The organism is Paenarthrobacter sp. NPDC092416, assembly GCF_044755025.1.
Classification (GTDB): Bacteria; Actinomycetota; Actinomycetes; order Actinomycetales; family Micrococcaceae; genus Arthrobacter.
Genome location: NZ_JBIVQG010000005.1, coordinates 172,502 through 287,844 on the forward strand (window position 1 = coordinate 172,502; position 115,343 = coordinate 287,844).

At 59.8% G+C, this 115,343-nt stretch carries 88 protein-coding genes, 1 tRNA gene and 2 pseudogenes (2 of these 91 running past the window's edge); 44 read left to right on the plus strand and 47 right to left on the minus strand.

Annotated features, from left to right (window positions below):
• The 3 genes from ACIQC5_RS11900 to ACIQC5_RS11910 all read right to left on the minus strand — a co-directional run.
• A protein-coding gene (locus tag ACIQC5_RS11900) for a carbohydrate ABC transporter permease (protein WP_400282121.1) crosses the window boundary here: on the minus strand, positions 1-131 show its beginning. 706 nt of this gene lie to the left of the window's left edge; 131 of the gene's 837 nt are visible here — the first part of the coding sequence; its start codon is at positions 129-131; the stop codon falls past the left edge of the window.
• Positions 132-260: 129 nt separating this feature from the next.
• The gene (locus ACIQC5_RS11905; RefSeq protein WP_400282124.1) at positions 261-1,733 is read right to left on the minus strand and encodes an extracellular solute-binding protein; all 1,473 of its coding nucleotides are present in this window, start codon (positions 1,731-1,733) and stop codon (positions 261-263) included.
• Between the two features lie 307 nt (positions 1,734-2,040).
• Positions 2,041-2,706 carry a YitT family protein gene (locus ACIQC5_RS11910; RefSeq protein ID WP_400282127.1) on the minus strand — a complete coding sequence of 222 codons (666 nt, stop codon included), beginning with the start codon at positions 2,704-2,706 and terminating at the stop codon, positions 2,041-2,043.
• Between the two features lie 181 nt (positions 2,707-2,887).
• On the opposite strand from ACIQC5_RS11910, the gene ACIQC5_RS11915 reads away from it, so the two are divergent.
• On the plus strand, positions 2,888-4,153 hold the full coding sequence (locus ACIQC5_RS11915) for a D-arabinono-1,4-lactone oxidase (protein ID WP_400282130.1): 1,266 nt from the start codon (positions 2,888-2,890) through the stop codon (positions 4,151-4,153).
• Between the two features lie 126 nt (positions 4,154-4,279).
• Complete coding sequence (locus ACIQC5_RS11920) at positions 4,280-4,447, plus strand: hypothetical protein (protein ID WP_400282132.1); 168 nt, start codon at positions 4,280-4,282, stop codon at positions 4,445-4,447.
• Positions 4,448-4,615: 168 nt separating this feature from the next.
• Here ACIQC5_RS11920 and ACIQC5_RS11925 read toward each other — a convergent pair whose 3' ends face one another.
• The 5 genes from ACIQC5_RS11925 to ACIQC5_RS11945 all read right to left on the minus strand — a co-directional run bounded on the left by ACIQC5_RS11925 (position 4,616) and on the right by ACIQC5_RS11945 (position 9,762).
• Positions 4,616-5,890 carry an MFS transporter gene (locus ACIQC5_RS11925; RefSeq protein ID WP_400282134.1) on the minus strand — a complete coding sequence of 425 codons (1,275 nt, stop codon included), beginning with the start codon at positions 5,888-5,890 and terminating at the stop codon, positions 4,616-4,618.
• 166 nt (positions 5,891-6,056) lie between these two features.
• The gene (locus ACIQC5_RS11930; RefSeq protein WP_400282137.1) at positions 6,057-6,263 is read right to left on the minus strand and encodes a hypothetical protein; all 207 of its coding nucleotides are present in this window, start codon (positions 6,261-6,263) and stop codon (positions 6,057-6,059) included.
• A gap of 209 nt (positions 6,264-6,472) precedes the next feature.
• Positions 6,473-7,936 carry an aldehyde dehydrogenase (NADP(+)) gene (locus tag ACIQC5_RS11935; RefSeq protein ID WP_400282140.1) on the minus strand — a complete coding sequence of 488 codons (1,464 nt, stop codon included), beginning with the start codon at positions 7,934-7,936 and terminating at the stop codon, positions 6,473-6,475.
• Positions 7,937-8,040: 104 nt separating this feature from the next.
• Positions 8,041-8,946: a dihydrodipicolinate synthase family protein gene (locus ACIQC5_RS11940; RefSeq protein ID WP_400282142.1), complete on the minus strand. Its 906-nt coding sequence runs from the start codon at positions 8,944-8,946 to the stop codon at positions 8,041-8,043.
• A 69-nt stretch (positions 8,947-9,015) separates the two neighbouring features.
• Positions 9,016-9,762 carry a GntR family transcriptional regulator gene (locus ACIQC5_RS11945; protein WP_400282145.1) on the minus strand — a complete coding sequence of 249 codons (747 nt, stop codon included), beginning with the start codon at positions 9,760-9,762 and terminating at the stop codon, positions 9,016-9,018.
• Positions 9,763-9,922: 160 nt separating this feature from the next.
• On the opposite strand from ACIQC5_RS11945, the gene ACIQC5_RS11950 reads away from it, so the two are divergent.
• From ACIQC5_RS11950 to ACIQC5_RS11970, 5 genes are all read left to right on the plus strand, one after another.
• Complete coding sequence (locus ACIQC5_RS11950; protein ID WP_400282147.1) at positions 9,923-10,963, plus strand: proline racemase family protein; 1,041 nt, start codon at positions 9,923-9,925, stop codon at positions 10,961-10,963.
• Between the two features lie 2 nt (positions 10,964-10,965).
• Positions 10,966-11,181, plus strand: a complete 216-nt coding sequence (locus ACIQC5_RS11955) for a hypothetical protein (protein WP_400282149.1) — start codon at positions 10,966-10,968, stop codon at positions 11,179-11,181.
• A gap of 54 nt (positions 11,182-11,235) precedes the next feature.
• Positions 11,236-11,907, plus strand: a complete 672-nt coding sequence (locus ACIQC5_RS11960; RefSeq protein WP_400282152.1) for a GntR family transcriptional regulator — start codon at positions 11,236-11,238, stop codon at positions 11,905-11,907.
• A gap of 130 nt (positions 11,908-12,037) precedes the next feature.
• Positions 12,038-12,991 (plus strand): acyl-CoA thioesterase, encoded by a 954-nt coding sequence (locus ACIQC5_RS11965; RefSeq protein ID WP_400282154.1) that lies wholly within the window; start codon positions 12,038-12,040, stop codon positions 12,989-12,991.
• Between the two features lie 86 nt (positions 12,992-13,077).
• On the plus strand, positions 13,078-13,698 hold the full coding sequence (locus tag ACIQC5_RS11970; protein ID WP_400282157.1) for an exonuclease domain-containing protein: 621 nt from the start codon (positions 13,078-13,080) through the stop codon (positions 13,696-13,698).
• A gap of 49 nt (positions 13,699-13,747) precedes the next feature.
• Here ACIQC5_RS11970 and ACIQC5_RS11975 read toward each other — a convergent pair whose 3' ends face one another.
• The 5 genes from ACIQC5_RS11975 to ACIQC5_RS11995 all read right to left on the minus strand — a co-directional run bounded on the left by ACIQC5_RS11975 (position 13,748) and on the right by ACIQC5_RS11995 (position 21,578).
• Positions 13,748-15,580 carry a putative nucleotidyltransferase substrate binding domain-containing protein gene (locus ACIQC5_RS11975; protein ID WP_400282160.1) on the minus strand — a complete coding sequence of 611 codons (1,833 nt, stop codon included), beginning with the start codon at positions 15,578-15,580 and terminating at the stop codon, positions 13,748-13,750.
• Between the two features lie 132 nt (positions 15,581-15,712).
• On the minus strand, positions 15,713-17,167 hold the full coding sequence (locus ACIQC5_RS11980; RefSeq protein ID WP_400282162.1) for an aldehyde dehydrogenase family protein: 1,455 nt from the start codon (positions 17,165-17,167) through the stop codon (positions 15,713-15,715).
• Between the two features lie 70 nt (positions 17,168-17,237).
• A complete protein-coding gene (locus ACIQC5_RS11985; protein WP_400282165.1) occupies positions 17,238-18,716 on the minus strand; it encodes an APC family permease in 1,479 nt (492 codons plus the stop codon).
• Positions 18,717-18,955: 239 nt separating this feature from the next.
• Positions 18,956-19,642 (minus strand): GntR family transcriptional regulator, encoded by a 687-nt coding sequence (locus tag ACIQC5_RS11990; RefSeq protein ID WP_400282168.1) that lies wholly within the window; start codon positions 19,640-19,642, stop codon positions 18,956-18,958.
• Positions 19,643-19,745: 103 nt separating this feature from the next.
• Entirely contained in the window at positions 19,746-21,578 is a 1,833-nt protein-coding gene (locus ACIQC5_RS11995; protein ID WP_400282170.1) for a putative nucleotidyltransferase substrate binding domain-containing protein, read from the minus strand.
• Between the two features lie 236 nt (positions 21,579-21,814).
• On the opposite strand from ACIQC5_RS11995, the gene ACIQC5_RS12000 reads away from it, so the two are divergent.
• The 6 genes from ACIQC5_RS12000 to ACIQC5_RS12025 all read left to right on the plus strand — a co-directional run bounded on the left by ACIQC5_RS12000 (position 21,815) and on the right by ACIQC5_RS12025 (position 28,569).
• Positions 21,815-22,930 (plus strand): substrate-binding domain-containing protein, encoded by a 1,116-nt coding sequence (locus ACIQC5_RS12000; protein WP_400282173.1) that lies wholly within the window; start codon positions 21,815-21,817, stop codon positions 22,928-22,930.
• Between the two features lie 6 nt (positions 22,931-22,936).
• Positions 22,937-23,746, plus strand: a complete 810-nt coding sequence (locus tag ACIQC5_RS12005; RefSeq protein WP_400282176.1) for an ATP-binding cassette domain-containing protein — start codon at positions 22,937-22,939, stop codon at positions 23,744-23,746.
• Positions 23,743-24,978 carry a sugar ABC transporter permease gene (locus ACIQC5_RS12010; protein ID WP_400282178.1) on the plus strand — a complete coding sequence of 412 codons (1,236 nt, stop codon included), beginning with the start codon at positions 23,743-23,745 and terminating at the stop codon, positions 24,976-24,978. Before ACIQC5_RS12005 ends, ACIQC5_RS12010 begins: the two co-directional genes overlap by 4 nt.
• A 96-nt stretch (positions 24,979-25,074) precedes the next feature.
• On the plus strand, positions 25,075-27,276 hold the full coding sequence (locus tag ACIQC5_RS12015) for a N,N-dimethylformamidase beta subunit family domain-containing protein (RefSeq protein ID WP_400282180.1): 2,202 nt from the start codon (positions 25,075-25,077) through the stop codon (positions 27,274-27,276).
• Positions 27,277-27,385: 109 nt separating this feature from the next.
• Positions 27,386-27,988 carry a TetR/AcrR family transcriptional regulator gene (locus ACIQC5_RS12020; protein WP_400282183.1) on the plus strand — a complete coding sequence of 201 codons (603 nt, stop codon included), beginning with the start codon at positions 27,386-27,388 and terminating at the stop codon, positions 27,986-27,988.
• Positions 27,985-28,569 carry a DUF1349 domain-containing protein gene (locus tag ACIQC5_RS12025; protein ID WP_400282186.1) on the plus strand — a complete coding sequence of 195 codons (585 nt, stop codon included), beginning with the start codon at positions 27,985-27,987 and terminating at the stop codon, positions 28,567-28,569. The genes ACIQC5_RS12020 and ACIQC5_RS12025 overlap by 4 nt, the downstream gene beginning before the upstream one ends.
• A gap of 498 nt (positions 28,570-29,067) precedes the next feature.
• Here the strand turns inward: ACIQC5_RS12025 and ACIQC5_RS12030 are convergent, their stop codons facing one another.
• The gene (locus ACIQC5_RS12030; RefSeq protein ID WP_400282188.1) at positions 29,068-29,229 is read right to left on the minus strand and encodes a hypothetical protein; all 162 of its coding nucleotides are present in this window, start codon (positions 29,227-29,229) and stop codon (positions 29,068-29,070) included.
• Positions 29,230-29,528: 299 nt separating this feature from the next.
• A complete protein-coding gene (locus tag ACIQC5_RS12035) occupies positions 29,529-30,569 on the minus strand; it encodes a LacI family DNA-binding transcriptional regulator (RefSeq protein WP_400282191.1) in 1,041 nt (346 codons plus the stop codon).
• Between the two features lie 233 nt (positions 30,570-30,802).
• On the opposite strand from ACIQC5_RS12035, the gene ACIQC5_RS12040 reads away from it, so the two are divergent.
• The 16 genes from ACIQC5_RS12040 to ACIQC5_RS12115 all read left to right on the plus strand — a co-directional run bounded on the left by ACIQC5_RS12040 (position 30,803) and on the right by ACIQC5_RS12115 (position 48,742).
• Positions 30,803-32,080, plus strand: a complete 1,278-nt coding sequence (locus ACIQC5_RS12040; RefSeq protein WP_400282194.1) for an ABC transporter substrate-binding protein — start codon at positions 30,803-30,805, stop codon at positions 32,078-32,080.
• A gap of 8 nt (positions 32,081-32,088) precedes the next feature.
• Positions 32,089-33,054, plus strand: a complete 966-nt coding sequence (locus ACIQC5_RS12045) for a carbohydrate ABC transporter permease (RefSeq protein ID WP_400282197.1) — start codon at positions 32,089-32,091, stop codon at positions 33,052-33,054.
• Positions 33,055-33,224: 170 nt separating this feature from the next.
• The gene (locus ACIQC5_RS12050; RefSeq protein ID WP_400282199.1) at positions 33,225-33,959 is read left to right on the plus strand and encodes a carbohydrate ABC transporter permease; all 735 of its coding nucleotides are present in this window, start codon (positions 33,225-33,227) and stop codon (positions 33,957-33,959) included.
• Positions 33,960-34,037: 78 nt separating this feature from the next.
• A complete protein-coding gene (locus tag ACIQC5_RS12055; protein ID WP_400282202.1) occupies positions 34,038-36,236 on the plus strand; it encodes an alpha-galactosidase in 2,199 nt (732 codons plus the stop codon).
• Between the two features lie 509 nt (positions 36,237-36,745).
• A complete protein-coding gene (locus ACIQC5_RS12060) occupies positions 36,746-38,038 on the plus strand; it encodes an MFS transporter (protein ID WP_400282204.1) in 1,293 nt (430 codons plus the stop codon).
• 667 nt (positions 38,039-38,705) lie between these two features.
• On the plus strand, positions 38,706-39,821 hold the full coding sequence (locus ACIQC5_RS12065; RefSeq protein WP_400282207.1) for an LLM class flavin-dependent oxidoreductase: 1,116 nt from the start codon (positions 38,706-38,708) through the stop codon (positions 39,819-39,821).
• A gap of 31 nt (positions 39,822-39,852) precedes the next feature.
• On the plus strand, positions 39,853-40,026 hold the full coding sequence (locus ACIQC5_RS12070; RefSeq protein ID WP_400282209.1) for a hypothetical protein: 174 nt from the start codon (positions 39,853-39,855) through the stop codon (positions 40,024-40,026).
• 258 nt (positions 40,027-40,284) lie between these two features.
• Positions 40,285-40,635, plus strand: coding sequence for a sulfurtransferase (locus ACIQC5_RS12075; RefSeq protein ID WP_400282424.1), 351 nt, complete (start codon positions 40,285-40,287; stop codon positions 40,633-40,635).
• Between the two features lie 50 nt (positions 40,636-40,685).
• Positions 40,686-41,102, plus strand: a complete 417-nt coding sequence (locus tag ACIQC5_RS12080) for a sulfurtransferase (protein WP_400282211.1) — start codon at positions 40,686-40,688, stop codon at positions 41,100-41,102.
• 177 nt (positions 41,103-41,279) lie between these two features.
• Positions 41,280-42,947: a TIGR04028 family ABC transporter substrate-binding protein gene (locus ACIQC5_RS12085; RefSeq protein WP_400282214.1), complete on the plus strand. Its 1,668-nt coding sequence runs from the start codon at positions 41,280-41,282 to the stop codon at positions 42,945-42,947.
• Between the two features lies 1 nt (position 42,948).
• Positions 42,949-43,893 (plus strand): ABC transporter permease, encoded by a 945-nt coding sequence (locus ACIQC5_RS12090; protein ID WP_400282217.1) that lies wholly within the window; start codon positions 42,949-42,951, stop codon positions 43,891-43,893.
• Positions 43,890-44,771 (plus strand): ABC transporter permease, encoded by an 882-nt coding sequence (locus ACIQC5_RS12095; RefSeq protein WP_400282220.1) that lies wholly within the window; start codon positions 43,890-43,892, stop codon positions 44,769-44,771. Before ACIQC5_RS12090 ends, ACIQC5_RS12095 begins: the two co-directional genes overlap by 4 nt.
• Positions 44,768-46,423: a dipeptide ABC transporter ATP-binding protein gene (locus tag ACIQC5_RS12100; RefSeq protein WP_400282223.1), complete on the plus strand. Its 1,656-nt coding sequence runs from the start codon at positions 44,768-44,770 to the stop codon at positions 46,421-46,423. Before ACIQC5_RS12095 ends, ACIQC5_RS12100 begins: the two co-directional genes overlap by 4 nt.
• Positions 46,420-47,469 (plus strand): putative FMN-dependent luciferase-like monooxygenase, encoded by a 1,050-nt coding sequence (locus ACIQC5_RS12105; protein WP_400282226.1) that lies wholly within the window; start codon positions 46,420-46,422, stop codon positions 47,467-47,469. The genes ACIQC5_RS12100 and ACIQC5_RS12105 overlap by 4 nt, the downstream gene beginning before the upstream one ends.
• The gene (locus tag ACIQC5_RS12110) at positions 47,466-48,137 is read left to right on the plus strand and encodes a CMD domain protein (protein ID WP_400282229.1); all 672 of its coding nucleotides are present in this window, start codon (positions 47,466-47,468) and stop codon (positions 48,135-48,137) included. The genes ACIQC5_RS12105 and ACIQC5_RS12110 overlap by 4 nt, the downstream gene beginning before the upstream one ends.
• Complete coding sequence (locus tag ACIQC5_RS12115) at positions 48,134-48,742, plus strand: alkylhydroperoxidase domain protein (protein ID WP_400282231.1); 609 nt, start codon at positions 48,134-48,136, stop codon at positions 48,740-48,742. Before ACIQC5_RS12110 ends, ACIQC5_RS12115 begins: the two co-directional genes overlap by 4 nt.
• 708 nt (positions 48,743-49,450) lie before the next feature.
• On the opposite strand, the gene ACIQC5_RS12120 is transcribed toward ACIQC5_RS12115, so the two are convergent.
• The 4 genes from ACIQC5_RS12120 to ACIQC5_RS12135 all read right to left on the minus strand — a co-directional run bounded on the left by ACIQC5_RS12120 (position 49,451) and on the right by ACIQC5_RS12135 (position 53,805).
• Positions 49,451-50,209, minus strand: coding sequence for a DeoR/GlpR family DNA-binding transcription regulator (locus ACIQC5_RS12120; protein WP_400282234.1), 759 nt, complete (start codon positions 50,207-50,209; stop codon positions 49,451-49,453).
• A gap of 20 nt (positions 50,210-50,229) precedes the next feature.
• Positions 50,230-50,913: a TetR/AcrR family transcriptional regulator gene (locus ACIQC5_RS12125; RefSeq protein WP_400282237.1), complete on the minus strand. Its 684-nt coding sequence runs from the start codon at positions 50,911-50,913 to the stop codon at positions 50,230-50,232.
• Between the two features lie 196 nt (positions 50,914-51,109).
• Complete coding sequence (locus ACIQC5_RS12130) at positions 51,110-52,666, minus strand: GMC oxidoreductase (protein ID WP_400282240.1); 1,557 nt, start codon at positions 52,664-52,666, stop codon at positions 51,110-51,112.
• 158 nt (positions 52,667-52,824) lie between these two features.
• A complete protein-coding gene (locus ACIQC5_RS12135; protein WP_400282243.1) occupies positions 52,825-53,805 on the minus strand; it encodes a sugar ABC transporter substrate-binding protein in 981 nt (326 codons plus the stop codon).
• A gap of 308 nt (positions 53,806-54,113) precedes the next feature.
• On the opposite strand from ACIQC5_RS12135, the gene ACIQC5_RS12140 reads away from it, so the two are divergent.
• The 4 genes from ACIQC5_RS12140 to ACIQC5_RS12155 all read left to right on the plus strand — a co-directional run bounded on the left by ACIQC5_RS12140 (position 54,114) and on the right by ACIQC5_RS12155 (position 58,803).
• Positions 54,114-55,121 carry an ABC transporter permease gene (locus ACIQC5_RS12140; RefSeq protein ID WP_400282246.1) on the plus strand — a complete coding sequence of 336 codons (1,008 nt, stop codon included), beginning with the start codon at positions 54,114-54,116 and terminating at the stop codon, positions 55,119-55,121.
• Positions 55,122-55,162: 41 nt separating this feature from the next.
• A complete protein-coding gene (locus ACIQC5_RS12145) occupies positions 55,163-55,942 on the plus strand; it encodes an ATP-binding cassette domain-containing protein (RefSeq protein ID WP_400282249.1) in 780 nt (259 codons plus the stop codon).
• A gap of 69 nt (positions 55,943-56,011) precedes the next feature.
• Positions 56,012-57,157, plus strand: coding sequence for a LacI family DNA-binding transcriptional regulator (locus ACIQC5_RS12150; RefSeq protein WP_400282251.1), 1,146 nt, complete (start codon positions 56,012-56,014; stop codon positions 57,155-57,157).
• A gap of 416 nt (positions 57,158-57,573) precedes the next feature.
• Positions 57,574-58,803 carry a glycosyltransferase gene (locus ACIQC5_RS12155; RefSeq protein ID WP_400282254.1) on the plus strand — a complete coding sequence of 410 codons (1,230 nt, stop codon included), beginning with the start codon at positions 57,574-57,576 and terminating at the stop codon, positions 58,801-58,803.
• Positions 58,804-58,818: 15 nt separating this feature from the next.
• On the opposite strand, the gene ACIQC5_RS12160 is transcribed toward ACIQC5_RS12155, so the two are convergent.
• On the minus strand, positions 58,819-59,763 hold the full coding sequence (locus ACIQC5_RS12160) for a LysR family transcriptional regulator (RefSeq protein ID WP_400282256.1): 945 nt from the start codon (positions 59,761-59,763) through the stop codon (positions 58,819-58,821).
• 402 nt (positions 59,764-60,165) lie between these two features.
• Between ACIQC5_RS12160 and ACIQC5_RS12165 the strand changes: the two genes are divergently transcribed.
• Both ACIQC5_RS12165 and ACIQC5_RS12170 read left to right on the plus strand, forming a co-directional pair.
• On the plus strand, positions 60,166-61,431 hold the full coding sequence (locus ACIQC5_RS12165; RefSeq protein WP_400282259.1) for an MFS transporter: 1,266 nt from the start codon (positions 60,166-60,168) through the stop codon (positions 61,429-61,431).
• A gap of 203 nt (positions 61,432-61,634) precedes the next feature.
• Positions 61,635-62,147 carry a Gfo/Idh/MocA family protein gene (locus ACIQC5_RS12170; protein ID WP_400282427.1) on the plus strand — a complete coding sequence of 171 codons (513 nt, stop codon included), beginning with the start codon at positions 61,635-61,637 and terminating at the stop codon, positions 62,145-62,147.
• 1,432 nt (positions 62,148-63,579) lie between these two features.
• On the opposite strand, the gene ACIQC5_RS12175 is transcribed toward ACIQC5_RS12170, so the two are convergent.
• Genes ACIQC5_RS12175 through hisD form a run of 3 tightly spaced genes read right to left on the minus strand, consistent with a single transcriptional unit; the run spans position 63,580 to position 67,390 of the window.
• Entirely contained in the window at positions 63,580-64,548 is a 969-nt protein-coding gene (locus ACIQC5_RS12175) for an alpha/beta hydrolase (protein WP_400282262.1), read from the minus strand.
• A 59-nt stretch (positions 64,549-64,607) separates the two neighbouring features.
• Complete coding sequence (locus ACIQC5_RS12180; protein WP_400282264.1) at positions 64,608-66,098, minus strand: aspartate ammonia-lyase; 1,491 nt, start codon at positions 66,096-66,098, stop codon at positions 64,608-64,610.
• A complete protein-coding gene (gene hisD / locus ACIQC5_RS12185; RefSeq protein ID WP_400282267.1) occupies positions 66,095-67,390 on the minus strand; it encodes a histidinol dehydrogenase in 1,296 nt (431 codons plus the stop codon). Before hisD ends, ACIQC5_RS12180 begins: the two co-directional genes overlap by 4 nt.
• Positions 67,391-67,756: 366 nt before the next feature.
• On the opposite strand from hisD, the gene ACIQC5_RS12190 reads away from it, so the two are divergent.
• The 4 genes from ACIQC5_RS12190 (at position 67,757) to ACIQC5_RS12205 (ending at position 72,978) form a co-directional block, all read left to right on the plus strand.
• Complete coding sequence (locus ACIQC5_RS12190) at positions 67,757-69,547, plus strand: thiamine pyrophosphate-binding protein (RefSeq protein ID WP_400282270.1); 1,791 nt, start codon at positions 67,757-67,759, stop codon at positions 69,545-69,547.
• Positions 69,548-69,697: 150 nt separating this feature from the next.
• Positions 69,698-70,357: a ThuA domain-containing protein gene (locus ACIQC5_RS12195; RefSeq protein ID WP_400282274.1), complete on the plus strand. Its 660-nt coding sequence runs from the start codon at positions 69,698-69,700 to the stop codon at positions 70,355-70,357.
• Between the two features lie 624 nt (positions 70,358-70,981).
• Positions 70,982-72,499: an APC family permease gene (locus tag ACIQC5_RS12200; protein WP_400282277.1), complete on the plus strand. Its 1,518-nt coding sequence runs from the start codon at positions 70,982-70,984 to the stop codon at positions 72,497-72,499.
• Positions 72,500-72,768: 269 nt separating this feature from the next.
• Complete coding sequence (locus ACIQC5_RS12205) at positions 72,769-72,978, plus strand: hypothetical protein (RefSeq protein WP_400282280.1); 210 nt, start codon at positions 72,769-72,771, stop codon at positions 72,976-72,978.
• Between the two features lie 601 nt (positions 72,979-73,579).
• On the opposite strand, the gene ACIQC5_RS12210 is transcribed toward ACIQC5_RS12205, so the two are convergent.
• The gene (locus tag ACIQC5_RS12210) at positions 73,580-74,221 is read right to left on the minus strand and encodes an SDR family oxidoreductase (RefSeq protein WP_400282283.1); all 642 of its coding nucleotides are present in this window, start codon (positions 74,219-74,221) and stop codon (positions 73,580-73,582) included.
• Positions 74,222-74,857: 636 nt separating this feature from the next.
• Between ACIQC5_RS12210 and ACIQC5_RS12215 the strand changes: the two genes are divergently transcribed.
• The 3 genes from ACIQC5_RS12215 (at position 74,858) to ACIQC5_RS12225 (ending at position 79,279) form a co-directional block, all read left to right on the plus strand.
• Complete coding sequence (locus ACIQC5_RS12215; RefSeq protein WP_400282286.1) at positions 74,858-75,190, plus strand: hypothetical protein; 333 nt, start codon at positions 74,858-74,860, stop codon at positions 75,188-75,190.
• Positions 75,187-78,750 carry a MobF family relaxase gene (mobF, locus tag ACIQC5_RS12220; RefSeq protein WP_400282288.1) on the plus strand — a complete coding sequence of 1,188 codons (3,564 nt, stop codon included), beginning with the start codon at positions 75,187-75,189 and terminating at the stop codon, positions 78,748-78,750. The genes ACIQC5_RS12215 and mobF overlap by 4 nt, the downstream gene beginning before the upstream one ends.
• A 73-nt stretch (positions 78,751-78,823) precedes the next feature.
• The gene (locus ACIQC5_RS12225; RefSeq protein ID WP_400282291.1) at positions 78,824-79,279 is read left to right on the plus strand and encodes a hypothetical protein; all 456 of its coding nucleotides are present in this window, start codon (positions 78,824-78,826) and stop codon (positions 79,277-79,279) included.
• A gap of 61 nt (positions 79,280-79,340) precedes the next feature.
• Here the strand turns inward: ACIQC5_RS12225 and ACIQC5_RS12230 are convergent, their stop codons facing one another.
• The 13 genes and pseudogenes from ACIQC5_RS12230 to ACIQC5_RS12290 form a co-directional block, all read right to left on the minus strand.
• Positions 79,341-79,622, minus strand: a complete 282-nt coding sequence (locus ACIQC5_RS12230; protein WP_400282293.1) for a hypothetical protein — start codon at positions 79,620-79,622, stop codon at positions 79,341-79,343.
• A gap of 97 nt (positions 79,623-79,719) precedes the next feature.
• The gene (locus tag ACIQC5_RS12235; RefSeq protein WP_400282296.1) at positions 79,720-80,229 is read right to left on the minus strand and encodes a single-stranded DNA-binding protein; all 510 of its coding nucleotides are present in this window, start codon (positions 80,227-80,229) and stop codon (positions 79,720-79,722) included.
• 44 nt (positions 80,230-80,273) lie between these two features.
• A complete protein-coding gene (locus ACIQC5_RS12240) occupies positions 80,274-81,431 on the minus strand; it encodes an ArdC-like ssDNA-binding domain-containing protein (RefSeq protein ID WP_400282299.1) in 1,158 nt (385 codons plus the stop codon).
• An 85-nt stretch (positions 81,432-81,516) separates the two neighbouring features.
• On the minus strand, positions 81,517-82,017 hold the full coding sequence (locus ACIQC5_RS12245) for a hypothetical protein (RefSeq protein ID WP_400282302.1): 501 nt from the start codon (positions 82,015-82,017) through the stop codon (positions 81,517-81,519).
• Complete coding sequence (locus tag ACIQC5_RS12250) at positions 82,014-83,510, minus strand: type IV secretory system conjugative DNA transfer family protein (protein WP_400282430.1); 1,497 nt, start codon at positions 83,508-83,510, stop codon at positions 82,014-82,016. Before ACIQC5_RS12250 ends, ACIQC5_RS12245 begins: the two co-directional genes overlap by 4 nt.
• 302 nt (positions 83,511-83,812) lie before the next feature.
• Positions 83,813-85,273: an ATP-binding protein gene (locus ACIQC5_RS12255; RefSeq protein ID WP_400282304.1), complete on the minus strand. Its 1,461-nt coding sequence runs from the start codon at positions 85,271-85,273 to the stop codon at positions 83,813-83,815.
• The gene (locus ACIQC5_RS12260; RefSeq protein WP_400282307.1) at positions 85,270-86,757 is read right to left on the minus strand and encodes an SCO6880 family protein; all 1,488 of its coding nucleotides are present in this window, start codon (positions 86,755-86,757) and stop codon (positions 85,270-85,272) included. The genes ACIQC5_RS12255 and ACIQC5_RS12260 overlap by 4 nt, the downstream gene beginning before the upstream one ends.
• Complete coding sequence (locus tag ACIQC5_RS12265) at positions 86,750-88,165, minus strand: type IV secretion system protein (protein WP_400282310.1); 1,416 nt, start codon at positions 88,163-88,165, stop codon at positions 86,750-86,752. Before ACIQC5_RS12265 ends, ACIQC5_RS12260 begins: the two co-directional genes overlap by 8 nt.
• Before the next feature lie 4 nt (positions 88,166-88,169).
• Positions 88,170-88,469: a hypothetical protein gene (locus tag ACIQC5_RS12270; protein ID WP_400282313.1), complete on the minus strand. Its 300-nt coding sequence runs from the start codon at positions 88,467-88,469 to the stop codon at positions 88,170-88,172.
• 124 nt (positions 88,470-88,593) lie between these two features.
• Positions 88,594-92,310, minus strand: coding sequence for a hypothetical protein (locus ACIQC5_RS12275; protein ID WP_400282316.1), 3,717 nt, complete (start codon positions 92,308-92,310; stop codon positions 88,594-88,596).
• Positions 92,311-92,321: 11 nt separating this feature from the next.
• On the minus strand, positions 92,322-93,266 hold the full coding sequence (locus ACIQC5_RS12280; RefSeq protein ID WP_400282319.1) for a DUF4268 domain-containing protein: 945 nt from the start codon (positions 93,264-93,266) through the stop codon (positions 92,322-92,324).
• Between the two features lie 734 nt (positions 93,267-94,000).
• Complete coding sequence (locus tag ACIQC5_RS12285; RefSeq protein WP_400282321.1) at positions 94,001-95,116, minus strand: C40 family peptidase; 1,116 nt, start codon at positions 95,114-95,116, stop codon at positions 94,001-94,003.
• A gap of 85 nt (positions 95,117-95,201) precedes the next feature.
• A pseudogene (locus tag ACIQC5_RS12290) lies at positions 95,202-96,074 on the minus strand (IS3 family transposase); the annotation flags it as partial.
• 255 nt (positions 96,075-96,329) lie between these two features.
• Between ACIQC5_RS12290 and ACIQC5_RS12295 the strand changes: the two are divergent.
• On the plus strand, positions 96,330-97,379 hold the full coding sequence (locus ACIQC5_RS12295) for an IS110 family transposase (protein WP_400282324.1): 1,050 nt from the start codon (positions 96,330-96,332) through the stop codon (positions 97,377-97,379).
• Positions 97,380-97,399: 20 nt separating this feature from the next.
• Here ACIQC5_RS12295 and ACIQC5_RS12300 read toward each other — a convergent pair.
• The 4 genes and pseudogenes from ACIQC5_RS12300 to ACIQC5_RS12315 form a co-directional block, all read right to left on the minus strand.
• A pseudogene (locus tag ACIQC5_RS12300) lies at positions 97,400-97,678 on the minus strand (transposase); the annotation flags it as partial.
• Between the two features lie 681 nt (positions 97,679-98,359).
• The gene (locus ACIQC5_RS12305; protein ID WP_400282327.1) at positions 98,360-101,203 is read right to left on the minus strand and encodes an NACHT domain-containing protein; all 2,844 of its coding nucleotides are present in this window, start codon (positions 101,201-101,203) and stop codon (positions 98,360-98,362) included.
• Positions 101,204-101,999: 796 nt separating this feature from the next.
• Entirely contained in the window at positions 102,000-103,130 is a 1,131-nt protein-coding gene (locus tag ACIQC5_RS12310) for a tyrosine-type recombinase/integrase (protein ID WP_400282330.1), read from the minus strand.
• Positions 103,131-103,217: 87 nt separating this feature from the next.
• A tRNA-Leu gene (locus ACIQC5_RS12315) sits at positions 103,218-103,299 on the minus strand.
• Positions 103,300-103,497: 198 nt separating this feature from the next.
• Here ACIQC5_RS12315 and ACIQC5_RS12320 point away from each other — a divergent pair.
• The gene (locus ACIQC5_RS12320; RefSeq protein WP_216923235.1) at positions 103,498-104,103 is read left to right on the plus strand and encodes an ANTAR domain-containing response regulator; all 606 of its coding nucleotides are present in this window, start codon (positions 103,498-103,500) and stop codon (positions 104,101-104,103) included.
• Positions 104,104-104,271: 168 nt separating this feature from the next.
• Here ACIQC5_RS12320 and pyk read toward each other — a convergent pair whose 3' ends face one another.
• The 6 genes from pyk to trpB all read right to left on the minus strand — a co-directional run.
• On the minus strand, positions 104,272-105,765 hold the full coding sequence (pyk, locus tag ACIQC5_RS12325) for a pyruvate kinase (protein ID WP_400282333.1): 1,494 nt from the start codon (positions 105,763-105,765) through the stop codon (positions 104,272-104,274).
• A 55-nt stretch (positions 105,766-105,820) separates the two neighbouring features.
• Positions 105,821-107,278 carry a glutamate synthase subunit beta gene (locus tag ACIQC5_RS12330; protein ID WP_400282335.1) on the minus strand — a complete coding sequence of 486 codons (1,458 nt, stop codon included), beginning with the start codon at positions 107,276-107,278 and terminating at the stop codon, positions 105,821-105,823.
• Positions 107,271-111,884 carry a glutamate synthase large subunit gene (gene gltB / locus ACIQC5_RS12335; protein ID WP_400282337.1) on the minus strand — a complete coding sequence of 1,538 codons (4,614 nt, stop codon included), beginning with the start codon at positions 111,882-111,884 and terminating at the stop codon, positions 107,271-107,273. Before gltB ends, ACIQC5_RS12330 begins: the two co-directional genes overlap by 8 nt.
• Positions 111,885-112,143: 259 nt before the next feature.
• Positions 112,144-113,310 (minus strand): prolipoprotein diacylglyceryl transferase, encoded by a 1,167-nt coding sequence (gene lgt, locus ACIQC5_RS12340; RefSeq protein ID WP_400282339.1) that lies wholly within the window; start codon positions 113,308-113,310, stop codon positions 112,144-112,146.
• 21 nt (positions 113,311-113,331) lie between these two features.
• Positions 113,332-114,144: a tryptophan synthase subunit alpha gene (gene trpA / locus ACIQC5_RS12345; RefSeq protein ID WP_400282341.1), complete on the minus strand. Its 813-nt coding sequence runs from the start codon at positions 114,142-114,144 to the stop codon at positions 113,332-113,334.
• Positions 114,144-115,343, minus strand: partial view of a tryptophan synthase subunit beta gene (gene trpB / locus ACIQC5_RS12350; RefSeq protein ID WP_400282344.1) — the 3' portion only. Its footprint extends 177 nt past the window's final position; the window shows 1,200 of its 1,377 coding nt (coding positions 178-1,377); its start codon lies beyond the right edge, outside the window; it ends in the stop codon at positions 114,144-114,146. The genes trpA and trpB overlap by 1 nt, the downstream gene beginning before the upstream one ends.

A 115,343-nucleotide genomic window follows, 5' to 3' on the forward strand; every position in this document is an offset into this window, starting at 1 on the left:
TTGGACAAGCCCGCGAAACCGTTGGGTGCCTGAGTGAAGGGATTGAACCGCATGAGGCTGTCCGCAAATGCCCTGCCAAAGGGGAACAACTGAAAGAGGGCAAGGCCGCCGACTGCCGGCAGGATCATCATCAGGGCGAATCTGACCTCGCCTCGCCGGAGCCGCCCCCGCTTCCGTGCGGAAACGTGTGGTTTGGCTGGGCGGTCGCGCATAGGAGGTTTGGATTGCCGATGGATTATTTGAACGCTCATGGCCGTTGTCTACGCGTACTTCTTGAGCTGGCCATCGACCTTACGGGCTGCGTCTTTAAGCGCAGAGTCAGGATCGGCGCCCAATGCGATGTCCTTAACGATGGGGTTCATGGTGTTGAAGTACTCGAACCAGCCAGGTGTCTTGGGTGCGGCGGCCGAGATCTTTCCCATGTTCACCGCCAAAGCCAATGCCGTGCTGTCCCGGAGTTCCGGGATTTGTTCAATAACGGAGTTGCGGACCGGAAGCGAACCCCAGGCCTTGTGAAATTCAATCCGGTTGGCGTCGTTGTTGAGGTATCCCAGCAGCGCCGCTGTCTCGCTGGGATTGGGGCTTCCAGCCCAAACGACCATGCTGTCCGAGGCATTGCAGGTAAGGATGGTTGCTCCGCGTGGCAGCGGGCTCACGCCCCAATCGAAGGATGGCTTGGCTCCGCTGAGCCAGATGCCGGCTTGGTTGGGGCCGGCGAAGCTAACGGCGGCCGTGCTGGAAACCATTTGATCCGGAACAGACCCGATGGGAGTTAACCGCTCCTGGAAGAGCCTTTGGTAGTTCCTCATACCTTCGATAGCTTCAGGTGTGTCCACATATCCGGTCGACGTGAGGCCGTCATCGCTGATTCCGGCGAACGTCTTATAGGCAGAGGTTGATTTGTCTGCCTGCGGATCCCCCATCATCCGGATCCATAGGGACTCCAGCTGGCCGTAGTTGGACCCGGGGCCTCCATTCCCGAACACACTTGCTGCCAGTGGCCAGAGATCACGTCTGCCCTGGGCATCGAATCCGGCCCTGAGATCCTTGAAGGCCTTTAGCCATTCTTGCACCGTCCACCCCTTCTGTGGGTCAGAGGTTTCGGGGGGAAGAGCGACACCGGCAAGTTTGAACAGGTCCTTGTTGATGATCATGTTCATGGCCAGGTGTTCCCACGGCATGGCGTAGGTCTGACCGTCAAAAGTCACCGAGTCAAGCAGCGTTGGGGCAATATCTTGCCAGTAGCTGTCGGTGAAGTATTCACGCATGGGGAGGGTAGACGACGCTGCCTTGTACGCAGGCGCGAAATCGCTGCGGCCCATCATCAGATCCGGCGCCTTCCCGGAGGAAACGTACACCTGCATCTTTTGCTGCAAGTCGCCGTAAGGGACGAGTTCTTCTTGGATTTTGATGTTTGGGTATGCAGCCGAGAACCGGTCGTACATCCCCGTGACGAGTTTGTTGACTGGGTCGGTGTAGCTCTGCCGCATGACCCTGATGGTGATGGCCTCGGTTCTCAATTCAGGACCTTGGTAGCCGCCCAGGTCTATTTTGTATCCGCCAGGTCCCGGCCCGCGGCTGACGGTTCCGGCAGCGGTTGGTGAACCCCCGGAACTACAAGCTCCGATCATGGGCGTGAAAGCGGCGAATGCGCCGAGAGCTGCTGCTGCTTTGAGGACGCTTCGACGATCCACTGCGGGAATCGGCTGGGTGCGCTTTTCATGGTTTTTCATTGCGTGGCTCATCTCTGGAATGTGATGCCCGCCGTGCGCCGTCATCGAAGGTGAGGGGGCACTGTTCAGGGCTCGAGGGAACAATGAGCGGTTTCTGCAGACCCGCCAAAGGTTCTCGCAATACGGAAAATGTATTTCGAAACCAATATTGTCGACTATATCTCACCGCCTAGATGTGACGGAAGACTCTTTTTCAATTTTTTTGCGTGCCTGAACTGCGTGCTGTCTGCCGGTAGTAGAAAAGGGGTTGCGGGTGCGGGAAACGAATGGCCCGCCGGGGAATTAGTGCCAGTCGCTGGGGCTGTCTCTACTTTTCGTCGCCGCCACTTGGACTTACAGATCCCGCGGGGGTTGCCGGGCCAATGTGCACTCCAAGGATGCGGAGGGCTAGCTGTATCAACGGCCCAATGGAGAAAGCGAAGGCGGCAGCCCCAATCCCTACGGTTCCACCCAGCAGCCAGCCGGTTGTCACTACGAGGAGTTCAAGCGCGGTCCTGATCATCCAAACCGGCTTTCCCGTGATGGCGACCAAACCGGTCATAAGACCGTCGCGTGGGCCGGGCTTCAGATTGGCGCCGATATAGAGAGCGCAGGAGAAAGCGAACAATATGATGCCGGCCCCCAGGAGTAATGCCTGCGCCGCCGGGCGCCAGAGCGGAATCTGGCCGGCCGCCGGAACCAAGGTGCTGCTGATATCCACGAACCATCCCACCAGGGCAGCATTGGACACGGTGCCCAGTCCGGGCCGCTGACGCAGGGGAATCCAGAGCAGTAGGACAAGGCTGCTGACAACTACCGTTGCTGCACCAAAGCCCAGCCCCGACGCTTTGGCGACTCCTTGGCCCAGCACATCCCACGGCGAAACTCCGAGCTCCGACTTAAGGGTGCCGGCAATGCCCAGGCCGCAGCCCATCAGACCTATATACAGGCGCACCAGTCGGGGGCCAAGGCGATGGCTTGTTAGAAAACGCATGGCTGGGCTCCAGAAGCTGATGGATATTTGATGTTCCGAGTGCTCACTGAGTCCTCGCGGTCTTGTTGACCCTTTGAAGAGTGATCAGTTGCCGGTAACATCTTACTCAGCACGTGATGTGACCTATGCATCATCAATTAGGCTGTTCGGCTGAAAGCCGGACCCAACCGGAGGATAACGCGTGAGCTCATCTTCATCTGAAGCAACCTTGTCGGCACCTACGACCCGGGATGCGTCCTGGACCAACTGGGCCGGGAACATCACCTCTACCCCCGCGTACTCCGTGGAACCGCGAAATGAAGACGAAGTCGTTGAGGCGGTCAGGTTCGCAATCGCGCAGAACCTCCCCGTGCGCGTAGTCGGAACAGGTCACTCCTGGACTGGACTGGGCGCCACGGATGGCGTGCAGATCAACGTCAGCAAACTCAGCGGGTTGCGGGTAGTGGACAGAGAACGCAAGCGCGTAGCAGTGGCAGCCGGGACATCAATTTTTGACGCCTGCGAGGCCCTCTGGGAAGAGGGCTTCTCCTTGAAGAACCAGGGAGACATAGATGTGCAAACCATCGCCGGAGCCGCTTCGACCGGTACTCACGGTTCAGGGATCACTTTGGCGAACATCGCCTCCTCCATTAAACGCATCCGTTTGGTCAACGGTCTTGGCGAACTGGTAGAGATCACTGAGGATGAACCTGAGCTTCTGCGCGCAGCACGTATCTCTTTGGGAACCCTCGGAGTCTTCGTGGAGATCGAACTTGAGGTGACCGACCGCTACTACCTTGAAGAGGAAGTGACGTTCCCGTCCTGGGACGAGCTGCTGGAGAAATGGGACAGCAATGTCCAGGAGAACCTTCACTCCTCGTTTTTCTGGTTCCCGACACCCGAATCGCCGTCCCTCTACGACTTGGAAATTCCGGAAGGCGTGACTGTTACTGACCACGCACATCTGCGCCGGATCAACAAGGTCGAAGGCCCGGCACGCGTGGTTGATGATAGCCGTCGGGTTGACCGGAACTACCTTATCTACCACGGTACGTTCACCGGCCCGTACTTTGAGTTTGAATACTTCATTCCTGCCGACCGTGCCTTGGAAGTAATGACACGACTCCGCGAGATAGTGACCAATGAAAACCCTGAGGAGCTCTATCCGATCCAGCCGCGCTGGATTAAGGGCGACGACGCCTACCTCTCCCCCTGCTACAAGCAGGACTCGGTCGGCATTTCCATCTCGGGCAATGCATCAACGGACTATCTGGCCTACCTGCAGAAGATGGACGGAGTTTTCCAGGCGTACGGCGGCCGGCCACACTGGGGTAAGTTCCACTTCTTCAACCGGGCCAAGGCACAGGAAGTATTCCCGGAGTTTGACAAGTTCAACAGCATCCGCCGGGAATTCGATCCGAACGATATCTTCCTGAACGAGCTCACAGGCGAACTGTTCCGCGACTAGCCCTAGCTGTCGGCTGCGGATCTTTACGGCCAAACGGATATACGACCTAACCGGTGGGCTGGTCCGGCACCTACGGGCACCGACCAACCCACCGGTTCAATCACCAGCACAAATTTTGGAGTCGCCATGAAGTCTCGCTATCTCATCTACGGAGTCCTAGTCGTGGTGGCTCTTGTTCTGGCGGTGGTTGGCTTCGTCCAGGGCGCTCCCCCGCTGCAGTCATGGTCTTTGCTGATCGCAGCTGTGGTGTTGGCCGTTGTCGCCGTCATGGCGAGGAGGCGGCGAAAGATCTAGAGACCTGCGGTCGGAGGGGATCAGCATTCCTCTGCGGCCGGGAAGCAATACAACAGGAAACAGGCCATGGAAGAAGCTGGGTGCCCTCTGGGCGCCCAGCTTCTTCCATGGCCTGCGATGCTGCTTCTTTCCTGGGAAAGAATCAGCCGACAGCAGCACCAACCGTTCTCAACCCGGATGTCCTACCTGCGATGCCTGGCCGGTGAATTTTTCGCTGCCTTCATCAGTTAGTTCACTGGGTTGACCAGCCGCGACGACGCTCGGCGGCCGCGTCGCGCCGGCCAGTAGCACAGCCATCAGGGCGCAGCCCATTGCGACCAAGAGTGTTGGAAGCAACCCGATACTCTGCCCAAGCATGCCAAGGAAGGGTGGTCCGATCAGGAATGCCGCGTATCCGACGGTGGCCACGGCACTGACACGGGCTGCAGCCCCGTGAGGGTTATCGCCCGCAGCTGAGAGTCCAACCGGAAACCCCAACGCTGAACCGAGTCCCCATAGGATAATTCCAATCAGTCCGATGGCAGGCCCTGCAGCAACCACGACGAGAAGGACCCCCACCACGGCCATGGCGGCCGAGATGCGAAGCATGCCGGTGCGTCCGAAGCGGTTCACGAAATAGCCACCTGCCAGGCGGCCTGCTGTCATGCAAGCGACGAACACGGCGAAGCCCGCGGAAGCTGTTGAGGGATCGGTGTGGTACCCGTCGATGATGGCAAGGGTGAGCCAGTCGTTGGCCGTGCCCTCAGCGAAGGCCATCCCGAAAACGAACAACGAAACCAACAGGGTTCGCGGTTCCCGGAAAATTCTCAAGCGCTCCAGAACCGCCCCTCTTGACGTCCGGGGTGTGTGCTTCGGTTCGATTCCCGAGCCTCCAGGGATGTACTTGATTGCCACCAAGCAGGCCGTGGCCAGGAGGATGCCCAGAGAGCCCAGATGCACGGAAACCGGGATGCCGAAGGCTACCGCTCCTGCGCCGATGCCGGCTCCTGCCAACGAACCCAGGCTCCATGTTCCATGAAGTGCCGGCAGCAGTGATCGTTGAGTCGTTCGTTCCATGGCCGTGCCATCGACGTTGAGCGCGACCTCGCAGGAACCAAAGCCGCCCCCCACAGCGGCCAGTCCTGCGATTACAAGCGCCGGGTTCTGTAGTAGAGCTCCGCCGCCGACCATCACCAAACCGGCACCCATGGACAGACTCGCCCAGAGCAGAACAGTGCGGGTTCCGTGCCGCCCTACCAGAGGGCCGGCCGCCAGCAATCCGACAAAGGATCCGCCGGATAGCCCCAGAAATATCAGGCCCATGAAACCCGTGTCGGCGTTCAGTGCCTCCTGGATTTGAGGCGTCCGTGTTGCCCAGGAGGAGAAGATGATTCCGCAGCACGCAAAAATTGTAAACAGGGCTGCCTTGTGGCTGGTCTCAGTTGTGGTCGCGCTTCGTATCATTTGTTCTTCTCGGAATCTGTGGTCGCCGTAATCGAGGCGGAACCGCTGCTTAGTCGGTCTCGGGGCCAGTGCAGAACGGGCAATCATCTACGGCTAAGTAGCCCTCGCATACCGGTGCTTCCTCAGGCGCCGTGGTTTTGGCCCCGGAGAGTGTGAGCGTGTCCATTTAGGTCCACCCCCTCGCCATGGCTCGCACGTGGTTCTGTACGACACTAGGGTCCGGGTCCAGAATGATGACCGAGAAGCCATCTTCCTTGAAGTAGAGCCTGCGTGGCTGTCCATCGTCATGCAGGACCCAAACGATGCCGGAGTCCTCGGTCTTGGCATCGATTTCCCCGGACCCGTAGTAGACATCATCCTGAAAGATCTCCACTTGCTGACCTTTCCGGAGGTTCTCCCAGGCCGCGGAAATTTTTACCGTCGGTTCGCAGAGTGGGGGTTGAGGACCGGCCACGAGGTTGTGACAGCAGCTGGGGTGGGGCTTTGGCCTTCTTGCGCACAACCGTTTTCCTTCCGTTCTGCAGTTTGCGTTGCCGGGACGGCCGGTTGCGAGCACGGCTGCCCCGGCAAGTGTGGGGCCAGTTAGCTGGCGTTTCCGTTGATCCTCTGAGGGATGCGTCCTGCGGCGCTGTCCTGGAGTGCTTCCGGCAGCAGATTCTGCGGGAAGTTCTGGTAAGCAACCGGGCGTAGGAACCGGGTAATGGCTGCCGTGCCCACGGAGGTGTAGGTGGAGGCGGTGGTGGCCGGGTACGGTCCACCATGCTGCTGGGCGTAAGTGACGGAAACACCTGTCGGCCACTGGTTCCAGAGCAGTCGTCCTGCCTTCGTCGCCATGATTCGGATGAGTTCCGGAGCGATCAGGTCGTTGGGCTCGCCGTGGATGGTTCCGGTCAGTTGTCCGTCGATTAGTGTTGCGACGTCCAACAGCTGACTCTCGTTTGCATAGGTCACCACCATGGCCGCAGGGCCGAAGCACTCGCGGAACAAGCCTTCGGGGTCCGAGAGCAGCTGGTCTGCGCTTGTCAGGAGCAGCGTAGGTGCCGGGGGATCTGCCAGAGAGTCGCCGGCGGAGGTCAGAACCTGGACGTCAGGGTGCCCGGTCAGGTCTTGCAATACTTCAGCGAAGCCGCTTTGGATTCTGGAATTGAGCAAGGGTGCTGCTGCGGGCAGCGTCGCGTTGCGGAGGAGTTCCGGGAGTTCCGAGTCCTGGGGAACAAAGAGTACGCCGGGTTTGGTGCAGAACTGGCCTGCACTCAGAGTGAAGGAGCCGGTGAAACCCTCCGCGATTTCTGCTGCTCGCGCCGCCGCGGCAGCGCGGGTGACGAAGACCGGGTTGACACTGCCAAGTTCACCGTAGAAGGGGATAGGTTCAGGGCGTGAGTTGGCTATGTCGAACAGTGCTCGACCTCCCGGGATGGAACCGGTGAAGGAACCTGCTTTGACTCGGGGGTCGTTGAGGGCGGTTTTGCCGGATTCCGTGCCGAAGATAACGGCGAACAAGCCCTCCGGGGCCCCTGCGGAGCGCAGTGCTTCCTCGACGACTTGACCCGTTGCCTGGGACAGCCGGGGGTGACCTGAATGAGCCTTAAGGATGACGGGGCAACCCGCAGCAAGGGCGGATGCGGTGTCGCCACCCGCGACGCTGAATGCGAAAGGAAAGTTGCTCGCGGAAAAGACCACTACCGGGCCGAGCGGCTCAAGTTGACGTCGGATATCGGGACGGGCAACCCCCATCGGCCACTCAGGGTCAGCCGGATCGATCCTTGCATCAAGATACGAGCCTTCGTCCAAGGTTTCTCCGAACAGCCGAAGCTGGAACGTGGTCCGCTTCAGTTCTCCTTGCAGCCGGACTTGGGACAGGTTGGTTTCCTCCATTGCGATGGAGATCAGGGAATCCGCCGCCTCATCAAGTCCCGCCGCCACAGCATTCAATGCCTGCCGGCGCTCAGATGGCTTTGTTGCTGCCCATATTTTGGCGGCCGACGCTGCGCGGCCAATCAAGGTTGTGACTTCTTCCGTGGATGTGGCGGGTATCGTCAGGCTCATTTGCGAAAGGTTCCTTTCTCCGATCATGGTTCCCCGACGTCGCACATTGCGGCGAAGGAGGGGCGATCTGGCGGGCAGCATGGTGCTGCCCGCCAGATTGCTGTTTAGCGGTAGCCGTTGGCCAGTGCCTTCTCTGTGTCGGCCGTAACGCGAGCTGCGATTTCCGGGGTCAGCGGACTGCGAGGCGGACGGCTGGTGCCACCCTTGCGCCCCGCAATGTCCATGGAAAGCTTGATCGCCTGGACAAACTCAACCTTGGAATCCCACCGCAGCAGCGAGTGGAGGTCCTTGTAGATGGTCAGTGCGCGCTCGATGTCTGCAACATTTCCGGAGGTGGAGAGCTCGAAGAGTTCAACCGAGGACTTCGGAAGGGCGTTCGGGTAGCCGGCAACCCAGCCCACGGCACCAGCCAGGCCGAGTTCAAGGACAACATCGTCCGTACCGATAAGCAGATCCAGCTCCGGGGCGAGCTCCTTGATCTCATAGGCGCGGCGGACATCGCCAGTGAATTCCTTGACAGCAACGATCAAGCCTTCGTTGAACAGCTCAGCGAGCAGGTCCGGGGTCAGGTCCACCTTCGTGTCGAAGGGGTTGTTGTACGCAACGATCGGCAAGCCGACCTTGGCGGCCTCACGGTAGTGCTCGATAACGGCTTCGCGGTCGGCGCGGTAAACATTCGGCGGCAGCATCAGGACCGACTGGGCACCGGCCTCGGCGGCCTGCTCAACCCAGCGGCGGGTCTGGTGTGAGCTGTAGGCGGCGACGCCGGGCATCACACCAAAGCCTTCGGGCGCTGCTTCCACGGCGGTGGTTACGACCCTGGCGCGCTCTTCGTCACTGAGGGTCTGGTATTCACCCAGCGAACCATTCGGGGTGATGCCATGGCAGCCGTTCTCAGCCAGCCACTTCACGTGCTCGGCAAAGCCGTCGTAGTCAACGGACAGGTCGTCGTTGAACTGGAGGGCGGACGCTACGTAGACGCCGCGCCAAGGCTTGAGCTGTTCAGTCATTGTGTCTCCTTGAGTTAGTCGCACATCGTGCGTCAGGGGATTCCCTGAGATATTTATATCAGTGCAATGTCACATTGCAAAGGGGGTGAGAAGAATTTTCTTGGTTGCCGTCACAGTTGGGTCGGCCGGGACGCGCACTGTTTGTGGTTGAGCCGTAGCGCTGTCATCGGCGGGGCCCCAGTCGCGGTTGATGTGGCTGAGGTGCGAAACCGTGAGTTCGTGGACCCGCGAGCCATCGCCGGCGAGCAGCGACTCCAGGAGGACCTCATGCTCCCCTGCTGTGCGAAGCAGGGTGCCGTCATCGAGGAGATGGATCAAGCCCACTCTGCGCGTCTGATCCCTCAGACTGGCCACCAGTGCGCTGAGTCGATCATTGCCGCACAGCTCGAGGAGGCTTAGGTGAAAGCGCATATCGGAATCCAAGTAGGAGATCAGGTCAGAATTGGCGGCCGCTGCGATGTTCTCTGCCACAATGGCACGGAGCTCCTGCTCGCGGTACCTGAGTGCGGGATGGCCAGCCAGCCGCTCCATTGCCGGGACTTCCACCAGCAATCGCAGGTCATGGACGTCGCGCCTGTCCTGATTGGACATGGGAAGCACCCTGAATCCCCTGTTGCGCACCGCTTCGAGAACGCCTTGATGGACCAGGGTGATCATGGCTTCTCTTACGGGGCTCGTTGAGACACCCAGCTCAGAGCTGATGGCCGACGCTGAGTAAAGGCTGCCGGGCTGCAACTCGCCGGTAACCAAGCGCTTTCTCAGAACTGCTAGTACCTGATCGCGAAGGCTGAGCCTGGCAACTTTGATTTCAGCCAATTGGATCTCCATTGAACGGCTATGGGTAATGCATTACATCTTACTGGTAGTGCCGTAAAGTTGCTAGCGAAAAACCTGTACGAAAGCACTGCAATGTGACATAGTACTGATGAGAGTTCATGAAGAATGGACATGCGGACCCCCACAGGAGGATGGAAAGATGCGCTTCAGTAAGGTTTTCAACGTCGTGGGCTGTCATGCCGGCGGTGAAATCGGCAACGTTGTGGTTGGTGGCGTAGGAGACGTGCCCGGTAAAACGGTATTTGAGAAGCGGATGTATCTGGAGCAGCAACGGGACGATATCCGTCAGCTTCTGCTCAAAGAACCCCGGGGATCGATGATCCGCGCAGCCAACATCGTACTGCCCGCAACTGACCCCGAAGCGGCCATGGGGTACGTCATCATGGAATCCGAAGAATATCCGGCAATGTCAGGAAGCAACACAATCTGCGTTGCCACCGTCCTGCTGGAAACGGGAATGGTTCCGATGCATGAACCGGTCACGGAGCTGACATTGGAATCCCCGGCCGGTCTGATCCGGCTTCGCTGCGAATGCAAGGACGGAAAGGTGACGAGCGTGCGGTTCACCAACCAGCCGGCATTCGTCTACCACCTCGACGCAAAGATCGAGGTTCCCGGCCTGGGGGCAGTCGCAATCGACGTAGCATGGGGCGGAATGACTTACGCCTTGGTTGATGCCGCCAGTGTCGGATTCGACTTGCACCCATCTGAGGCACGCGACCTGTGTGTGGTGGGGCAAAAGATCAAGGAAGCGGCCGCAGAGCAACTCGAAGCGGTCCATCCGGAAAACCCGCTGTTCGCAGGCATTACACAAACCGAATTCACGGGGCCTGTGAGGCGCGAAGATGGTGTTCTCACGGCGAAAAACGCAGTCGTCGTTTCTCCCGGCCGCATTGATCGCTGCCCCTGCGGTACCGGAACATCGGCCCGCCTCGCCGTCATGCACGCACGAGGAGAAATCCGTCCGGGCGAGAACTTCGTGCACGAATCGTTGATCGGCACCCGCTTTGACAGCACCATTGAGTCACTGACCACTGTGGGCAGCTACGATGCCGTCATTCCTAGCGTGGCAGGCCAGGCGTGGATCACGGATATGTCCCAGGTGGGCCTGGACCCCACTGATCCTTTCCCCCTGGGCTACACCTTGTCGGACAGCTGGATGCAAAAGGGAAAGCCCTAACCGTGACTGAGACCGGCACCGAGGGCATGGACTCGCCTCGTCTTACGATCGTCCACGGCATCCTGGCCCTGGTCCGCAGGGCCGTCCGCGAGATCCAAGAAGCGATTGAGGCCACTCCCCCGGCATCGGCGGAGTGGTGCATTGCCGGCGAAATCCTGGGAGCCGTTCCGATCCGGATCAAGGAAGTAGACGGACCTCAAAACACAGGCGCGCAGTAGAATGTCACATGGTTGTTGCTCTGATGTTTTGAGACCAGAATGGATGGATCGCTGATGAATAGCGGAGAGACCCTGATCACCCCGGTTGCTCGGCGTTCCAGCCTGCGCGATGAGGTCAAAATTGCCATGCGCTCAGCCATCATGTCGGGCGAGATGAGTCCCGGCGTCGTCTATTCGGCGCCGGCGCTCGGAGCCAAGTTTGGGGTTTCCCCCACCCCCGTCCGTGAGGCCATGCTGGACTTGGTGAAGGAAGGCCTGGTGACGACCGAACCCAACAAAGGCTTCCGTGTCACGGAGGTCTCCGAGGCCGACCTCGACCACATCACCCAGCTCAGGCTCCTCATCGAGCCTCCCGTGGTCAAGGAAGTTACCCCGCTGATTCCGGACCAAGATTTTCCCGAACTGGCCCGGATCGCTCAGTCCATTGTCGAATGGGCGGAGCGCCGCGACTTAGCCCAATATACCGAAGCAGACAGGGTCTTCCATGTCCGGTTGCTTGAATATTCAGGCAACCCCCGAATCGTGGAATTGGTATCCACACTTCGGTCCCAGACCCGTTTGCTGGGCCTCCTGCCGTTGCTGGAAGAAGGCCTCCTCGCCCAAACCGCCGAAGAACACGTTGAGCTCATCGAACTCATGCAGCTACGCAGAGCTGACGAAGCCGAAGAATTGATGAGAAGGCACATCAGCCATGTCCGCGGCATTTGGGCTGGACCAAAGCGTTAGAAGAAACCTGGGCGGCTGACGACGGCCGCCACGTACTTACATTTTTTAACCCCCGGACCGATCGCCGAGTCCGGGTCACTTGGGTGCGTCTGGATATTGCACACGCCTAAGGAAATTTTCTATTGGAGTGATGGTGCTCAACAGACAGCGTGAAGTGCTCTTACGGTTCATGGCTGCCCCCACCGATGTTGCCACTGTGGGCGGAAAGATCCATGCCGGCCGTATTCTGGAATGGATCGATAAAGCCGCGTATGCGTGTGCTGTGACCTGGACGGGAAGCTACTGCGTTACCGCCTATGTCGGCGGGGCTTCCTTCCAGCGGCCCATAGAAACGGGCGATGTTGTCGAAGTCAGGGCGGCTGTCGTCTATACAGGCCGGACCAGTCTCCACGTCCGGGCATCGGTAAGGTCGGGTAACCCGCGTGGCGGTCACATGTCGGACGTGACTGAGTGCTACATCGTCTTTGTTTCCGTCACGGACGGAGGCAAACCGCAGGAAGTTCCTCCCTTCGTTCCTTCTTCACTGGCCGAATTGGCCGAGAAGGAGGCGGCCCAGGAACGGATATCCCCGCGGGCGGAAATCCAGCGTGCGATGCGTGCTCAGGCATACACCGACGCCGGAACCGCACCCAGAACCCTGTTGCGGTTTCTTGCTGCCCCCACAGACATCAACTGGGGCGGTAAAACTCATGGGGGGACCATTATGCGATGGATCGATGAAGCGGCGACGCTTTGCGCCACCACGTGGGCGCGGAAACCCGGTTTGGCAGTCTATGCCGGCGGAATCAACTTCCATCAAGCAATCCAGATCGGGCACGTCGTGGAAGTTGAGGCGCGGATTATCCTCACAGGCACCACCTCGATGCATGTCGCTGTCCACGTCAGGTCCGGTGCCCCCGGGGCGGCGATGCAGCCCACCCTCCACTGCCACACGGTGGTGGTGGCCATGGACGAGCACAGCCGACCCACTGCCGTCCCGTCATGGGCGCCGTCAACCGAGGAGGATTTCCGGCTGGCAGAACACGCCGCCGAACTAAACAGACTACGGCGACCTGTCGTAGGCCTGGAGGCATACCCCTCGTAACCAGTGCGCGAACGGCGCTTCCCAGGCGACGGCAGACCGGCAGGAGTCAAGGGGCGGAGTAGCCTAAAGAAAGGGAGGACATCGAGATGCGAATTCTTTCCCGGAGGGAATCATCGCTTGAGTCCCGGGACTGGAAACAGGCCGAATACTGTGTCATGGATCTGGAAACCACGGGCCTTAATTCGACGCGTGACAGGATCATTTCGTACGGGCTTGTTCCGGTACTTGAAGGCCGAATCAGGACAGCGGAAGCCGTCTACGGCGTGGTGAACCCCGGTATCACGATCACCCGGGAGTCAGTCATGGTACATGCCCTACGTCAATGCGACGTTGCCGAAGCCCCGGACATCGATGAATGCTTCGACGAGATTCTGATGAGGTTGGAGGGACGGATCCTCGTGGCCCATTCAGCGTGGATTGAAGTGTCGTTCCTGGCCGAAGCGGCAAAACGGCGAAAGACAAAACTCAATCTCTCCGTAGTGGATACGGCGGTGTTGGCAGGCAAGATCCTCACAGACAGTTGGCTCCCCTCCGGACACGACATCGCACTGGAGTACGCCTCGGCAGTCATGGGGCTGCCTCCCCACACTCCGCATCATGCGCTTGGTGACGCCATGACCACCGCGCAGGTTTTCCTCGCGCTGGGCGCCAGGCTTTCTGCCGACGGGCTCACCGCCGGTGACCTTATTGAACTCTCCCGCCGCTAGACCCGGATCCGTTCGTCGATCGGACAAGGTCAGAAGCGGACCAGATTTACTAGTCGATCCCGAGGCCGGGATCTGCTGCCAGCCGCTCCTGGATGCTGGCGATGGCGCGGAACCCATCACGGAGATGCCGACGGCGTAACGGATCCAGCGTGGACGGAGCAAGGAGGGTGTCCGGGTGGCTGGTGTTCCGGAGTGCTTCGACAGAGGTTTCAAACAACAGGCCGTGGTAAAGGGCAAAAGCTTCTTTGAGTGTGTCGGCTTCGTCACTGCTCAGCAGACCGGCAGTCTCAGCTGTTTCCAGTCTTTCGGGCGTGGAGCCGGAAAGGTTCCCGGCGCGGAGGGCGAGCACTCTGGCAAGTGAAGTGATGGGCCGCAGGGCGCTGCCTTTAAGGTCAAGGTAACCGCGCCGTTTCCCGAAGCGCTCCACAACGATGTTTCTGACAAAGCCGATCGGTGGCCGGTCCGCCAGGGCTGAGCGCATCATGGCACGCATGAACTGCTGGTTTTGGTTCGCTACGGACAAGAGTTCACGCTCAATGGCTCCGCCTAAAACCGGGCGGGTCAACGCGCGGGAATCAGCGCAAGCGGACGCCAGAATCACGTACCCGGATTCCTCAGGTTTGTTCGCCCAGCTGCGAACTGCCTCCACCCATTCCGCAGTCGATCTGTTAAAAAGCGGGTAGGAGGCGTTGGCGTCATGGGGGCACAGCCGGAGGCCGCAGGTGGGGAGGCGGCTGAGTGTTTCCGCGGTGGCTTTGAGGATGTCGTCGTGGGCGGGTGGTGATGCTGTTGTGTTCCGTGGTGTCCAGATGAGGGCGGTGTCGACGTCTGAATCGGGCAGGGGCTCTTGTCGGGCCATGGAGCCGGTCAGGACCCAGGAGTGGTCCAGTTCCTTGAGGGCCGGGTCGAGGGGGTGAAGGTCGATGATTCGCCTGACGATGGCGTCCACGACGGCCGAGATGATGGCTCCGAGCTGAAGGGATGAGACATCGGCATCCCAGAGTTCAACGATTGTGGGCCGGAGCAGGCGGCTGGCCTCGCCGAGCTCTTCGAAGGTCGCAGCTGATGCGATGGCGTTGCGGACGACCAATGGATGGCGGACGTCGGCGGCGGCCATGTCCATGACGGCACTGATGCCGACCGGGCGGCCGCTGTTATCGGTGATGACCAGGTGGTGGATACCGTGATCGACCATTCTTAGGTAGGCGGACCAGATGGTGGAATCGGCATCGATTCCGTGCGCAGGAGTGGTCGCGATCTCTGCCACGGGGCTATCCAAGGACACTTTCCCAGTGGCGACCAAGCGCCGGAAGTCGTGGTCAGTGACGATGCCGTAGCCGGTACCGAGCCTGACCAGCGCGGCTTTCTGGTGTGTCTGGGTCATCCGCTCGGCGGCCTCGCGTACGCTTTGGCCGGCCTCGCACCACAGCACATCCTTCATCGCGCTGGACACCGGGCGGTCCATCCGCGACGAAGGCCCTCCCGCGGCGATAAGCCGCTGGCGGGCGACCAGTGTGTTGAAGTGCCGGAACTGCAGCCGGGAAGGGTCTTTGACGACCGAGCGTGGATCCGGCAGGCGGTAACACAACGTGTCCTCCGCGGCCCGCACTGCCAAGGCCGTAGGCAAACCAGAGAACACCGCAACATGCCCAAACGTATCCCCCGGGCCCAGGACATCGACTACCGTGCCACGGTCCACCACTTCCACCGCGCCCGTACGGACCACGAAGATATGGTCCACATCCGTGGCCCCGTAGGCAAGGATTTCCTGGCCCGCAGCAAAGAACTCAACCTCCACCATCGAAGCCAGCCGCGACAGATCCTCCCCATCCAATCGGTCATACGGGGCCTGACCGCCCAGGAAGTCAACAAACTCCTTCACACCCACACCCATCGTTCAAGGCGTTGAGAGATGCTCTCTACGTTGCCGGCTCGTTTTGATTCTTGTACGCAGGACAGGTCCGGACATGACGTTGCCGGGGGCCCGAGGACCACCCGGCAACACTACGGTGACTTACCAATTGCCGAGCTTGATACCTACCTGCTTGATCCGGGTGAATTCCTCGATACCGGTTCCGCCGCCTTCTTTGCCGTAACCGGATTCATTAAACCCACCGATCGGGTAATCAGGGCCTACTACCAGGTGAGTATTGATCCAAACGTTGCCGAAGTTCAAGGCGTTGACGAACCTCAAACCGCGTTCGATGTTCTGGGTCCAGACGGAACCGGCCAAGCCGAAGGCCACTCCGTTGGCCATCGTAAGGGCTTCGGAGTCTTCGGCAAAGGTCTGGACGGTGATGACCGGTCCGAAGATTTCTTCCTGCACCAGCTCATCCTCTTGCTCCAGGCCGGTAACGAGTGTGGGTTCGAGGAAGTACCCGGGCAAATCGGGCCGTCCGCCGCCAAATGCGATGCGTGAAGTGTTCGGCCGACGCTGCAGCAGGCCCTCCACACGGTCGCGCTGTCGCTCGGAGATCAGGGGCCCAAGTACCGTGGCCTCTTCCTCCGTGCCGCCGACCACGACGTCCTTGAGATGGCCGATGACCTTCTCGACGAGCGCCTCTGCGACCTTCTCGGAAACAATCACTCGGGTGGCTGCCATGCATTCCTGGCCCGCGTTGTACAACCCAGCAGAAACAATGGTGGCTGCAGTTTCCTCGAGGTCGGCGTCATCAAGGACGACAACGGGGGCATTGCCACCAAGTTCCAGCAGAGCACGCTTGGGGCCCTCGGCGGTGGCATGGGCGATCGCACGCCCGGTGGCAGTGGATCCCGTGAACGATACAAGGTTGATGCCCGGGTGGCGTGACAGGTAGTCCCCAACATCGGCACCACGTCCGTTGACCAGGTTAAGCACACCCGTGGGAAGGATGCCGCCGGCGATTTCAACGAACCGCGCGGTGGACAGCGGGGTGCTCTCGGCTGGTTTGATCACTACGGTGTTGCCGGCCGCAAGAGCAGGAACAATCTTCCAAACTGCCTGCCACAGCGGGTAGTTCCACGGCGTGATTCCGGCTATTACGCCCAGCGGTTCCCGCCGTACGAGGGTGGTGGTGTTGCTGGCGTACTCACCGGCCGCCTGTCCTGAAAGTGTACGGGCGGCGCCGGCGAAGTGCCGGAGCGCATCAAGGATCGCAGGAAATTCTTCTTCCCGTGCCGCGGTGATGGGTTTGCCGGCGTCGATGACCTCAAGGTGAACGAGGTCCTCAACGTTGGCGCGCACTGCGTCGACAAGCTCGTGGAGCAGCTGGGACCGCTCCCCTGGTGTCCGGGCAGCCCACGCAGGCTGCGCAGAGCGGGCGGCCTCAACAGCCTTGTCGACATCCGCCGTCGAAGACGCGGCGAATCGGGTGATGACCTGACCGGTGGACGGATTGACGACTTCGAGGGATTCACCGGATGAACCCGGAACCCATTCACCTCCGATGTAGTTCTTGACTTGGATGTCGGCGATGACGGTGGATGTCATAAGAGTGGCTCTCCTGATGTTTTGGTGGACTTGTGGCCCGCCCGTGGGGGCGGGCCATAAGGGGATGGTGTTAGTCGATGGCTGCAGCTACGCCGCGCCGTGATTTGGGAATCGTGAAGTAGATGCCGAAACCGATCGCGATGGTGATCAGCATGCCCAGGCCTACGTTGATCGGATCGGAGTAGGCGAGAAGGGCACAGAGGACGACGGACCAGATGGTCGCTCCCAAGAACACCGGGAAGGAGAATCGCCCCATGTTCCACGGGTGGTCCGGGAGCTCCTTCTTCCATACAGCCTTGAGAGCACAGGCCACCACGACACCGTACGCCAAAGCCCAAGCCAGTGCAGTCATGGCCGCCAGGACGGACAGCAGAGAGGACCAGAGTGCGAACAGACCCGACAGTACGGCACAAACGAGGGTCGCATTGATCGGGATACGGTGCTTGTTGACCTTGCGGAGCCAGTGCGCTGCGGGCATCTGGCCGTCGCGGGCCTTGGACCACATGACACGGACACCAGTGAGCTGGACCATGCACATGTTGGCGAACAGGGCAACGATGGCCATGGCTTCGAATGCCGTCGTAATGAAAGGCCCTACAGAGGCATTCAAGATGAACGACACCGGGGTGTCGCTGGCCATGGTGTCAGCAACGTTGGGGATGGCCAGCATCAGCAACAGGACAAAGATCGTTCCGGTGACGTAGGCCGCCGTGTTGGCAAGGAAAGTGCCCAGCGGTGCGGTGCGAGCCGCGTCCTTGGTCTCCTCGGCAGCGTTGCCGGTGGCGTCAAAGCTGGAAATCGTGAAGGCCGGAACCAACATGGCGAAGAGGAAGGGGGCGAACCACCAGACGTTCTCGGTGGTACCTGCTGTATCGGAGAGAACAGTCAGGGGTGCCCGCTCGTACTTGGCGAAGATGAGTGCACCGATGATGAGCAAGATGCCACCGATTTCGGCGAACACGCCAAGGTTGTTGAAGACGGCGGCTATCTTGACACCGGCGATATTGACGAAGGTGACCACGGCTAGGATGCCCAAGGTCCAGAGGGTCGTCTCCACCGGTGTGAGGTCCGTGAATCCGAACCAGCCTGCAAGGAACGGGACGACGCCAACGCCGACTGCGGTGACGGCGACGGTGTGTGCGATGACGAGCCACCACCCGCCTTGCCATGCCAGCCACGTCTTGCCCGTCAGCCGGTTAATGATCTGGTAGACACCGCCCGATAGCGGGAACGCCGAGACCAATTCACCGACGGCCAAGCCTACGAGAAAGACTTGGAAGGCTCCACCGATCAGAAAGGACCAGAAGGCAGCAGGCCCGAAAAACGTCAGACCGACAACAAAGGTCGTGAAGATCACCGAGCCGACGGAGATCGAGGTGAACTGTACCCCGAAACTCGAAAAGAGCCCCAGCGCCCTGTTGAGTTCCTGTTTGTAGCCCAGCTTGTTCAGGTATTCGGCGTCGGACATTGTGCGGGAGCTCAGCCCCGCGTTCGCCACCTTGGTGTCCGAGGATCGAACGCTGTCGTCCTGGATTGGATCTTGAATCATGAGTGCCTCGCGCTGTTTGGGAGAAAGCTTACCGGTAATGCATTACCGCTAAGACAATGGAACTCTGTGAGGGTCCGGAAGTCAAGAGGTTTCGTGATGCGGAATACACCAGCGCGTGCCGGAAGGCACAAAAGGGCGCCAGGCAGGGTTCTGTGCGTGCTAGCTGGATGATTCCGAGTCGTCTGCGCGGAAGGGCTCCTAGCGAATGACCCGCGCCGCGATGAGCAGGGAGCTGAGGGTCAGGCTGAAGCGGCTGAGGTCTCAGCGCTGTCCGAGGCTTCCCAATCTTGAACGATATGGTCCAAGTGGGCTGTCATCAGCTCCTCAACCCGTTCGGCCTCGCCGTCGAGCAGGGCGTCCAGGATCAGTAGATGCTCCTGGGCGGTTGCCCGCAGTGACTCCTGCCGTGAGAAGCTCTTGAGCCCAAGCTGCCGAGTCTGGTCGCGCAGCCCCTCCACCAGGGTGGTGAGTTTTTCGTTTCCCAGAATTTCCAGCATGCCCAGATGAAAGCGCAGGTCGGTGTTGAGATAGGCAACAAGGTCGCCTTCCTCCGCTGCAGCGATGTTCTGTTCTGCCAGAGCCCGGAATTTAGCGGCCTGCTGCTTGAGCCGAGGCTCGCCAGCCAGGCGCACCATGGACGGGACTTCGATGAGCATGCGGAGTTCGTGAATATTTTTCCGGTCCTGCTGGCCCATCGGGATGACTCGAAAGCCCCTGTTGCGGACGGCTTCCATGACGCCTTGATTGACTAGCGTGAGCATCGCTTCGCGGACCGGGCTGGTCGATACGCCCAAATCCGTGGCAATTGCTGAGGCCGAGTAAAGCTCGCCCGGGACCAGATCTCCGGTGATGAGTCCTTTTCGTAGGATGGCCAACACTTGGTCGCGAAGGCTGGACTGTTCGAGCTTTTCCGTCGTAACACCCATTTGTGTCCTCCTGACGATGAAGTGTGATGCCTTATACGTTACCTTTTTAAGTTTACGGCACGACTAAGCGCGCCAGAGGCGCTCGGCTTTCCATCGTCTTGTTTCACGAAGGGTGGCCCGTAAGCCTGCTGGCGATTGATTCCTGTAGGGCTGCCACAGCACGGAAGGCCTCCCGGAGATGCCGTCGGCGCAACGGATCCAATTGTTCAGGGGAAATCAGCCCTGTGGCGATCTTCCCAGACCGCAGTTGACGGACTTCCTGTTCGAACGCGATTCCGTAGCAGAGATGGAAGGCGTCCTTGAGGCTGTCAGCCTCATCGTCAGAGATCAGCCCAATATGGGCAGCAGCATCAAATCGTTGGGGAGTGGAACCAGCCAAGGTACCGCTTTTGAGTGCAAGCAGCCGGGCCATCGCCGAAATCGGCCGCAGCCCCTTGTTTCGGAGATCCAGATAGCCGCGCCCACCGCCGAATCGCTCAACGACGCGATTTCTGACGAACCCAAGGGGTGGGCTTTGACCCAACGACCGACGAGCTAAGGCCGACATGAAGACCGGGTTGGAGGCTGCAGCGGCAATCTCGGCGTGAACATCGCGGAGGAGCGCTGACCGCGTGAGAGCCCGGCTGTCGATCATGGCCATTGCCTGCTCGGGGTACTCCCAGAATTCAGATGAAGGGCTCCTCCAACTCCGGGCGATGCGATGCCATTCGACCAAAGATCTGTTGAAGGGCGCATCAGAGGCGTTGGCGCCGTGCGGAGACCAGCGGAGGCCGCAGGTGGGGAGGCGGCTGAGTGTTTCCGCGGTGGCTTTGAGGATGTCGTCGTGGGCGGGTGGTGATGCTGTTGTGTTCCGTGGTGTCCAGATGAGGGCGGTGTCGACGTCTGAATCGGGCAGGGGCTCTTGTCGGGCCATGGAGCCGGTCAGGACCCAGGAGTGGTCCAGTTCCTTGAGGGCCGGGTCGAGGGGGTGAAGGTCGATGATTCGCCTGACGATGGCGTCCACGACGGCCGAGATGATGGCTCCGAGCTGAAGGGATGAGACATCGGCATCCCAGAGTTCAACGATTGTGGGCCGGAGCAGGCGGCTGGCCTCGCCGAGCTCTTCGAAGGTCGCAGCTGATGCGATGGCGTTGCGGACGACCAATGGATGGCGGACGTCGGCGGCGGCCATGTCCATGACGGCACTGATGCCGACCGGGCGGCCGCTGTTATCGGTGATGACCAGGTGGTGGATACCGTGATCGACCATTCTTAGGTAGGCGGACCAGATGGTGGAATCGGCATCGATTCCGTGCGCAGGAGTGGTCGCGATCTCTGCCACGGGGCTATCCAAGGACACTTTCCCAGTGGCGACCAAGCGCCGGAAGTCGTGGTCAGTGACGATGCCGTAGCCGGTACCGAGCCTGACCAGCGCGGCTTTCTGGTGTGTCTGGGTCATCCGCTCGGCGGCCTCGCGTACGCTTTGGCCGGCCTCGCACCACAGCACATCCTTCATCGCGCTGGACACCGGGCGGTCCATCCGCGACGAAGGCCCTCCCGCGGCGATAAGCCGCTGGCGGGCGACCAGTGTGTTGAAGTGCCGGAACTGCAGCCGGGAAGGGTCTTTGACGACCGAGCGTGGATCCGGCAGGCGGTAACACAACGTGTCCTCCGCGGCCCGCACTGCCAAGGCCGTAGGCAAACCAGAGAACACCGCAACATGCCCAAACGTATCCCCCGGGCCCAGGACATCGACTACCGTGCCACGGTCCACCACTTCCACCGCGCCCGTACGGACCACGAAGATATGGTCCACATCCGTGGCCCCGTAGGCAAGGATTTCCTGGCCCGCAGCAAAGAACTCAACCTCCACCATCGAAGCCAGCCGCGACAGATCCTCCCCATCCAATCGGTCATACGGGGCCTGACCGCCCAGGAAGTCAACAAACTCCTTCACACCCACACCCATCAGGTAGAAATAAGCAAAGTACGCCCAGTGTAATGCCTTACCGGTTACCAGAAGTCGATTCGGGAGCCTCCGTCCTCAAGAAACTTTGATTGTGGGTCTAGTCACACGATGCGTACACGAGTACATTGGACGCATTGATCCTCTAGGTAATGCCCTACCGGTGACCGGTTAAGAATCGAGTCGATCTCCCGCTGCGGCACCCTACTACTCCCCAAGGAATCACGATGAAGAGTTTCATCCGAACCACGCTCGTCACAGCCGTCTCCGGCACGCTGTTGCTGACAGGCTGTTCAACCGGAACCGAACCCAGCGCCGACGGCAGCGCTCCCGTCGCCGCAGCGGATCTGAAGGGCAAGGTTTACTTCCTCACCCCGAACTCCCAAGTCACGCGCTTTGACTCATACGACACCCCCAACCTCAAAGAAGCCCTGGCCAAATACGCCCCCGGACTGGAATTGGTTACCCAGAGCGCCGACAATGACCCCAGCCGGCAGCTGCAGCAGGCCCAGGCCGCTGTGACGCAAGGCGCAAAGGCCATCATCATGGCCCCGCCAGTACCCGACCAGAGCCAGAGCGTCGTCGCGGCAGCGCACGCGGCGAACATACCTGTCATCGACTTCGCCTACGCGTCCACCAACAGCGAGATCGACTACTACGTCACCGTTCCCTTCGAACCGATCGGTGAGCAGGTCGCCAAATACGCCGTAGAAAAAATGAAGGACACCGCTAAGCCTCTGCGCATCGCCGAAATCACCGGTGACCCGTCCTTCTTCTTCGACACCGAGATCCGTAAAGGCACCGCAAAAGTGCTCGATCCCTTGGTCAAGACAGGAGACGTCGAAGTGGTCTGTCAGAACGACAACCTGCAATTATCCGCTGACAATGCCCGCCTAGCCCTTGAGGGCTGCATGCAGCGGGCCGGCGGAGATCTCGATGCAGTCATTGTCCACAATGACAGCTCTGCGAACGGCGTTCTCGCAGCTCTCTCAGCTCAGGATCTTTTGGGAAAGGTAAAGGTATTTGGTGGGTACGACGCGCAGCCCGGTGTTGTACAACACCTTCTAGCCGGAAACATCGAAAACACCATGGTCCCGCCATACAAGGCAATGGCTGATGCGACAGCCCGGCTAATCGTCGCCAAGCTAACAGGTGACGGCAGCGATAAAGATCTGGCTACTGGAACCTATGACACAGGAATCAAAAAGGTCCCCACCGTCTACAACGAAAACGTCTTCATCACGGCGGACAACGTTGGCAAGGAACTGATAGACACCGGGCTTCTCAAGAAAACAGACGTCTGCGCCGGACCTGCCGTCACCTCCGAATTCTGCAAACAGTAGGCCCCCATGAGCATCCTCAATACTGAACCACCAACAACACAGTCCGCACCACCCGCTTTGGAACTGTCCAGCATCTCCAAGCACTTCGGCGGCGTTCGCGCACTGGAAGACGTCTCCCTGCGGGTCTACCCAGGAGAAGTCCTGGCACTCGTCGGCGACAACGGCGCCGGAAAATCAACCCTCATCAAAACCATCGCAGGAATCAACATCCCGGATTCCGGAACCATCTCCTGCGCCGGAACAGAGGTGAAAATAGATTCACCCCGGCACTCCATGGCCCATGGAATTCAGACCGTCTACCAAGACCTGGCTCTCTGTGACAACCTCGATACCGTCCAGAACCTTTTCTTGGGACGGGAGATCTACTCCCCATTTGGCCGCAGACTGCAGCGAGCAGCCATGGAATCACGCGCCCGCCAAGTCCTCGCAGACCTCGGGGTCTCCACCCTGCGCGACCTGAGCGCCCCCGTAGGAAACCTCTCCGGCGGGCAACGGCAATCCGTTGCCATCTGCCGTTCCGTACTTTGGGAACCCAAGGTTGTCCTTCTCGATGAACCAACCGCCGCCTTGGGGGTTGCCCAGCGGAAACAAGTTCTTGAACTCATAGTTCGTCTACGCGCGACAAATCACGCAGTCATTGTCGTCTCCCATGACCTTGCCGATGTTCAGGAGGTCGCCGACAGGGTCGCCGTCATGCGGCTCGGGAGGAAAGTCGCCGAATTTACCCGTGGCGGGTATGACCGCGCACAGCTCGTCTCAGCCATCACCGGACTGGGCGTCGCAGCATCACAGCCAAGCGCAGGAGAAACCACGTGACCACCAAGTATAAAACAGCCTCCCACAAGTCCCCGGAGGCTCCCTCACCGACACCGTTTGAACCACAGTCGTCAGACCGGCTGGGAACCAGGCTCGCCCACGCTCTGGCCGGTCGCTACCGCATGGCGCCTGTTTTGGCATCAATCGTGCTTATCTGGGGATTCTTTCAGTCCCAGAACCAGAGTTTCCTGACGCCTCGAAACATGACGAACCTGTCGGTTCAGATCGTCGTTACCGCGCTGCTGGCCCTGGGGCTCGTCCTGATTCTCATCATCAAGGAAATCGACCTTTCTGTCGCCGCGCTCAGTGCGGTCTGCGCCGGAACTATGGCCCACCTGATGGTTGAACGAGGTATTGACTCCTGGGTCGCCATTCCTGCGGCAATCATCGCCGGCATGCTGGTCGGCTTGGTTCAAGGTGCCATCGTCACCCGGTTCCGTGCCGCATCCTTCATCGTCACGCTCGGTACTTCCCTTGCCCTGCAAGGTGTTCTCTTGGTTCTACTTCCCCAGAGCGGCTCCCTCCCGCTCTCAGGCACCTCCGTACAGTGGATTGCCAACAGCTTTATCCAACGAGGAGTCGGCTACGTCGTTGTCGTCGTGGCAGCGGCCATCGTCGCCTTTCTGCTCTTCCAGTCCCTTCGCCACAAACGCCGGCAAGGACTCAACACAAACATGCTCACCTCAGTTGTCCTGCCAGTAACAGCGATCCTGGTCGCAGGACTAATCGTTGTGTTCGTGCTCAACCAGGACAGAGGCGTTCCGACACCCGTAGCGATCCTCCTGCTGCTCTTGGCCGTCATGGCCTATGTAACAACCCAGACCAGAGTAGGGACCTACCTGTATGCCATCGGCGGAAACGCTGAGGCCAGCAAACGTGCGGCCATCAGCGTCGCCCGCGTCAAAATGACCACGTTCGTCCTAGCCGGCGCCTTCGCCGCTGTCGCTGGCATCATCGCAGCTTCTCAGACATTGGGCGTTTCCGCCCAATCAGGCAGCGGTACTTTGCTGCTGGAGGCAGTAGCAGCAGCAGTCATCGGCGGTGCCAGCCTTTTCGGTGGACGCGGATCAGTCTGGGCGGCCCTCATTGGTGCCTTGCTCATGGGCAGCATCACCAACGGCCTGGCCCTGATGAGCGCATCCACTGAAACGAAGTACGTCGTCCAAGGAATTGTGCTTGTGCTCGCCGTGACCGTCGACAGCCTCCTTTCAAAAGAGACCAAACGGACCTGACCCGAACAGCATCAGCGGCGACACAAACGAGCGGCTGGGGTCAATGACGAAACACACGGCGCCCCAGCCGCTCCTCACGACGAACAAGGACCAGATATGAAACTGATGGGCTACGCGGACGAACTGAGCGTCCACCCCGGGGAAAAAATAAGCTTCAAAATCAGCTCCGACGAAGGACCAATTGCCGTAAACATCGTGCGGTTGCACGGTGTGGACACCAGCAATCCCGACTCCAGCACTCACCTCGTTCGCGAAGAAGCACTGGAAACTGACCTAGCCCCGGAATACAACGGCGGCCCCCAGAAGCTCACACCAGGTTCCTACGCACGGATACGACCCAACGGTAACCGCGCGCTGGCCTCCTTCGAACTGCAAACCTGGACCATGCCGACCCAGCCACAAAAAAGCAGGCAGACTCTCGTGCATATTTCAGGTACGGAGGCCGGCATCGTTCTCCGGCTCGAACCCGGGCAACTGGTTCTGGAGTTCCAAAGCAAAGGTCAGACGCCACGTCGCGTGACCACCCGAATGAACATTCCCCACCAGCGTTGGGTAAGGATATCGGCCTCATATGACGAGACCACCGGACGCGCCCACCTTTCGCACCAGGTCGACGGCCGGTGGGAAGCAGAAAAGTCCGAAGATACCTCCAGCAGCGAGATAGGTTCATTTCAGATTGCAGCGATCGAGCGCATCAGCCTAGCGGCTAGCCATGATGAAAACGGTGAACAAAAAGACTACTTCAACGGCAGGATCGAAGATCCATTCCTGGTGAGCCGCCCGCTCACAGCGGTAGAGACACAAGCACTGAGGGAAGGCGCTGCGTCAACTGAAGTCCTCGCTGACGAACTGGTCGCCGCATGGAGCTTCGGATCGAACCCCAGCGAACGCACCATCATCGATGCCTCTGCTAACCAAATGCACGGAGAGCTGATCAACCGGCCAACCCGCGCCGTAACAGGCCACAGCTGGACCCGTCCGGCATTGAACTACCGGGACAATCCCAAACAGTGGAATGCGATCCACTTCCACGAAGACGATCTTGACGACGCCGAATGGGACACAAACTTCACCCTCACTGTCAGCCCGGGGACGCCCAGCGGGATCTACGCCGCGAAGATCGCTCAAGGAGATCAACTCGACTACATCCCGTTCTACGTGTCACCATCTACGGACCATGCTCGCGTTCTGTTTATCGCTCCCACAAACACCTATCTCGCTTACGCGAACGAACACCTTGGCGAGGGCGAACGCGGCGAAGCCCACGCAAAGACCATGCGGGACTCAATCAAACTTAACGACACCGACCGGTACATCCATGCTCACCGGGATCTCGGCATTTCGATCTACGACAGTCACACCGACGGCAGCGGAGCCTGCCACTCGTCCTGGCTCCGGCCTGTGCTCAACTTCCGCCCGAACTATGTCACCTGGCTTAACGCCGCACGTCGCCATTTCGCGGCAGATTTCTATATCACTGGCTGGCTGGAGGCCAAAGGCATCGCCTTTGACGTCGCCACAGACGAAGACGTTCACCGAGAAGGCCTCACACTGCTGAACAACTACGAGGTCGTTCTCACCGGTTCCCACCCGGAATATCCAACCACTGAGGAATACAACGCCATTGAAGCGTACGTCGAACGTGGGGGCCGCCTGATGTACCTCGGCGGCAACGGCTTCTACTGGGTCACAAGCTTCGACGGACCACATACGCACACCCTCGAATGCCGTCGAGGATACTCAGGCGTCCGCAACTGGACTTCCCATCCCGCTGAGGTTCACCACAGCTCCACAGGCGAACTCGGCGGCCAGCACCTCCACACAGGAAGAACCAGCAGAAGCCTCCTAGGCGTTGCTTCCTCCGCTGCAGGGTGGGGTAAAGCATCCGGCTATACCCGCACCGAAGCCAGCCGAGGCAGCGACGTCAGCTTCGCATTCGACGGCATTGACGACACAACCCTTGGCAACTTCGGATTGATTCTCGACGGGGCAGCAGGTGACGAAGTCGATAGCGCTGACTTCCACGGCGGAACGCCGTCCAACGCCAAAATTATCCTCACCTCCCGCCAAGGCCCCGAGTACTACCCCTTCGTGGAGACCGTCATGGCCATGGAACCAGGTGTCAGCGGACCCGACAACCCCGAAGTACGCTCCGATGTGGTCATTATGGACACTGATAACGGCGGGCGCGTCTTCTCCGTAGGATCCATTTGCTGGGCAGGCAGCATGGCGTACGGAAACTACGACAACAACATCTCACGACTCACTGAAAACGTAATCAGAGAATTTCTCAAATAGCAGGAAAGTGCAGGCCAGCGCCCTATCCGGTCAATCTAGTAAGCGAAGGAAACGCCTGGACCCCGAGCTGAATGCCACAAAGCACGAACCACCAAAGGATAATTGAGCGATGACGCCATCCCAGTTGGCCGCGACAACGCCTACCAAGACCCGAAACCGGCGCTTCGATCCTGAACGCCGAGACCGTCTAATCGACACGGCCTTGAATGTCATCGCGGCTAAAGGGGTGGCTGGGGCAACTCATCGAGAAATCGCCAGGGAAGCCGACGTCCCACTAGGCTCCATGACCTATCACTTCGCCAACATGGACGAACTTCTCTACCTTGCTTTCAGCCGCTTCGTCGAAACCTGCGCCGCCAGGTTCGATGTCCGCATGCAACAATCTCAGACTCCTGAACAGGCCCAAGAAGCCGTTGTCCAAGGCATCGTCAAAGACTACTTGGGGACATCTGAAGAGATGATCCTCGCCTACGAGCTCTACGCTGTGGCTGCCCGAAAACCGCTACTTCGCGAAATCATGCAGCAATGGATGGAAGCAAGTCAGCATTCACTACAACGACACTTCACCGCCGACGACGCAAGGATCATCGACGCGTTCATCGAAGGTCTGATCGTTCACGGCTCGCTCGCCGTTGAGCCGATGACAGAAGGAGAAGTCCGCGCAGCAGTCCACAGATTAACCGACCCATTGCTCCTCCAAAGGAAACAATGAAGAACTTCGTGAACACCGCAGCCTGGACCAGCAAACCTGTCAACAGCAGGTTTGTTGGACGATTTCTGCACGTCGAAGCCGCCAAGGGAAGCGACTTCTGGCAAGAGACCCATTACGGATTCAAGCGCGACACTGGCCATGCGCTACTCGCCCCCGTGGCATCAGTAGGCGCTCTCGAAGTCACCTTTCAGGCGGACTTCGATACCCTTTACGACCAAGCCGGCCTCATGATCCGCAGCAGCGAGACTGACTGGATAAAAGCCGGGATTGAAATCAACGATGGCCTCCCGCACGCGGCAACCGTTGTTACCCACGGCCGATCCGACTGGTCCTTGAGCCCTGTACCCGAGTGGGCCAATCAGGAAGTCACAGTCCGGGCGAGCTGGCGTGAAGGTGCTGTAACCATCAGAGTGAGGAAGAACCAAGGACCTTGGAGCATCCTCCGTTTAGCCCCTATGACATTTGGACCGACCACGAAGGCTGGTCTGTATGTATGCTCACCCGAACGCTCAGAACTGAGCGTTCGATTCTCCCGGGTCACGTTTGGAGACGCCGACGCCGGGCTCCACGTGGCGCCTTGAGGGCAGGACATTTGTGCGATGGGATTACAAACGATGAGCGCAGACCTGCGCCCCGCTCAAGGACGCTTAGTTGCCGAAGACCGAAATTTGAGTGGTTATCGGCAGACTGTCCGCGTCGACGTGCTCAGTCGACGATCGCGTGAGCTGCAATGGTACGGAGACACCGCTGGAGAGCAGGCGTCTGAATCGGACCCGCATCCCACTTGATTTCGCGTTGCGTGTCGATGACACGACCAACATCACTCTGAAAGCTCTCGGCCGAGCGCTGCCACTGAACTCTTAGCTCGGAGTGACCCCGCACATGCAGAGCGCTTCCGGATCCGTGTCATGTCACCATTGACTTCTCCCACGCTTGAGCCGATGTTGGCCCAAGGAGGGAGAAGTCAATGGTGGCAAGCCGTCGCATTAGCGATGATTTGAGTGTGGACAATGTCGTCACGTCCCTTTTGGGTCGATGGGCCACAGATAACAACGAAACCCCCGACGGCGTGGTGACGCTCAGGTTGTCCACCTCACCAGCGCATCGGCATCAGCGCGCAACGAAGCGGGCACCCCGGATGCCTTGCGGAGGCTGCCGAACTTTCGCCCGCGGCGGGGATCGGTGGCGGCTGCGAGGCCGTCACCGATCAGCATCGCGCTCAGACCCGTGATGGTGATCATGTGAGTCGAGCGAGCGCAGGAATACTGGCAACGGAGATGGCCAATACCGCTGAGCACGTTCCTTGGCCGTTCGCCCGATCCCTATAGGGCGCGGTATGGCTTTCGCGGGAAGATTCGGAGTTTGGACATCACTGCTGCCGGTTACAGGAAGTGCGAGGCCCCTGCGCGCCACTTTGTGATGTCCCTTGGATTTACTTCCGGGTGCGCTCGGCGAATGCGAGGAAAGAGGAGCCTTGGGGGTTGGTGTCCGTCCAGAGCATAGGGCCGGAGCACGACTTGCTTTGCAGTGCCACTGAAAACTATGAATGGTATGAGTGGCGAGGCCAACCTTCTGATGACGGGCGAAGGATGAGCTCTGGCATGAACACCAAGTTTGCGAGAGTGTCCTCCCCGCGATTATTAAGGATAATGTCCAAGGCGGATCGTGCCATATCCCTGACGGGCTGGGCCACAGTACTCAGCGGCGGCCATGAGAACTCACCCTCCTCGGACCCATCAAAGCCGATAACCGCAATGTCCTCAGGGATTCGTACTCGCGCTTCGTGTAGGGCCCGGAGCAGTCCCAATGCCTGCAGGTCGGAACTAGCGAAAATCGCCGTTGGAGGATTCGACTGCAGAAGAAACTCGGGTCCTGCTTCGAAGCCGCCGCGACGAGTAAACGGTGCCCTCACAATCTTCCCCTCCGAAACGCCGGCCCGCCGTAGCGCCTGTTGCCAACCCACTTCGCGTTCGTCTACATACTTCTCAACATTCGACCCAATCAGCAAGCCGATGTTCTGGTGCCCTTGACTGATCAGATGTTCGACCGCCATCTGGGCACCCGCTCGCAGATCGGATCGTACTGCGGGAGCGTCGCCACTACCGGTCCAGCGGTTGAGCAGCACAGTGGGGATTCCGGCAAGGTTCAGCTCTCGTAGATCAGGGGTGAGGACGCTGCTGCACAAGACGACGCCATCAACGCGGCGGGCGGCAAGATCAGTAATGAGGCGTTGCTCATGCGCAGGTGAGGAATCCGAATTGCCCATCAACAACGCAAACCCATATTCTGCGGCGACATCTTCGACAGCACGTGCCAGTGAAGCAAAAAACGGACTCTTTGCATCCGGAACTACAATGCCCAAAACTCGACTCGAGCCGAGCGTCAGGGCCCTGGCAGCTGGATTCGGGCGGTAGCCGAGTGCATCGATGGCCGCACGAACTTTAGCTTCCGTTGAAGGCGATACGCTCTTCGGCCCGCCGTTGACCACGTAGCTTACGACCGTGGTGCTCACGCCCGCGCGTTGAGCCACTTCCCGACGCGTAGCGGACTTATGCACGATGCCCGAGCTTGTGTCACTCACCCTAAATTTCCTCTCCTATCTGCCGCGGTACGCGAGGGCACTGCGGTAAAGGGTTTGCTTATGGTTCACAAAGTCTACCCCCGTGGAAATTATTGACTAACTCTTGACGGAACAAAATCTCCCCGGGTAGATTCGATACATTCTCCCCGGGGAGATCAAAATCTCACGGTGACGCAGTCCCCTCTCTGGCCAGTCCTCAAAGCGTCCCTTTCCAACCTCGAAAGGTCCCTGTAATGCCCCTTACGAATCGAGTACCCAGCCGGGTTGTCCGGCTCATTTCGGCCTTGGGCTGCACGGCTCTGGCCGCTGCAGTCCTTGCCGGGTGTTCCGCGGACAGCGGTAAAACGACACTGGAAATAGAATCTGCCTACCCGACAGGGTCGACGTTGCTGGAGAGTCTTGAGAGTGTCGCAAGTGCTTATGAGGCAGAGCACCCGGACGTTGACTTCAACATCGTGCCGGCAGGCAGTGACTTTGAAGCCCGAATGAAGGCCCGCCTGGCAGCCAACAATGTTCCCGACCTCATGAATACACATGGATGGTCACGTGACCGGTATTCTCAATTCCTCCGCCCCCTCCAGGATCGTCCTTGGAATGCCGACGTCGATGCCACGCTTGACCCGGCCATGCGAACAGGCGATGGCAGCATATTTGCCCTGCCCATGGACGTCGATGTCTCGGGAATCCTTTACAACGAGCAGGTCTTGAAGGATGCCGGTGTGGAGATCAGCTCCCTGGCGACTTGGGAGGGCTTCGACAGGGCGCTCGAAAGAATCGAGTCTTCAGGCGTGGTGCCCATCACGGTCAGTGGCAAAGCGCTTGACGCCCAGGCCGCCCTCATCGACTGGATGGCGCCAGGTAAGTTCACAGCCGAGGAACTTAGCGCTCTCCAGAATGGTAAGTTCCAAGACACTCCTTACCGATCAGTCCTGGAACACATTGATCGATGGGCCAAGGCCGGCTATTTCAATCCCGACATATCTTCTGCGTCGTTGACCGATGTGGCCGCCTCGATAGGCGCCGGCAAGACCGCCTTCATATTCACCGGAACCTATACTGCCGCAGATGCATTCGTTTCATACCCGAACGCGCAGATCGGCTACATTCCCATTCCGTCAGACACGGGAAAGAACTATCTCATCGGCGGTGAACAGAACGCGTTCGGCGTCGGCAAAACCAGCCCCAACCAAGACATTGCACTCGACTTCCTTGCTTTCCTGGCCAAGCCTGAAAACGTGAGCAAGATGAACCAAGCCGCCGGAACTCCGTCCGGACTCAAGTCTGTTCCTACGGATGTCGGACCGCTGCAGCAGAGTTACGAACAATGGGTTGTCGAAGGGAAGACTCCCCTGCAGCCCTTCTTCGATCGTGCAGATCTCCCCGGGGGCATGTGGCAAACCATGGCGGCCACCACCGATTCCATCATCACCCAGCAAGGTGACGTTGCCCAAGCACTCGACCAGGTCCGGCAGCAGTTCGATAGTCTCTATGCCCAGGCTAACGGCAAGTAGGAACAAGCATGTCAGCCACTTCATTAGGTCGCATCCCGGATACTTCAACAGACTTACAGCAAAGGCGGCCGTCAGGCCAGAGCAAGAGGACCCGCCCAGCCAGGACCAATCTATTCGGCGCGCGAATCAACCTCTTCTATGTGCCCGCGCTCATACTCCTCGGCGTGTTCACCGGATACCCTCTCATCCGTGGAATACAACTATCCTTCTACAATTGGGACGGCTTCTCTCCGTCGATGACCTTTACCGGCATAGACAATTACGCCCGGCTCCTGTCAGACTCCACTTTTCTCACGGCACTCACCAACACACTCATTTATGCTTTTGGTTCAACTCTTATCCAGCAAGTTCTCGGCCTTGCACTGGCGGTGATTCTCGACAGGGCTATAAGAGGACGAAGTGTCGCCCGTGCGATCATCTATCTGCCGGTCCTTGTATCGCCGGTCATCATGGGCACCATGTACTACATGCTTTTGTCCTATAACACGGGGACCTTGAATGACATAGTCGTCGCTCTTGGAGGTGAGCGCACGGCATGGCTTGCCGATGCGGGCGTGGCTACCGCTGTCATTGTTCTTGTGAACGCCCTGCAGTTCGTTGGGATCTCGATGATCATCTATCTGGCCGGGCTTCAATCCATTGATCCCTCATACCAGGAAGCGGCCATGCTTGACGGCGCAGGTGGATGGCGCCAATTCGTCAACATTACGCTTCCCCTACTACAGCCAGCATTCGCCACCAGCGTCGTCCTCAACCTCATCGGGGGCTTCCAGCTATTTGACGCCGTCGTGGTCATGACTGGTGGCGGTCCCGGCAATTCCACGAACTCCCTATCCACCCTCATCGCTAGAACCTACTTTGGCAGCCAAAGCGCCGGCTACGCCGCGGCCATAGGCGTTGCCCTTTTCTTGATGATCATCATCATCACCGCCGCGCTTAACAAGCTCTTGAACCGCCAACGTCTGGAGGCGTAATCATGCGTGACACCAAAAACATCGCGACGAGAGGCTCCAAGACCCAGCCCGCGCACGTCCCAGCGCCTACAGGCCGACAGCAGCACTCAAGATTCAACACCTCAAAGCCAATTATCATTCTGGGTTTGGTTCTGTTTTGTGCAGTCCAGCTGCTGCCGTTTTGGATCGCAGTGACAACGTCTCTCAAGGCGCCGACGGACCACACCCCTCAGCTGCTGCTGCCCGGCCAGTTCAATTTCAACAACTTTGCACTCGCGATCAACAAAGGCGGCATCTTCACTGCCATCATCAACAGCATCATTGTCACAGCTTCGGCAGCGGCTCTGGCGAGTGTTCTCTCTGCATTGGCTGCATATCCGCTGGCACGAAGAAGCACAAACTGGAACCGTGCCGTATATGGGACCGTTGTTTCTCTCATCATGGTTCCCCCGCTAAGCATCCTGGTCCCCCTTTACTCATTTCTCGTACAGATAGGTGCGACAAACACGCTCTGGGGCGAAATACTTATCATGACGACCATGCAGGTTCCGCTGGCTGTTTTCCTGTACGCAGAATTCATACGGTCAGTACCAATAGCCTTGGATGAGGCGGCAGCACTGGATGGCGCGGGTCCAGCAAGGACCTTCTTCATGATCATCTTCCCGATTCTCAAGCCCGTAACAGCCACCGTTCTCATCCTCTCGGGTGTAGCGGTATGGAATGAGTTTGCGCTGTCCAGCTACCTGCTGACCGAGCCCAAAGTGCGAACAATAGCTCCTGCCGTCGCATCATTCTTCGCAGCGCAAGGAAGCAATATCGGAGCCGCCGCGGCGGCCGCACTGCTGGCAGCCATTCCCGTCGTGGTGGCATACCTCTTCCTCCAGCGGTACTTCATTAAAGGGATGCTCGCAGGAGCGGAAAAGTAGTGCCCCTGGCCTGTAAAAGTCATTAGCCGCCGCTATCTACAGACCAGTTGTCTAGTGCGCGGCCTATTCTCTCCGAAAGTGATAAATTTGCAAACTTTTGCTCATCTCAGCGCCGCTGGCACAAGTGTCATCATTGGCTACCGCAACGGCGAAGCAGAAATCATTCATTGGGGAGCGGATCTGGGCGACGCGATCCCCGGTTTAGAGGTGCTCGAGGACATGGTCCCGCCTTCCGCTATCGATGTTCCGGTCACTGCGGGGGTTCTGCCGCAAGCATCCTCAGGGTGGCGGGGACGTCCCGGACTTCGCGGTCAAAGGATTGTCAACGGCCTCCCAGGATACGACTTCTCGCCGCGGCTCCGACTAACCGCCGTGGACCAAGCCGGCAACTCATTGGCCATCACACAAACGGATCCGGACGCTTCCCTCACCGTAAGAACTTCCTTGGTCCTACATCCCGGAGGGCTGTTGGAAATGAGCCATAGGGTTACGAACGACGGCTCGGACCCATTCCAACTTGATGAACTGGCAGTAGTCCTCCCTGTCCCTGCAATTGCGAAGGAATCTTTGGACCTTACGGGGCGGTGGTGTCGCGAGCGGCATCCGCAACGCGGTCGCGTCAGGCAGGGAACCTGGGTACGTTCCGGGAGACATGGACGAACGGGCCACGACGCCTCTTTGCTATTCGCCGCAGGAACACCCGGGTTCACTAACCGAACCGGAAAGGTCTGGGCCGTCCATTTTGCATGGAGCGGCAACCACGAGCAGTTCACGGACACGCTGGCCGACGGCCGGAGCATGATTGGTGGGTCTGAGTTGCTAGGCCCCGGCGAAATTATCCTGTCACCCGGTCAAAGCTATTGCACGCCCACCCTCTTTTCCGCTTACTCAGACAGAGGATTGGACGGCATTAGTGAGGCCTTTTACGCATGGTTCCGCAACAGGCCGCATCACATCACCGCGACGAATTCCAGATCGCAAGGCAAGCAGCGTCCAGTTGTCCTAAACACATGGGAGGCCGTGTACTTTGACCACGACCTGACGACGCTCAATGAACTCATTGAGTCTGCCGCCGACCTGGGCGTGGAACGGTTCGTCCTCGATGATGGATGGTTTCGCGGTCGCCGAAACGACAAGATGGGCCTCGGAGACTGGTTCGTCGACGAAAATGTGTGGCCCAATGGGCTCACGCCCCTTATCCAAGCAGTCGAAAAGCACGGAATGGACTTCGGTATTTGGGTCGAACCCGAAATGGTCAGCATCGACTCTGACGTAGCTAGAAGCCACCCCGACTGGCTGGTTCGGCCGTCTGCCAAAACGCATAAAGAGGGCGGACGCCTCCCTCTCGAGTGGCGGGCACAGCACGTCATCGATCTCGTCAACACAGAGGCCTGGCAATATGTGTTCGACCGGATGGACTCGCTCCTGAAGGAAAACAGAATTTCCTACCTAAAGTGGGATCAAAACCGGGATCACCAAGAACACGGACATGCCGGCCGCCCCTCTGTCCACGCCCAGACATTGGCCGCCTACCGGCTGCTTGACGAATTGCGCAAAGCGCACCCCCACGTCGAAATCGAATCCTGTTCCTCTGGTGGCGCCCGAATCGACCTGGCCATCCTTGAACGGACCGACCGCGTATGGACGTCCGACTGCAACGACGCGCTAGAACGCCAAACCATACAGCGTTGGACTGGCGTGGTCGTTCCGCCCGAGCTGCTCGGTGCTCACATTGGTCCCGACACATCACACACAACCGGACGCACGCACTCCCTTTCATTCCGAGGAATCACAGCCCTCTTTGGACACTTCGGGTTGGAATGGGACATCCGCAAAGTCGAGGGCCGCAGCCGAGAGGAATTGAGGCGATTGATCAGTATCTTCAAGCAGCACCGCGACCTTCTTCACAGCGGAAAAATGGTGCGCGCCGATATGGCGGACGAGTCCCTGCTACTCCACGGCGTCGTTTCGCATACCGACGTCCCAACGGGAGACGTTGCGGCCCTGTTCGCCCTGATTCGAACCACTACAGGCTACGCAGAGCTCCCCGGTCGGGTCACCGTTCCCGGCCTCAACCCTGACCGTTCGTATCACATGCAACTCCTTCTGCCAGACGGGGATTTGGGAGACCTAAAGGACGTGTGCACTCAGATCACCCCGCCCCTCTGGGTGGTCGACGGAGCCGTCGCTTCCGGCCGGTTTCTCAGCGAAGTTGGATTGCCAATGCCCAACCTCAACCCTGAGCAGGGGCTCTTGATACAAGCGTCTGCACTGTAAGGGACATCCGGCACGGCGTGTTCGCCATCGCGGCGGTGATTTCCAATGAACCCTCCGCCGCGACCCGGAGAACAGGTCTTCCAAGGGCCCGGTTGACCAGCCAGGATGGAGCGCCATCTGGTTTGTCGGATAGGACAGCCCGGGCGTAGAAGAGCGAATATGCATGCAGATCGAATTAGAGTCGATCGAAAATCACCCGCCGCCAATGGGGCACTTCACGGATTCTTTGTCCGAACAACCTTGTCAGGAGGTGAACACATGGGCTCCGATCCCGATTGGTTCGTTTCACTTGGATTGAAATGACGTCGGGATCATCGGTGCACTGGCTATGGATCGCCAGGACAACGAAGTCGCCAATCCCACATCCAATGCCTAGCGCAATAGGAAGCGTGCTGGCTCCCTCCTAATCCTCTGCCTTTGGAGCCCAACGCATTCCACCAACGATCACACTTTTTTCCCAATTCTTATGTGCTGCAAGGGCGGAGCACCTACTCCACGGAGGTGCAGTCTTGCCATCATCCCCATCATCCCCTTCGGTCCCGCAGCGTCGCAGCGTCCTTCCTGCCTTACTGGCGCTGTCCTTGGGAGGCTTCGGTATTGGCTCAAGCGAGTTCATCGCAATGGGCCTGCTCCCCAGTATTACCCAAGACCTTTTCCCGGACGCGTACATCTCCTCAAGAGAAGCGGCTCTGGCGCACACCGGATGGCTTGTAGGTGCTTACGCGCTGGGCGTAGTCATCGGCGCACCTACAGTTGCAATCGGAATTGCCAAGCTTCCCCAGAAACCCGCACTCCTCGCGTTAGTAATGGCGTTTGTTATTGGAAGTGTCGCCTCGGCTGTACTTCCCACCTTCGAGGGCATCGCTGCGGCACGCTTCCTGACCGGCCTGCCCCACGGCGCCTACTTCGGGGTCGCCGCCCTCGTAGCTTCCCGGCTACTGGGGCCCAGCCGGAGAGGGCTGGCAGCAGCAACAGTTATTGGCGGGCTTACAGTTGCTAATGTGATCGGCATACCACTGATCACCTGGCTCGGGCTCCTTGTCGGCTGGCGGTCCGCGTACCTCGTAATCGCCGGAATGTTCCTCGCGACCCTGGTGTCGATTGCCCTGGCCGTGCCGTCCACCGGAACTGCCCACACTACTGTTTCAATCCGAACGGAAGTCAGCGTGCTACGACGCGCGCAGGTGTTGCTAGCCCTAGGCATCGGCGCCGTCGGGTTCACCGGCCTCTTCGCGATGTACGCATACCTCGCACCGCTCGCCGAGCACCACACAAAGCTCGATCCCGAAGCGGTCCCGTGGATACTCGCCAGCGTCGGTATAGGGATGACCATCGGTAACTTCAGCGGGGGTTGGGCGGCAGATCGCGACGTTCGCAGCAGTACCTACGGTTCGTTCGCAGTCATGCTCGCCGGGCTGGTGATTCTCGCTCTCTTCTCTGCAGGCACGTTAGGGCTGATCGTTGGCGTAATGGTTGTCGGTGTAGGGGCCAGCGCCCTTGGACCAACACTCCAGACCCGCCTCATGGATGTTGGAAAGGAGGGGCCCACACTCGCAGCAGCGCTGAATCATTCCGCATTCAACGTGGGCAACGCTCTGGGAGCCGTGCTCGGCGGCGTTGTAATCTCCGCCGGCCTTGGATACCTGTCTCCCATTTGGACGGGAATCACCACTTCAGGTGCCGGGCTCCTCATCGCCTGCATTAGCTTCACTCTGGACGGCCGACGCGGTTCCCGTGCAGACGCTCAAACCTTCGCGGACGGCATTGACCCTGAGAAAGCACTCATCGGAAGACACTCCTAGCGCCGCACCCTGAGCCGAGGATGCCCCGAGGTCTCCGTGAACCGGCCCATGTCTTCAGTGGAGAAGCCCAAGATCCCGATTACGACACATACCCACCCGCTATCTCGTCTTGGCTCCTGGGCCGCTACCGCCCAGGAGCCGGAGTCTCAACTTTGACAAGCTTTCTCGGCATATCGTGCGCGCGTCGTTCAGTAGGCCCGAGGACGGATGCCTGTTGTCAGATACACGTGGTTCGGGGGTGTCAATTCCGGGGTGGGAAGGGTTCTGATGAAGAGGGCGGCGTCCACGAATCGACGGGGCTGACAGATCACATCGGGAGGCGTGTAATTCACACCGATGAAATACACAGAGGTAAGCCCGACATTTGAACACCTATCGGCAAACTGTTCGGCTTCGACATGCGCGGACGACGAGCGAGTGAACTCACAATGCTTCGGCGGAGTAGGCAGGTGCCAACCTGCACCAGGACACAAAGGACTTTGATTCGGTGCGTCCGCCCAGTGCCGTCTGCGACGATTGACGCGGTAGTTCCCCGGTGCCGAATCGATGCTATAGAGAATCACCAAGGGTCCCTCCTTCGTGAAGATCGATGTCCCGCAGTGACCCCTCGCTAAGAGCTGTTAAGTAGCATTCACCTCGAGGGAAGCACATCTTCTAACTTCTGCCTATGACCAGTTCTCCCGCGGCCCAAAACACTGTCCATGCCGAAGGCCTGCACGGCCCACGGCACATCATCATCGGCGCCATGTTCCGGGCCGTCGGCGCGTATCCCAGTGGGTGGCGGTACCCTGGCGCGCACCACGATCCGCATGAGGACGCCGAGGTCATCCGCGCCACTGCTTTGGAGGCCGAGAGTGCCGGGCTGGACTACATCTTCTTCGGGGACTGGCTGGCTACCGGCCCTGATCTGGAATTCCGCGATCCCTACCTTGCCGCCCGCATTGAGCCGCTGAGCGCCGTCGGATTCCGTGCCGGAGTGACTTCCCGCATCGGCTTGATCGCCACGGTCAATGCCACCTATTCAGACGCCTACACTTTGGCACGTATCAGTGCCTCGATCGACCGTCTCAGCGGCGGGCGGCTTGGGCTCAACATTGTTACCGGAGCCGAGCCCCGGGCCGCAGCCAATCACGGCCGTGACGCACACTGGGGAAACGAACAGCGCTACGACTCCGCTGAGGAACTCATTGATGCACTGCGTTTGCTCTGGGACAGTTGGGGCGACGGAGCTCTCGTCGCGGACCAGGAATCCGGCACATTTCTGAACCCGGACAAACTCCACCGGGCCGATTTCCACGGCGAGCACCATCCCGTGGCCGGGCCACTGAATGTCCTCAGGCCAATACAGGGACACGTGCCTTTAGTACATGCGGGCACGTCTTCACGGTCCAGGCAACTGGTTCACTCCCGCGCCGACCTGGCGCTGCTGGGACTTCCCGGCGTGGCAGAGGCCGCCGTGGAAACTGCCACGCTGAGGCGGGAAATCGCCGCACAGGGCAGGGATCCGCGGGCCGTCAAGACCCTCACCCCCGTACTGCCCATCATCGGGGCGACGCTGGAGGAAGCCTGGGACGTTCACGACTTCCTGGTGTCCCGTGTGCCTGTGTCCCCGGGTCCGCATGACGAACGGGAGGGCTTCCCGGGTACGCGCAGGCTTTGCCGCCTTGGACGATGCGTTGGGCTTTCCCGCAACGGACTTCGATCTGGACGCAGACGTCTCCGTTTCCGATGCCGCGCGATTCAAACCCCGCGGCCGGCATCTGCTGGACTTGGTTGCCCGTAGGTCCGGACGGGTTCCCGGTACCCGTCGGCCGGTGCGCTGGCGCGACCTTCTGGTCAACCATCTGGTGCCCTACAGCGTGGTGGTAGGCACGCCCGTGCAGGTGGCGGATTACCTGCAGGCCTGGCACGAAGAAGGTGGTGTGGACGGATTCAATATCCTCACCCCTTATCTGGGTGACCAGTTAGAGCGTTCACGCGGGGCGTGATACCGGAACTTCGCACCCGGGGCCTGTTCCGGGATAGTTACCAAGGAACCACCCTGCGCGACCATCTCGGCCTGGCAGTCCCGGGCAACGTTTATGAGCTGGAAGACCCGTTTCCCTTTGAAACGCGTTCGACGACGGATGTCCCCGTCAGCTCGGGAGTGACGGAATGAGCCCCACCGGTCTGTCCCCGACAGCTGCCGCTGCCCGGGACGACTTCCGGGACGAGCACTTCATCAGCGCCGCAGACCTGGCTCGCAACTGTCCGGCGGGCAGCCGCCAGTCCTGCTGGACGTCAGGTTCAGGCCCGGGCTCGCGGACCCTGAGGCAGAATACGACGCCGGTCACTTGCCAGGGGCTCACTACGTCCACCTGCCCACTGTCCTCGCTGACGCCGGCGTTCATCGGCCCGCCTCCGATGGCGCGCTCCCCCTGCCGGAGTTGGAAATCCTTCAGCGGGCCCTCCGGGGTTACGGCATTGACGACGCTTCACGGATCGTCGTCTACGACAATCGACACGGCCTATCCGCCGCCAGGGCCTGGCGGGTACTCCGATGGGCGGGATTTACCAATGTGAAGGTCTTGGACGGCGGGTACGGCTACTGGCTCTGAGCAAAGGCCTTCCTACTACTGTTTCCCATCCCTCCTCGCGGCCTGGAACCGTGACGCTGCGGGCATTCGAGCCTTCAGGCAGTGGCCGCCTCCCCACTCTGAGCACCAAAGAAGCAGCCGACTTTGCCCCTGCCGGTGTGTTGATCGACGCGCGGGAGGCGGAGCACCTCAGCGGCAGCCCGGACGGACCCGTGACGCACATCCCAGGCGCCCACAGCTCGCCCAGCAGCACCGATCTCGACCCCAACGGCCTGCTGCTCCCCGCCGAAGCACTTCGCGCCAAGGCCGCCGACGCAGGACTAACGTCCGGAGCCGCCGTCGGAACCTACTGCGGAGCCGGAGTGCTGGCCGCCCATAAGGTCCTCACGCTGGCGACCATCGGCATCGATGCATCCCTGTACGTCGGGTCCTGGTCGGCGTGGTCCGCTGCCGCTTCGGCCGGCCCGGCTCCTAGAGCCGGCAAGTAACAGGCATTTTCATTGCGGAGCGTGACCCGGTTTTGCTTAATGCGAACTGGAGTGACCGCTGATGTCGGTGGAATTCGGCAGAGCTTTTGCCCCTCCTACAGTGATGTCAAGACGTCCTTACATCACTCCCAGCGCGGTCCTTCCGCGCAGTCCGTTTCATGCGAAAGAGGCCCTTCCATGGTTTTCCGCAAACCTGTCCGCGCCATCTCAGCCGGCATAGCAGCGCTTGCGCTGGCCAGCGTCCTGGCCGCCTGCGGCTCCGGCACGGAGGCCACCAATCCGGTTGACGACGGCGGTACTCCAGTCACCGGCGGCACACTGGTCTACCTCGAGCAGCAGGCCCATACCAACCTTTATCCGCCGTCGGGAGGGTTCTATCCCAACGGCGGCGTCCTCAACCAGATCACGGACAAGCTCACTTTTCAGAACCCCGAAACTCTTAAGATTGAGCCCTGGCTTGCCGAGTCCTGGACCAGTAACGCTGAACTGACCGAATACACGTTCAAGCTCCGCAGCGGCGTCACGTTCTCTGACGGCACACCCGTGGATGCCGCCGCGGTGGCACGCAACTTCGACACCTACGGCCTGGGCAACAAGGCCCTGAACCAACCTGTCTCCGAGGTCATTAATAACTACGATCACAGCGAAGTGGTGGACCCGCTCACGGTCAAGTTCTACTTCAAGAAGTCCTCGCCCGGCTTCCTCCAGGGCACGGCCACCATTGGCTCCGGCATCGTGTCCATCAGCACCCTCGACCGGAAGTACGACGAACTCGGTGACGCCCGAAACATCATCGGCAGTGGTCCCTTCACTGTGGCCAGCGAGGTCCTGGGCAAGGAGCTGGTCCTCGACGCCCGCAAGGACTACAACTGGGGACCCGCCGAGGCGGAGCACCAAGGCCGTGCCTACCTGGACACCGTAAAGATCGTCGTTACCCCGGAAGACAGCGTCCGCACCGGCTCACTCCTCGCCGGCCAAGGCGACCTGATCCGCCAGGTCCAGGCGTACGACGAAAAGCAGGTGGCGGCACAGAACTTCAAGATCTACGCGCCGGGCACCCGCGGGGTCAACGACAGTATTGTGTTCCGTCCCGACAACGCGCTGGTGGCCGATGTCCGAGTCCGGCAAGCACTTCTAAAGGCCACGGACACGAATGAAGTTGTGGACACCATCTTCTCGGAGAACTACCCGGTAGCTACCTCCGTTCTCGCCAAGGACGCCGCAGGCTATGTGGATCTGTCAGGCAAGCTTGGACACGATCCGGAGAAGGCCAAGGAACTCTTGGAAGAAGCAGGCTGGAAAGTTGGAGCCGACGATATCCGGACCAAGGACGGAGCCCAACTGTCCCTGACCATTTACGAATCCCTGCCGCAGCCGCAGAACAAGGCCGTGCTGCAACTGGTGGCGCAGCAATGGCAGAAGGTTGGCGTCAAGCTCAACGTCCTGGTCGGCGATTCCGGCAGCAAAACCGTTGACAGCCTGGATCCCGACAAGACGCCAGTCTCCGTTGCCATGGTTGGCCGCGCAGATCCGGATGTCATCAAGAGCCAGTTCCACCCGAAGAACCGTGACGCTCTGCTGCAAATCGGTGGCAGCAGCCAAAAGGTCAAGAGCTTCGTCGATGAGAAGCTCAACTCCCTGCTCGAAGCCGAGACGGCACGTACCGATCCCGAGCAGCGGTTGAAGGATGTCGCCGACATCCAGAACCACCTCATCGACCAAGCCCTGGTCATCCCGATCTTCGAAGAACCGCAGGTGTTTGCTTCCGCACCGTACCTGCACGGGCTAGCCTTCGAAGCCGTGGGCCGTCCCAGCCTCTACAACGTCTGGCTCAAGAAGAACTGATATGCCGCGCTACCTCCTGAACCGATTCGGCCAGGCCACCCTGGTCCTCTGGGCAGCGTTCACCATAGCCTTTGTGCTGCTCCAAGCGCTGCCCGGTGATGCCCTGCTGATCAAATACCAAAACCCGGACATGGGCCTGAGCCCCCAGGAAATCGCGGACATCCGCAGCTCCTATGGCGCAGATACTCCGTTGTTCCTGCAGTACCTTGACTCCCTGGGAGGCTTCCTCACCGGCAACCTCGGTTACTCGGTCCAGGCCGGTGTGCCTGTGGTGGATCTACTGGCCGCCACTGTGCCGTCGACGCTGGCACTGGCGGGGCTGGGCTTCGTCGCCGCGGTGATCCTCGCCGTCGCAATCGCGTTCCTCTCCAGCCTGGCACCGTTCGCCTGGCTGAGGGACGCACTCCAGTCGCTACCGTCCCTGCTGGTCTCCGTGCCGGTCTTTTGGTTGGGCATCGTTCTGATCCAGGTCTTTTCCTTCCGGCTGAAGCTGATCCCCGTCATCAACCCGCCTGAGGCCTTGGGCCTGATCCTGCCAGTGGCCACGCTGGCAGTCCCTCTCTCAGCACCGCTGGCGCAGGTACTGATCCGGAGCATCGACGACGTACGCACCCAGCCCTTTGTCGCCGTCGCACGTTCGCGTGGCGGAAGCAATGCCTGGGTACTCAGCCACCATGTGGCCCGAAATGCGGTACTTCCGGCCCTGACCATTGCCGGTGTCCTGCTGGGCGAACTGATTGGAGGGGCCGTGGTCACCGAGACAGTCTTCGGGCGCAACGGCGTGGGCCAACTGACACAGCAGGCAGTCAACAATCAGGACGCGGCCGTACTTCAGGCGGTGGTGGTCCTCGCCGCCGCGGCTTTCGTTTTGGTCAACCTCGCCGTGGACCTGCTGTACCCCTTGCTGGACCCCCGGCTCAAGCGAAAGGCAGGAGCGCTCACATGAGCCACGCCACTGTGGAGGAAACCGCGTCCCCGGCGAAGGAACTCACACCCGATCCTGTGGAAGCCAAGCGGCCCTTCACCATCCCACGGATCCAACCAGGGCTGCTCCTTGCCTGGCTTGTCCTGGGAATCGTCGCGCTTTGGACCATCGCCCCTGGACTGTTCACCAGTCATGACCCGGTCTCCGGCAAGGCAAGGGACAAGCTCCTCCCGCCCGACACTGAGTACCTGCTGGGCACCGATGAGCTGGGCCGCGACCTCCTATCGCGAATGATCCACGGATCAATCAACTCGGTCACGGGCGCCCTTGTCGCCGTCGCCGTTGGACTCGTGGTGGGAACCATCCTCGGGCTGCTGGCAGGGTCCTTGGGCGGCATCACCGACGCCGTAGTGATGCGGATAGTGGACGTTTTGTTGTCGATACCCAGCCTGTTGCTGTCGCTGAGCATCATCATCATCCTGGGCTTTGGCACCGTGAACGCCGCCATCGCCGTGGGTATCGGATCCGTAGCCAGTTTCGCCAGGCTCTCCCGGTCCGAAGTCCTCCGGGTGCGCCGCAGCGATTTTGTCGAGGCAGCCTTCGGCAGCGGTGGAACGTTCACCGCAGTGTTATGGCGCCACATCCTGCCCAACTCGGCCGGACCGGTGCTGGCACTCGTGGCCCTGCAGTTCGGCAGTGCCATCCTGGCCATCTCCACCCTTGGCTTCCTGGGCTACGGCGCTCCCCCACCCACCCCGGAGTGGGGGCTGTTGATCGCTGAGGGGCGGAATTATGTGGCCACGTCCTGGTGGCTGACCACCTACCCGGGCCTGGTGGTGGTTGCCGTGGTTTTGTCCGCCAACCGCATCAGCCATTCGATCCGAAAGGTACACCCGTGACCGACGTTCTGACAGATCCGGCCGTGGCCGCACCTGGGCAGCCGGACACCGTTCCCGTGCTGGAACTCAGGAACCTGTCCGTGTCGTATGCGGACCGACACCGAAAACACCGCCGGGTTGTTCACGAGGTTTCGCTGAAGATCTCGCCGGGCGAAGTCCTTGCCTTAGTGGGTGAATCGGGTTCCGGGAAATCCACTACGGCCCAGGCAGTCATCGGATTGCTCGCCGGCAACGGCCGCATAGACGGTGGCAGCATCCTCCTGAACGGCACGGACATTTCCGGATGGTCACAGAAACGCCTCGAATCGATCCGTGGCGCCAAGATCGCGCTGATTCCGCAGGATCCCACAAGCTCGTTGAACCCGGTTCTCACCGTCGGCGCCCAGGTGGAAGAGGTGCTGCGCCTGCACACCAAGCTTCCCAAGCCGGAGCGACGGAAGCGGGTCCTCGAGCTGTTGGAGCGGGTGGGCATCCCGGAGCCGGAACGCCGTGCCGGGCAATACGCCCATGAGCTCTCCGGAGGCATGAAGCAGCGCGTCCTGATCGCAGCGGCCATAGCCCTTGAGCCCCAGCTGATCATCGCCGATGAAGCGACCAGCGCCCTGGACGTCACTGTTCAACGGCGGATTCTGGACCTCATTGATGACCTGCGGGCCGAGACCGGCACAGCGGTCCTTTTTGTCACGCACGATCTCGGCGTGGCGGCAGACCGTGCCGACAGCGTTGTGGTGCTGAAAGGCGGGCGGGTCCAGGAGCAGGGCCCTACAACCCAGGTGCTCACGAACCCCGCCACCGATTACACACGGCAACTCCTGGCCGATGCGCCGTCGATTTCTCCCGTCGTTCCCCGCCCGGCGCCCAAGCCTGGCCGCACCAACACAGTGCAGGTCGCCAACCTCGTTCAAGAGTTTGACACCGGGCGGAACCAGCGGTTCCGGGCCGTGGACGACGTGAGCTTCCAGGTTCCTCAGGGCAGCACACACGCAATCGTCGGTGAATCCGGTTCCGGGAAGACCACCACCGCGCGTGCCCTCTCAGGATTCCAACGGCCCACTTCAGGCAGCATCTCCATCAGCGGCCACGAGCTTTCCGGATTGGACGCCAAGAGCCTCCGACAATTCCGGAAGCACGTTCAACTCGTCTACCAGAACCCCTTCACTTCCCTTGATCCGCGGCAGACGATCGCCAGGATCATCGAAGAGCCCCTGCTGAACTTCGGTCCAGTCTCCCGCGAGGACCGCGTCAAGACTGTCCGGGACCTGCTTCACCGTGTCCATTTGCCGGAGAGCCTGCTGACCAAGCATCCACGGGAGCTCTCCGGCGGCCAACGCCAGCGGGTGGCCATTGCCAGGGCCTTAGTCCTTCGACCGCAGGTCTTGATTTTGGACGAGGCCGTTTCAGCGCTGGACGTCACCGTCCAGTCCCGGATCCTCGCCTTGCTGGAAGAACTGCAACGCGAACTTGACCTGACCTATGTGTTCATCACCCATGACCTGGCCGTGGTGCGGCAAATCGCAGACACCGTTTCCGTCATGAGCGGCGGCCGGCAAGTAGAGGCAGGCACTGTGTCCGAGGTGTTCGACAACCCCCAACACCACTACACCCGGGAGCTGATCGAGGCGATCCCCGGCAACCGAAAGGCGAAGCAATGACCCACCGAGCAGAAGCTAACAAACGGATCGGCTTCTTCACGCGCCTGCTCGACGACGTCAGCCCGGCTGAGCGTTACAGGCTGGCCTTGGAGCAAATCCAGACCGCAGAAAAAGCGGGCTTTGATACGGCGTGGGTGGCACAGCACCACTTCAATGAAGCCGAAGGCGGCCTGCCGGCCCCGCTGGTCTTCTTGGCTTACGCCGCTGCCCGGACAACCAGCATCCGGCTCGGTACCGGAATCATCACGCTTCCGCTGGAGGATCCGTTGCGGGTGGCGGAGGACACAGCCGTGCTGGACCTGCTCGCCGGTGGAAGGCTTGAAGTGGGAGTGGGGACGGGCGGCACCGCGTCCTCCTTCGCTGCATTCGGACTCGAAAGTGACCAACGCCGTCGGATTTTCGTGGAAAAGTTGCAACTCCTCACCGAGGCGTGGGGCGGCAAGGATATTCGGTCCTCGGCCAATGCCCTCTACCCGGCAGTTCCTCAACTGCTCGACAGGCTATGGCAGGCAACATTCTCCAGCAGTGGAGGCGAACGTGCAGGCCGCTCCGGCGATGGCCTCATGCTGTCACGGACCCAACCGCGCGAAGGGTCGTTGGCGGATGCACCGCTGGACCACCTGCAGAACCCCATCATCGACGCCTACCTTGAGGCACTCCCCAACGGGGCCACGCCTCGTATCCTGGCCTCCCGCACCCTGTTCGTGGCCGACGACCGGGCCACCGCCCTTCACTTCGCGGAAGCCGGACTGCGCCGGATCGTCCCGCACTTCGAACGCCAAGGTCATGTCTTCGAAAGCCACGACGTGGAAGCCCTCATCGCGGCCACCGACGCCCACGTGGGAACGGTGGAGGACGTCGTCGAATCACTTAGCCGTGACAGTTCACTGGAGCGGGCAACGGACGTGTCCTTCCAGGTCCACTCCATCGACCCACCCCACGAACACATCCTTCGCTCCATCGAACTCGCTGCCACCGAGGTAGTACGGAGGCTCGGCTGGAAGCCTGCCAACGCCCTCATACCCGCCCTGCAAGGAGAGAAATGAGTAACACCAAACCCGACGCCGTCGACACTATTTTGGGGATCACCCCAGGCGCACCCCTGGACGTACTGCGTCACCGACGCCCCATCACCCGCGACAACACACAATCAAGCTACCTCGCTCTTTTCCATGCTGAACAAGTGGAAGACGCAAGCCTGACGGAACGCACTGCCGTCGCCGTGTTTGTGGCGCTGCTGCACGGCAACCAGGCGGCCGCGGTCTTCTACAGTCAAGCTTTGGAAGAGTCCGACACGAATCCCGGCCTCGCCGCTTCGTTGCATGAGGCAGCTGCTGCCGGCGCAGCCCAGGGACCCTACGGTGAGTACCGGGAGCCCGGACTCCGCAGCGAGGACCGTCCGGGCCTCCGCTGGACCGCCGCGCCGAACCTGGCGGAAGCTTTGGGAACGAGGTTGGTGGCCGCACTGGAACACGCCCACTTGTTGGTCTTCCGGCCCCGGGAAGCTTCGCCTGATGCGTTGGACGCACTGGTACGAGCCGGCTGGTCGACCACGGGAATCGTGACGCTCTCGCAACTCGTCGCCTTCCTGACCTACCAGCTCCGGGTTATCGCCGGGTTGGAACTCCTGGCCGGCGATACGGCACAGCACGAAGCCGGTGCCGCGGCGTCGGCAGACGTCGAAGGTGCCCAAACAGTAAGGATCAACGCATGACCTACGAAGTCGTTACCTATGCCACGCTGAACCGCCCCGAGGTTTTTACCCAGGAGCAACTTGGTTGGGTTCCTTGGCTGCATGCCCCTGCGGTGGAGGACCTCACGGACCGCCAATACGACGGGCTCGTGGACCGATCCCGAGCCTCCAGCGACTACTTCCGTCTGCTGGCCCGGGATCCGGATATCCTCGGGGCCCGGACCAGGACTGACAAGGACATTTTCTACAACACCAAGGAAGGGCTGCCACGCGCCGAGCGCGAGCTGGCGGCCGCCGCGACATCGCGGGAGAACGGCTGCGTCTTCTGCGCCTCCGTGCACGCGCGGTTCGCTTCCCACTACTCCGACCGGCACGACGACGTTCAGCGGCTCCTTGACCAAGGCACCTCGGCTGACCTCGGCCCCCGCTGGACCGCAATCGCCTCCGCGGCCAAGGCACTCGCTCAGACTCCCCCGCAGTTAAGCGCCGAACACGTCAATGCGCTCGAACTCGAAGGGCTCGACGCCCTCGAAATTTCGGATGTCATCCACGGTGCGGCGTTCTTCAACTGGGCCAACCGGCTCATGCTGTCCCTTGGCGAACCGGAGAAGGCCATCGTGAACTGAGGTTACTGCCCGTAGGAGACACCCTGCGCACACGGCAGGGTGTCTCGCGCCCCACACGGTCACAGCCAGATGCCTTGCGGCACCGTCAAACGTTATACCTGCGGCGTCGCAGGAGCGGCATGGTGGGAGCTACCGTGGCGTCCGCTGGATCTCGGACCACCAGTTCAGTGTCCACCACCGGCCGCTGGCCGGCATCTGGGGCGGTGGTGTTCTACCATTCGCCCAGCAGTTGGATAGTTGCCCGCATTCGCGCATCGGCGAACGGATGATTGTGAGCGGCGGCTATCCGGGAACGGCACCTCTGTAATGTGCAGCCACGGGTCTTTTATCCACACCGATTTGGGTGCACTGACCCGGCACGATAGACCCGCTAGTTGGTGCAGGCGCGTCCTCGACACAGATGGCACTCGGTATTGGCGCTCTGCAAGATCCTGCGCTCGGTGGGCCCGCGGGCAACCTCCAAGCAAACTTGGCAACTCGGAGCGACGGACACTTCGCTCCGCCCTGTTGGACGATGGTGCGATGACCAAGGCGCAGCAGGTACCTGGCCTGCATCGAGCGAGCCGTCCTACATGGCACCTAGATACGTGTGTCATCGCCCTTCGGACTCTCTGACTCGCTGTCAACCGGCATGGCCGGTTGGTATCCAAACCTGCAGGTGCGGTTTGGCGTTTCAGCGTCGGCGAGACGCATCGAAGCTCTAATACTCTAAGCGACTATGACCTCCACCCCCTCGCTTCTGAGACTGCTAAGTATTTCTACCGGTGCTCCACTGTCGGTGACCAATATGTCAATCGCGGACATCGGGCAGATTGCCGCATGACCCAGGCGAGAGAACGCCGCGCCTTCCACGACGAAGACAGATCTTTTCGAAGCATCCAGGACATGACGCTTTGTGGTTGCATCCTGAACGTCGAACGCTGTGAAACCGTGTTTGGCTTCCGCCCCGAACGGTGCGATCACAGCGGCGTCGAAACGGACGGACTTTATGGAAGCATCGGCAAGAGGTCCCACTATCGCCCCTTCTTCCTGCCGGACTGAGCCCCCGGGAACGATCAACTCCGTCCCTCGATGTCCGTTTAATGCACGTATGCCCTGCACGGACAGCGGCATCACTGTCAGCGGTCTCCCTGCGAGTTCACGGGCCACTGCCAGGCAGGTTGTTCCGCTGTCCAACGCCACTGTCTCACCGTCTTTTATTGTTGTAGCTACTGCCGCGGCGAGCAGCCCTTTAGTCGGAGCTGAATCTATTTCCCGCAGCCGAAAAGGAATGCCGCGCGTCTGCCCTAACTGGCTGACAGCTCGACCATGCTCCCGCCGAAGCACCCCTTCACGCTCGAGTTGTAAAAGATCTCGGCGGATAGTAGCTTCAGAAACACCTAGCTCGTCGGCTAACCGCGAAACTCGTAAGCCCCAGTGCTGATGTAGCAACCCGATGATGGCTCTATGCCTTTTTGTTCCACTCACGCTCGGTTACCTTTCCCGGCTCAGCTACGCGCTCTAAGTAATCCACCCTGCCGACGGATTGACTCACGAATCGATTCGGATAGGAGCCCGGCTTTCGGACCGGCAGCATCGACAGGCCAGGCGTCGGGGAAGGCCAACGCCCTACTAAGTTCAGTAATGAGATTAGCCACGGCTGAGTCTCTCTCGCGAACCCACCGCACCAAGAGCCCGTCAATCAAGGCAATAAAAATCTGAGAAGCAAGTCGAGGATCCAGCGTCATTTTTTCGTCATAGTGGGAAGACTCTGTGAAGAGTTTAGTTAGAACGTTGTGGCGGTTTAGCAGGTAATCGTGCGCCGGGTGCTTTACCTCAGCAGCTCTGCTCGCGAAGTACAGGTACAGCTCCACGAGACCGTGCTTCGAGGGATGGCTGGAAATGATGGAAATCAGCCACTTGAACGGACTGTTACTGTCGCTCCCCGGTGAGCACAATTCCCGTCGCCTCAACACCTCCAGAAGGACGGCGTCTCTTGATGGAAAATGGTGGTACAAGGTAGATTCCCTAACGCCGACTTCCGCGGCGATGCGCTTCATAGTGACGGATCTATGGCCGTCCTGCAGCACCAAATTCTCGGCTGTGTTCAAAATTTGCTGCCTGCGGATACCAGACACTACGTACTTGCCTCGCGTGCCTCGACCGAACGCGTTCAAAGACTCTTGTCCCATTTAAGCGGGGTTCCAATCCTGGGTTCTGGGGGGCGAAAGCGAAGCCAAGGTGGAACCTCCGTAAGGGAGATTCCACGTGCCATACGCTTCCGCGCGGCCAACACATTCGCCGAAGCTGGAGACTCGATGGCTCCACACCTGGAACTGCCAAAAAGGGTCGGTGGCGCGGTTGTCTCCGCCACCGACCCTTGCTGGGCTAGCTAGCGGCAATGAAAGGGGCCACCCGCAAGGCATTCGCCGCGATGGTCAGTGCGGGATTCAACGCAGCGGACGACGGGAAGAACGAGCCGTCAATGATCCATAGATTGTCAACGTCATGACTGCGGCAGTCTCCGTTTAGAACACTGGTTTTCGGGTCGGAGCCGGCCACGGCAGTTCCGCACATGTGCGAGTTCGTCGCGATGCCCATCCGCTCGGTCAGGATAATCGGATATCCCGCCTTCCTGACTGCCGCCGAGACGCGCCTAACAAGCTCTTCATGGGGAGCGATATTGTTCGGTTTCCAATCGATGACGATTTTCCCGTCGACAACACGAACCCGGTTGTTCGGGTCAGGCAGGTCCTCCGTGGTCAGGTAGATATCCAGGCTGCGGTCGGTCACCATTTTGAGTGCCCAAAGTGGCGCCCAGGACCTGGCCGCCTTCACCATCGGTGCCTGAAGCTTCCCGAGCATCTGGAGATTGCCCAAAGGGAATGGATTGGTTTCGCCGGCGAGATACCAATCGTTCAAACCCAGCGTCTTCTGCCAGGCAGTTCGGTTGCGCCTGAAGGGGTTGACTCCCATGAAGAAGGTGCTGTTGTGCACCATGTAGTTTCGTCCCAGCAGACCTGACGAATTGCCCAAACCGTCCGGGTGCTTCTCATTTGCTGAGTTCAGCAGCAAAACCGCCGAGTTAACAGCGCCGGCCGAAACGACGAACTGGTTGGCCTCGATGCGCACCTTTCGCCCACCAATGGCGGCCTCAGCAGCCACGACCTTCGTACCATCGTCGCTGGTGATCAATTTAGTGATTTTGGCGTTTACGAGCAGACTAACGTCCTCCGATTGCAAGGCCGGGCGAAGGGCCCGGTTTTCCGCCTCACTCTTGACGCCTGATTCTGAGGGGGCGCCGTCGGAAATGGTGTCGGCGCGACGCTCCTCCATAGTGTTCAGATTCATCCCGTTGGACATGTGGAAGGGGTGCAAGCCCTGCTTCCGCAGTGAAGAGGCAAAGCGCTCGATTGTAGGTTCGTGATCCAGCGCGGGGGCCGGGTATTCCGTTGAATGATTGGGTTCTGTGGGGTCTTCGCCGAGCCTCCCATGAACTTGGAAGAGCTCTTCGGCCTGTGCGTAGAAGGGCTCGATGGTGTCATAGTCGAATGGCCACGGCCGGGACGTCCCGTCATGGTGGGCCGTCTCCTCAAAGTCCTGCCGACGGAACCGCGGAAGACAGGCTCCGTAGAATTTTGTATTGCCGCCCACCCAGTAATACACGCCAGGCCGGAAAGGCTTGCCGTTACTGCCGTCGAACCACTCCTCGGCGTTGCTGTATCGCTTGTCGAGGTACATCGCTTCGGGCTGTGAGTTTTCTGGTTCACGTGGCAGGAAGTCACCACGTTCGACGACCAGGACCTTGCGGCCTGAATCCCGGAGCGCCCAACTGAGTGTTCCACCACCCATACCCGACCCGATGATGAGGATGTCCGTTTCGATGGTCGAACCCTGAGCATCGAGTACTGATCCAGGGCGTAAGGCGGTTGTAATTTCAGGCACTTCTTCTTCTCTTTCCTTGGGTGCTTTCTACTGGGAAAGCGTGGTTGACCTTGAGGGTCCAGAACCCAGAGGCTAGGTTGGACGGCGGCTACGCCATCCAACCTAGCCGGCCGGCGTCGGTGTGACATCAGAGCGAATCGATCGGTTTCTCTGGGGGCCTAGAGTCCGAAGACGGGCTCCATGGTCGCGACATTCTCTTTGGTGACAAGAGGCAGCGGCGTGAACAGCTCAGGCTTGACCTTGCTCTTATCTCCCCGCAGGTATTCGTATGCTGCCTTGATCACTTCACGGCCCTGTTCTGCTGGATCTTGGCTGACGGTGCCGAATACCCGTCCGTCGGCGATTGGTTCCTTGAGTTCGCTCGGGTAATCGCCAAGGATCCATTTGATCTCCGAACGCCCGTTCGCGTGCGCCCAGGTGATGGCTCCCATGGCTTCCGGGCCTTGGACGACGATGGCGTCAAGTTCACCCTTGGGGTGCTTGTTTGCCCAGTCCTGGGTCAGGGCGACGGTCTTCTCGGCCTGCCAGCCATCGGACTGCTCTTCGACAATTTTGATTTTCGGGTGCGCGGAAAGGACTTCCTTTAGGCCTTCGGTGCGAAGGATTTGAGCGGATGTCCCAAGACCGCCCATAACCAAACCTACGTTGCCCTCCTCGCCAATGGCCTGAAGCAACATTTGCCCCTGCTTGCGGCCATAGTCTTTGTCGTCAGCGCCAACAAACCCCTTCACAGGGATGCTCTTCTCGAGTCCAAGATTGACGGTAAACACAGGGATCCCGGCCTTGTCGGCCGCTTTGATGGCCGGTCCGATTCCTTCAGGGTCTCCGGGGTACACGATAATGGCGTCTTTGCCAGCGGTGACGAATTCCTGAATCTGGGAGATCTGCTTGTTGAGATCTCCACCGCCGTTTCGGACATCGAGATCGACGCCCGATTCGTCGGCCTGCTTCTTGACCTCGTCCACCATGACCGCGACAAACGGGTCCAGGCCGATGTCGAAGGCCATGAAGCCGATCTTGGGCTTCTCGCCGCTGGACGACGTCGTCCCGGACGAACCCGCCTCGCTGCATGCCGAAGCGCCCAGGCAAACCATCGCCACAGCGGTAAGCGCCGCTAAACGCTTGATGATTCTTTTCATAGTCTGCTCTCTCTAGACCCTCGTTTCCGGCTGTCGCCAGCCAGTCCGGCGCTCGGAAACGATTGGTAAATGCATTTACAAGCCTGATGGTGGCAATCTATCGTGTCAAGGCCTGGGACTATGGACGTTTCCTTTGAACTCCCATAGGCAAACCCCCATTGACAGGGCTTTTGTGTGATGTGCATCATCATTCTGTTAGTAATACGATTTACCGGGTTCTATGAAAGAGCCGGGCCATGCTGCTCCCCCATCCCCACCTCGCACGCGAGCAGCAAACCCTATGTCAGCGAGGACATCAGGAGAATGAAATGCCTCAAGCAACAACACGCGGCTCAACTGCCGAAACCGCGGCTGCAGTCAAGCGTCCAACGATTGGAGCGTGGCTCGCCTCAGACAGTGCCTTTAAGTACACGATGGTGGCCGTCCTCATTTTGGGTGTCATTGTGATGAGTCTGGTTTCCCCCGAGTTCCGCAGGCCGGAAAATCTCATCAACATCCTCCAGCAGAACGCAATTATCGGAGTGGTTGCTTGCGGGATGACGCTCATGATCATCGCCGGAGGCTTTGACCTCTCAGTCGGTGCCGTCGCAGCGGCATCCGGCGTTCTGGCCGGGGCGTTATCCATTGAATACGGCCTTCCCCTCGCAATCATCGCCGGACTTGTCGCGGGACTTGGAACCGGCCTGATCAACGGCTTTCTGGTCGCGAAGCTCGGAATCAACCCCTTCGTCGCAACCCTTGGTATGCAGGCCATCGTCCAAGGCGTTTTGTTTATCCAAACCGAAGCAAAGCCCGTGTTTGGCCTCCCCGACGCCTGGAGTGACTTCGGCTTTTACCGTGTAGGTTTCATCCCCTCCACCGTTATCGTGTTCATCGTGGCCGCGTTGGCCTGCTGGGCGCTCCTTCGATTCACGCTCCTGGGAAAACTGATGTACGCGGTCGGCTCAAACCGCGAGGGAACAAGGCGCTCGGGGGTTGCTGTCGACCGTGTCGTTATTGCTGCCTTTGGTATCGGTGGCCTGCTCGCTGCCGCAGGCGGCCTCATGCTCGTAACACAGTCCAACACCGGTCAGCCGTCTGCGGGAGCCACCTGGGCGCTGTTGGCAATTGCGGCGGTCGTCGTTGGTGGAACGCCTCTAACAGGCGGGGCCGGAGGAATTGGACAAACGATTGTAGGAACCTTGCTATTGGGAGTCATGTCCAACGCGCTGAACATTATGAGCGTTTCACCCTACTGGCAGCCCGCTGCCACAGGCTTGCTCATCCTTCTTGCTGTCAGCGTCGAACGCTACCGGCACATGAAGCGGTCCCGCTAGAATCCGGCGCTACGCCAATCACGAAAGAACGGAACATTCTAATGAACGTAGACACGACTGCACCCCTACTCCGGGTTAGGGACCTCGAGAAACACTACGGCGGCGTGACAGCACTGTCGGAACTGGACCTTCAGCTCATGCCCGGCGAGCACGTTGCCGTTGTCGGTGACAATGGCGCAGGAAAATCAACATTTGTGAGAATGATCTCTGGGGCCGAAAGGCCCGACGGAGGGACGATCATCTTTGATGGAGAGGAATGTAACTTCAGGTCGCCCTTGGAAGCCCGCGGAGTAGGAATCGAGACCGTATACCAAGATCTTTCCTTGGCCGACGACCTGGACGTCATCGACAACCTTTTCATGGGTCGCGAGATCTTCCATGTGAAGATGGGTGGCCTCTCCATCCTCAACCGCAAGGCGATGCGCAAACGCGCCGAGGAGTTGCTAAACGAGGTTGGCGTACGGATACCGAGTCTTTCCGAGCGAATCCGAGGCATGTCGGGCGGTCAACGCCAAGGTGTCGCCATCGCCCGCGCTTCCGGCTGGGGGTCCAAACTCATTATTCTTGACGAACCCACCGCTGCGCTTGGCGTCAGGGAAACCGGACAGGTAGAGGACATCATCCGCGGTTTGAAACAGGCCGGCACCGGGGTTGTCCTCGTCAGCCATAACCTCCGGCAGGTCTTTGATCTGATGGACACGATCTTCGTCTTCCGCCGCGGAAAGCTCGTTGGCCGCCGCGAAGTAGCCCGGACTTCCCCGCAGGAGATCGTCGCCATGATCACAGGGGTCAGCGAGCCCGACGCAGGAGAGTTTGTATAATGAGTTTCCTCCCACCCACCACCACGGATCGGTGACGCACGCTGTGGAACCTAGCTAGGAGGACACCCAATGGTGACCATGAAGGACGTAGCTGTGGCTGCCGGGGTTTCAGCGTCGAGCGTTTCCAACGCCTACCATCGGCCAAACAAGCTCTCAGCCGACCAGCGTTCCAGGATCCTCAACGTGGCTCAGACGTTGGGATACTCCGGACCGCATCCTGGGGCGAGCAGCCTGCGCTCGGGCAGCGTCGGCTCTCTGGGTCTGCTGATCACCGACTCCCTGTCATATGCCTTCGAGGATCCAGCTACCGTGCTGCTCCTGAGGGGCATTGCACAAGTGAGCCAGATGGCCAACGTGTCACTTGCGTTGCTGCCCTCGGGCAGCAACGCAAGTCCCCCGCAGACTAAGAATCGCCGGGACTTGCCCGTAGATGAAGATGTATGGCCCGCGGTGCAGCGAAGCGTCGTTGATGGCTTTCTTATCTACAGCCTGCCCGACGGTCACCCGGCGGTTTCAAGTGCGCTAAACCGAGGCTTGCCCTGTGTCATTATCGATTCACCAAAGATTGAGGGAGTTCCTTTCGTTGGCATCGATGATCGAAGTGCCGCGAGTAGAGCGGCCGAGCACCTGCTTGAACTCGGCCATCACCGGATCGGGATACTCGTCGACCGGTTACGCCCGGATGGATCGAGGGGATTTGCATCACAGAGCAGAGTCCGACATGCGCAGGACGAAGTAGCGCGGGAGAGGCTAGCCGGTTACCGTGCAGCATTCCAACAAGCGGGCCTGGATCCGTCGGCAGTACCTATCGTCGAAGCCGGAGGTTTTCTTTTTACTGAGGGTCAAAGAGCCGCTGAAGACCTCCTCCGCCGTCACAACCTGACTGCCGTCTTGGCGACAACTGACGTTCTGGCGCTATCCGCTTTGAAGGTTCTTCGGGTGATGGGAAAGTCCGTACCGGAGGAAGTTTCAGTGGTTGGTTTCGATGACCTGCCCGAGTCAGCAGCCGCCGGTCTCACTACCGTGCGCCAGCCCCTTATAGACAAAGGTCGGCGAGCTGCCGAAGCCATTATTCGCAGCGTTGCCGGCGAGACAGTAGGCATGACGATCCTTCCCACCAAAATGGAGGTCCGGTCCTCTACCGGACCAGCCCCCATCAACGCGGCCCTCGAACTTGCGGGCCCAAGGCATATCGCAGGCTTGCACGAATCATAACCTTAGTTTATGGATTTTGGCCCCACAGCGCGGGGTTAAGTTATTGTCCTACTAGCTAAGCTACCAGGGAGCCCGAGGGCGTCCGGACTGGATCCGGTTGACCACCCGCCACCCTGGGGCACCACGAAAGTGAGCAGACTATGTGGCAGTTTCGAGTAAAAGAACCGTCGCCAGAGGCGTTGGGCCGTGCCGCGTGTTGGGTACTCGCTGCACTGGCCTCACTTGCCGGACTTGACCTAGTTTCAAGCGGCACCGCCCAGGCGAACACAGTTTGGCTGTTCCTGTTGGCGGCTTTGTGCCTCTGGATCTCCCGGGCCCTCAAACCGCCCCAGACGCCATAGGCTTGCTAGCTGCGGCCGAACGCCCGCGCCTGGGACCTGGATACCGTCCCGGCGACAACTACTAAGGAGTTCCCTTTGGCTCGATCCGTTCTGCAAGGTCCTTTGACCATCCTGATAGGAGCCGACACCTACCCGCCTGACATTAACGGTGCGGCAATGTCGACGTACAGACTGGCCATGGGCATGAAGGCTCGGGGCCACAAGGTGCACGTTATCGCGGCCCGCAGCGAAGTGGGACCAAGCGTGAGCGGCGTGGAGGACGGCGTGACGGTGCATCGACTGAGGTCCCACGCAGCACCGACGCACCCTACCCTCAGACTCTGTTTGCCATGGCAGATCAAGGGCGAAGTTAGAAAGATATTTAAGGATGTTTCGCCTGATGTTGCCCACATCCAGTGCCACTATATGGTCGGAGAGTCGGTGGCTAAAGAGGCTGTGCGGAGCGGCACACGCCTCATCGCCACGAATCACTTCATGCCGGAGAACATGAACCCGTTTCTCCCCTTCCCGCAGTGGTTTCTCAAAATCGTCGCCAAGAACTCCTGGCGGGACATGGATAAAGTCCTCGGAATGGCAGACGTCATCACCACTCCGACAACAAAATCCGCGGAAACGATGTATAGCCATGGCTTTTCCCGGAGCGTCGTGCCAGTCTCCAACGGAATAGATGCAGAACGATACGAGTTGGCCCCCGGAGAGCTCATCGACAAACCAGAAGCTCCGGTCATCTTGTTCGTTGGTCGTCTTGCCAAAGAAAAGAATGTTGACCAGCTCATCGATGCCTTCGCCCTGCTACCCGCCGATCTGGAGGCACGCCTTGAGATAGTGGGGGTCGGGGAGCAGCGACCAGCCTTGGAGATGAAAGCCAAGCATTTGCAGGTCGCCGAAAAGGTCACATTCACGGGATTTGCAACCGACGAGGAACTTCGGTGCGCCTACCTTCGTTCCAGCGTTTTTGCCATGCCGGGTACTGCCGATCTCCAGTCCCTTGTTTCACTGGAAGCCATGTCTGCTTCCAAACCCTTGGTCCTTGCGAACGCTTTGGCCTTGCCACATCTTGTGAATGAAGGAATCAACGGATTCCTGTTTACACCTGGCGACAGGCGTGAGTTCTCGCGCCAAATTGAGCGCATTCTCCGATTGTCTGAGCAAGAGCGTCACGCCATGGGCACGGCGAGCCGTGCCATGGTCGCACAACACAGCTTCGCCACGTCAATGACGATTCTTGAGAGTCTCTACAGGAGTGACCGGCGCGACGAGGAAGCTCTTCCCCCTAGCGAAACGACTGCCGATGTCCGTAAGTAGCGCGGCCCCGGACCACTACTTGGCACGACGCTCGACGGCCTGCCATGTGCCTTCGCCGGAATGCGCCATTTTAAGCAACGTCGTCCTCGCCAGCTTGGCTAGTTCACCTGTTGCTGCCGACAGGGTATGCCCCGACTTCTTAACGAGGGCGATCGTGTCATAAATGGGGGGATCAAATGGCACCACGCCAAGATCTTTGGGAAAGGTTGGGCTGGCCGCCACTGCCCGGCACGTGAAGGTATCCCCTATCCCGTCAGACACGAGGGCAAGAGCGGACTCAACCTGCTCCACCTCAATCTGGGGCGCCAAAGTCAAACCCGCCGTTTCCGCCCGGTCAACAACCTGGCGCCGTGTTGGGTCGCGTTTGGCGTAGTGCGCATCGTAAAGAATGAGCGGCCGCTGAGCGAAGGACTCTATGCTCGTCGAGCCCGATTGCAGCACTTCTCTATCCCGGGTCACATGAACAATTTCGTCGCGCACCAGCGGAATGGCTTTAAGGCCGCTCAGAACTACCGGCAGAACAATAAGCCCCGCTTCCAGGTCCCCCGCAAGAACAGCTTCAGCCGTCTCAGCCGAATTCTGACCGACCAGCCTGATGCGGACCTTCGGGTGCTTTGCATGAAATTCCTTAGCCAGGTTAGACAGCAAGTAATAATCTGCATTGCGCAGAAGTCCAAAAGTTGCAGTTCCACCCTCAAGTGTTGTCAGGGACTTAACCGCCTGAGCGCCGCCCTCGGCTGCCATAACGGATTGTTCCGCAAATGGTAGCAACTCATCACCGGCGGCAGTGAGGAGGAGTCGACGGGCTCCACGCATGAAAAGGGGCGCACCAAGTTCATCTTCCAAGCGGCGCACGAGGTCGGATATGGCTGGTTGGGAGATGCTCAAATCACGGGCAGCTGCACTGAATGATCCGTGCCTGACAGCTGCCAGAAATGCCTGCAATTGCGTGAGTGTCATAAGACTATCCTATAGCAGGCCACGCTGACATGGGCATTCACTACCACTTAGGAACGCCGTCGGAACGATCCCAAGCCAACAATGACTTCAAGGCTGATCCGATTCCCGAGAATTAGGCAATGGGATCTCGGAGCAAGGTATAAGCAGATCCTCTGGCGCCTCAAAGGTGAAGCATTACCGGGCACCATGGAGTTTGCTAATAATGCACCATCAGGTGAAGATTATTGAGGCTCAAGCTGCCTGAATGCCACCGCATCCTGAGCATTCAGGACTGAATCAGGCGCGCATGTTCGGCACCATCCGGATATCATTCCGGCGGAATTCCAGACTCTTACATAGAGCTGGAAATATTCAGAAAAGACCCAATCCACAACAGCGCAGCTCCCCATCCCAAGGAACCCGATGCTTCAAACCTACCCTAATGCCAACCACCGAGCATGGCGCAACGCCCTGTTTGTGGTCTTTGCGCTGACAGGGGCCGGGCAGGCCGCCTGGATCACGCGCACCCCCTCCATCAGGGCTGCGTTAGATCTCTCCGTCGGCGAAATGGGGTGGATAATCTTTGGCGTCTCCGTAGGCTCTGTGATAGGGCTCACCATTGCAAGTCAGGTGGTTTCGCGGTGGGGTACAAGGACCGGGATTCTTACCGGCGCTTTGTGTATCGGCCTCGGCCTCCTGTCAGCCGGAGGCGGGAGTGATCAGTCCTTGGGATGGCTCGCTTTTGCTGGGTTGTCCATGACCGGGGCCGGATTCGGGCTGCTTGAAGTGGCTTTGAATGTTGAAGGGGCGGCCCTAGAGCGGCACACAGGCAAGACCTATTTGCCGGCAATTCATGCTGCTTTCAGTGTCGGGACCTTGGGCGGGTCCGGGGTGGGGGCCGCGGCCGTGTTCGCGGAGACTTCCGTTATTTTCCACTTGGGCGTTACGGGTGTGTTCCTCATCCTTGGAACGATCCTGACTGTTCGATGGGTAGGAAAAGATACCGGAATTGAGCCCCGCACGGCTAGGCCAAGGGCTGGTTCCCGGCAGCGTGTGCGGGTTTGGCGGGAGCCACGGACCATCCTCTTGGGAGTTGTCGTCATGGGAATGGCCTTCGCCGAGGGCGCCGGTAATGACTGGATACCGCTGGCCTTGGTGGACGGCTACGGCGTCAACGAAGTCTATGCTTCGCTCGGCTTTGCCTTGTACGCAGGACTGATGACTGTGGTCAGAGTATTGGGTGCCTGGTTGGTCGCCAGTTTCGGCCGTCGCCAGATCCTTCAGGGTCTGGGCTTTGTCGCGGCAGCGGGTCTGCTCCTGGTCATTCTTGGGCCGACTCCGGTCTTTGCCATGATTGGTGTGGGGCTATGGGGCGCTGGCGTAGCTTTAGGCTTTCCCCTCGGGCTCTCAGCAGCAGGGGACGATTCCCGTGGCACGGCAGCACGCGTCAGCGCTGTAGCTACGGCAGGATACGTCGCGTTCCTGGTCGGCCCACCTGTGCTGGGGCTTCTCGGCGACCACACCGGCATCCGTTCTGCGCTCTTCATCGTCCTCGGAGGGGTAGCCATTGCAATCGCTTTCTCCCGTTCAGCACGTCCGCTGAGTGACGGCGGGGCCCAGGATTTGGAGACCCGCCCTCTTACATCTGAACAGGTACAAATGACGCAAGGACGGAGTGAGAATGACTAGCCAGCCCCGTCAACAAATCAGATGGGGCCTCATCGGTGCCAGCGACATTGCCGCGACGCGCCTGATCCCTGCCATAAGATCCACAGGATCTCCTATCCGTGGGGTCATGAGCAGCTCTGCGAAACATGCCGAAAGTTATGCCGATCTCCATGAAATCGGTGCACCCACAACGGCTGTTCAGACGTTGCTCGGCATGGACGTGGATGCTGTCTACATCTCATCGACGAACGAAGCTGGCCCTTCTTGCCGGAAAGCATGTGCTCTGCGAGAAACCGATGGCCCTCTCTGAGGATGAGGCCCGTGAAATGGTACAACTTGCCGCCGGGCGCCGCCTGATCCTGGCAGTAAATCACCGTCTGCCGCACAATGCCGTGCATCGTAAAGTCAGGGAGATCGTATCGTCGGGGAGGATTGGGACTGTGTTGGCCGCCCAGGTATCCAATACTGGGCTGCTGCACGAGAGACTACGTGGGTGGCGGATATCAGAACCTCGAATGGGCCCCGGGGTCATTCTGGATCTGACCAGTCACGATGCTTCAGTGCTCAACCCTCTCCTGGGTATGCCTCTATCGGTCACTTGCCTTGCTGCTGCCCAAGCCGAATGGAATTCTGGAGAAGGAACGGATAGCGCCGTAACCCTCATTGAATACAGGACCGAAAAGGGGAACCGGGTATTCGCCCAAACCATTGATTCCTTCGCCCTGCCGCATGCATAAACGTCTCTCCGCCTATTCGGCACCAAAGGCTCGCTACAGGTACGGAACGCAATGACCCAGGAGTCCAGTGGGACGATTACCCTGACAAATGCTAAGGGGCAGGAGATCTTCAATGTGGAATCGAAGGAGGACCCGTATGTTGTCATCCTCGAAATGTTTGAACAAGCCGTTCTTGGCCGCGGGCGTCCGGCAGTGTCAGGTGAAGACGGCCTGCTAAGCCTGAGGGTCGCGCTAGCCGCGCAAAAGTCCTCAGCCACTGGAGCGACCGTAAGCCTCGGGTAACTATCCGCGCAGGCAGGATGGAAATCTGCCCTCTGAGTGGCGTCTGACTGGAGCAGGTGGACATCAAACACCACCGACACGGAGCATGGCGCGGTGGCTACGGCTTGCATCAACAGACGCGAGCGCCGGTAGCTGCGGTGGAACCGGCGTGAGACTCATCTCGGAGCCCTTCCCAAGCCAGTCATCGCGCTGCCGCGCGCGTTGGAAACTCCCTACGGAGCACTCACGGCACTCAATTCAGGGATTTAGTAGATGGTAATAACGCCAGCTGCAGTTCAGGCCGGTCCAGACATAGGGAACTGGAACCATCGGCAGATCACGCCCGGACTTCACAACTTTGTTGAAGTGTTTCTGGATGAACGCCCTCAGCTCGGAGGTCCGGGCGATCCTGCCCCCTCTGCGCCTTAGTGGCGGTTGAGGGCCAGCGTCTGCGCATAGTGCGGGCGGTTATCCCTGGCTACGACAACTCCTGACAATCCCCGGTGTCGCGACGATGGTTGGAATCGACCTTCCTTCCCACGGCTATCCAAAGCTGTTAGTGCCTAGAGACCGGAACAGTCGGGTGCTGGATCGAAGAACTTCGACGGGCAAGCAGAATCAGATCTTTCGAGACTTGCGCCCTTGCCTCGGCACGGATACCTTTGGGGTCACGTTTCCCACGCTGGTCCTTGCGTGGCCTGCGAGCGTCCGTACGTCTGACGTCGTCGCCGGCACCCTGCGCTTCGCTCAGGTTCGGGGCAGCGACTAAGGGGTCATGGAATATCTGGTAGTGGGACCCTGGCTCCCCCACCAGCCAAAGCTGGGAATCGGCGCCTGTGTTGTCACCAGGGTGTGGCCATCGAGGCGACATTGCTTGGTTCAAGGCTGCTCCTCAGGTTGCCCCCGGTCAATAGGTAGCTCATGCGCACACGGATGCGGTTCTACTGCCCACGCCGTCTTGTGCAGAACCGTTGCAGCACGATGCCGCATTAGTACTAAGCGTCGCCTCAGCGCCGACCATCGTGGAGACGTCCCGGCGATGACCGGCGCATCAGGGAGGGCGCTGCGAACATGGTCGCTCATGGAGCTGATGACAAAATAGGAGAGCATGTCAGAGGAGTTCACAGTAAAAATATCCTGGCTGTATAAGTGATGAATTGCGGGGAAGGACCTACTGGTCCCATAGGGCGCGCCTGAAGGCCTCGTTCCTGTCCCTATACGCTTGAACGGTCAAGCGGGCCGCGGGGTTATAGACGTCCCAGGCATGGTAGGCGGCAGGATAGACGTGAAGTTCGGTCCTGACGCCGGCTTGCATCAGCCTGGCTGCGAAGTCGATGTCTTCGTCCCTAAACGTATCGAGCTCACCAACTTGTATAAGGGTTGGAGGCAGACCAGCCAGGTCCGGCATCCGCGCGGGGGCTACATAGGGGCTGACCTCGCTCGTGCCCACCGCCGGGCCGAGAAGGCACTGCCATGCGAATCGATTGTTCTCCGGGCTCCAACTGGGAATGCCGGAAAACTCCTGCGACGATATCGTCGTTTCCCTGTCGTCGAGCATGGGATACAGAAGGTGCTGAAACAGAATTCGTGGCCCGTACCGGTCCCGGGCAAGCATCGCCACCCCGGCGGCCAGACCACCGCCTGCGCTGCCACCTGCGACAGCGACCCTTTCCGGATCAATATTCAGCAATCCGGCGTGCTCGACAGCCCACTGGAGCCCTGCGAAGGCGTCCTCCACCGGAGTAGCCGAGCCGTTCTCCGGAGCGAGCCTGTAATCAATGGAGAGCACAATCACCTGGGTCTCATTGGCCAAGGTCTCGCAGTAGATGTCGTCGCCCTCTACGCTCCCAACGATCATGCCACCGCCATGAATCCAATAGATTGCAGGCGCCGGAGTGATCACGCTCTTAGGGGAGTATCGCCGTAACAAGAGGGTGCCAGCTCCGTCGAAGCAGGGAACCTCGAAGTCGTCACGCGCAATGCCCTCGAGGGGCCTCGCAGCCTTGGCACGGTCCCGTAGGAGCCGGGCATAGTCTTGCCTGAAAGCCTGAAGCTCATTGGATGATGTCGGTGACTTCACCACTTCCATGTCTGAGAGGCCCGGAACGAGCTCCGGGTCTACACGGTTTAGGAAGCCCATTTTTTCTCCCGTCTGGATGAGGCGCGGCAACCGCCCGTGGACTCATAATCAGGTCGACGTCACAATCGCGAGCAGGGCCGCATGAGAATAAGGTCGTCAAACTCATCCGGCGTCATAAGAGCAAGATCAAGCACCAGTGTCTTCACACTGGCCCCGGTTTCCTGGGCTTCTCTGGCTATGCGTGTGGCGGCTACATACCCAATCTGCGGCACGAGTGCCGTGACTATGGATATGCTGCCGTTGACATGCCCAGCAAGCGTTTCAGCATTCGCGGTGATGCCGTCAACGCAGAATGCAGCCAACAGATCCATCCCTTGTTTCAGGTGTTCCATGGACCTGAAGATGGAGTAGCCGATGATCGGTTCGAAGGCATTGAGCTGCAACTGGCCGCCTTCTGCGGCAAGTGTGACTGTCAGGTCAGCGCCGATGACCTCAAAGGCAATCTGATTCACCAGCTCGGGGATTACGGGGTTAACCTTCCCCGGCATGATGCTCGAACCCGCTTGACGGGCCGGCAGGTTTATTTCTCCGAGTCCCGACCTGGGTCCCGAAGACAGAAGCCTAAGATCGTTGCAGATCTTGGAGAGTTTAACTGCCAGGCGTTTCAAGGTTGCTGAGAACAGAGTGAATGTCCCAACATCCTGAGTCGATTCGATGAGGTGCTCAGAGGTCCGCATGGGCCTGCCGGTGAGTTCCCGCAGGTGGTTCCCTGCCGAAACTGCAAAGCCGGCCGGCGCCGCAATTCCGGTGCCGATCGCCGTCGCACCCAGGTTTACTTCATGAAGGTGCCCTGCTGCTTCCAAGAGCCGATCCCGATCACGGCGGAGCGTGACCCCGTAGGTCTCGAATTCCTGCCCCAACGTCATGGGAACCGCGTCCTGGAGCTGGGTACGGCCAATCTTGACTATGTCGGCAAACTCGGCGGCCTTTCCATCGAAGGACTTTGTGAGTCGCTCCAAGGCCGCAAGAAGGTCATCCGTGCTGGTGATCATGGCTATTTTCAGCGCTGTGGGGTACACGTCGTTTGTCGACTGGCTCTTGTTCACCTGCTCATTGGGGTGAATTACGGCATATGAGCCTTTTTCACATCCCAGTCGTTCCAATGCCAGATTGGCAATGACCTCGTTGGCATTCATGTTTGTTGAGGTTCCGGCGCCGCCCTGAATCATTTCTACGGGGAACTGGTCCAGGTATTGACCACTACGAAGCTGCTCACATGCCCACTCGATGGCGCCGCGTACCTCTGGCGTCAACAGACCATAGTCCCCGTTGGCGCGGGCACAGGCCTGCTTGACGACCGCCAAGGCCGAAACCAGAGATGGAAAAGCCTCGAGTCGATCGGCGCCGAGTGTGAAATTCTCCACGGCCCGCTGGGTATGGATTCCCCAATATGCTTCAGTCGGGACACGGGCCGAACCCAACAAGTCAGCTTCGGTCCGGGTCGTTGGCGTCGATGTTGTTGGCGTCGATGCCGTCGCAAAGGATTTGGCGACGGCATCGACGGCGACGGTATTGACCATCTGCCCTACCGACGATTCAGTAGACGTCATGCCCAAGCTGGGGTGGAGTTGGCGAGCCTCGCAGCCCTCAGATCACCTGACCGAGCGTGTCCTTCGAAGTTTTCAGCCCGGGCGGCACGGCCACACAGTTCGCCCAAGCGAGCACTTGCCTCGAGGGTCGTTACTTCCTGATAAGTCAGAGTCTTAAGGTATTTGCCAACCCAAAGTCCTCCTGTGTAGCGTGCAGCACCCAGAGTAGGAAGGACGTGATTGGTTCCGATGACCTTGTCTCCGTAAGAGACGCAGGTGTTTTCACCCAGGAACAGCGCGCCATAGTTCCGCATGGCCCCCAATGCCTCGCGCGGGGCACTGGTGAGGATCTGCACATGCTCGCTCGCAAACTCATCAGCTATAGCGAACGCTTCTGACAGCGAATCGGCAAGGATAACCTGACCGTGATTTCGCCAGGCCGGCTCAGCAATCGCTGACGTGGGGAGGTTCGTCAGCAGTTCGTCCACATGCCTGATGGTTTGCTCGCCCACCTCAGCCGACGTCGTCACGAGGATTGCCGGCGAGTCGGGACCGTGCTCTGCCTGACTGAGAAGGTCGACGGCGACAAGGAATGGATCTGCGCTTTCATCCGCGACGATCAGCACTTCCGTAGGCCCGGCAAACAGATCGATGCCTACAGCGCCAAAAAGCTGACGTTTGGCTTCGGCAACATAAGCGTTGCCCGGACCAGCCAGCATGTCGACGCGCTGAATCGTTTCCGTTCCCACTGCCATGGCTGCTATGGCTTGGACGCCGCCAAGCAGGTAGATCTCATCTGCGCCAGCCATATGCATGGCGGCCACTGTAGCGTCCGGGATTCTCCCTTGCGACGGAGGAGTGCAGGCGACGACCCGTTCCACACCGGCAACCTTCGCGGTGACGATCGTCATGTGGGCTGACGCAAGAAGTGGGTAGCGACCACCAGGAACATAGGCCCCAACCGCTTCGATAGGAACATTCTTCTGGCCCAGAATGACACCAGGCTGCACTTCGGCCTCGAAATCATTCAGCGACTCTCTCTGAAGAACGGCGAAACGTCGAACGTTCTCTTGAACTTCGCGGATGTCATCCAGTGTCTGGCGGGGAACCCTGGAGATCGCCTGCTCGATCTGTTCGGCGGAGAGCCGGAAGCTCTCGGGGCCCCACTTATCAAATTTTTCAGAATAGTCACGGACGGCGGCATCTCCGCGGGTCCGGATATCGGCGATGACGCCTTCAACAATCGCGCGGACGTCCGGTGCGGCACTGCCCGCATCGCTGGGCACGGACGCAGATTTGAGGTGACGGGCCATTGGGGCACTCCTACAGAATTGATCTTCAGTGATGAACGTCGCGGAGGCGGACGTTTTCTAAACCGTAGATGAGCTAGCTCCTATAGCACAACGGACCCATGTCTTTGGGTTGACATAAGCTCAGCTTATGGAATTGACTATAGCCTAAAGTTATGGCTAAAGAAGGAATTCCTTTGGTTGTGCTATGCCGCAACTACACCTACTGTGGAAGCAGCCAACCGCTGTGGCGGGGCGCACACAGGATTCACCCGGCCCTGGTTCAGGGATCGACAACCGACGGGCGCCCCCGCACTGCCAACTGCATTCGTCCCCGAGGGGATGGGCACACATCAAAAATTGGTTGTCTCGAACAACTACGGAGGAAGCATGACTAAGCTGACAGGCGGACAGATCGTCGCCCAAGCTCTCAAGTCCTACGGCGTCGAATACGTTGCCGGTATCCCAGGGCACGGAATTTGGTCTCTGACCGATGCCTTTTTGGAAGAGGACTCACAGATCCCTTTCATTTACACATTCCACGAGCAGAGCGCGGTACACATCGCTGATGGGTACTACCGGGTTACCGGCAAACCGATGGCGGCAGTAACCTCCATCGGTGCCGGCGCCAGCAACACTGTCATCGGCATGGCAACGGCTTACACGGATTCCACCAATGTCCTGGTCATCACTGGTGGCCCCCCCACCCACATGCGCGGCCACGGGTTGCTCCAGGAGCTGGAACGCTTCACGGCCAACAGCTTCCCCAAAGTTGCCGAAGCGGTTTCCAAACGCCACTGGACCGTGAGCAAGGTTGAAGAGCTGCCCTTCATCATGCAGCGACTCTTCAGCTCGATGTTGACCGGCCGCCCCGGTCCCGTGCACGTGGAAATCCCCATGGACGTACAGGCTGAGCGTGCCGACGTCGAAATTCATGAGCTCGCCAAGCGCCTCCCTGTCGGCCAGGCTTTCCCGGACCCCGCTGCCACTAACGCGGCCGGAGAGTTGATCAAGTCTGCTCAGCGGCCGGTCATCGTCGTCGGCGGAGGTACGATCACGGCCAACGCTACCGAGGAAGTCCTCGCACTCGCCGAGAAGTGGAACATCCCGGTCGTCACCACATGGAACGGCAAGAGCGCATTCCCTGAAGATCACGATCTCTTCGCCGGGAGCGTGGGACAGACAGGCACGATACCCGGGAACGCGATGGCGTCTACGTCAGACCTCGTCATTGCCATTGGCTGTCGCTTCACCGACTGGTCTGCATCGAGCTACGCCCAGGGTGTCAGCTTCTCCATTCCGCCGGGCAAGCTGATCCACATCGACATCGACCCTCAGGAAATCGGCAAGAATTACCCTGCGGAAGTGGGAATTGTCGCTGACGCACGGCATGCTGTCGCAGCAATCAATTCGGCGCTGGCAACCGAGGAAACTCCGGCACGAACCGAATACTTGGCCGAGCTTGCCGAGAAGAAAGCTGAATGGGAAACAAAACTGGCCAGTCGCCGTGACTCAGACCGGTTCCCCTTCACCTTCCAGCGCCCGCTGGGTGCACTTCGTAAGGTGCTCCCCCGGAACGGCATTGTGGTTGTGGGCTCCGGCAACGCCCAAGGAGCCGTCAAGCAGACATTCCCTGTCTACGAGCCGCGGACCCATCTCACATCAGGCGGGTTCTCATCGATGGGATGGGCGGTCCCGGCCGCCATCGGAGCGAAACTCGGCGCGCCCGACCGGCCGGTCGTTTGCATCGTTGGTGACGGTGACTTCCTCATGACCGCCCAGGAGATTGGGCTCTGTGTCACTAACAACATTCCCGTCGTCTTCATAGTCCAGGACAACTCCGGCTTCATGTCGATCCGGGGTGGGCAGCGGAAGCAGACCAGTCGCCACATCGGCGTCGAATTCAACCACCCCGACGGCACGCCATACTCCCCCGACTACAAAGCACTCGGCGAAGCCTTCGGCCTGAAGTCCTACCGCGTCAATGCTCCGGATGAACTTGAAGACATCTTGAGGGAAGCCGTCGAATCCAACGAACCTGCCCTTGTGGAAATTCCGACGGACCGGGACGCTGCGGGTCCCTGGGTTCCGGGCTGGTGGGACTTCCCGGTCCCCGCCTACATTGAAGACGAACGTCAGGACGAATACCGCGAGTTCCGCGAAAGGGAACAGCACCTCTAAATTCATGGCGGGGTGGCAATCCACCACCCTCACCAAACTCAACGCTGGGGCGGATCCGCGAAGGCGGCTCCGCCCTAGCCCTGCTTAAGAAACCATGCATCGCCCAGACCCCAATACGAGATCATCTCGGACCCACCGAAGGAGAAACCCATGACCAAAGTGCTCTACCTCTACGGCGGCTGGCCAGGACACACACCCTATGCAATCGCTGACTGGGCTCGAGGGCTGTTCGAAGAGCTCGACTTTGACGTCGAAGAGACGCAGGATATCTTCCGCCTTGATGGAGACCTGACGGGATACGACCTCATAGTTATCGGCTGGAACAATGCCCTTACCACCGAGGACCTCAGCGACGCCCAGGAAGACCGTCTCCTCGAAGCCGTGCAGGCAGGGACGGGATTTGCCGCTTGGCACGGCGCCGGCGCCGCTTTCCGGGCCAGCCTGAAGTACCACTTCCTTCTCGGAGGCGACTTTATCGAGCATCCCGCCGGTGAGGCGTTCCCGCAACCATACGACGTCACCATCACGGACCCGTCCCACGAAGTTACTTCCAACGTAGGCGATTTCAAGGTGGCCTCGGAGCAGTACTACATGCACGTCAACCCCAACAATCACGTCCTTGCTGAAACGGTCTTCAGCGGCGAGCACCTCCCGTGGATCAAGGGTCACAAGAGCCCGGTGGCCTGGGTGCGCAACTGGGGAGACGGGCGTGTCTTCTTCCACTCCGTCGGCCACAGCCCGAGCGACCTGGACGAACCAAACGTCCGACTGCTGACCAAACAAGGCCTCGCCTGGGCCGCGCGGAAATAAACTCAACACATCAAGGTCCCGGCTGCGGTATTGCCAGTACCGCGGCCAGGACCCTGACAGTACCCACCTACCATCCATTGGACGGCTCCATCTGGAGCGGAAATGCAAGACATGCACCTGACAACACCCCCTGCCCGCCAAGTCCATGACCAGCATGCAATACCCTGGAGCGAACTCGTTTGGGGGACCTCCGTGGAGGTCACACTGGAGAACTCCACAACCGACCGGGGAATAGTTGATTGTGTATCCGAGGATGGAACCCTGATCTGGCTACGGTTGGAAAAGGCAGGGCACCGTGCGCTCTTCCATCATCTCGATAACGTCTCCCTCCGCCTCGTGAAGGCGTAAGTAGCGCTCCCCTGCGCACCGAAACCCTTCGTCGCCCAATTGCGGCAAGGCATAAGAAAGTCTTATGGGAAGCGAAAGTTAATACGGCGTTGTTTTATGGCATTCGCCAAAATAACATTGAGAAACACATCTTTTCGCAAAGATTTCTGAGGCACTCCAAGCCCTAATCGCCCTAAGAGGACGGCCAGCCACAAAGCGCTGGTCCAACCTAATTCACGCCACGGTCAACGGCGATCACAAGGCGACTGCCCAACTCTCTACTCTAGGAGCCTGCAAATGTCCCACCCAGAACTCCCGCAACGCCGAGGAGATGATGATCATCTCCGCGCCCTCGGATATGAGCCCAAGTTTGAGCGAAAAATCAACCCCATAGCCAATTTCGCCCTCGGCTTCCTGTACTTGTCCCCGATGGTCGGGGTGGTAGCTCTTTTCGCGCTCGGCATGACTAAATCCGGCCCACTTTCGGTGTTCTGGATCTTCATCGTTGGTGCGGGCATGCTCCTGGTGGCCTTGGTCTTCGGTGAGATTGTTTCTCAATTCCCTCTGGCCGGAGGGCTGTACCAATGGGCCCGGCGCCTATGGAACGGCCGCGCCGCGTGGTGGATGTCGTGGGTTTACATCGGTGGTACAACCGTAGGAATCACCACTACGGCCCTCTTCAGTTCGGGATTTGCGGCCAGTCTTCTCTTTGGTACCCCCGAAGAACCGTCGGTCACCGCCACCCCCATCCAAACTTTGGTGATCACCCTCGCTGTCATCAGCATCGCGTTGCTTTTCAATCTGCGGGGTTCCAAGGCTCTGGCCAGGATCAGCCAGATCGGTCTCGCGGGTGAGTTGGTCGGCATCATCGGCGTTGGTTTGTACCTCATCATATTCCAGCGCAAGAACGATATTTCGGTGTTTTTCAGCGGAATGGGAGCAGACGGCGGCGGATCGTATGTCGCAATGTTCCTCGGCGCGTCACTGGTGGGCCTCTACATGTTCTATGGCTTTGAGGCCTGTGGCGAAGTCGCCGAAGAAACTCCCAACCCGGGGCGAAGCATTCCACGAGCCATGATCATGACCGTTATCATCGGCGGTACCGCGGCTGTATTCTCGTTTGCCGGTTACGTTCTTGCCGCACCGAACCTTTCCAAGATCGTGTCGGGAGAGGACGCAAATCCCATTCCGACCATCCTTCAAGACTCTCTGGGTACTGTCGGAATGAAAATCTTCCTTGTGATCATTTTGATTTCCTTCCTCGCCGGCGTCATGGGCCAGCAGACCGCATCCTCACGACTCGTCTTCTCATTCGCCAGGGACGGCATGTTCCCAGGCAGCCACTTGATCGCAAAGAATGGGCGGAACTCCCACGTTCCCGTCAACGCCCTGCTGATGATCAATGTTCTCCCTGTCGTTCTCACGATTTATGTCTTCATCTCCCCGGACTCCCTGTTCAGGATTGCAGCCTTCCAGATGGTAGCCGGATACTGCGCTTTCGCGGTTGTGGTCCTCGCCGCGCTTCGAGCCCGACTGAAGGGGTGGCGTCCAGCAGGCACCTTCCGCTTGGGACGCTGGGGACTGACCGTCAACATCGCAGCCCTTTGCTACCTGGTCTTCGGCATGATTGTACTGGCCAAGCCCGATTTGAGTCTTGATGCACCTTGGTATGACCAGTGGATTGCATTGATCGGCTTCCTCGTGGTGGCGGTGTCCGGGTTGGCCTACCTCCTGTTCGCCAAGCCGGACCGGGCTTCTACCGCTCCGCAGGGAGATGCCATCCAGGTCGCAGAGAAGATCCGTCAATTCTCGTAGACAGAAATACTGGCATTGCGACGCCTGCCCGGCCAAACGACACGGCCAAGCGTCGCAATGCCGTATCCGCGACGTAGCGGCGTGAAACCTGGACGACCCGCGGATCTCTCACGGTCCCTTGCGGCAAAGGAGCCTGCGGGTGGGCACCGCGATTATCCACGAAGATGTCTGCGGTTACTCAGTGCTCCAATGCAAATTTGGCGCACAGGTTGGCCCAACGTCAGCGGGCGAGCGGGGCACGCCCGACAGCACATAGAAGAAGGAGCCGTATGCAGGACGAACTCAATACCATCGAAATCCGAGTGTCGACCCGAAGGGCTTTGGAGGAAGAACTTGAGTTCGCCGTGACTCGTCTCCAGCATGTTGCCTCGCATGCCCGGACCCGCGGCATCCTCGTCCCGCGTCAAGACTTCGGACGCTTTACCGCTTCCCTCTCTGAATTAGTTCCGTATGGCACAACTCTTGAGCGAAGAGCTTGATCGAAACTCACGCGATAATCAAAACAGCCGCTCCATTTTATCAGAAATGCATAGTTATTCCCCTTAGAAGGTGGGTGAACGCTAGTGCCCTCGAGTTCGACGACGGCAGTAGAGCAGCACCTGGAATAACCGTAGGGGTCAAATGCCGGCAAATTGCACTGACCCGGGTCCGTTGTTGGGCTGAACGGCTTCCCAATCAGAATGGGTCATTTTCGGTGGCGGCTAACCGGATCCGATTGATGCCACCATCAGCAGCAAAGCTCAGCCACGGCGCCCGAGTTCGTCGGCAGCCTCAGCATCCAGAATGTAGGGGAGCCACTGCATCCAGTTCGAAAAACACCATCCGCCTAGATGACCTCACCGGTATACAGGCCACTCGAAGCAATCAGCGCTGCCGGCGAACCGTGACGGAGCGTAAACGACCCGCCAGTGATCCGTTGAGGCACACCAGCGCAGTAGTAGTAGTAGCAGTAGTAGTAACGGGCGGTGTTCTAGCCTCAGTTCAGAGGTAGACCGCCTTGTCCATTCGCCCGCCACTGAGCTTCAACCTGCCTTCTCCGAGTCGATGGTAATTCAACATTGGTCCGGGGAGAGCGGACCATCAGATCGGGTTTCGCGCCGCAGCGAGCCATCCTCCATCAATTGTTACCGCCGTTCCGTGAATGAAGCTCGCGTCGTCACTCGCTAGATAGACAGCCAACCGAGCTATCTCAACGGGGTGACACCACCGCTTCGCAGGAGTCCGGAGAACCTCGGCGTTCGCGTCAGCCAGGTACTCGGCTCCATTTCCTGGCATCGTAAGACCTGTCAGGGTTGCACCCGGACCGATCGCATTGACCCTAATGCCATGCTTGCCATAATCGAATGTTAACTGACGAGTCATGCCTAGAACCCCATGTTTGGCCGCTGTATAAGCTGTGCCAACACCGGCAGCGCTGAAGGATGAAATCGATGCGGTGTTGATGATGACGCCCCGGGAACGCTCAAGCATCCCAGGAATAACAGCCCGCGCCATGAGGAACGGACCTGTCAGATTCACAGCCAGGTTGCGATCCCACTCCTCAGTAGAGATTTCATGTGCCGGAAGAAAACTGTCGATGATTCCGGCGTTGTTGCAGAGCACCTCTGCGGGTCCACCCCAGGCTACGACATCTTCCACCGCTGCTGAGACAGAGACGGTGGTTTGTACGTAATGGCATACCTCCCCGGGAGAAAGTCTGGAAAGTACGGGTCGCGCCCACAATAGCTTTCATCCTGCTCTCAGCGATGGTTACGTTTGGTCTGTTCCGATTCGATCTCTTGGTTGGTGGCGCCCCGGGGCAGTTCTCTTGGCTGCTGCTTATCCTTGCAGCATTCTTCGCGACCGGGTGTGTTGTAGCGGCACGGCTCAAGACGAGCAAGCCAGATATATACAGTCGTTTGGGCCGACGCGACAGGCCAATTTCCAACACTGGCCATCAGGATCAGCATGCGTCTTTGGGCAGTTAATGGTTGAGCCGGCCTCAATCGCCTAGGTCCCAACAGGACTGTGCCCGAGCTTTATGTCCCGGGCACAGTCCTTTTGCGGCCATCGTCTTCTCGTTTGAATGGGGTGTGGGCGTTTCTCCAAAACTACCCTTCAAACAGGCGGTGAAAAGAGTGCTTCGCGCCGACTCAGCAAGCACAATGAAGCATCCCGCCCAGACCGCGAGATCCGAGCTGACAACCTCAACTCTCCGACCACCGCAGGAACTGTTTGTATCGCTCGGTCACGATTGGCTCCTGCTGCCAGGTGTGGAAGGACCAGCGGTCCTTCCACACCTCTGGCATCCAAGGCGGAACGCGTCATTCGGAACGCAGAGCGTCATGCTGAAGTGACCTGCCCAGTCAATGAACAGCTGTGAATAGGAAGACGACACCGCCAGAGATCGATGCAGACTGCAAAGCCCGCGTGGACCGCCTCACAGCAGAACTCAGGAATCAGTCCTCCGAGCTCGAACGCCTCCACGCGATCTACGCAGAACTCGAAACCAGAAACAGCCTCCTCCACAACGAAGTAGTGCGACTCAAACGCGCCCAACGAACGAACGTCCAGGACCTCGCTCACGTGGCTGCTGCGCTGGTCCATCTATCACGCGCCAAGGGAATCGCCCTCGACTCCGCTAGCGTAAGCATCCTCCGCCGTCGAGGTTGGTTGCCCGGCAAGCCGCAAGCAAGAGCCAGCCGGCCATGACCATGTCGATCGCCAGGCTGTCCGTGCAGTCTGGGCTTAAGTACCTCTTCAAGTTCACGATGCTGGACGACCAATCACCGGCACCAAGCGACACCATCAGCTACTACATCAAAACCGGAACACCACAAGGTCGATGGATAGGCAGCGGTCTCGAGGGGATCGACCGCGCAAAGGGTGACGTGGTGACAGAATCAGATGCAGAGGCCCTCTTCCAAAACGCCGAACACCCTGACACGAAAACGCCACTTGGCCGCCCGCATGGCGAAGCCACCATTGCCCAGAAGTCCAAGGGGCAAACCCAGGCCAGGCACGCTGTGGCCGGTTTTGACCTCACGTTCAGCGTCCCCAAATCCGTCTCCGCGCTCTGGGCCCTGAGTCCTAGGCACCTCCAGGAGGACATCCTCGAGACCCACCACCAGGCCGTGGAAGCAACACTGAGTTGGCTTGAGGATCTCGTCATCAACACTCGCGCCGGCCGTAACGGTGTCGCCCACCTTGGCACCCATGGAGTCATTGCAGCGGCCTTCGACCACTGGGAGTCCCGAGCGGGCGATCCACAGCTCCACACGCACGTCGTCATTGCCAACCGCGTCCAGCGCATCACGGACAATGCCTGGGCAACCCTGGATTCCCGGAGCCTGTACAAGGCAGTAGTTGCAGCGAGTGAGCACTACAACGGATTGCTCTTCGACGCTCTCGGCCAGAACCTGGGTACGGAAACGGACATCCGCTCCCCCGCACTGAACACCCACCATCCGAGCCAGCAACTTACCGGCGTAGATGATGCCCTGATTCGCGAGTTCTCCAATCGATCACGACTCATTGATGTCGAAACCGACCGTCTCGTGCACGCATGGACCACGGAACACGGCACACCGCCGAGTGCTACAACCATCGTCAAGCTGCGACAGCAGGCAACGCTCTCAACGCGCAACGCCAAGGAGGGTACCCCGTCTCCCCTGCACGAGCTTTCCGCCCGATGGCGCAACCGATCTAAACTCAAGGGTTTTGATCCCGAAACTGTCGTAACCTCCACCATCCAGCGGTCGAAACACCGCCGGTTCCACACCGGCGACTTCACGCCTGACTGGATTGCCGCCGTCGGGTTTGTCACCATTCGGCGGGTGGCCGCAAAGCGGTCCACATGGAATCGCTGGAACCTGATCGCAGAAGCAGAGCGCGTTTGCGCTGAGATTCGCTGCGCCTCCGTTGCGGACCGCAACGCCATGATCGACGCCGTCGCAACGTCGGCCGAACAGCATTCCGTGCCGCTCAACGATTACCGCTACTGCCTTACTGCCGGCGCGGGCGATGACCTGCGGTACGCAGACCGTATGGTCTTCGAGTTCCACGGTTCACGGCTCTACACGGATGAAGCCACGCTCGCCTTTGAGGATCAAATTCTTGGGGCAAGGAACGACGACGGCGGGCCGGCGGTGAGGGCGAACGTCGCCATGGAATCACTCGCTTCATACACAACAAACGGCCCCGTTGAGCTGCATGAGGATCAGAGAGCGGCGGCGGCTGAGGTCCTGTTGAGTGCACACCGCCTTGATGCTTTGGTGGGGCCTGCCGGGACCGGTAAGACCACGACACTCGGCGCCATCAAGACTGCTTGGGAAGCGGAATTCGGAGCAGGCAGCGTTGTTGGTCTGGCTCCGGCGGCTGCGAGCGCGGAGGTTCTTGGCTCGGGGCTTGGCATGGTCGCTGAGAATGTTTCGAAGTGGCTCTTCGAGTCTGTTGGCAGTGGGGCGAGCCATCGGGCCGCTGCCTACTTCGAAGCGCGGTCGCGGATCGGATCGGTCGTGGGTTCGCGCGGCGCCTTTGCTGCTGTGCTCGAACAACGGATTGCCCGACTGGCGGCGGAGCAAATTCAGTGGTTGTTCAAGCCTCATCAGCTGGTCATCGTTGATGAGGCGTCGATGGTGTCGACGCAGCAGCTAGCGGGAATCGTTCGGCAGGCTCAGGACTGTGATGCGAAGGTTCTGTTGGTCGGAGATCCTGGGCAGCTGGATTCAATCGATGCCGGTGGTGTTCTTGGTTGGCTGGATCGGCAGGGGAAAGCTGCCCGTTTGAGCTCCATTTGGCGGTTTCGAAACGAGTGGGAACGTTCGGCGTCGTTGGGCTTGCGCGACGGTGACGCGACCGTACTGGGCGAGTATGAGCGGCGCGGCCGGATCAGTCACGGCAGATACCTGGACATGGTCGACCGAGCGTACTGCTCGTGGCATGCCGATGTGCTTTCAGGGCAAAGATCTGTGTTGATTGCACCCGACAATGAGACCGTCCAGATGCTCAACGAACGGGCCCAAGCTGACAGGGTGATCCAAGGTGTTGTTGACGCGGAACATACGCTGGCGCTCAGAGACGGGCTGCGTGCGGGCAGTGGCGACATCATCATCGCGCGGCGCAACGACAGGAGGCTTCAGGATGATCACGGCGCTTTCGTTCGGAACGGAACACTGTTGGAAGTGCTGGAGATCAACGCACGTGAAGGGTCTCTGAGGGCCCGCAACAGGCTCACAGGCGCAATAGTCGATCTCGGTGGCTCTTTTCTACAGTCGTCCATGGAACTGGGCTATGCGACCACCGCCCATCGTTCCCAGGGCATTACCGTTGATACCGCCCACACGGTGGTGACTCCGGGTCGCCTCACCCGCGAACTTCTTTACGTGAGCATGACTCGGGGCCGGGACTGCAACACTGCATACGTCAGTGAGAACGACCCCGACGAAGACGAAATTCTGGACCCCGCCGCCCAAACGGGTTGGCGAGGAATCCTGGCAGAAGTTCTGGCCGCCGAAGGGGCAGAGCGAACTGCACACGAAGTTCGCGCCTTTGAAACGGCGCATGCGGATAGCCTTGATCGACTATCTCGGGAGTACGATTACCTGGCCCAGATAGCGGCCGGCGCTGATCTGACACGGGCCATCGAGGACCTGTCCGCCGGCAAATCAGGCGCATATCTGACTTCACCTGTTTGGGGAGCTGCAGTTGCCTCGTGGCGAAGGGCTATCGGCGTCAATCGAGCAGGCGCTCGCCGTGCCTTGGCCGGGGCCCTACAAACGGACAGCACCGCCAAGGATCCAGCGGCAATCGTCCACTCTCGACTTCGCAGGTTCCTTAAAGGCATGCCGCAGGCCGCGATTGATCCGCTCACCGAGAATCTCACCACAGCAAGGCAGGACCTCGAGACAGCGCTCAACCAGGTGCGCCAGAGAATCCACAACAGGATCGAATATGTCGGTCGATCCGCCCTGCTGGACGAGCCATCATGGACAGCGGCCTTGTTTGAGAAGCTAGGCTCCAACCCGGATCCGCTCGAAGCGGCGATACTGGTCCGCGAGGTAGCTGTTTACCGGGATCGGTGGAATGTCGGCAGCTCTCCCCTACCCCTGGGTACAGCCCCATCAGAGTATGAGTGGGAGCAGCTTTCACAGTGGGACGAGCTCCAACGCAATCTTGCGCGTGTCGCAAGGCTAAAGGCCGTTGACGCTGATACCGGCGCCGTCAACACACCGGAGCCCGCAGGCCTTATCAACGCTGGTTGGCAGCTTTAAACTGGAACCAGAGGCCCGAATGCAAAGTAACCCAACCGTCAAGCCCAGAGTTGGAACACCCGCTCTTATTGTCGTGAGCGCGGTGACGTTGGTCCTCGCCGTCGTGGCGGTGGCAATTGCTTCTGCAGTTCCAGGCAACGGCTGGTTCTTTGCAGGAGCCGCGACCTTGGGTCTAATCACCGCGTTATTCTGGGCCCGGCGCTTCCGCAACCAACGAGTCTGGCAGAACGCAACAGATGCTCACTGGAAGCAACTCGAAAACGTCAAGAGCAGCAGCGGGACTACTACTACGGAGATCACTGTCCTCAGCGTTGATGCCCTGCAGCCAACGGGTTCGTGGATCACCATCCGGTGGAATCGTTTCGACTTCACGCAGCCCGCTTGGATCGAAGCGCTTCCCGAACCAATCTGGCCCGGCTCCGTTCTGCTCATCAGACCGGATCCAGACCAAGTGCGGCCTGGATCTCCATGGCCGGCGACGTATCTCATCAGAGGTAGCCAGATCCTCGCGTGGGCGCCGCAGCTGTAGACCGGAAGGCGTCACTGCGAGCTGCGGCACCGTTTCAAGATATCCAACTCGACGCCGTTACCTAGAGGGGCCTCCCCCGCCATGTTTCGGCGTCTACCCGCTTAACCTGACCTGCTGGAAACCATTGGACGTGATAGGCCCGCAGGTCATCCACCCACTCGATGAGCCCATACGATCGCGTGTACTTGATAGCCCGGCCGTAGATCTCACCAACGCGGACAAGCGGCTGGCTTGCAGGTTCCAGGTCGATGATCTTGCCATCGTCAGGCTTGGGATGCTCGTTGTCGGCCTTGAGTTGGGCCATCATGCGCGCGAAGGCAGTGGAGTCTTGCTTCGGTCTCATAGAACAAGACTAGAACATATATTCGAATGGATGACTCCGGAGCAGGAAGAAGCCCACGCTGCATGGGCAGCGTGGGCTTGAGCCTGGAGAGAGCGGATCACATCGTCATGTCATTCCGCGACCCGCCTAAAGGGGACGCCACCACCGGATTTTTCGTCGTCACGTTGTAAACCGGCCAGCCCGTAGCGGTCGTCGCCTCCGGCCCGGCGGCCTCCACCGCCGCTTCCGGCCCGGACGCAGCGCGTGCAGACCGCTGGTAGGTGGTAGTCCCGAACCGGAGATCCGGCCCAATCGTGTCAGCAATGATGCGCCGAGCCTCGCGCCGCTCACCGTCTTTGTCGTAGGCGCGGAATTCAAGCTCTCCCGACACGGTCACAGGGTCGCCCTTCTTGAGTGATGTGGTGGCGTTCTCTGCGAGCATTCGGAACGCGGACACGTTGTGAAAGACCGGTTCGCCATCCCTCCAGGTGCCATCTGGGTTCTGGATCCGTTGGTTCACGGCAACCCGCAGCTTCGCATGCGGTGTACCGGATTCGCCGATAGTCAGCTCAGGGTCGGCCACGAGATTTCCTGCGATGGTGATGGGAATCTTTGTATTCACAGTCATTACCTTTCCTTGTCGACGGGCTTCTCCCATCGGACAACTTTTGCTCAGGGCCCGGCCAGCTCAGGACCGCCCATCGAAGGGCCAGGACCCGGGACGCCGGCGTATGTGGAAGAAGCTGTCACGGTTCGGCCCGCATCAACTGCCGCTAGCTTCCCTCCAAACCCGGGCGGGTCGGACACTGCAAGAATTCCCTTGGTAGCAGCTGTCACGCGTCCAAGGACAGACTTGGCGATGTCGACGCGGGAGGTCACCGCCCGACCCTCCAGCGTCACCCGCTTCATGTCCCGCTCGGCGTTAATCACGGCATCTGCCCACCCAGCCAAGTAGGTTGCCGATTGTGGCCCTCGATCGATGCCGTGAGCCCTGAGGACCGTGTAGGCGACCGACTCGGCTTCCGCTTCGGCCAAGCCCCTGTGGTTTGCGCTGCTTCCGTATAGCCGACCAACACTGTCGTCCGGTCCGTGCAACAGGACGTGACCGAGTTCGTGCGCAAGCACCGCCACCTGCTCTTCCGTGTTCATCCAAAGGCCAATTTGGATTCGACGAGCATCGAAGTCCGTGTAGCCACTCGTATAGCCGTACTGGACGCCTGACACATCAACCCTGAAGCCGTTTTCCTTCGCTACATCGCAGAGGGACCGCCACAGATCGTCCAGATTCGCCCCAGATTGAGCACCCGGTCGCGGCACCAGCAGTGGCGTTCCCTCCGTTTGGGTGACATCAAAGACTGCCTGTCCACGCCAACCTGTTATGACGTTCTTTTTGCCGCTGCTGACCGCATCCGTAGGTGCTGCTTGGCTCACCGGCAGAAGCTTTCGCTGACCGTCCGCCAGCGTCAGTTCCTGCATTGCTGCTGTCCGCGGTGCGATGATCCACAGCGCGTGTTCGCCCCTCAACACTGTCCGTCCGTGGCGCGCCCACTCCTTATACCCGGCCACAAGCGTGGGTTCTTCAGTTCCCCGTTGAGCCATCTGCATCATCAAGAGAGCGACATTGCCGCCCGAATATCGCCAGAGCGTCGCTGAAGCGTCCAATAGAACCTGCCAGCGGGCGGGCGAGTCAATGGCCTGCTCCAGGGCAGCGTGAAGTCCCTTGGTCAGGTCAGCTATGCGCTCCTCAGGTGACAGGCGAACGTTCGACGGCGGCCCGGCAGGTTCCGCAGCCCCGGTTGCGTCAGCGTTCAGTTCAGATGCAGCGGCCACGACAGCCATCCTTCGTGCTTCTAGATAGCCCCAAGTGGGGTTTCACCTATCCATGTCGAGCGGACGCAGTAACGGCATGACGAAGTCAGTTTTGCGTCTGATGAGTGCTCAACTTCCAGTCGTCGAAGCCAGGATCCGCTGGCACGATCCTCCTGACCGGTTCCTTATGGCTTTGCAGCCCAACGCACCCTGCGGTTCGGGTATGCGTCCTGAGACGTTCGACGGCGTGTGGCAGCCTTTCGTGGAAGGCCAGCGGGCCAAACCCCGAGTCGTCTGATGTGAAGGAAGCCATTTCTGCGCGCTGAAGTGCATAGAGCTCCGCAACTATCTCAGAATGCCGCCACCAACAGTCAGGCACGACTGAGGTCGTCAGCTGGTAGGTCGCCACAAACCAGCGCACCCAATCGAGCAGGCTCTGCCACACAACCTCCGCCTGCGCCGACGACATGTCGCGCCATCGATGCGTGACACCGACGTTGCGTGGTGCGGGCTGGAAGGAGGACCTGAACAACTCCGCTGTCAGTTCGTCGTCCAGATCCGTCACGCGGCCAACTTCGAAATCGGAACCATCTGCCTGGGTACTCACTGCTCAACCTCGTGGTTCGCTGCTTGCCGATTGAGGTGGCCGGCGGCCAACTCTCGCTCCGTCTCCATCTTCGAGCGGCCCAGCTCGGGGCCGTCCTTACGCTTGTGCCAGTCACGCAGGTCCAAGAGGATAGGGCGCGTGCGCCGTCCAAGCATGAGCGCCGTGCCAACAGGAAGACGCCTGATCTCGTCAAGCCTGATCACCGGGCTTTCCCGAATCTGCTCGCCGTCTTGTCGCCCCTGAGCAGACCAAGAGCGAGTGTTCACAATGAGGCTGCGCTCGCCGAGTAGCCCCGCCAGCGAGCGCAGATCACGCTCATCGGAGCCACCGCCGAAGATCACTTTGATAATCGCGGAATCCCAGATCGTCGCCGCCTCCTCAACAGACCAGCCGCTCCGGGCCTGAGACAGCGACTGGAGGACTACCAGGGTCGAGATACCAATGCCGCCGCCGTCGGAGAGCACCACCGGAAGTCCAGGCCACGGCGAAAGGTTGGCTATCTCATCCAGGATCAGAGAGAGCGGTGGATCCAGCCGGCCCCCGGCAGAGACAAAGGCCATATCGCGGGCGGCATTGTCTATGTCATCAATCAGAGCCGATAGATATGGCCCAGCGGCCGCAGCTCCGGATCGAGTGCCAATCAAGTAGAGAGTCCCCCGCTGTCGGATGAAGCTCTTAGGATCAAATTCCTCCGCCTCATCATGTGGATCCAGCGCCGCCAAAACCCGCGGGGACGACAATGGTGCCACTGCAGCTGAGACACCAATCCATGAGTTCGAAGTGTTGCGGGGATCGTCCTCCAGGATCCCCATCAGATCCGCCTGCCAGCCCAGTGCGGCGCCGGGCTTGCCTAGTATGTCCAGGGCTTCTCGAGCCAGCACGGGGCTTGAGGACCACCGTCGGAAGGCACCAATTCCTTCTCCCGATAGTGCTGCCGCATGGAGCAAGCACTGCAGGACGATCAGCGAGCGTTTCTGCCATGCCGCGTTCTCGCCTTTCATCTCCGTGTCCGCAGTGATGACCAGCGCCCGGCGAGTAGCAATGTCCGGGTCAGTGCACCCCCGCACGGGCGACCATCGCAGTGTCGACGGCAGTCCCGACATTCCTTGAGGATCAAAAACAGTCACGGGTCTCGCCTGCGACATCCTGGCCCTCATTGTGACCACCAAGTTGTCGGCGCGCGTTGACGTCGTGACCACGGCCCCAGGAGCATCCAGAATTGCATTGATCACCACGTACAGCCCTTTGCCGGACCGTGGTGCCCCTTGAATCACCATCGATTCCTCGGTGGAGACGTGGATGGTTACTCCCCGCGAGCGCCCGAGCGTCCACGAGACGTCGTGAATGCTGGGCTTACTCAGCCCAGGGCGCGTGTACTTACCCCGACGTCGGACGGCCCTCGACCCAAAATCGCGCACGATCTCCGCTCTGCCCGCAACGCCGTCCCGACTTAGTATGTCCTGCCGCAGCCACGCCCCTGATTGCTTCCACATCCTCCACCCGACCACTCCAGCACCTGCGAGCGCAGCGATGAGTCCTAAGACACCGCCCACGATCCACCACACGGCAGCCAAATTGACTGAGCACTCCACTGAAACTCGTGAAATCCAGTCAGGACGTCCAGCCAACAATCCAACACCCGCCGCCGGATTCAATGACGAGGGCAGCCTGCCGCCACACTGCCGTGGTGCAGCAAGGGCGGACGCTGCCTGGACGAGAAGACAAAAGACAACGTAGCCTGCGATCACCCACAAGCCGACAGAGACCAAAGGATTCGTGGGTCCGGATCTTGTACTCACAGATGCATCCGATCATCCGTGCCGAACACTTCCAACTCATCCGTCGTGACCCTGTTAGCGACGATGAAGGACCGATTCCCCACCTTCCACAGACCAACGCCCTTGGGAAGATTCTCAACATGCTCGCACTCCGCCTCCGTAAGGCCCAAAGCTTCCTTGGTCAGGCGCATGGCATCGTGCTTCTGCCGAAAGATGATGCGGGTGTCAGCCTCCGTCAGTAGGCCGAGCGCCTTCTGCCGATGTCCGCTGGTACTGTCGCCGATCTCGTTGAGGTCTGCCACCTTGTGCATGATCAGCAGGTTCGCGATCCCATAGGTGCGGGCGAGCCTCCACTGCTCGCTCATTTTTGCCAACATGTACGGGTCGGCCAGCATCCTCCAACCCTCGTCGTACACCACAAGCCGCTTACCGCCGTCGGGGTTTGTTACTGCTGCCTCCAGCCAGGTGGCGCTGCAAGCGGCAGCAAGCGACAACGCCTGCTCGGACGAGCCGATAAGCGCCGACGTGTCCATCACCATCATTGGCGCGTCGGCGTCGAACGCAACTGTAGAGGGCGCGTCGAACATCCCTTCCAAGTCGCCCGAAACCGTCCGCCGCAACGAGTGGCTGACCGCAATTCCGCCCTCCTTGCCGACAAGAGCCAACGTATCCGGAGATGGGTTCATCAGGTGGTCCAGCACCATCGGCAGCGTCGGAGTCGAGTTCTCAGCAGCCGTCTCCATCAACGCCATGTCCAAGGCCGTGTGCTCCACCGGATGCAGCGGAGTGCCTTGCCGCATGAGGGAGACGAGCGCGACCAGCAGTTGCCGGCGACGTTGCCGGACAACGGCGTTCCACTGAGAGTCGGTCAAAGAGCTAGGCCTAGGCCCTGCGTCCAATGGGTTCACCCGAGCTGACCGTCCTGGCCCAACAGAGATGACTTTCCCGCCCACCGCGTTGGCTACTGCTACCCACTCGCCCTTGGGGTCCGAGGCAACGGCCGCCTTCCTGCCCAGGGTTATGGAACGCGCAACCAGCGACTTCCCGCACATGGACTTGCCCGTACCCACCGTGCCGATCACGACGATAGACGGCCCGCTGATGATTCCTTTGTCGTAAAGGATCCACGGATCATAGGAGAACGCCCCGGAGCCAAAAACGTCAGTGCCGATGTAGGTCCCTTCATGGCCCAGACCGGATTCGGTGATGAAGGGATATGCTGCAGCGAAGGTCAGCGTCGACGCTCGGTGTGGTGCTGGCTTCAGTCGATGTGGACCCCACAGTGACTGCGGTTCCCTACTCCCCCAATCACCGACAAGGCGCTCGCGGTCGCCGCGCCGATCCAAGGCTTCGTCGATCCGTTGGCCGAGTTTGCGCTTTTGCGTTACTGACCCAGCGGCTGCCGCCCTCCTGAGACATTTGCGTTCGGCGCGAGTGCCCGACGGCGTATAGGTCACCTCTTGGTTCTTGAGGCTCATCGCAGTCCCCTTCCAAGGGGCAGTCCACCCGCAATGAAGGCTGCCCACTGTTGTCCAGCCAGGAGTCGTAGTTCTACGAACGCGCCGGCTGCCGCGGACTCTAGTTCGTGACGGTGTCGGGCCAGGTCCTCCAAGGACGCTGCGGTAATCGTCACGAAGGCGGTCGGACGAACATCACCATGACCGGCAACGATCTCTTCTTCCCGTTGCGATACTTCTTCCTCCTCGGCTCGCTGCTCTCGCGTGGTGGGTCTGTCGAACCGGGCATTGATCCTGCGACGGGTTTCATGAGCTTCCTGGGCCGATCGGATGTCCCGCAGCGCTTCCAACGTGGGTACAGCGCGAATCACCTGCGTGACTGTGTGCCGGAAGTCTCCGACGTAGACGAGGGGATGAAGGAACCCTGGATACACCTTCTGTCGGGGCCATTCAGCAACCCAGAACGTTTGATGGAATCCCGAGTCGGTTCGCAGATAGGTCCAGTGCTCATCGATAGCCATGGGCCCGGAACTCGCTCGTGGCGTCGAACAAGTCTCGTCGAGAGCTTTGCTTTCGGGCCTGAGAGCGCGCTCCGCGACAGCGTCCGGGTCAAATGAGCCTCGGAAGACCTCGAGTAGCCGTCGCTCGGACAGCCACTCCTCGACCTTGACACCGTGAGTTCCCAGCGCCGTGGCAATTGCGCCTACCTCAAGTCTCAGCACCCGTTCGAGACCGTTCCGCCCACCACCTGATTCCTTGATCCGGCGGCGAGACTTGGACGTATCCACGACGAGCGACAACAAAACATCGTGACTCATGGCGGCCCCCGCTGCTGAGATCAAGTCTTGGTAGGCCATGTGACCCCACGAACCACGGTTGCGCTCGCCGTTCGCCGAGGGAACCGTCCGGTCGTAGAAGTCCTGGAGCGCGGACGACGGGTACGGCACGGTGTAATCCTGGACGGCCATCCTGGCAATATCCGATCGCTGGGCAAGTCCGGCTTGCACCCTCGACCATGCCTGCGCGGCCCACGCCTTGTCGTCGTCATCAAGCAATGCGAAGGACCTGGTGCTGCAACGCAGTACCGCCGTTGCTTCCTTGGCTTGAGGGTCAACGATGACGCACTCACCTCGGCCCAGCGGCTGCAGCTTGAGGTTTCCCAGCCCGCCAGGCAGGTCGAGCTGCCCGGCCTTCATTGGCCTCTCGGGCCGAACAAGGTAGCGGGTCTGGCCCAGAACACTCCGCACAAAGAACAGCAGGATGAGAGTGCCCCATATTGGATATGGAATGCGGGAGTATTGGAGCACCCCGAAGAGCACGAGCGATAGCCACACGGGGGCTGTGGCCATGAGGCCAACCGGACCGCCGGCAGCGGATGCAATGATTGCAGAAAGGACGCCAGCTGCCACCAGCGAAAGCTGGTACCACTTCAGCCCCATGAAAATTCCACGGCGTTCGTATCTGGGGAACCTGACGGGTTCTAGGGTCCGAGATTCTTCACTCATTGGTCTTGTCCAGTGGTAGTGGCCCGTAAGTGTTCTGGCGCTTGACCGGAGGCAGTTCCGACGTTGGCAAAGCGCTGCTCGGACCTCTCACTTCGGGTACGCGAGGGGCGCGACTTTCAGGGCTGCTTGGAAGGTTCCCGTGCCGAACCGACCCGGGTCGAGAGTGAGCGGGAGCCGTCGCCTGGCCACGGGAATCGACCACCACCTGTCCTGGCAAAACTGATCCACGGGCCTCGGGTTCTCCATAGGGAACCGGCCCGCCACGGACCGAAACATCGGCGCCCGAGTGGCGAACCGGCGTCGTGCTCGTCAAAGTTCGCGGCAGCGGCACCGTGGGTGGAAGCACTCTGGTGGGCATGTCTCTGCGGCTCGACGGGATGGGTCGCGCAGTCGAGGACCGAGCCATCATGGAGGCGATGGTGAGGCGACCACCAAGTTGGCGGCCGATCTGGCGACTCGCGATGTTGGAGGTCCTTGCCAGGACGTGCCCGCCACCGGCGGTCTGAGCCGCGGCGGCAAGTTCCCCGCCGGCAAAGCTGACCAGGCGTAACGCCATGAGCGGCGCACCACACGCGAGGACCATCCCGACCGTGCCCGCCGCCAGCCCAGCGAACGACGTCGAATCGGCGAACAGCTTGATGGCTGTTGCAAGCACGGTCGCTGCCAAAGGCTTCGCCAAGAGAAGTGCGACCACGATTTCACACCACCGTCCGGCCCACGCCTTCGACTTCTCCCAGGGCATCATCATGAGGGCGACCGGTGCAACGGCCGCCAGCACGGCGAGGGCGAACGTCCTAAAGATCATCGAGCACATGAGGATGAAAGCCAGAATCCAAACTACGACGACGGCCATCACCGTGACGACCGCCCCACCGACGGCACCGCCCTGATTGCCTGGTGCCAGCGAGACGACGTTCCATTCGCGGTCGGAACCTTCAGGAGCTCGCTCGAAGCCGAACAGTCGCATGAAAACGAGGTAGGGATCGGTTCCGATCGATTCCAGCAGGGCCGCTGAAGCCTCGTCGCTGACCCTGGTGAGCTGCCGAACCACATAAACGGCCGCAGCTACGAGCGGCACCGCCGTCGCTCCCCCGATGAGGGCCCTCAGCAGTCGGCGTGGTTGCCGGCTGATCAGACCGGACAAGAGTTGCAGGATCATCACGACGACGAGTGGCGTCAGCATCACGATGACCCACCAGTTCGTAAGACCGCCGATCGCGGTCCACTGGGAATCGTCGACATCCGAGACAGTGAAGGCTCCGGTAATGAAGCCCCACATCCACGAGGCGATGTTCTGCAAGACGTTCGCGAAGATGGATGTGATGGAGCCTTGGACGCCGTCGTTGGCTTGGGAAACCAATCCGCATCCGGGCGGCCACCAGCCGTTGAGGTCGCAATCGACAGGCATGGGCTCAGAAGCCTAGCGGGAACGCCGTCTGCGACCAGAGTATGTAGCCGTTGATCCCGCCCAGAATGGCCGCTACCGGGCCCGTCCACAGCAAGATCACTCCACCACCGGACGCGAGCCGCGATGATTGACTCAGTTTGCCGGCCAACAGCATCGCAGCTCCGATGATCGCCACGATCGCAATGACGATGAAGGCGCCAACGAGGATGCCGCCGCCGATCTGCTTGAGGGACTCAAGAAAAGGAAAGTCCGCGTTTGGTGTGATCCCAGGATCCACCGCTGCCAGTACCATCTGGTGCTCCATCCAGTCGTCTTCCTATGGAATGAGCTGATTGGGCTCACGACTTCATGGATGGCTATAGGGAGCACAACATGACAGATCGCTGACTACCACACCCCCACTTTGTGGTGCTGGACGAAGGTTACCCTTAAACGAGGATTACGACTTTACGTCCACGCCCCTTGGGCTTCTTCACGATCTCAATGTGGCCATCGCGTTCAAGCCGCCTCATGAGGGTCTCGCTCGATGAGGCGGATGGTAGGTCGAACTCGGCACCCGGTCCTGCTGCAAGGGTGTCGTACGGGGCACCGAGAGTCACGAGAATACCCACCAGATCACTCGTAGTTATCTGATCTTTCGACAGCACCAGCTGGCGCAGGACCGCGCCAGAGGACTTCGTTACGTGAGCAATCCGCCGCACGTCATCAAGCGACAACCTGATTGACTTCTCACACGCGAACTTTCCCGCGGCCCGGAGTGTCCTCGCATCATCCATAGGCACAAACTGATCCAGTTGATTTAGCACCTTCAACTTCAGAGCCTCTGGGGTTTCCGGACTCTCTAGAAACTCACAGACGAAGCCCGTCACGATCGACGGTGATATGAAGCTCTCGATCTTGGCCGACGCTTCCAGGGCCGCTGACACTGCATTCCAACCACCCCGCGCAAAATGTTCGAAGGTCAGGAGGTCGTCCGGAAAGACACCCGCGTGGAGACCATACGCCAGAAGCTGATCGGCCTTGGGCGTTACTTGCGAGATGTCGATAGTAGTCGATAGGCCCAATTGTGAGACCAACTTGACGCGGTCAGGAGCCGCCAAATGGAGTGAAGCGTTCAAGAGGCTGACCGCGAGCACGAGTCGTTCCTCTTCGTCGACTGTTTCAACATCTTGAAGCGCGGTATGGCCTTCAATGACATGCGACAGAAGGGCCGAAATGTGTTCGTCGATGCCTAGCTTTCGCTCATAGATGGCAATATTCGCGACGGTCGGCGTCATCACTAACGCCCTGACAAGTACGGGCCAAATCAGTTCAGGGATGTCTACAATGTCGGTAACCATCGCGGTGGGTGCACATCGTTCCAAAACGGCCCTTAGTTGATCCACCGTCCACGAATCATGCTCTTCGTTGACGACTTCGATCAACACCTGTTCTGTCTGGATTACGTGCTCAATCGAATCATCGTCATCAATCGCCGTAAGGTAGCCAGAGATTCGCGCTCGACAGTAATCCCACACAAGCCGTTCCTTACGCACTTCTCCGAGCGTGGGAGCCGTTTCAATTCCGAGAGCGAGTTTCAGATTGGACACTTTTATCTCATACATTTGTGCGGCCACGACGCGATCCCGGAGGGACTTTCCTAGGAGGTCCAGGTCGGTAACTACCAGCCCCACCGATTTTAGGACCTCGAGCAGCCGTGACGCATGCGCCGAGTCATGATCCTCGGTTATGGCGGTCAGTTGTGGATGCGAGGACCTGATGAGCTCTGCTGCAGCCTCGCCGAAGACGTACGATTCGCTTGATTTTCCGTAAAGGAGAGCGATATCGATCAGCCTGAGGCGCGAGCCCTCGTCGGGAACCTCTGCATGATTTGCGAGATAGTCAAAGAGTCCACTCCAAGGGTGTTCCGCGAGCAGTCTTACAAGAATCCCGCTATCGGCGGCAGACATGCTCAGGTACGCGTCAAGAAACGCTCGGACCTCCGAAGTCGAGTTGTGCCTAACAATGTATGCACCAAGTTGTTTTGCCTGCGATGGGCGTTGAGTGAGTAGGAATGATGCAACCTGGAGATTCAGGACGCTCACGCGACTGGTGAAGTCTTCTGGCACCTGTTCGAGCAGGTTACTAACGGCGTTCTCGGTTTCGAACTCGAAATCGAGGTACATTTCGTTCGGCTGGACGCTGTGGTTATAGAAGTAAGCGACATCGACGCCGATAAAACTGCCTATAAAGACGGCGGAGTACTCTGCGTAGTTCCGTGTGACGAATCCTCCGCGCACAAGATCCCGCGCCAGATCGGACTTGAGTGAATCGGCGATTCGCTGGTCGAATCCAACCCGGCCTCCGGGAACCCGCTCGTACTGCGCAAGATCGGAGAAGTCAGCGCCCTTCAGCCAAGCAATGTCCTCGTCGTATTGACGCAGCAGCCGCGCGAGTTCAGCAGGTTCAGGGTCAAGCCACACCGACGAGTTGCTCATGACCTCGGGGAACAACGCATTAAGTCGTTCTTCCGTTGCTGTCACAACGTTATTGGTGTGGTTTTGCCTGACAGCGAGCGTCTTTGAGAGGGCGAGCCGTTCCCAGAATTCGACTTTGTCAGTTTCTTCGAGGCTAAACGTCTCCCCGTCCGCTGCGACCGATTCATAAGTCCGACCAGGTGTCGCCGGGAGCAATGCAATGGTCTGCCGGAGTCTTTCCCCCAGTGTTTTAGCAGTCTGAATCTTTCGTCTTCGCTGCTCCTCGGTCCGTGTCCGGGCGCTGCGTCGTGTTTGGACATCCTTGACGAGGTCACGTACATCGTCACGATGGTGGCGTTCAAGCACGTCCAGACTACTAGTGCGCTGCGTAATTTCCTCGAAGTCGGCAAGGTGGAAGTTCTTATAAACGACCAATGCGAAGAGATGGTCGGCCGTCATCCCTGGTGCCGGATTGTCGGTCCAGAGCAGGCGCTCGACGAATACCGCGAATTCATTGCAGATGTTGATCATCAAGCGCATGTCCGTCGTATGCCGAGCGACCAAATCGAGCAACGACCTGGAAACGAAGTCCTCCGGAAAGCCGAGCTTACTCAGCGCATCCTCGAGATGGTCACGGGCGTTCCGATGCGAGAGGAAGGGCACAATCGGAACAACTAACTCGAAAAACTTCGTGCGGTTGGCGCGGCGCACCGCTTCACCAGCAAGGTCGGGCTTCGCCCGACTGGTGGTCGTTGTGGAGCCGCTCTTCTTCTTACCTTCATCCTCGGTCAAAGCCTCGGTCTTGGCAGGCGCTTCTGCACCGAGCCGCTCGAACAGGCTGTCCTTGATCGCGTAGATGAACCGGAGCGGCATCGCCCGGTCCTTCCATAGCGCGGAGGAGTTGATCAACGTGTTGAGCTCGCGGAGAGAATCGAAGATCTGTGGGTCGTCAAACCTGTCGAGGTCCTCGAATATCACGTAGTCCGGCTCAACGGCATCGAAGAAGGCCACGATCTCACCAAGGAAACTGTCGAAGTAGGTGGTCGGTTCGTCACCAAGGGCAATCTTGGTGCCAGCCGTTGTTACTTCTGAGACAATTCTGTCCCCAATCAACCAACGGATGCCCCAAGTAGCGCACAGGACGAGTCCAAAGAAGGCTGTACCGAGGAGCACTTGCGCGTCAGGAGTGAGCCCGTCGCCCGGCCAGCCCTTTGCCGGGCGCACTCCGAATAGCCACAAGAGAGTGAGCAGCACGGTGGTCACTCCTAGCGCGTGGGTGAACGCACGCCCCACCGTAAGCGGCTTAGGCCGAGCAAATCTAGAGCGACGTAGCTGTCCAGGCTTGAGCCTGTAAACAAGTTGCTTGACGAGCTCCTTCTGTATCCGATTGGTCAGGTCCTCGTCGTCCTCATCTGGACCCAGGGTATTTATGCTGACGCGGACAGTCGCATCACGATGTTTCTTCTCGAACTCATCGAGCACACTGGACTTCCCTGCACCATAACGACCCGTGAGCGCGATGTTCCGGTTCTTCTTATCCTGAACGGCCTGTTCCAGGTGCCGCACATAAACGCTGTGATGCTTGGCGTTGAATTCAGGCGCCAGGGACCTCAACCTGATCTTCAGGTTGGGGTTCTCAGGTATTGACTTGTCGGTCTCATCAATCGATTCGGTGTTTTGATGGGTCATGAGTGATAGCCCTACAAGTACTTCGGGAAAACCAGAGCGAATGTGTCGACGGTCTGCACGGCCCACTCAAGGAGCTCTTGACGAACACCACCGTTGCGGAAATCACCTGGTTTCGTGACCTGGATACGGCTGGCCTGCTTGTTCGGCAGTTCCTGCCAGTCAAGAGTCACGCCAACTGCGGCTTCAATCTCCGGTCCACGGCGTTCGAGTGAGAAGTACGTGTCCTTGTTGTTGGCGTAGAACTCGACTCCGACATATGACTTCTGCGAATTGAGTGTGATAGAAATCTGGCCCTTTCCGGATCCGACGCGGATGTCGTACCAGTGCTGGGGCGTGGGCTTGGCCCAACTGCGCACGTGGGTAGAAACCTTCTGGCCGAGCTCGCGAACTTCAGCAAAGAAAGCCTGCTGTTGGAGCTTGAGATCGCTCACGGATCCGGCGGCAGTGCTCTGCTTAACCGCCTTAAGCCAGTCATTGGGCTTGGCGATGATGTTAAAGCGCGGCGCAGGGGCAGAATCACCGATCTTCCAAGCTTCGATCTGGATCAGAAATAGATGGATTGATTCATCCGTGTGTTCGTTGAGCCAGTTGATGGCGTTCTCATGCTCCTCGCGGGCGTCCTTGACGATCCAAACCAAGACTTCAGCCTGCTTGCCGGCACCGTAGGTCAGGATCTTTCCCAGATGATCGTGGTCAGTCTGCCCGAGCTGGTTCTCGATCACTACGATGCGTTCCTCGGAATCCATCGCAAGGATGTCAGCCTTGTACGAGCCGACGTTAACTTCAGTGTCAATCACGGTGAGCGAACCTCCGCCGAGGACCACCTCTGCCAACTGGTCGACGTTCTCCGGAAGCGCCAGCCACTGCGTAAAGTCCGAAGCCTCATGCTTCCAGACCTCACGCAGGGGCACCTGCTCGAGTTTTCCTAGACCCGTGATTTCCAAACCGCTTCCCATTCCTGCCGCTCTGCCTTTGAAATGCCATTCGTTCTTGCCCGCTCGAGGATCCAGTCGGTCGCACGGCTAGGCGCGCATCCGTACTTGAACAAAAATCTCCTGACCCAGGTGCGCAGTTTTGGCGCATGGCATCCCGAGAACGGATAAGGCCGAATTCGACATCGTTCATTAGTATCTTTTCGGCGCACATGTACATTTCCAGTACGCCGCCTGGACCCATGCTACAGAGCAGCTCGGACATATATCACGCGGACACCTGCTCGAGTTGTAACGCTCTAGAATTCCAGCACCTCACGATCACAATGCGACCACCCGAGAAGTGTCCCTTCGGTCAGCGAATCTTCCTAAACAGCCATAAGCCGCGCCGTCATCGTGCTTAGACTCCAGACGCAAGTTACGCCGAAGGTGACCTGGAGCTGGCGCTGGGCTCGGGCAAGCGGCAGCCATGGTCACCGCCAGCCGTTCTCAGTCAAGTGGCCGGGTGCGGCCCTGATTGTGGTAGCGAAATGGCACGGACGATTGGGAAAACTAAAAGCTCACGATACAGCTAGACGGAACCAAGCGCGTCAGCCGCAAATGCGAGGGAACGCGTCAGAAGACCGCCTACATCGGCCAGTCGCGTGCGGGGGCAACCAATCACGTTTTCGCGACGACGCGTCACGCGGACAACGCTGGTGGGTTACAGCCAAGACGACTCTCGGTAGCTGGGACTGCGTGAGCAACAACAAACCGAGTCACGTCGACTCCCCCAAAAGATTGAAATACCCGGCACCGGGATTCCAATCTATTGGGTGTAATAGTGTTCCCACAGACGGATTAAGTGCGCTATACATCATCCCGCTGCCCGCGTAGATACCGACGTGCCCCCAGTTGTATGGACCTTGGGGATTCTGCACGACTAAGTCTCCAATCTGTGGGTTGTCCGTCATCCGCCCCAGTCGCCATTGCTCGACGCGAGGAAGCTCAATTCCGATCTGTCGATAGATCCATTGAACGAACCCGGAACAGTCCCACGCCTTGAAAGCGGTACCACCCCAGACATAGGCACCTCCCACTCCCAATTTTGTGAAGCGGATGATGTCCTGGCGGATTTGGCTGAGACCCTCGGTTGAAACGACATCTGAGTTTGCAGCAGGAGCGTCCCTACATAGAGGAGCAGCTGCGGTTCCGTTCAAGGCATCGACTATCCCGGACGCTTGCTGTTCCCATCGGTCGTAAAGTTCCGGAAAGGCCGAGACCTGAACTGCCTGCGCGGCCTGCCCTTTGCTCAGTGAAGCCCATCCGGGGATATCCAAAAGGCCACGAGGACTTCCCTGATTGGGTCCCGTCGACCCTCCATAGAAGGCCCGAGCGTTGTAGTTGATGTCCATCAACTCCTGAACGCTCCCCCATCCAGCGGCCGGTCGCTGCTGCGCCGAGCCAACGGAGTCGTGATCGCTGCCGACGCCGTCGTGTGGGTAGTTGAAGGATTCTGGCACATTTGTATTGGCCAGCATTCGAAGGCTGGACTCCTGCAGCGACATCATGAGTGCAATGACCAGCGCCTCACGAGGCAGGCCGAGCCCTGTGCCGACCGAAACGTAGCCCTTGGCGACATTCATCTGGGCCGCTGACAGCCCATATACTCCAACGCCGGAGGACAGGTCGAGCTTTGCGGGGGAGCTACCCGCAACTGCATCAGCCCCCGATACACAGGCGACGGCGGGCGTCGTACGATCCCCGACCAAAACAACCGCCATCGCACCGGCGATGGCCGCGAACGCGAGCGCGACAACCGCAACGAACGCACCAACCAACCTGAAAAGGGTGCGCCGCCGCACGGCTACCAAAGCAAGTCCGGGATGCGGCATCAGTAAACGATCCGGTCGGAGGACGCATAGAACGCGACCATCACGCAACGATCGGGACTGCCCCGGCTTTTGTTGACTCGGGGTCTTAGGCCGCTGTGAGCGCGGTCCGGTTGATTGTTTCATATTCGATGGGCGTGAGTTTTCCGAGCCGTCGTTGCCGTCGCCGGCGGTGGTAAGTCCTTTCGATCCAGGATGTGATGGCCAGCCGGAGGTCCTGTCTGGTGAGCCACCGCTGACGGTCCAGGACGTTCTTTTGCAACAGCGAGAAGAACGATTCCATCGCGGCGTTGTCGGCGCACGCACCGACCCTGCCCATCGATCCTGTGAGTCTGTGGTGCCGGAGGGATTCGACGAACCGGCGTGACCGGAATTGGGACCCACGATCCGAGTGCACCACGGTCCCTGCCGGGCGGCGTGCCCTCACCGCGTTCTCCAGTGCCGCGACGGCCAGCGAGGACTTCATGCGCGAGTCCATCGAATAGCCGACGATCCTGCCGGAATAGACGTCCTTCACCGCGCAGAGGTAGAGCTTGCCCTCTGCGGTGGGGTGTTCGGTGATGTCCGTCAGCCACAGTTCGTTCGCCGCCGCGGCGGTGAAGTCCCGCTCGACCAGGTCGTCATGGACCGGTGGCCCCGGCTTCCGGTTCAGGCCCCGTTTCTTGGAGAACACCGACCAGATCCCGTGGTCCCTGCATAAGCGTTGGACTCTGTTCTCACCCGCCATAATGCCCTTATCGGGGAGTTCGTCGGCGATGAACCGGTACCCGAATGCCGGATCGTCGGCATGGATGTCCAAGGCGGCGTTGACCAGGTGCGCGTCGATCCAGTCCCGTTCCGTTACGGGGCTGGCTTTCCACCGGTAATAGCCTTGCTTGCTGAATCCCAACACCCTGCAGGTCACCGCCACTGGAACACCGTCGACGGCAAGATCCGTGACCAGCGGGTAGATCTGTAATGGTCAGTAGCCGGCCCGAGGTTGGCTGGCAGGCTGGTCCCGGAGGACGGCGTGTGACTCAGGGTATATCCGACCCGCTCAGGCGGTGTCTTGAAAATGACTCGTCCGCACCATTCTCCGGGCACAAGCCTGCCCGCACGGATGACCTGATCAGAAGACTGTCCACCACTTGGGTGTGACCCGTTACAGATGCGTCTCCAAGCGACCCAGGCAGGCTCCTGCCACCTGTCCGGTTCATAAAGAAGAGGAGAACGCACCATGGCGGTCATTGCCGAGGAATTCGAGTTCGTTGTCGGGGTCGACACCCATGCCCGCACCCACACATTCACAGCTGTTCACGCGACCACCGGGGCAGTGGTCGACACCGCCGCGTTCCCAGCCACCTCCGCGGGAATGGACCGTGCGATCAACTGGATCCGGCGGCGGACCGGCGGGGAAAGGGTCTTCGCTGCTGTTGAGGGCACGTCCTCCTACGGTGCCCGGCTCACCCAAGCATTGCTTGCCGTCGGCATCGAGGTAGGCGAAGTCAGACCGCCCACCCGCTCATCACGGGCACTGACCGGGAAATCCGATCCCATCGATGCCGAAGCAGCTGCACGTTCTGTCCTTGGTCGCCAACGAGACGAAGTCATGGAACCACGCGCAGCCGGAACCCGGACCGCAATCAGAATTCTGCTTGCTGCCCGGTCCCTGCTGGATCACCAACGCACAGCGAACCGAAACGCCCTCACAGCCCTGCTCCGCGGCACCGACCTCGGAATTGACGCCCGGTCATCGCTGCGCGACGCACAGATCGCGGCCATCGCCGCCTGGCGCAGCTCAAACATCGTCGACCCCATGGTCCAGATCGCGCGCGCCGAGGCCAAACGCCTGGCTTTGGCCGTCAACGACATCACGATTCAGCTCGCCGAAAATCAGAAGGCCCTGGCACAGCTCACCGAAGAGCTGGCTCCTGGACTGCAAACCATCTCGGGAGTCGGTCCCGTAACAGGGGCGATCATCATCTGTGCGTACTCCCATCACGGCAGGATCCGTTCAGAGGCTGCATTCGCCGCCCTCGGTGGCGTTGCGCCACGCCCTGCTTCCTCCGGCAACACCACCAGACACCGGCTCAACCGCTCGGGCGACCGTCAACTCAACCGGGCCTTCGACGTCATCGTCCGCACCCGCATGAGCTTCGACGCCGAAACCAAGGACTACGTCGCCCGCAGCCGGGCAACGGGAAAATCAAACCGCGAGATCCGCCGGAACCTCAAACGCTACGTCTGCCGCTCCATCTTCCGCCAACTCCAAACCATCATGGCTTGACACAACCCATAGAAGAGTCATTTTGGGTTGATGTCCCTGGCCAGATAGGCAGCAGCCCGGCGCAGGATCTCGTTCTCCTGCTCCAGCAGGCGGTTGCGCTTCTTCAGCTCACGTACCTCGGCCGACTCCGCCGCTGCCGGGCCGGCCCCTGATTCCTTGCGTTCGGCGATGGCAATCCAGCGCTTGAGCGTCGTGACTGACAGCCCGAAATCCTTCGCAATCTGCGCCAGCGGCGCTTCGCCCTTGCGGGCCACATCAATAACATCTTGGCGGAACTCCGCACCATAAGCCGTGGGCATGGTCAACATCCTTCCACGAGCACAAGCTCGCTAGGTCAAGGAGTCAACAAAACCGGGGGCAGTCCCGTACGAATTGCTGTCGGTGTAGCCCAGACGGGCTGACAGCATGCAGAATGACTTCGACTTCGTCCGTCGAGAGCCATAGTCCGCACACCGATCCTCCGTTCAGGAATCCCGCGGTCTCGATCTCAATAGGTCGATGCCGGACTCCTTCGACCACGCTGACCAGACGCTCCAAGCTCAGGTGGGACGGAAGCGCGAGTGAACCAAAGGCACCCGCAGCGCGATCCGCAGGTGTCTGTGAAGGATACACTTCGTTGCGCATTCGGCATCCCGGGTAGTGAGCGTGCGTCGGTTCGTAAAGTGGCCCAATTTGCGTGACTCTGGGTAAGCCCATCCGAAACCGACAAAACAATTGAACTCCCTAGTTCTGGACATGTCCAGAACTAGGGAGTTCAATGGTTTCCGCCTCTAAGACTGGCCAACGGCTGCGTGGTGCAAGCACCTCACGCCCTGCCCGGGCGTGAGCCGAAGTGGCATAAACCGCAAGCAGTGTATTAGACGGAGCCACTTCTTGAAAGGCAGGTGACAGCTGCTCAATTCCAGCGCCCACCGTTGTGCTTCTGCCTACGGTGCTGTGCCTATGCTTCGCCAGCACTTCGACGATCGGTAGACGCGATCCTAGCGCACATTGCCGGAGCCACCGGTAAGCAGCTCCAGGTCCTCCTCATCCGCCGACACTTGCTGACCGATCGATTGAGCCAATTGGGTGACGAACCAATTGGATGCCGTGACCGACTCTGCTGGGAGGCTTGCAAAAGCTTGATCCAGCGCATCACAAGCCTCGTCACTCTGTATCAAATCGGTAGCGAGTTGCGGGCCGAAATGCGATTCAGCAATCCCGTAGAGTCGGCCGTTTGAAGACGACTTCATGAACGTAGCAGTCTTCTCCTGTAGAAGAGACTCAACCAGCGCACGATCTTCAGGTTTCAAATCGCTCACATCAACGTGGTCCTTAAGGATCATTCCGAGAGTGACATGCTCGGCTTTCCCCGCATGGCCAGTTTCCGGTAACTTTTTGGCGCGCGTCAGCTTAGTTCGAGCCGAAGCGGCAATTCCGCCGGTGAATGTCGCGCTCCAGTATGCGATCACACTCTGAATGTTCTCTTGTTTCCTACCACCGGCGCGATAGGACTCATCAAACTTTTCCGTGACCGCACGTCGCAGTACCGCATCCGTGGTAGAAGCGGCATCTACGATAGGAATGGTTTTGTCGAAATCAATGAGCGGTGTGTCCAAGAGTTGGATACACTGCAGCAAGAGACGTCGCCGGATTCCTGGCGTACCCGCAGCGAAGTTATCAGCGATGAGATCAGTCGCAAGGCGTGCGCCTGGTTTGGCTAACGAGTCGCCCACTGATTCGTTGTCAATTTCATTGAGAATATCGACAAGCCGCTCACGAAGGTGCGTTCGACTCTCGAAAACGCTAGCGGCTGCGAACAACCACGCATTGCGCCAATGACTGCTTCTGGCCAACGCTTTCAGGCGACGAAGAACCAAAGTGTCCTCACCTTCGGTCAGAAAGCGTGACGCCATGAACTCCTGGAAACTCCGCACCTCAAAGCCCCAGTGATCTGTCGATGACTCAACTAGCAGAACTAGTCTGTCGGTTGCGAGATCTACGAGGCGGGCAGCTGTCTTCTCCGCGTCCGACTGTTCGTAGGTTTGTACTCTGATCAAGTGATCCTGAGCAATGCGTTTCAGGTCGTCCTTACTGAGGTGAACATCAGCGTTCCCGGATTTTTCGGATTCGAGGTGCAATCTGATGCCGACCCCGTCGTGGAGTTTGTCGATTTCTGCCTTATATTGCTCAACTGTGTCTCCAAGACGTCCTTCTTTACCGCACTCCCGTCGATATACCGTTTCATAGAACTCATCAAACAACTTATAACGGGTTCGAGGAACTCTAATGCGATCCTCCAACAGGGAAGCCATGATGCTCACCTGAAGTGGCGTGCCCATGAGTTTTGCTGTAGCTGCCTCCTTTGACGCGCCTTCGAGACGTTCATAGAGTTCCTTCGCGCGGGCTGGATCTCCGTTGTTCCTTGAGAAAAGCAGTTTCTTCCCATAAGAGAGAGCCTGATCATGATTGAGTTCAGCTAGCTCAAGCTCTCGAGGCGCGTGAGCGTTGAGGTCCTGCTGATACCCCTGAGGACGCGTTGTTGCGATCACGGCAATATCGGCGTTTTTTCCGGCAGCATCGGATATAAACTCATTCAACTTCTGGAGGATACGGTTTCGTGTGTATGCATCGGGGACCTCATCGAGCCCGTCAAGGACGACTAACCATGGCCACTGAGATAGCCAAACATTCAGATGGCTCTTTTCAATAGTTCCTCCACCGCGACTATTTATTTGCTCGGTGATCTGCGCCTGTATGGATGAATCACCCGAGTCAAGCATCTTTTCACTGAAAGAGCTAAGCCTAATGTAAACAGGCCATCTACGAAGTGTTGGAAGGTTCAGTCCTATTTGACGAAAGTGGTTTCGAGTTTCGAGCAAAACATTCTTGTCTGCCAGCGATAACATGTCTTCTTGCCCATCCAAGAGTGCGGCGCGGTAGGCTTGACAGATAAGCTGTCCAATGGTCGATTTCCCTTGTCCAGGTCCTCCGATAAGGACTGTCATAAACTTTTCCGCAGCAGGACTAAGAGCAACGTTACATGAGTCGATTACAGACTCGGCGACGGCCACGGTCCGCGGGTTACCTAGCTCATCGAATCGTAGGCTGCGGTCGACCGCCGGAAGGTCAATTCCGATAGCTGCCAAACTTTCAAATTCACGCTCACTGCTGTTTCCAGCGCGAGTTAGACGAACATGCCGATGTGCGTATAGCTCCTTCGCGACAAATCCAGTAATGACGCCAGTTGCTTCAGGGTTTCGATTCTCGTAAGAATCCAGGACTGCTGACAGCACATCTCCAACGGTCACGTGGGCAATGTAGGTTCGGTGAATGTTGCTGTGGTTATCTAGAAGCCTGGATATATGCTCGGCGGACCACACTGCCCAGCCTTCCAGCTTCATTGACGTTGCATGCTTTCGCATAGCGTCCCTGACGCGGTCAATTCCGCCCGCTTGCGGAACTGAGGATAGGTCAACGTTGGTTATGACAAGAAAGTTCTTCGGCTTCTTGGTTCGCCCTTCCTTTGTCTCTACCCACTTCTTTACCTCACGTTGTATGGTGGTGAGGAGCCAGTCTACATCTTTCTTTCCGCCCTCAAGAATGCTCTTGTGTTTCGCCTGTGCGACAGTGTAGTTGTCCCACTGAGCGCCTTCCCAAATCCCGCCGTCATTCTCTGGCACGCCATTCTTTGGCATGGGCAGGGGACCCTCGTAGATCCACTCTCGCCCTCCATCTCGTCCTGCACCAAACGAAGTTCCACCAGGACCAAACTCCGCGTTGCACAAGGCAACCGCCATATCCTCAAATTCGCCGCTACCCATGCGTACAAGGTCATATTGCATTCATTCAGGCTACTCGGTAGGGGAGGATTAGGTGCTTAACCAGAGTCACATGACGATGACCAACCCACATGAGTTCTCGTAATTGAGGCCGCGACAGACGGAAAGTTGAGATTTGGCGGCCCTCGGACCTGAAGCAGCGCCGTGGGCTTCTGCATGCCGAGGTTCCGCGGGCCAGTCCGCCATAGCCCGTCGGCTCGCGTTCGCAGTCCAGCAGCGAGTCCCTCCTTGAGCGTGGCCCGCCCGGCAGCATGAGTGCGCCTCCGCCTGGACAAACCCCGTGCCTGCCCCATCTGATGACAAATGGGGCAGCCCTGCCCTCCCGTCGGGACTCAAGCAGGACTTTACATACTCTTAAGTTCGCTCGTGCCCCGTTGCCGGAGCCTCCACGTCCCATGGCTCGGGACTCCTCGAACGTCCCGAGCCAATTTAATCGCTCACGGCTGGACGTCCGTCATGTACCTAGCTGGGAATTGCCAATGAACTGCTAGGGCATAAATTCTTGATCGGAGCGAAATGAACTTGGCATTTTTTGAACCTGCTGAAGCTGCGGCACTAATGCGGTGTAGTGAAGGATGGCTACGTGACGGCGCAGCCGCTGGCCGTTTCCCGCACGCTTGCTGGGGCAAGGGCAAGATCGTGTTCACGTCTGACCATATCGCAGAAATAGCCAGGCTCAGCGAGATCCTGCCGGCCTCTCATCCCGCGCCAGCGGCCAGCGGCACCAATCGCACCAACACCAGACTTATCGGCACACGTGCCCGCAACCGTCTCGTCTCCTGACACATACGACAACGGCTCACCGCATGAACGCTGCGATCTGGCGCTCTGTCACATCCGCCCCAACCTGCAGTGCCTCCGGCATCAGGTGCCCATAGACCTGCTCAGTCGTCTTGATGGACGCGTGACCGAGCCGCCGCGAGATCGTAAAGATGGGCACCCCATCCTGGATCAGCCACGACGCGTGAGTATGGCGCAGGTCGTGGATACGAGGATCCTTCCGCAGCCCCCGAAGCTGGGCAGCCTTCACCGCCGGCATCCAGTAATGGTGCCAGTACAGCTTGTGGACAATCCGCTCCCCCTTGGGCGTCGTGAACAGCAGATCACTACTTGGCCGGCCAGCCACCAGCGGAATCAACAAATCCACCAGCGCGGGGTTCAGCCCAATCGTCCGCTTCCCAGCCCCCGTCTTGGTGGGTCCAATGTAGAACTGGTTCTGCCCGTCCCGTTTCCATGCCTTGTTGATACGCGCGGTCGCCGGCTTACCCAGCAGATCAATGTCCGCCACGGTCAGAGCTGTGGCCTCCCCGAAACGGGTCCCAGTCATCACCAGGAAGTTCGTAAAGTCCCGGTACGGCTCCCCCATGCCTTCCATGATCAAGCCGAACTCCGCGTGGGTGAGGAACATCATCTCGTCCACAGCCTTCTCGACGCTCGGCAACTGCACGCCGCGGCAAGGATTGCGGGTGATGTAACCGAGCATCTCCGCAGTGTTCATGGACGCTGAGATGAGGCCGTGCACGTTCTTGATCGTCTTCGGCGAACGGCCCTTGGCCATCATGGACTTCACCCAGAAGGCAATGGCCCGGTAGTCGAGCTTGTCGACGGGCAGCCCGCCGATAACCTTCTTCACGTGCAGATCCAACATGGTTTGGTACGTCTTCACGGTGCCGCTGGAGGGTCGAACCAGAAGGTCGATGTGCTCTTGGATCACCTCGGCAACCGTCGGCACTCGTTTGGCATTTTCGAGGATCGCGTGTTGGGCTACTTCGAAGTTCTGGCCGTTGGCATCGAGCAACCGTTTGAGCGTCTCGGCTTCAGAATGAGAGACGAAGGTAAGCCCTTGGGCCTTGCCGGTTTTGGGGTCCCGCCAGCGGACCATAAAGGACTGGGAACCGTCCTTTTTGGGTCGTGTAGAGATGCTGGCCATAGACAAAACGCTACGCCGCTGTACACACTTTTAGGGGTTTTGTACACAGTCAGGGGCCATATAGGCCCCTGACCTGCGACAATACAGTGCCCGAGGTGGGACTCGAACCCACACACCTTTCGATACCGCATTTTGAGTGCGGCGCGTCTGCCAATTCCGCCACTCGGGCGCGGATTACCGGGAAGTTAATTCTCGCTGACTGCCCTCATTCCTGTGAGCAACGCGATCCGTTCCCAGCACGCGAAACTACTCTACATGCAGATAGGCTAAATCAAAGAACCGGGCGCGCGAGTGCAACAAAATCATGTGCCGCAGCGGTCCACACTAAGATGGACATGAACCCGCCGAACCTTTTCAAGGAGATCCCGTGACCGAACAGACGGAGTCCACACCCGCAGCCCAGCCGGCCCGACGCGTTGTCGTAGCCGAGGATGAGACCCTCATCCGCTTGGACATTATTGAGATCCTGAAGGGCGAAGGGTACGACGTCGTCGGCGAGGCAGACAACGGCGAGAAGGCCGTGCAGTTGGCTGAAGAGCTCAAGCCGGACCTCGTCCTCATGGACGTCAAGATGCCCGTCATGGATGGCATCTCGGCAGCTGAGAAAATCGTCAAGGCCCGCATCGCCCCCGTTGTCCTTTTGACGGCGTTCAGCCAGAAGGAACTGGTGGAGCGTGCTCGCGACGCCGGTGCCATGGCGTACGTGGTCAAGCCGTTCACCCCGGCTGACCTCATTCCGGCCATCGAGATCGCCCTCTCCCGCCACGAGGAGATCAAAGCGCTCGAAAATGAGGTTTCCGACCTCCAGGAGCAGTTCGCCACGCGCAAGCTCGTAGAGCGCGCCAAGAGCCTCCTGACCACCAAGATGGGCCTCACCGAGCCGGAAGCGTTCCGCTGGATCCAGAAGACCTCCATGGACCGTCGCCTCAGCATGCGTGAGGTTGCCGAGACCATCATCAACCAGGTCAACTAAGGCACCACCAAAGCAGCAAACGACGGCGGCCGCGCACCTCACACGAGGTTCGCGGCCGCCGTCGTACTCACCAAAGCCGTCGCACGCACTAGGGCCGTCGCCACCAATGCAGGACAAACAAAAGCAGGCCCCGCCAAACGGCGGGGCCTGCTTTGCAACCCAAGAAACTTAGCTCTTGATCTTGGACTTCTTTTCGGGCCACGGGCCAACCGGCTCCTTGCGCGAAACGTCGTCGGTCTTGGACGTGTCGGCGAGGTCACCTACCTTGTGGACCTTCAGCGAGTTCGTGGAACCGGCCTGTCCGGGAGGCGAACCGGCAGCGATGACCACCAGGTCACCTTCGTCGACGATCTTCATGTCGAGGAGGCTGCGGTCCACCTGGGCGGTCATTTCGTCGGTGTGGCCCACGGTGGGGACCAGTACCGGCTGGATGCCCCAAGTGAGGGCGAGCTGGTTCCAGACGTGCTCAACCGGCGTGAACGCGAAGACCGGCTTGACCGGGCGCAAGCGCGAGAGGCGACGTGCCGAGTCACCGGACTGCGTGAACGTACAAATGTACTTTGCGTCCAGCTGGTCTGCGATTTCCACGGCGGCACGCGTGATGGCGCCACCGCGGGTCTTGGGCTTGGTGCCCAGCGGGGGGACGCGCTCGAGGCCGTGCTCTTCGGTGGACTCGATGATCCGTGCCATGACCTTGACGGTTTCGATCGGGTACTGACCCACCGAAGTTTCGCCGGACAGCATGACCGCGTCGGCGCCGTCGAGCACTGCGTTGGCGCAGTCGGAAGCCTCGGCACGCGTCGGGCGCGGGTTGTCGATCATGGATTCCAGGACCTGGGTGGCCACGATGACCGGCTTGGCCCAGCGGCGGGCCAGTTCGATGGCACGCTTCTGGACAATCGGCACCTCTTCGAGCGGCAGCTCGACGCCGAGGTCGCCACGGGCAACCATGATCGCGTCGAACGCGTCGATGATTTCGTGGAGCTGCTCCACAGCCTGGGGCTTTTCGATCTTGGCGATCACCGGAACGCGGCGACCTTCTTCGTCCATGATCTCGTGGACACGCTTGATGTCAGAGGCATCCCGAACGAAGGAGAGGGCCACCATGTCCACGCCACGCTTGAGGGCCCAACGGAGGTCGTCCTCGTCCTTTTCGCTCAGTGCGGGGACGTTGACGGCGACGCCGGGCAGGTTGATGCCCTTGTTGTTGGAAACCTTGCCGCCAACGGTGACGGTGGCAACAACCTTGACGTCGTCAACTTCGATGGCGCGCAAGGCAACCTTGCCGTCGTCGATCAACAGGGCGTCGCCCACGTTGACGTCTTCGGTGAGGCTCTTCAGCGTGGTGGAGCAGATGTCCTTGGTGCCCGGGACGTCTTCGGTGGTGATGGTGAAAATGTCGCCAACGGCCAATTCGTGCGGGCCGTCAACGAAGCGACCCAAACGGATCTTGGGACCCTGAAGGTCAGCCATGATGGCCACAGGCTTGCGCAACTGCGCGGCAGCCTTGCGGACATTCTCGTAGGTGTTGTCGTGCACGGAGTAGTCGCCGTGGCTCATGTTCATGCGAGCAACGTCGACGCCGGCCTCCAGCACCGCGAGGGTGTTGTCGAAGCTGGAGATAGCCGGGCCGAAAGTTGCCACAATTTTCGCGCGTCTCATATACCTACCCTAAGTAGTGTGCTGCTGATTGAGTAAAGAAAAGTTCCTGCCGGCGCTATAAGACCGCGATTGCCCGGTCGGTGGGTGCGACCGGTGCCGGGAGGATGGTGCTTCCCATGAGGAACTTGTCCACTGCCGCCGCGCACGCACGGCCTTCGGCAATGGCCCACACAATCAGGGACTGGCCACGTCCGGCGTCACCGGCAACAAACACACCCTCGGTGTTTGTCATGTAGTAGCCGTCGCGGGCTACGTTGCCCCGACCGTCGAATTCTGCACTTACCTGCTCGGTGATCCCGGACGGCTCCGCACCTGTGAAGCCGAGGCTCAGGAAGACGAGGTCGGCGGGGATGACCCGCTCGGTTCCGGCCTTCGGCAGACGCTTGCCGTCCACAAACTCCGTCTCGGCAACCTTCACGCCAGTGAGCTTGCCGTTTTCGCCGACAAACTCAACGGTGGAAGCCAGGTACGTACGCTCGCCGCCTTCTTCGTGGGCGCTGGCGACCTCGAAGAGTGTGGGGAACGTCGGCCAAGGCTGGTGCCCTGCGCGCTCGAGGGGCGGCTGCTTGCCGATCGCGAGCGTGGTCACAGAAGCAGCCTGGTGACGGTGCGCGGTGCCGATGCAGTCCGCACCGGTGTCGCCACCACCCAGGATGACAACGTGCTTGCCACGGGCATCGATGTGGTTCGCCGGGCTCTCCCCCGCTACCACGCGGTTGGAAGGAACCAGGTAATCCATGGCGAAGTGGACGCCCTCAAGTTCACGGCCCGGGATGGGCAGGTCGCGCGGGACGGTGGCCCCGGTGGCGATCACAACGGCGTCGTAGCGGCGGCGCAGTTGCTCCCATGTCACGTCCGTACCGACGGCGACGCCGGTGCGGAAGCGCGTGCCTTCGGCTTTCATCTGCTCCAGGCGGCGGTCCACCTGCTCCTTCTCCATCTTGAAGTCGGGGATGCCGTAGCGCAGGAGGCCACCGATTTTGTCGTCTCGTTCGTAGACGGCGACGGTGTGACCGACGCGCGTCAGCTGCTGTGCAACGGCAAGGCCGGCCGGGCCGGAACCAACTACGGCCACCGTCTTGCCGGTGAGGCGCGTTGGCGGAAGGGGCTGGACCCAGTCGTTGTCGAAGGCCTCATCAATGATGGAAACCTCAACCTGCTTGATGGTCACGGCGGGCTGGTTGATACCGAGAACGCAGGACGCTTCGCAGGGTGCCGGGCACAAACGGCCCGTGAACTCCGGGAAGTTGTTCGTGGCATGGAGGCGTTCAATTGCTTCCTCGCCCTTGCCGCGCCACGTGAGGTCATTCCACTCGGGAATGAGGTTGCCCAGCGGGCAGCCTTGGTGACAGAACGGAACGCCGCAATCCATGCAGCGGCCGGCCTGGCTCTTCAGGACGCCCTTCTCCTGGGCTTCGTAGACCTCTTTCCAGTCCATAATGCGGACGGGAACGGGACGGCGTGGCTGCGTCTCGCGCTGCCGGACTTTCAGAAATCCGCGTGGATCAGCCACCGGTTACCTCCAGGATTCGAGACCATACTTCTTCGCCATCGGGGTCAAGGCCCTCTTCGATGGCGTCGAGACGGGTTTGCAGGACTGCGGCGTAGTCGCGCGGCAGTACTTTGGTGATGCGGGCGGCGGTGTCGTCGAAGTTCTCGAGCAGACGGCCGGCCAAAACGGATTCGGTTTCCTCGACGTGCTTGGTCAGCAGGCCGTGGACAATGTCGCGGTCCTCGGCATCCAGTTCCAGGAGCTGGAGTTCACCGGAGTCCAGGGCGTCCTTGTTGACACGCTCAGGCTGCAGGTCCAGCACAAAAGCAGTACCGCCGGACATGCCGGCGCCGAAGTTACGGCCTGTGCGGCCGATGATCAGCGTCTGCCCACCGGTCATGTACTCGCAACCGTGATCGCCAATACCTTCGACGACGGCGGTCGCACCGGAGTTACGGACCAGGAAGCGTTCGCCAACCTGGCCGCGCAGGAACATTTCGCCACTTGTCGCACCATAGCCAATGACGTTGCCGGCGATCACATTGCGTTCCGCCTGGAACACGTTGGTGCGGTCGGGGCGCACAATGATGCGTCCACCGGAGAGACCCTTGCCCACGTAGTCGTTGGAGTCACCAAACATGCGTAGCGTAATGCCGGCAGGCAGGAAAGCTCCGAGCGACTGACCGGCAGTGCCGTTAAGTGTGACGTCGATCGTGTCCGTTGCCAGAACATCGGTGCTGAACGTCTTGGTCACCACATGGCCAAGCATCGTACCCACCGAGCGGTCCGTGTTGATGACGTCCAGAGTGATCTTGACGGGCATGCGGTCGCTGAGTGCTTCCGCTGCCATGGTGATCAGGCGCTGGTCAAAGTGCTTGTCCAGCTCGTGGTTCTGGCCGGTCATGTTGCGCAGCGGCACGTCGTCGTCGAACTCAAGCCCGTGCAGGATGGGATCGAGGTCGAGGCCTTCGGCCTTCCAGTGGTTGATCGCCTCGCGGGCATCGAGTACCTCCGCGTGGCCGATTGCCTCTTCAAGGCTGCGGAAACCGAGCTCGGCAAGGATTTCGCGGACTTCTTCTGCGAGGAACTCGAAGAAGTTGACCACGAACTCGGGCTTGCCGTTGAACCGGGAGCGCAGCTCGGGGTTCTGCGTGGCGACGCCGACCGGGCAGGTATCCAGGTGGCAAACGCGCATCATGATGCAGCCGGAAACCACCAGGGGTGCGGTCGCGAAACCGTACTCCTCGCCACCAAGCAACGCGGCAATGACAACGTCGCGGCCGGTCTTGAGCTGGCCATCCACCTGAACCACAACGCGGTCGCGCAGACCGTTGAGCATGAGGGTCTGCTGGGTTTCGGCCAGGCCGAGTTCCCACGGCACACCCGCGTGCTTCAGCGAGTTCAGCGGCGAGGCGCCGGTACCGCCGTCGTGACCTGAGACAAGTACGACGTCGGCCTTCGCCTTGGTGACGCCGGACGCCACCGTGCCGATCCCGACTTCCGAAACCAGCTTCACGTGGACTCGAGCCGAAGGGTTTGCGCGCTTGGCATCGTAGATGAGCTGCGCGAGGTCTTCGATCGAGTAGATGTCGTGGTGCGGGGGCGGGGAAATGAGTCCCACGCCGGGAGTAGAGTGACGCGTCCGGGCTACCCAGGGGTAGACCTTCTGGGCCATCAGCTGGCCACCTTCGCCGGGCTTTGCACCCTGGGCCATCTTGATCTGGATATCGTCAGCGTTGGTCAGGTACAAGCTGGTGACGCCGAACCGACCTGAAGCGATCTGCTTGATGGCAGAACGGCGCTCCGGATCCAGCAGACGGTCAACATCCTCGCCACCTTCACCGGTGTTGGACTTGGCGCCCAAACGGTTCATGGCGATGGCGAGTGTCTCGTGGGCTTCCTTGGAGATGGAGCCGTAGCTCATCGCACCCGTGGAGAAACGCTTGACGATGCTGGAGACGGGTTCCACTTCTTCGAGCGGAACAGCGGGACGCACACCGTTCTTGAACTTGAGCAGGCCACGGAGGGTCATCAGGTTCTCGGACTGGTCATCAATGCCCTTGGTGTAGGACTTGAAGATGTCATAGCGGCGTTCGCGGGTAGCGTGCTGCAAGCGGAAGACCGTCTCCGGGTTGAAGAGGTGCGGCTCGCCATCACGGCGCCACTGGTATTCGCCGCCGCCAAGGAGCGGCTGGTGCGGCTGCTCGATCCCGCTCTCGGGGTAAGCCATCTGGTGACGTGCGGAGACCTCTGCGGCAATGACGTCAAGGCCCACGCCACCCAACTGGGAGTGCGTGCCGGAGAAGAATTCGTCCACGAGTTCCTGGGACAAGCCCAGCGCCTCGAACGTCTGCGCACCCGTGTAGGAGGCCACCGTCGAGATGCCCATCTTGGACATGATCTTCAGGACGCCCTTGCCGAGGCCCTTGATCAGGTTGTAGACGCCGTCTTCCGGAGTCACACCCACGACGTCGCCGTTGGCGATCAGCTGTTCCACCGATTCCATGGCGAGGTACGGGTTGACTGCGGATGCGCCGTAGCCAACGAGCACAGCCACGTGGTGCGTCTCGCGGACGTCACCGGCTTCCACCACGAGGGCGGTCTTGGTGCGGTTGGCGCTGCGGAGCAGGTGGTGGTGAACGGCGCTGACCAGCAGGAGCGATGGAATCGGCGCCCATTGTGCGTTCGAGTCGCGGTCGGACAGCACAACGTACTGGACGCCGCGGTTGATCGCACCGGAAACCTGCTCGCAGATTTCTGTCAGGCGTGCACGCAGGGCCGCTTCCCCGCCTTCAGGGCGGTAGAGGCCACGGACCTTCATGGCGATCCGGTCGCCGTCGGCGCTTTCGATGTTCGCGATCTTGGCGAGCTGGTCGTTGTTGATCACGGGGAACGGCAAGCTGATCTGCGGCTGGCGGACCTGGTTCCCGTCCAGCAGGTTGCCGTTGGGGCCGATGGCGCACTTGAGCGAGGTGACCAGCTCTTCGCGGATGGCATCCAGCGGCGGGTTGGTGACCTGCGCGAACGACTGCACAAAGTAGTCGAACAGCAAGCGCGGGCGCTTGGACAGCACGGCAACAGGGGTGTCGGAGCCCATGGCACCCAAGGGCTCGGCGCCGGTGCGTGACATCGGGCCCAGGAGGATCTTGAGCTCTTCGGTGGTGTAACCGAAAGTCCGCTGACGGATGTTGACCGACGCAGCGGTGTGGACCACGTGCTCGCGCTCGGGGAGCTGGTTGAGGTCAATCAGGTTGTCCTTGAGCCATTCAGCCCACGGGTTGGCAGCAGCAACTTCGGCCTTGACTTCGGCGTCGTCGATGATGCGGCCGGCCTCGGTGTCCACCAGGAACATCTTGCCCGGTGCAACGCGGCCCTTCTTGACCACCTTGGCGGGCTCGACCTCGATCACGCCAACTTCGGAGGCGAAGATGATCAGACCGTCTTCGGTGATCCAGTACCGTCCGGGGCGCAGGCCGTTGCGGTCCAAGGTGGCACCCACGAGGTTGCCGTCCGTGAAGGACACCGCGGCGGGGCCATCCCACGGCTCCATGAGCAGCGAGTGGTACTCGTAGAAGGCACGGCGTGCCGGATCCATCGTGGCGTGGTTTTCCCAGGCCTCGGGGATCATCATCATGATCGAGTGTGTGATGGGACGCCCGGAGAGCCACAACAGCTCAGCAACCTCGTCGAAGGATGCGGAATCCGAGGCACCCGGAGTGCAGATCGGGTACAACTCTTCGGGAGTATCGCCCAGCAGAGGGCTGGCCAGCTGGGACTGGCGGGCACGCATCCAGTTGCGGTTGCCCTTGACGGTGTTGATCTCACCGTTGTGGGCGATGGTGCGGAACGGCTGCGCCAAAGGCCACGACGGGAAGGTGTTCGTAGAGAAGCGTGAGTGAACAATGGCGAGCTTCGTCTTGAAGCGCTTGTCCGAAAGGTCCGGGTAGAACGGCTCCAACTGTGCCGTCGTCAGCATGCCCTTGTACACAATGGTGCGCGAAGACAGCGACGGGAAGTACACGCCGAATTTGTTCTGGGCGCGCTTGCGGATACGCCAAGCGCGGGAGTCGAGCTCGTTGCGTTCAAGCTGCTCACCCGTGGCGGAAGCAAAGAACGGCTGCGAGAAGTACGGCATACAAGCGCGTGCCATGGCACCCACCAGATCGGCGACCACCGGAACCTCGCGCCAGCCGAGGACGGTCAGGCCCTCGTCCGCTGCGAGGCCTTCGATGCCGGCCTTCGCCGTTTCTGCTTCGCGGGACTCGGCAGGAAGGAATGCAGTGCCCACCACGTACTGGCCGGGGGCCGGCAGTTCGAATTCGGTGACGGCCCGGAAGAACTCGTCCGGTACCTGCATGAGAAGGCCCGCACCGTCTCCGGTACCTTCGTCGGCGCCCACGGCGCCGCGGTGTTCGAGATTGCGGAGGGCGGTTAGCGCCGCTTCCACGATGTCGTATCCCGGTTCCCCGCGGAGCGTGGCAATAATAGCCAGGCCGCAGGCGTCCTTCTCCTTATCAGGGCTGTAAAGGCCCTGCGCCTCCGGAAGCGCGGCAAAGCGCTTGAATGGAGACATGGCACCCTGAGGTTCGATTTTTTCGGACCAACCGGGGTTATGAAGATGGGTCATGGGAGACGTCCTTCCTCGTGATCGTGCGTATGGAAGGGACAACGTTGGCCCCACCTTGCCTGCCCTGTGATGGGCACAACAAAGCGCTAGTAATTGGAATTGTAGGCCAGCCAGTCACGCGCAACGAACAGTTACGCAGACCACTGGCCCCGGCTTGACCGGTGAGCATCGGTATGCTGCCGATCCGGTTTCCGGGGTGCCACGACGCTGTGGACTGGGCCCTACGAGCGGTGACTCTGTTGCCCCTTTGCCGGGCCGACTACTTGGTGTGGTCTGCTTCCGGCGCGGATCCGGGGGCCTTCCTTGCGGCAGTCGCAGCAGTATCGGACTCCGTTTTGGACTTGTCAGCTTGACCGGAATCCCCTGCTGCATCCTGCGGCTCGTCAACGTGGCCCGGATCGCTTTGGTTATCTGGGAGATTACCACGTGAACCACTATCTGAGACAGATGGGTCCACATCATGACTGGTGACGCTCGTCACCGATTCAGCGTCCTTTGCCGGTTCAACAGCGGCCTCAGCAGCCGGTTCCCGGCCCGGCAAATATGCGGAATCCGGGTCCGGCCGGCCACCTCTGCCGAGCCACAGGAAGATCACCAAAGCAACGACGAATACCAGGATGCTGGTCCAAACATTAAGCCTGGTGGTAATGCCGAAGAGGGTGATCTGCTCAGCGTCATCTATCCTCAGCGCTTCGATCCAAACCCGGCCCAACGTGTAATACATGGCGTACAGCCAGAAGAGGCGTCCGCGGCGGAAGTTGAACTTTCGGTCCAGCACCAGCAGGGCGGCGACGCCCACGAGGTTCCACAGGGATTCATAGAGGAACGTGGGATGGAACAGCGTGTCTGCGGGCATGCCGGGAGGGAAGTTGGCATTGGCGGGGTCGATCGCGAGTCCCCACGGCAGGGTGGTGGGTGCACCGAACAGTTCCTGATTGAACCAGTTGCCCCAGCGCCCGATTGCCTGGGCGAGCAAGAGGCCGGGAGCCGCAGCGTCCAGGAACGCCGTGAGCTTGAGGCCGGCACGCCGGCAACCAATCCAGGCGCCGACAGCGCCGAGGACCACCGCGCCCCAGATGCCCAGACCACCGCGCTGGATCTGCGGGATCAGGGAAAGATCGCCGGTGCCGTCAAAGCCGGGACCGAAGTAGGCATCGGGCGAAGAGAACACGTGGTAGAGCCGTCCGCCGATGATGCCGAAAGGAATGGCCCAAATGGCGATGTCCCAGAGGCTGCCTTCGGGGGTGCCACGGCGCTTCCACCTGGCGGAGGTCAGCCACAGGCCAACGATGATGCCCGCCAGGATGCAGAGGGCGTATGCATGAATGCGCAGCGTCCCCCACGGCAACGGAATGTCGAAACCGGACCACGAGGGGCTCGGGATACTCAGGGGGACCATTGCCGCTGCGTGGAGGACGGTCTGCATGCGCTTCGCTGTTTCCTTTTCCTAGGCTTCTGCTGCTGCGCGGCCAAGGCCGGCGCTCAGGTTCTTGGTGAGTTGCCCGACGGCGTCCACGCCGCCATCGCGGAGGGCAGCTACCAGCGCGGTACCGACGATCACACCATCGGCGTACGCAGCGATTTCACGGACATGGTCCGGATTGGAAACTCCCAGACCGACGCATACACGTTCCGCCCCGGCAGCGTGTGCGCGGGCGACTACGTGCTCCGCGCCGCTGCTGACGGATTGCCGGGTACCGGTGACGCCCATGATGGATACTGCGTAGACAAAGCCACGGCTTGCCTTCACGGTCATGTCGAGACGCTCGGGCGTGGAGGAAGGAGCCACCAGGAAAACCCGGTCCAGTCCGTACTTGTCCGAGGCCTCGAACCATTCGGCTGCTTCATCGGGAATAAGGTCCGGCGTGATAAGGCCTGCTCCCCCGGCTTCAGCCAGGCGGCGGGAGAATTCGTCCACGCCCATGCGCATAACCGGGTTCCAGTACGTCATGACCAGCACTGCAGCGTCCGTGGCGGCCGTGATACCGGCGACGACGTCGAAGACGTTGGCAACACGGAACCCGTTGGCAATTGCTTCGGTCGTGGCAGCTTGAATGACCGGGCCGTCCATCACGGGGTCAGAGTAAGGGATGCCGATCTCAATGAGATCGGCGCCGTTACGGGCCAAGGCAATGCCTGCCTCGATGCTGTCCTGGACGGTTGGGTATCCCGCGGGAAGGTAACCGACCAGCGCTGCCCGGCCGTCGGCCTTGGCGCGGTCAATGGCGGCAGCGGATTTGCTGGCGAATTGTTCAGTCATCAGTTCTGGTCCTCGTTGGCGTCCACGGCGGCCTCGTCGGTGCGATCGGCCGGCCCCTTGGGCTTGCGGGTGGACAGTGTGGTGCCCTTGACGTTGCCGTCTTCGTCCAGCATGTTGAACCATGCTGCAGCTGTTTCAACGTCCTTGTCGCCGCGTCCGGAAAGGTTGACGATGACGATGACGTCTGACGGATTTTCCTTGCCTTCAGTGAGGCGGTGGCCGATCTTTATCGCTCCAGCCAAGGCGTGCGAGGACTCGATGGCCGGAATGATGCCTTCGGTCCGGCACAGGAGGCTGAAAGCGTCCATCGCTTCGGTGTCCGTGATCGGCTCATAGGTGACACGGCCGATGTCCGCCAGGTACGAATGCTCAGGACCGACGCTGGGGTAATCCAGGCCCGCGGAAATCGAGTGGGATTCGATCGTCTGCCCGTCTTCGTCCTGCATGAGGTAAGAACGTGCGCCGTGAAGGACGCCGGGGCGGCCCAGGGAAATCGCTGCAGCGTGGCGGCCTGTCTCAACGCCCTCACCGCCGGCTTCAAAGCCGTAGATCTGCACTGAGGCGTCGTCAAGGAAACTGTGGAAGAGGCCGATTGCGTTCGAGCCACCACCAATGCAGGCACAGATGGCGTCGGGCAATTTGCCGGTCTGATCGAGGATCTGGGCCCGGGCTTCCTCGCCGATCACTTCATGGAAGAAGCGGACCATGGCCGGGAACGGGTGGGCGCCGGCAGCGGTGCCCAGCAGGTAGTGGGTGTTCTCAACGTTGGAGACCCAGTCGCGGAGGGCGTCGTTGATGGCGTCCTTCAGCGTCTGGGAGCCGTTGGTCACAGGAACCACCGTGGCACCGAGCAATTGCATGCGTGCCACGTTCAGGGCCTGACGTCGGCAGTCCTCGGCACCCATGTAGACAACGCACTCGAGCCCCAGGAGAGCAGCAGCCGTGGCACTGGCGACGCCGTGCTGGCCCGCACCGGTCTCCGCGATCACGCGTGTCTTACCCATGCGCTTGGCCAGGAGTGCCTGTCCCAGGACGTTGTTGATCTTGTGCGAACCCGTGTGGTTGAGGTCTTCGCGCTTGAGGAAGATCCTTGCTCCGCCGGCGTGCTCCGAGAAGCGCTTGGCTTCAGTCAGGAGCGACGGACGCCCGGAGTAGTTCTTGTTCAAGTCCTTCAGCTGCGCCAGGAACTCAGGGTCCGC

Bases quoted from the DNA above. Each gene is read 5' to 3' on its own strand.
- ACIQC5_RS12250 (WP_400282430.1), bottom strand. From the start codon at position 83,510: ATGTGGAAGCAATCAGGGGCGTGGCTGCGGCAGGACATACTAAGTCGG.
- ACIQC5_RS12275 (WP_400282316.1), bottom strand. From the start codon at position 92,310: ATGACCCATCAAAACACCGAATCGATTGATGAGACCGACAAGTCAATA.
- ACIQC5_RS12285 (WP_400282321.1), bottom strand. From the start codon at position 95,116: ATGCCGCATCCCGGACTTGCTTTGGTAGCCGTGCGGCGGCGCACCCTT.
- ACIQC5_RS11940 (WP_400282142.1), bottom strand. From the start codon at position 8,946: ATGACTGAACAGCTCAAGCCTTGGCGCGGCGTCTACGTAGCGTCCGCC.
- ACIQC5_RS12305 (WP_400282327.1), bottom strand. From the start codon at position 101,203: ATGCAATATGACCTTGTACGCATGGGTAGCGGCGAATTTGAGGATATG.
- ACIQC5_RS11990 (WP_400282168.1), bottom strand. From the start codon at position 19,642: ATGGGTGTTACGACGGAAAAGCTCGAACAGTCCAGCCTTCGCGACCAA.
- ACIQC5_RS12065 (WP_400282207.1), top strand. From the start codon at position 38,706: ATGACCAGTTCTCCCGCGGCCCAAAACACTGTCCATGCCGAAGGCCTG.
- trpA (WP_400282341.1), bottom strand. From the start codon at position 114,144: ATGACTGAACAATTCGCCAGCAAATCCGCTGCCGCCATTGACCGCGCC.
- ACIQC5_RS12125 (WP_400282237.1), bottom strand. From the start codon at position 50,913: ATGGGACAAGAGTCTTTGAACGCGTTCGGTCGAGGCACGCGAGGCAAG.
- ACIQC5_RS12150 (WP_400282251.1), top strand. From the start codon at position 56,012: ATGGTGACCATGAAGGACGTAGCTGTGGCTGCCGGGGTTTCAGCGTCG.
- ACIQC5_RS12030 (WP_400282188.1), bottom strand. From the start codon at position 29,229: ATGATCACCATCACGGGTCTGAGCGCGATGCTGATCGGTGACGGCCTC.
- ACIQC5_RS12265 (WP_400282310.1), bottom strand. From the start codon at position 88,165: ATGCCTGTCGATTGCGACCTCAACGGCTGGTGGCCGCCCGGATGCGGA.
- ACIQC5_RS12095 (WP_400282220.1), top strand. From the start codon at position 43,890: ATGAGCCACGCCACTGTGGAGGAAACCGCGTCCCCGGCGAAGGAACTC.
- ACIQC5_RS12195 (WP_400282274.1), top strand. From the start codon at position 69,698: ATGACCAAAGTGCTCTACCTCTACGGCGGCTGGCCAGGACACACACCC.
- gltB (WP_400282337.1), bottom strand. From the start codon at position 111,884: ATGACCCATCTTCATAACCCCGGTTGGTCCGAAAAAATCGAACCTCAG.
- ACIQC5_RS12310 (WP_400282330.1), bottom strand. From the start codon at position 103,130: ATGGCCAGCATCTCTACACGACCCAAAAAGGACGGTTCCCAGTCCTTT.
- ACIQC5_RS12140 (WP_400282246.1), top strand. From the start codon at position 54,114: ATGCCTCAAGCAACAACACGCGGCTCAACTGCCGAAACCGCGGCTGCA.
- ACIQC5_RS12085 (WP_400282214.1), top strand. From the start codon at position 41,280: ATGGTTTTCCGCAAACCTGTCCGCGCCATCTCAGCCGGCATAGCAGCG.
- ACIQC5_RS12105 (WP_400282226.1), top strand. From the start codon at position 46,420: ATGACCCACCGAGCAGAAGCTAACAAACGGATCGGCTTCTTCACGCGC.
- ACIQC5_RS11910 (WP_400282127.1), bottom strand. From the start codon at position 2,706: ATGCGTTTTCTAACAAGCCATCGCCTTGGCCCCCGACTGGTGCGCCTG.
- ACIQC5_RS12175 (WP_400282262.1), bottom strand. From the start codon at position 64,548: ATGGGCTTCCTAAACCGTGTAGACCCGGAGCTCGTTCCGGGCCTCTCA.
- ACIQC5_RS11970 (WP_400282157.1), top strand. From the start codon at position 13,078: ATGCGAATTCTTTCCCGGAGGGAATCATCGCTTGAGTCCCGGGACTGG.
- ACIQC5_RS12170 (WP_400282427.1), top strand. From the start codon at position 61,635: ATGCTGTCTACATCTCATCGACGAACGAAGCTGGCCCTTCTTGCCGGA.
- ACIQC5_RS12280 (WP_400282319.1), bottom strand. From the start codon at position 93,266: ATGGGAAGCGGTTTGGAAATCACGGGTCTAGGAAAACTCGAGCAGGTG.
- ACIQC5_RS12160 (WP_400282256.1), bottom strand. From the start codon at position 59,763: ATGACACTCACGCAATTGCAGGCATTTCTGGCAGCTGTCAGGCACGGA.
- ACIQC5_RS12145 (WP_400282249.1), top strand. From the start codon at position 55,163: ATGAACGTAGACACGACTGCACCCCTACTCCGGGTTAGGGACCTCGAG.
- ACIQC5_RS12260 (WP_400282307.1), bottom strand. From the start codon at position 86,757: ATGAGTGAAGAATCTCGGACCCTAGAACCCGTCAGGTTCCCCAGATAC.
- ACIQC5_RS11980 (WP_400282162.1), bottom strand. From the start codon at position 17,167: ATGACATCCACCGTCATCGCCGACATCCAAGTCAAGAACTACATCGGA.
- ACIQC5_RS12180 (WP_400282264.1), bottom strand. From the start codon at position 66,098: ATGACGTCTACTGAATCGTCGGTAGGGCAGATGGTCAATACCGTCGCC.
- ACIQC5_RS11935 (WP_400282140.1), bottom strand. From the start codon at position 7,936: ATGAGCCTGACGATACCCGCCACATCCACGGAAGAAGTCACAACCTTG.
- ACIQC5_RS12045 (WP_400282197.1), top strand. From the start codon at position 32,089: ATGTCAGCCACTTCATTAGGTCGCATCCCGGATACTTCAACAGACTTA.
- ACIQC5_RS12005 (WP_400282176.1), top strand. From the start codon at position 22,937: ATGAGCATCCTCAATACTGAACCACCAACAACACAGTCCGCACCACCC.
- ACIQC5_RS11905 (WP_400282124.1), bottom strand. From the start codon at position 1,733: ATGAAAAACCATGAAAAGCGCACCCAGCCGATTCCCGCAGTGGATCGT.
- ACIQC5_RS12000 (WP_400282173.1), top strand. From the start codon at position 21,815: ATGAAGAGTTTCATCCGAACCACGCTCGTCACAGCCGTCTCCGGCACG.
- pyk (WP_400282333.1), bottom strand. From the start codon at position 105,765: ATGAGACGCGCGAAAATTGTGGCAACTTTCGGCCCGGCTATCTCCAGC.
- ACIQC5_RS12270 (WP_400282313.1), bottom strand. From the start codon at position 88,469: ATGGAGCACCAGATGGTACTGGCAGCGGTGGATCCTGGGATCACACCA.
- ACIQC5_RS12295 (WP_400282324.1), top strand. From the start codon at position 96,330: ATGGCGGTCATTGCCGAGGAATTCGAGTTCGTTGTCGGGGTCGACACC.
- ACIQC5_RS12090 (WP_400282217.1), top strand. From the start codon at position 42,949: ATGCCGCGCTACCTCCTGAACCGATTCGGCCAGGCCACCCTGGTCCTC.
- lgt (WP_400282339.1), bottom strand. From the start codon at position 113,310: ATGCAGACCGTCCTCCACGCAGCGGCAATGGTCCCCCTGAGTATCCCG.
- ACIQC5_RS12025 (WP_400282186.1), top strand. From the start codon at position 27,985: ATGAAGAACTTCGTGAACACCGCAGCCTGGACCAGCAAACCTGTCAAC.
- ACIQC5_RS11950 (WP_400282147.1), top strand. From the start codon at position 9,923: ATGCGCTTCAGTAAGGTTTTCAACGTCGTGGGCTGTCATGCCGGCGGT.
- ACIQC5_RS12020 (WP_400282183.1), top strand. From the start codon at position 27,386: ATGACGCCATCCCAGTTGGCCGCGACAACGCCTACCAAGACCCGAAAC.
- ACIQC5_RS11985 (WP_400282165.1), bottom strand. From the start codon at position 18,716: ATGATTCAAGATCCAATCCAGGACGACAGCGTTCGATCCTCGGACACC.
- ACIQC5_RS12110 (WP_400282229.1), top strand. From the start codon at position 47,466: ATGAGTAACACCAAACCCGACGCCGTCGACACTATTTTGGGGATCACC.
- ACIQC5_RS12015 (WP_400282180.1), top strand. From the start codon at position 25,075: ATGAAACTGATGGGCTACGCGGACGAACTGAGCGTCCACCCCGGGGAA.
- ACIQC5_RS12255 (WP_400282304.1), bottom strand. From the start codon at position 85,273: ATGAGCCTCAAGAACCAAGAGGTGACCTATACGCCGTCGGGCACTCGC.
- ACIQC5_RS12235 (WP_400282296.1), bottom strand. From the start codon at position 80,229: ATGACTGTGAATACAAAGATTCCCATCACCATCGCAGGAAATCTCGTG.
- ACIQC5_RS12040 (WP_400282194.1), top strand. From the start codon at position 30,803: ATGCCCCTTACGAATCGAGTACCCAGCCGGGTTGTCCGGCTCATTTCG.
- hisD (WP_400282267.1), bottom strand. From the start codon at position 67,390: ATGGCCCGTCACCTCAAATCTGCGTCCGTGCCCAGCGATGCGGGCAGT.
- ACIQC5_RS12190 (WP_400282270.1), top strand. From the start codon at position 67,757: ATGACTAAGCTGACAGGCGGACAGATCGTCGCCCAAGCTCTCAAGTCC.
- ACIQC5_RS12230 (WP_400282293.1), bottom strand. From the start codon at position 79,622: ATGAGACCGAAGCAAGACTCCACTGCCTTCGCGCGCATGATGGCCCAA.
- mobF (WP_400282288.1), top strand. From the start codon at position 75,187: ATGACCATGTCGATCGCCAGGCTGTCCGTGCAGTCTGGGCTTAAGTAC.
- ACIQC5_RS12115 (WP_400282231.1), top strand. From the start codon at position 48,134: ATGACCTACGAAGTCGTTACCTATGCCACGCTGAACCGCCCCGAGGTT.
- ACIQC5_RS12200 (WP_400282277.1), top strand. From the start codon at position 70,982: ATGTCCCACCCAGAACTCCCGCAACGCCGAGGAGATGATGATCATCTC.
- ACIQC5_RS12135 (WP_400282243.1), bottom strand. From the start codon at position 53,805: ATGAAAAGAATCATCAAGCGTTTAGCGGCGCTTACCGCTGTGGCGATG.
- ACIQC5_RS12165 (WP_400282259.1), top strand. From the start codon at position 60,166: ATGCTTCAAACCTACCCTAATGCCAACCACCGAGCATGGCGCAACGCC.
- ACIQC5_RS12205 (WP_400282280.1), top strand. From the start codon at position 72,769: ATGCAGGACGAACTCAATACCATCGAAATCCGAGTGTCGACCCGAAGG.
- ACIQC5_RS11920 (WP_400282132.1), top strand. From the start codon at position 4,280: ATGAAGTCTCGCTATCTCATCTACGGAGTCCTAGTCGTGGTGGCTCTT.
- ACIQC5_RS11960 (WP_400282152.1), top strand. From the start codon at position 11,236: ATGAATAGCGGAGAGACCCTGATCACCCCGGTTGCTCGGCGTTCCAGC.
- ACIQC5_RS11965 (WP_400282154.1), top strand. From the start codon at position 12,038: ATGGTGCTCAACAGACAGCGTGAAGTGCTCTTACGGTTCATGGCTGCC.
- ACIQC5_RS11925 (WP_400282134.1), bottom strand. From the start codon at position 5,890: ATGATACGAAGCGCGACCACAACTGAGACCAGCCACAAGGCAGCCCTG.